At 45.3% G+C, this 115343-nt stretch carries 104 protein-coding genes, 10 tRNA genes and 1 pseudogene (2 of these 115 only partly in view); 53 read left to right on the forward strand and 62 right to left on the reverse strand.

Annotation, left to right across the window (positions count from 1 at the left end; genetic code table 11):
* The 4 genes from carB to MADE_RS07250 form a co-directional block, all read left to right on the forward strand.
* A protein-coding gene (gene carB, locus MADE_RS07235) for a carbamoyl-phosphate synthase large subunit (protein ID WP_012517903.1) crosses the window boundary here: on the forward strand, positions 1-2546 show its 3' portion. 676 nt of this gene lie to the left of the window's left edge; only the last 2546 of its 3222 coding nucleotides appear in the window; the start codon falls outside the window, past its left edge; it ends in the stop codon at positions 2544-2546.
* A gap of 117 nt (positions 2547-2663) precedes the next feature.
* On the forward strand, positions 2664-3140 hold the full coding sequence (greA, locus tag MADE_RS07240) for a transcription elongation factor GreA (RefSeq protein ID WP_015066798.1): 477 nt from the start codon (positions 2664-2666) through the stop codon (positions 3138-3140).
* A 261-nt stretch (positions 3141-3401) separates the two neighbouring features.
* A complete protein-coding gene (locus MADE_RS07245) occupies positions 3402-3941 on the forward strand; it encodes an NUDIX domain-containing protein (protein ID WP_012517905.1) in 540 nt (179 codons plus the stop codon).
* 85 nt (positions 3942-4026) lie between these two features.
* On the forward strand, positions 4027-4419 hold the full coding sequence (locus MADE_RS07250) for a DUF3224 domain-containing protein (RefSeq protein ID WP_012517906.1): 393 nt from the start codon (positions 4027-4029) through the stop codon (positions 4417-4419).
* A 109-nt stretch (positions 4420-4528) separates the two neighbouring features.
* On the opposite strand, the gene MADE_RS07255 is transcribed toward MADE_RS07250, so the two are convergent.
* Positions 4529-4978 (reverse strand): Hsp20 family protein, encoded by a 450-nt coding sequence (locus MADE_RS07255; RefSeq protein ID WP_012517907.1) that lies wholly within the window; start codon positions 4976-4978, stop codon positions 4529-4531.
* A gap of 414 nt (positions 4979-5392) precedes the next feature.
* Here MADE_RS07255 and MADE_RS07260 point away from each other — a divergent pair, with 414 nt between their 5' ends.
* From MADE_RS07260 to MADE_RS07275, 4 genes are all read left to right on the forward strand, one after another.
* Positions 5393-6574: an acetate kinase gene (locus MADE_RS07260; protein WP_012517908.1), complete on the forward strand. Its 1182-nt coding sequence runs from the start codon at positions 5393-5395 to the stop codon at positions 6572-6574.
* A gap of 44 nt (positions 6575-6618) precedes the next feature.
* Positions 6619-8757 carry a phosphate acetyltransferase gene (gene pta / locus MADE_RS07265; RefSeq protein ID WP_012517909.1) on the forward strand — a complete coding sequence of 713 codons (2139 nt, stop codon included), beginning with the start codon at positions 6619-6621 and terminating at the stop codon, positions 8755-8757.
* Between the two features lie 242 nt (positions 8758-8999).
* Positions 9000-9197, forward strand: a complete 198-nt coding sequence (locus MADE_RS07270) for a prevent-host-death family protein (RefSeq protein WP_232363109.1) — start codon at positions 9000-9002, stop codon at positions 9195-9197.
* The gene (locus tag MADE_RS07275) at positions 9197-9511 is read left to right on the forward strand and encodes a type II toxin-antitoxin system RelE/ParE family toxin (protein WP_020743263.1); all 315 of its coding nucleotides are present in this window, start codon (positions 9197-9199) and stop codon (positions 9509-9511) included. The genes MADE_RS07270 and MADE_RS07275 overlap by 1 nt, the downstream gene beginning before the upstream one ends.
* A gap of 149 nt (positions 9512-9660) precedes the next feature.
* Here the strand turns inward: MADE_RS07275 and lnt are convergent, their stop codons facing one another.
* The 5 genes from lnt to miaB all read right to left on the reverse strand — a co-directional run bounded on the left by lnt (position 9661) and on the right by miaB (position 15309).
* A complete protein-coding gene (lnt, locus tag MADE_RS07280) occupies positions 9661-11175 on the reverse strand; it encodes an apolipoprotein N-acyltransferase (RefSeq protein WP_012517911.1) in 1515 nt (504 codons plus the stop codon).
* A gap of 104 nt (positions 11176-11279) precedes the next feature.
* Entirely contained in the window at positions 11280-12137 is an 858-nt protein-coding gene (gene corC, locus MADE_RS07285; RefSeq protein WP_012517912.1) for a CNNM family magnesium/cobalt transport protein CorC, read from the reverse strand.
* 115 nt (positions 12138-12252) lie between these two features.
* A complete protein-coding gene (gene ybeY / locus MADE_RS07290) occupies positions 12253-12729 on the reverse strand; it encodes an rRNA maturation RNase YbeY (RefSeq protein WP_012517913.1) in 477 nt (158 codons plus the stop codon).
* Positions 12726-13847, reverse strand: a complete 1122-nt coding sequence (locus MADE_RS07295; RefSeq protein ID WP_012517914.1) for a PhoH family protein — start codon at positions 13845-13847, stop codon at positions 12726-12728. The genes ybeY and MADE_RS07295 overlap by 4 nt, the downstream gene beginning before the upstream one ends.
* A gap of 28 nt (positions 13848-13875) precedes the next feature.
* On the reverse strand, positions 13876-15309 hold the full coding sequence (gene miaB, locus MADE_RS07300; RefSeq protein WP_012517915.1) for a tRNA (N6-isopentenyl adenosine(37)-C2)-methylthiotransferase MiaB: 1434 nt from the start codon (positions 15307-15309) through the stop codon (positions 13876-13878).
* A 318-nt stretch (positions 15310-15627) separates the two neighbouring features.
* Here miaB and MADE_RS07305 point away from each other — a divergent pair, with 318 nt between their 5' ends.
* From MADE_RS07305 to MADE_RS07310, 3 genes are all read left to right on the forward strand, one after another.
* Entirely contained in the window at positions 15628-16827 is a 1200-nt protein-coding gene (locus tag MADE_RS07305; RefSeq protein WP_012517916.1) for an FAD-dependent monooxygenase, read from the forward strand.
* Positions 16827-17003: a hypothetical protein gene (locus tag MADE_RS20675; protein ID WP_012517917.1), complete on the forward strand. Its 177-nt coding sequence runs from the start codon at positions 16827-16829 to the stop codon at positions 17001-17003. The genes MADE_RS07305 and MADE_RS20675 overlap by 1 nt, the downstream gene beginning before the upstream one ends.
* A gap of 85 nt (positions 17004-17088) precedes the next feature.
* The gene (locus MADE_RS07310) at positions 17089-17571 is read left to right on the forward strand and encodes a hypothetical protein (protein ID WP_012517918.1); all 483 of its coding nucleotides are present in this window, start codon (positions 17089-17091) and stop codon (positions 17569-17571) included.
* Positions 17572-17649: 78 nt separating this feature from the next.
* Here the strand turns inward: MADE_RS07310 and MADE_RS07315 are convergent, their stop codons facing one another.
* Positions 17650-18240: a TetR/AcrR family transcriptional regulator gene (locus tag MADE_RS07315; RefSeq protein ID WP_012517919.1), complete on the reverse strand. Its 591-nt coding sequence runs from the start codon at positions 18238-18240 to the stop codon at positions 17650-17652.
* Positions 18241-18392: 152 nt separating this feature from the next.
* Here MADE_RS07315 and MADE_RS07320 point away from each other — a divergent pair, with 152 nt between their 5' ends.
* Complete coding sequence (locus MADE_RS07320) at positions 18393-18944, forward strand: carboxymuconolactone decarboxylase family protein (protein ID WP_012517920.1); 552 nt, start codon at positions 18393-18395, stop codon at positions 18942-18944.
* A gap of 71 nt (positions 18945-19015) precedes the next feature.
* Here the strand turns inward: MADE_RS07320 and MADE_RS07325 are convergent, their stop codons facing one another.
* A complete protein-coding gene (locus MADE_RS07325; protein WP_232362921.1) occupies positions 19016-19216 on the reverse strand; it encodes a hypothetical protein in 201 nt (66 codons plus the stop codon).
* A gap of 171 nt (positions 19217-19387) precedes the next feature.
* Here MADE_RS07325 and MADE_RS20680 point away from each other — a divergent pair, with 171 nt between their 5' ends.
* Both MADE_RS20680 and MADE_RS07330 read left to right on the forward strand, forming a co-directional pair.
* Entirely contained in the window at positions 19388-19558 is a 171-nt protein-coding gene (locus MADE_RS20680) for a hypothetical protein (protein WP_012517922.1), read from the forward strand.
* A 584-nt stretch (positions 19559-20142) separates the two neighbouring features.
* Positions 20143-22704, forward strand: a complete 2562-nt coding sequence (locus tag MADE_RS07330) for a TonB-dependent receptor plug domain-containing protein (RefSeq protein WP_012517924.1) — start codon at positions 20143-20145, stop codon at positions 22702-22704.
* A gap of 167 nt (positions 22705-22871) precedes the next feature.
* Here the strand turns inward: MADE_RS07330 and MADE_RS07335 are convergent, their stop codons facing one another.
* A complete protein-coding gene (locus tag MADE_RS07335) occupies positions 22872-23429 on the reverse strand; it encodes an acyl-CoA thioesterase (protein ID WP_012517925.1) in 558 nt (185 codons plus the stop codon).
* Positions 23430-23516: 87 nt separating this feature from the next.
* On the opposite strand from MADE_RS07335, the gene MADE_RS07340 reads away from it, so the two are divergent.
* Both MADE_RS07340 and MADE_RS07345 read left to right on the forward strand, forming a co-directional pair.
* Positions 23517-24137: a flavin reductase family protein gene (locus tag MADE_RS07340; RefSeq protein ID WP_012517926.1), complete on the forward strand. Its 621-nt coding sequence runs from the start codon at positions 23517-23519 to the stop codon at positions 24135-24137.
* 50 nt (positions 24138-24187) lie between these two features.
* A complete protein-coding gene (locus tag MADE_RS07345; protein ID WP_012517927.1) occupies positions 24188-24844 on the forward strand; it encodes a cupin domain-containing protein in 657 nt (218 codons plus the stop codon).
* 126 nt (positions 24845-24970) lie between these two features.
* Here MADE_RS07345 and MADE_RS07350 read toward each other — a convergent pair whose 3' ends face one another.
* The 15 genes from MADE_RS07350 to MADE_RS07420 all read right to left on the reverse strand — a co-directional run bounded on the left by MADE_RS07350 (position 24971) and on the right by MADE_RS07420 (position 33070).
* Positions 24971-26377, reverse strand: coding sequence for an alanine/glycine:cation symporter family protein (locus tag MADE_RS07350; RefSeq protein WP_012517928.1), 1407 nt, complete (start codon positions 26375-26377; stop codon positions 24971-24973).
* A 318-nt stretch (positions 26378-26695) separates the two neighbouring features.
* Positions 26696-26771 (reverse strand) — tRNA-Gln (locus MADE_RS07355).
* A 3-nt stretch (positions 26772-26774) separates the two neighbouring features.
* Positions 26775-26859: transfer RNA gene (locus tag MADE_RS07360), tRNA-Leu, on the reverse strand.
* A 34-nt stretch (positions 26860-26893) separates the two neighbouring features.
* Positions 26894-26970: transfer RNA gene (locus MADE_RS07365), tRNA-Met, on the reverse strand.
* A gap of 52 nt (positions 26971-27022) precedes the next feature.
* Positions 27023-27098, reverse strand: a tRNA-Gln gene (locus MADE_RS07370).
* Between the two features lie 2 nt (positions 27099-27100).
* Positions 27101-27185, reverse strand: a tRNA-Leu gene (locus MADE_RS07375).
* Between the two features lie 35 nt (positions 27186-27220).
* Positions 27221-27296: transfer RNA gene (locus MADE_RS07380), tRNA-Gln, on the reverse strand.
* A gap of 4 nt (positions 27297-27300) precedes the next feature.
* Positions 27301-27385: transfer RNA gene (locus tag MADE_RS07385), tRNA-Leu, on the reverse strand.
* 35 nt (positions 27386-27420) lie between these two features.
* Positions 27421-27497: transfer RNA gene (locus MADE_RS07390), tRNA-Met, on the reverse strand.
* Between the two features lie 172 nt (positions 27498-27669).
* Positions 27670-28683 carry a peptidylprolyl isomerase gene (locus tag MADE_RS07395; protein WP_051343496.1) on the reverse strand — a complete coding sequence of 338 codons (1014 nt, stop codon included), beginning with the start codon at positions 28681-28683 and terminating at the stop codon, positions 27670-27672.
* Positions 28684-28832: 149 nt separating this feature from the next.
* On the reverse strand, positions 28833-29924 hold the full coding sequence (ychF, locus tag MADE_RS07400) for a redox-regulated ATPase YchF (protein ID WP_012517991.1): 1092 nt from the start codon (positions 29922-29924) through the stop codon (positions 28833-28835).
* Between the two features lie 42 nt (positions 29925-29966).
* Positions 29967-30548, reverse strand: a complete 582-nt coding sequence (gene pth / locus MADE_RS07405) for an aminoacyl-tRNA hydrolase (RefSeq protein ID WP_012517992.1) — start codon at positions 30546-30548, stop codon at positions 29967-29969.
* 5 nt (positions 30549-30553) lie between these two features.
* Positions 30554-31186, reverse strand: a complete 633-nt coding sequence (locus MADE_RS07410) for a 50S ribosomal protein L25/general stress protein Ctc (protein WP_012517994.1) — start codon at positions 31184-31186, stop codon at positions 30554-30556.
* Between the two features lie 312 nt (positions 31187-31498).
* Positions 31499-32500 carry an NADPH-dependent aldehyde reductase Ahr gene (gene ahr / locus MADE_RS07415; protein ID WP_012517995.1) on the reverse strand — a complete coding sequence of 334 codons (1002 nt, stop codon included), beginning with the start codon at positions 32498-32500 and terminating at the stop codon, positions 31499-31501.
* 114 nt (positions 32501-32614) lie between these two features.
* Positions 32615-33070, reverse strand: a complete 456-nt coding sequence (locus MADE_RS07420; RefSeq protein ID WP_012517996.1) for a hypothetical protein — start codon at positions 33068-33070, stop codon at positions 32615-32617.
* A gap of 668 nt (positions 33071-33738) precedes the next feature.
* Between MADE_RS07420 and MADE_RS07425 the strand changes: the two genes are divergently transcribed.
* On the forward strand, positions 33739-33975 hold the full coding sequence (locus tag MADE_RS07425; protein WP_012517997.1) for a hypothetical protein: 237 nt from the start codon (positions 33739-33741) through the stop codon (positions 33973-33975).
* Between the two features lie 116 nt (positions 33976-34091).
* On the opposite strand, the gene MADE_RS07430 is transcribed toward MADE_RS07425, so the two are convergent.
* The 4 genes from MADE_RS07430 to lolB all read right to left on the reverse strand — a co-directional run bounded on the left by MADE_RS07430 (position 34092) and on the right by lolB (position 36713).
* A complete protein-coding gene (locus MADE_RS07430) occupies positions 34092-35039 on the reverse strand; it encodes a ribose-phosphate pyrophosphokinase (RefSeq protein WP_012517998.1) in 948 nt (315 codons plus the stop codon).
* Between the two features lie 33 nt (positions 35040-35072).
* Positions 35073-35148 (reverse strand) — tRNA-Gln (locus MADE_RS07435).
* Between the two features lie 33 nt (positions 35149-35181).
* Complete coding sequence (gene ispE / locus MADE_RS07440) at positions 35182-36087, reverse strand: 4-(cytidine 5'-diphospho)-2-C-methyl-D-erythritol kinase (protein ID WP_012517999.1); 906 nt, start codon at positions 36085-36087, stop codon at positions 35182-35184.
* The gene (gene lolB, locus MADE_RS07445; protein WP_020743275.1) at positions 36087-36713 is read right to left on the reverse strand and encodes a lipoprotein insertase outer membrane protein LolB; all 627 of its coding nucleotides are present in this window, start codon (positions 36711-36713) and stop codon (positions 36087-36089) included. Before lolB ends, ispE begins: the two co-directional genes overlap by 1 nt.
* Before the next feature lie 131 nt (positions 36714-36844).
* Between lolB and hemA the strand changes: the two genes are divergently transcribed.
* The 6 genes from hemA to kdsA all read left to right on the forward strand — a co-directional run bounded on the left by hemA (position 36845) and on the right by kdsA (position 43262).
* Entirely contained in the window at positions 36845-38119 is a 1275-nt protein-coding gene (gene hemA / locus MADE_RS07450) for a glutamyl-tRNA reductase (RefSeq protein ID WP_015066822.1), read from the forward strand.
* Positions 38120-38134: 15 nt separating this feature from the next.
* Positions 38135-39220 (forward strand): peptide chain release factor 1, encoded by a 1086-nt coding sequence (prfA, locus tag MADE_RS07455; RefSeq protein ID WP_012518002.1) that lies wholly within the window; start codon positions 38135-38137, stop codon positions 39218-39220.
* Between the two features lies 1 nt (position 39221).
* Positions 39222-40079: a peptide chain release factor N(5)-glutamine methyltransferase gene (gene prmC, locus MADE_RS07460; protein WP_012518004.1), complete on the forward strand. Its 858-nt coding sequence runs from the start codon at positions 39222-39224 to the stop codon at positions 40077-40079.
* Between the two features lie 150 nt (positions 40080-40229).
* Positions 40230-41795, forward strand: coding sequence for a DUF3369 domain-containing protein (locus MADE_RS07465; protein ID WP_012518005.1), 1566 nt, complete (start codon positions 40230-40232; stop codon positions 41793-41795).
* 220 nt (positions 41796-42015) lie between these two features.
* Complete coding sequence (locus MADE_RS07470) at positions 42016-42387, forward strand: SirB2 family protein (RefSeq protein ID WP_012518007.1); 372 nt, start codon at positions 42016-42018, stop codon at positions 42385-42387.
* Positions 42388-42407: 20 nt separating this feature from the next.
* Complete coding sequence (kdsA, locus tag MADE_RS07475) at positions 42408-43262, forward strand: 3-deoxy-8-phosphooctulonate synthase (protein ID WP_012518008.1); 855 nt, start codon at positions 42408-42410, stop codon at positions 43260-43262.
* Positions 43263-43323: 61 nt separating this feature from the next.
* Here kdsA and MADE_RS07480 read toward each other — a convergent pair whose 3' ends face one another.
* Complete coding sequence (locus MADE_RS07480; RefSeq protein ID WP_012518009.1) at positions 43324-43611, reverse strand: hypothetical protein; 288 nt, start codon at positions 43609-43611, stop codon at positions 43324-43326.
* A gap of 216 nt (positions 43612-43827) precedes the next feature.
* On the opposite strand from MADE_RS07480, the gene MADE_RS07485 reads away from it, so the two are divergent.
* The 5 genes from MADE_RS07485 to fusA all read left to right on the forward strand — a co-directional run bounded on the left by MADE_RS07485 (position 43828) and on the right by fusA (position 49231).
* Positions 43828-44730: a transcriptional regulator GcvA gene (locus tag MADE_RS07485; protein WP_012518010.1), complete on the forward strand. Its 903-nt coding sequence runs from the start codon at positions 43828-43830 to the stop codon at positions 44728-44730.
* Between the two features lie 2 nt (positions 44731-44732).
* Positions 44733-45413 (forward strand): alpha/beta family hydrolase, encoded by a 681-nt coding sequence (locus MADE_RS07490; protein ID WP_020745713.1) that lies wholly within the window; start codon positions 44733-44735, stop codon positions 45411-45413.
* A 4-nt stretch (positions 45414-45417) separates the two neighbouring features.
* A complete protein-coding gene (locus MADE_RS07495; protein WP_023559615.1) occupies positions 45418-45870 on the forward strand; it encodes a DUF423 domain-containing protein in 453 nt (150 codons plus the stop codon).
* Complete coding sequence (rlmM, locus tag MADE_RS07500) at positions 45863-46960, forward strand: 23S rRNA (cytidine(2498)-2'-O)-methyltransferase RlmM (RefSeq protein WP_012518013.1); 1098 nt, start codon at positions 45863-45865, stop codon at positions 46958-46960. Before MADE_RS07495 ends, rlmM begins: the two co-directional genes overlap by 8 nt.
* A 183-nt stretch (positions 46961-47143) precedes the next feature.
* Positions 47144-49231: an elongation factor G gene (gene fusA / locus MADE_RS07505; RefSeq protein ID WP_012518014.1), complete on the forward strand. Its 2088-nt coding sequence runs from the start codon at positions 47144-47146 to the stop codon at positions 49229-49231.
* A gap of 103 nt (positions 49232-49334) precedes the next feature.
* Here fusA and MADE_RS07510 read toward each other — a convergent pair.
* The 7 genes and pseudogenes from MADE_RS07510 to MADE_RS07540 form a co-directional block, all read right to left on the reverse strand.
* Positions 49335-49520, reverse strand: a pseudogene (locus tag MADE_RS07510) (cyanase); the annotation flags it as partial.
* Positions 49521-49773: 253 nt separating this feature from the next.
* A complete protein-coding gene (locus MADE_RS07515) occupies positions 49774-50049 on the reverse strand; it encodes a hypothetical protein (protein ID WP_012518016.1) in 276 nt (91 codons plus the stop codon).
* Between the two features lie 30 nt (positions 50050-50079).
* Entirely contained in the window at positions 50080-51897 is a 1818-nt protein-coding gene (locus tag MADE_RS07520; protein WP_012518017.1) for a bifunctional protein-serine/threonine kinase/phosphatase, read from the reverse strand.
* A 135-nt stretch (positions 51898-52032) separates the two neighbouring features.
* The gene (locus tag MADE_RS07525; RefSeq protein WP_012518018.1) at positions 52033-52881 is read right to left on the reverse strand and encodes a formate/nitrite transporter family protein; all 849 of its coding nucleotides are present in this window, start codon (positions 52879-52881) and stop codon (positions 52033-52035) included.
* Between the two features lie 594 nt (positions 52882-53475).
* Positions 53476-55539: a transglutaminase TgpA family protein gene (locus MADE_RS07530; protein ID WP_012518019.1), complete on the reverse strand. Its 2064-nt coding sequence runs from the start codon at positions 55537-55539 to the stop codon at positions 53476-53478.
* Positions 55536-56660, reverse strand: a complete 1125-nt coding sequence (locus MADE_RS07535) for a DUF58 domain-containing protein (RefSeq protein WP_012518020.1) — start codon at positions 56658-56660, stop codon at positions 55536-55538. The genes MADE_RS07530 and MADE_RS07535 overlap by 4 nt, the downstream gene beginning before the upstream one ends.
* A 72-nt stretch (positions 56661-56732) precedes the next feature.
* A complete protein-coding gene (locus MADE_RS07540) occupies positions 56733-57680 on the reverse strand; it encodes an AAA family ATPase (RefSeq protein WP_012518021.1) in 948 nt (315 codons plus the stop codon).
* Positions 57681-57986: 306 nt separating this feature from the next.
* Here MADE_RS07540 and MADE_RS07545 point away from each other — a divergent pair, with 306 nt between their 5' ends.
* The 7 genes from MADE_RS07545 to MADE_RS07575 all read left to right on the forward strand — a co-directional run bounded on the left by MADE_RS07545 (position 57987) and on the right by MADE_RS07575 (position 66793).
* On the forward strand, positions 57987-58778 hold the full coding sequence (locus tag MADE_RS07545; protein WP_012518022.1) for a hypothetical protein: 792 nt from the start codon (positions 57987-57989) through the stop codon (positions 58776-58778).
* A 45-nt stretch (positions 58779-58823) separates the two neighbouring features.
* Positions 58824-60476: a phosphoglucomutase (alpha-D-glucose-1,6-bisphosphate-dependent) gene (gene pgm / locus MADE_RS07550; RefSeq protein WP_012518023.1), complete on the forward strand. Its 1653-nt coding sequence runs from the start codon at positions 58824-58826 to the stop codon at positions 60474-60476.
* A 217-nt stretch (positions 60477-60693) separates the two neighbouring features.
* Entirely contained in the window at positions 60694-63171 is a 2478-nt protein-coding gene (locus MADE_RS07555) for a glycogen/starch/alpha-glucan phosphorylase (RefSeq protein WP_012518024.1), read from the forward strand.
* Positions 63172-63442: 271 nt separating this feature from the next.
* Entirely contained in the window at positions 63443-64747 is a 1305-nt protein-coding gene (locus tag MADE_RS07560; protein ID WP_012518025.1) for a putative bifunctional diguanylate cyclase/phosphodiesterase, read from the forward strand.
* A 226-nt stretch (positions 64748-64973) separates the two neighbouring features.
* Positions 64974-66005 carry a succinylglutamate desuccinylase gene (astE, locus tag MADE_RS07565; RefSeq protein ID WP_015066835.1) on the forward strand — a complete coding sequence of 344 codons (1032 nt, stop codon included), beginning with the start codon at positions 64974-64976 and terminating at the stop codon, positions 66003-66005.
* A complete protein-coding gene (locus tag MADE_RS07570; RefSeq protein ID WP_012518027.1) occupies positions 65998-66408 on the forward strand; it encodes an HIT domain-containing protein in 411 nt (136 codons plus the stop codon). The genes astE and MADE_RS07570 overlap by 8 nt, the downstream gene beginning before the upstream one ends.
* 58 nt (positions 66409-66466) lie before the next feature.
* A complete protein-coding gene (locus tag MADE_RS07575; protein WP_012518028.1) occupies positions 66467-66793 on the forward strand; it encodes a heavy metal-binding domain-containing protein in 327 nt (108 codons plus the stop codon).
* A gap of 128 nt (positions 66794-66921) precedes the next feature.
* Here the strand turns inward: MADE_RS07575 and MADE_RS07580 are convergent, their stop codons facing one another.
* The 7 genes from MADE_RS07580 to MADE_RS07610 form a co-directional block, all read right to left on the reverse strand.
* Complete coding sequence (locus MADE_RS07580; RefSeq protein ID WP_012518029.1) at positions 66922-68175, reverse strand: dicarboxylate/amino acid:cation symporter; 1254 nt, start codon at positions 68173-68175, stop codon at positions 66922-66924.
* 150 nt (positions 68176-68325) lie between these two features.
* Positions 68326-68625, reverse strand: a complete 300-nt coding sequence (locus MADE_RS07585) for a DUF2897 family protein (RefSeq protein WP_015066836.1) — start codon at positions 68623-68625, stop codon at positions 68326-68328.
* Positions 68622-69320, reverse strand: coding sequence for a M15 family metallopeptidase (locus MADE_RS07590; protein ID WP_012518031.1), 699 nt, complete (start codon positions 69318-69320; stop codon positions 68622-68624). Before MADE_RS07590 ends, MADE_RS07585 begins: the two co-directional genes overlap by 4 nt.
* Before the next feature lie 15 nt (positions 69321-69335).
* A complete protein-coding gene (gene dapE, locus MADE_RS07595) occupies positions 69336-70472 on the reverse strand; it encodes a succinyl-diaminopimelate desuccinylase (protein ID WP_012518032.1) in 1137 nt (378 codons plus the stop codon).
* Positions 70466-70813 (reverse strand): ArsC family reductase, encoded by a 348-nt coding sequence (locus tag MADE_RS07600; RefSeq protein ID WP_012518033.1) that lies wholly within the window; start codon positions 70811-70813, stop codon positions 70466-70468. Before MADE_RS07600 ends, dapE begins: the two co-directional genes overlap by 7 nt.
* Before the next feature lie 184 nt (positions 70814-70997).
* A complete protein-coding gene (locus MADE_RS07605) occupies positions 70998-71498 on the reverse strand; it encodes a PTS sugar transporter subunit IIA (RefSeq protein ID WP_041912858.1) in 501 nt (166 codons plus the stop codon).
* A gap of 4 nt (positions 71499-71502) precedes the next feature.
* Positions 71503-71892, reverse strand: a complete 390-nt coding sequence (locus MADE_RS07610) for an ACT domain-containing protein (protein WP_015066838.1) — start codon at positions 71890-71892, stop codon at positions 71503-71505.
* 498 nt (positions 71893-72390) lie between these two features.
* Here MADE_RS07610 and MADE_RS07615 point away from each other — a divergent pair, with 498 nt between their 5' ends.
* Positions 72391-72756 carry a VOC family protein gene (locus MADE_RS07615; protein WP_012518037.1) on the forward strand — a complete coding sequence of 122 codons (366 nt, stop codon included), beginning with the start codon at positions 72391-72393 and terminating at the stop codon, positions 72754-72756.
* A gap of 222 nt (positions 72757-72978) precedes the next feature.
* On the opposite strand, the gene hppD is transcribed toward MADE_RS07615, so the two are convergent.
* Both hppD and hmgA read right to left on the reverse strand, forming a co-directional pair.
* Positions 72979-74052, reverse strand: a complete 1074-nt coding sequence (gene hppD, locus MADE_RS07620) for a 4-hydroxyphenylpyruvate dioxygenase (RefSeq protein ID WP_012518036.1) — start codon at positions 74050-74052, stop codon at positions 72979-72981.
* 195 nt (positions 74053-74247) lie between these two features.
* Positions 74248-75600, reverse strand: a complete 1353-nt coding sequence (hmgA, locus tag MADE_RS07625) for a homogentisate 1,2-dioxygenase (RefSeq protein ID WP_148291024.1) — start codon at positions 75598-75600, stop codon at positions 74248-74250.
* A gap of 324 nt (positions 75601-75924) precedes the next feature.
* Between hmgA and MADE_RS07630 the strand changes: the two genes are divergently transcribed.
* The 4 genes from MADE_RS07630 (at position 75925) to MADE_RS07645 (ending at position 79234) form a co-directional block, all read left to right on the forward strand.
* Positions 75925-76353, forward strand: a complete 429-nt coding sequence (locus tag MADE_RS07630; RefSeq protein WP_012518040.1) for a MarR family winged helix-turn-helix transcriptional regulator — start codon at positions 75925-75927, stop codon at positions 76351-76353.
* A gap of 159 nt (positions 76354-76512) precedes the next feature.
* Positions 76513-77589, forward strand: a complete 1077-nt coding sequence (locus MADE_RS07635) for a patatin-like phospholipase family protein (protein ID WP_012518041.1) — start codon at positions 76513-76515, stop codon at positions 77587-77589.
* Positions 77590-77748: 159 nt separating this feature from the next.
* A tRNA-Val gene (locus MADE_RS07640) sits at positions 77749-77825 on the forward strand.
* A gap of 323 nt (positions 77826-78148) precedes the next feature.
* Positions 78149-79234, forward strand: a complete 1086-nt coding sequence (locus MADE_RS07645) for a cell division protein FtsZ (RefSeq protein ID WP_012518042.1) — start codon at positions 78149-78151, stop codon at positions 79232-79234.
* Here MADE_RS07645 and MADE_RS07650 read toward each other — a convergent pair.
* Positions 79231-80271 carry a helix-turn-helix transcriptional regulator gene (locus MADE_RS07650; RefSeq protein ID WP_012518043.1) on the reverse strand — a complete coding sequence of 347 codons (1041 nt, stop codon included), beginning with the start codon at positions 80269-80271 and terminating at the stop codon, positions 79231-79233. The genes MADE_RS07645 and MADE_RS07650 overlap by 4 nt on opposite strands.
* 358 nt (positions 80272-80629) lie before the next feature.
* Between MADE_RS07650 and MADE_RS07655 the strand changes: the two genes are divergently transcribed.
* Both MADE_RS07655 and MADE_RS07660 read left to right on the forward strand, forming a co-directional pair.
* Positions 80630-82351 (forward strand): sensor domain-containing protein, encoded by a 1722-nt coding sequence (locus MADE_RS07655; protein ID WP_012518044.1) that lies wholly within the window; start codon positions 80630-80632, stop codon positions 82349-82351.
* Between the two features lie 334 nt (positions 82352-82685).
* On the forward strand, positions 82686-82892 hold the full coding sequence (locus MADE_RS07660; protein WP_012517740.1) for a hypothetical protein: 207 nt from the start codon (positions 82686-82688) through the stop codon (positions 82890-82892).
* Between the two features lie 441 nt (positions 82893-83333).
* Here MADE_RS07660 and MADE_RS07665 read toward each other — a convergent pair whose 3' ends face one another.
* The 5 genes from MADE_RS07665 to MADE_RS07685 form a co-directional block, all read right to left on the reverse strand.
* Positions 83334-85268, reverse strand: coding sequence for an EAL domain-containing protein (locus tag MADE_RS07665; protein WP_012518045.1), 1935 nt, complete (start codon positions 85266-85268; stop codon positions 83334-83336).
* Between the two features lie 331 nt (positions 85269-85599).
* On the reverse strand, positions 85600-88647 hold the full coding sequence (locus MADE_RS07670) for an efflux RND transporter permease subunit (RefSeq protein ID WP_012518046.1): 3048 nt from the start codon (positions 88645-88647) through the stop codon (positions 85600-85602).
* A 3-nt stretch (positions 88648-88650) separates the two neighbouring features.
* Entirely contained in the window at positions 88651-89784 is a 1134-nt protein-coding gene (locus tag MADE_RS07675) for an efflux RND transporter periplasmic adaptor subunit (RefSeq protein ID WP_012518047.1), read from the reverse strand.
* Between the two features lie 246 nt (positions 89785-90030).
* On the reverse strand, positions 90031-91965 hold the full coding sequence (locus tag MADE_RS07680) for a monovalent cation:proton antiporter-2 (CPA2) family protein (protein WP_023559617.1): 1935 nt from the start codon (positions 91963-91965) through the stop codon (positions 90031-90033).
* Position 91966: 1 nt separating this feature from the next.
* Positions 91967-92605, reverse strand: a complete 639-nt coding sequence (locus MADE_RS07685; protein ID WP_012518049.1) for an NAD(P)H-dependent oxidoreductase — start codon at positions 92603-92605, stop codon at positions 91967-91969.
* A gap of 260 nt (positions 92606-92865) precedes the next feature.
* Here MADE_RS07685 and MADE_RS07690 point away from each other — a divergent pair, with 260 nt between their 5' ends.
* Positions 92866-93360, forward strand: coding sequence for an acyloxyacyl hydrolase (locus MADE_RS07690; protein ID WP_012518050.1), 495 nt, complete (start codon positions 92866-92868; stop codon positions 93358-93360).
* A gap of 174 nt (positions 93361-93534) precedes the next feature.
* Here MADE_RS07690 and MADE_RS07695 read toward each other — a convergent pair whose 3' ends face one another.
* Together MADE_RS07695 and MADE_RS07700 are read right to left on the reverse strand one after the other, a co-directional pair.
* Positions 93535-95832, reverse strand: coding sequence for a xanthine dehydrogenase family protein molybdopterin-binding subunit (locus MADE_RS07695; protein ID WP_012518051.1), 2298 nt, complete (start codon positions 95830-95832; stop codon positions 93535-93537).
* On the reverse strand, positions 95829-96320 hold the full coding sequence (locus MADE_RS07700) for a (2Fe-2S)-binding protein (protein WP_012518052.1): 492 nt from the start codon (positions 96318-96320) through the stop codon (positions 95829-95831). Before MADE_RS07700 ends, MADE_RS07695 begins: the two co-directional genes overlap by 4 nt.
* 200 nt (positions 96321-96520) lie before the next feature.
* Between MADE_RS07700 and MADE_RS07705 the strand changes: the two genes are divergently transcribed.
* Positions 96521-96880, forward strand: coding sequence for a winged helix-turn-helix transcriptional regulator (locus MADE_RS07705; RefSeq protein ID WP_012518053.1), 360 nt, complete (start codon positions 96521-96523; stop codon positions 96878-96880).
* A gap of 230 nt (positions 96881-97110) precedes the next feature.
* Entirely contained in the window at positions 97111-98394 is a 1284-nt protein-coding gene (locus MADE_RS07710; RefSeq protein ID WP_012518054.1) for a diguanylate cyclase, read from the forward strand.
* A gap of 20 nt (positions 98395-98414) precedes the next feature.
* Here the strand turns inward: MADE_RS07710 and MADE_RS07715 are convergent, their stop codons facing one another.
* From MADE_RS07715 to xdhA, 7 genes are read right to left on the reverse strand one after another with little or no spacing between them, the layout of a single operon-like run.
* Positions 98415-99695: a urate hydroxylase PuuD gene (locus MADE_RS07715; protein WP_012518055.1), complete on the reverse strand. Its 1281-nt coding sequence runs from the start codon at positions 99693-99695 to the stop codon at positions 98415-98417.
* A 31-nt stretch (positions 99696-99726) separates the two neighbouring features.
* Positions 99727-101034, reverse strand: coding sequence for a guanine deaminase (guaD, locus tag MADE_RS07720; RefSeq protein WP_012518056.1), 1308 nt, complete (start codon positions 101032-101034; stop codon positions 99727-99729).
* Between the two features lie 5 nt (positions 101035-101039).
* Entirely contained in the window at positions 101040-101372 is a 333-nt protein-coding gene (gene uraH / locus MADE_RS07725) for a hydroxyisourate hydrolase (RefSeq protein WP_012518057.1), read from the reverse strand.
* Positions 101373-101418: 46 nt separating this feature from the next.
* Positions 101419-101922, reverse strand: a complete 504-nt coding sequence (gene uraD / locus MADE_RS07730) for a 2-oxo-4-hydroxy-4-carboxy-5-ureidoimidazoline decarboxylase (RefSeq protein ID WP_012518058.1) — start codon at positions 101920-101922, stop codon at positions 101419-101421.
* Entirely contained in the window at positions 101909-102850 is a 942-nt protein-coding gene (gene xdhC / locus MADE_RS07735) for a xanthine dehydrogenase accessory protein XdhC (RefSeq protein WP_012518059.1), read from the reverse strand. The genes uraD and xdhC overlap by 14 nt, the downstream gene beginning before the upstream one ends.
* Positions 102847-105213 carry a xanthine dehydrogenase molybdopterin binding subunit gene (xdhB, locus tag MADE_RS07740; RefSeq protein WP_012518060.1) on the reverse strand — a complete coding sequence of 789 codons (2367 nt, stop codon included), beginning with the start codon at positions 105211-105213 and terminating at the stop codon, positions 102847-102849. The genes xdhC and xdhB overlap by 4 nt, the downstream gene beginning before the upstream one ends.
* Positions 105206-106648, reverse strand: a complete 1443-nt coding sequence (xdhA, locus tag MADE_RS07745; protein WP_012518061.1) for a xanthine dehydrogenase small subunit — start codon at positions 106646-106648, stop codon at positions 105206-105208. The genes xdhB and xdhA overlap by 8 nt, the downstream gene beginning before the upstream one ends.
* Before the next feature lie 380 nt (positions 106649-107028).
* Between xdhA and MADE_RS07755 the strand changes: the two genes are divergently transcribed.
* From MADE_RS07755 to MADE_RS07765, 3 genes are all read left to right on the forward strand, one after another.
* Positions 107029-107673: a TetR/AcrR family transcriptional regulator gene (locus tag MADE_RS07755; RefSeq protein WP_012518062.1), complete on the forward strand. Its 645-nt coding sequence runs from the start codon at positions 107029-107031 to the stop codon at positions 107671-107673.
* 1 nt (position 107674) lies between these two features.
* Positions 107675-108586, forward strand: coding sequence for an allantoinase PuuE (gene puuE / locus MADE_RS07760; protein ID WP_023559620.1), 912 nt, complete (start codon positions 107675-107677; stop codon positions 108584-108586).
* Positions 108587-108691: 105 nt separating this feature from the next.
* Entirely contained in the window at positions 108692-108949 is a 258-nt protein-coding gene (locus MADE_RS07765; RefSeq protein WP_012518064.1) for an outer membrane protein assembly factor BamE, read from the forward strand.
* Between the two features lie 136 nt (positions 108950-109085).
* Here the strand turns inward: MADE_RS07765 and MADE_RS07770 are convergent, their stop codons facing one another.
* On the reverse strand, positions 109086-110417 hold the full coding sequence (locus MADE_RS07770) for an NCS2 family permease (protein WP_012518065.1): 1332 nt from the start codon (positions 110415-110417) through the stop codon (positions 109086-109088).
* Positions 110418-110737: 320 nt separating this feature from the next.
* On the opposite strand from MADE_RS07770, the gene MADE_RS07775 reads away from it, so the two are divergent.
* Positions 110738-111748, forward strand: coding sequence for an adenosine deaminase (locus MADE_RS07775; RefSeq protein ID WP_012518066.1), 1011 nt, complete (start codon positions 110738-110740; stop codon positions 111746-111748).
* Between the two features lie 119 nt (positions 111749-111867).
* On the opposite strand, the gene MADE_RS07780 is transcribed toward MADE_RS07775, so the two are convergent.
* On the reverse strand, positions 111868-112230 hold the full coding sequence (locus MADE_RS07780) for an Hpt domain-containing protein (protein ID WP_012518067.1): 363 nt from the start codon (positions 112228-112230) through the stop codon (positions 111868-111870).
* A 188-nt stretch (positions 112231-112418) separates the two neighbouring features.
* Between MADE_RS07780 and MADE_RS07785 the strand changes: the two genes are divergently transcribed.
* The 4 genes from MADE_RS07785 to MADE_RS07800 form a co-directional block, all read left to right on the forward strand.
* Complete coding sequence (locus MADE_RS07785) at positions 112419-112715, forward strand: response regulator (RefSeq protein ID WP_012518068.1); 297 nt, start codon at positions 112419-112421, stop codon at positions 112713-112715.
* A 50-nt stretch (positions 112716-112765) separates the two neighbouring features.
* Positions 112766-112984, forward strand: coding sequence for an EAL domain-containing protein (locus MADE_RS07790; RefSeq protein ID WP_012518069.1), 219 nt, complete (start codon positions 112766-112768; stop codon positions 112982-112984).
* Positions 112985-113191: 207 nt separating this feature from the next.
* A complete protein-coding gene (locus MADE_RS07795; protein ID WP_232362922.1) occupies positions 113192-114103 on the forward strand; it encodes a diguanylate cyclase in 912 nt (303 codons plus the stop codon).
* A gap of 161 nt (positions 114104-114264) precedes the next feature.
* Positions 114265-115343, forward strand: the 5' portion of a protein-coding gene (locus MADE_RS07800) for a hybrid sensor histidine kinase/response regulator (RefSeq protein ID WP_012518071.1). The gene runs 925 nt beyond the window's last position; the window shows 1079 of its 2004 coding nt (coding positions 1-1079); it begins with the start codon at positions 114265-114267; its stop codon lies beyond the right edge, outside the window.

A 115343-nucleotide genomic window follows, 5' to 3' on the forward strand; every position in this document is an offset into this window, starting at 1 on the left:
ATAACTGCATTATTGTTTGTACAATTGAAAACTTCGATCCAATGGGGGTTCATACGGGCGACTCTATCACTGTTGCCCCAGCGCAAACCCTTACCGACAAAGAATTCCAGATTATGCGTAATGCAGCGATGGCTGTACTACGTGAAATTGGTGTTGAAACCGGTGGTTCAAACGTACAGTTTGGCGTAGACCCTAAAACCGGTCGTATGGTTATCATCGAAATGAACCCGCGTGTATCGCGTTCATCGGCGCTAGCCTCTAAAGCAACGGGCTTCCCGATTGCGAAAGTGGCTGCGAAGTTAGCAGTAGGTTACACCCTAGATGAGCTAGCTAACGACATCACTGGCGGTTTAACGCCGGCGTCGTTTGAACCGTCAATCGATTACGTTGTCACTAAGATCCCTCGCTTCAACTTTGAAAAGTTTGCCGGTGCTAACGACCGTCTCACCACACAGATGAAGTCAGTGGGCGAGGTGATGGCGATTGGTCGTAACCAACAAGAGTCGTTACAAAAAGCCCTTCGTGGTCTTGAAGTTGGTGCGTCAGGTTTGAACCCAATGGTTGACCTTGAAGACCCTGAGTCGCGCAATAAAGTCGTTTACGAACTTCGCCAGCCGGGTGCAGAGCGTATTTGGTACATTGGCGATGCATTCCGTATGGGCATGAGCGTTGAAGAAGTGTTCAACCTTACCAATATTGACCGCTGGTATTTAGTGCAGCTAGAAGATCTTATTCTTCTTGAAGCGAAAGTGGCAGAACTTGGTTTGCCGGGTATTGATGCTGACTTTATGCGCGCGCTAAAGCGCAAAGGTTTCTCAGATGCACGTCTTGCTGAGCTGACCAAAGTGGCAGAAAGCGATATTCGTGAAGCTCGTCGCGGTTTTGGCATTTCTCCAGTGTACAAGCGCGTAGATACGTGTGCCGCAGAGTTCTCTACCAGCACGGCTTATATGTATTCGACCTATGACGAAGAGTGTGAAGCTGCGCCAACCGATAAAGAGAAAATCATGGTATTGGGCGGTGGCCCTAACCGTATCGGTCAAGGCATTGAATTCGATTATTGCTGCGTTCACGCGGCGCTTTCAATGCGTGAAGACGGTTACGAGACCATTATGGTTAACTGTAACCCTGAAACGGTGTCTACTGACTACGACACGTCAGATCGCTTGTATTTCGAACCAGTAACGCTGGAAGATGTACTTGAAATCGTTGCTAAAGAGCAGCCAAAAGGCGTTATCGTACAGTACGGTGGTCAAACGCCTCTTAAACTTGCTCGTGCCCTAGAAGCAGCAGGCGTACCGGTTATCGGTACCTCACCTGAAGCGATTGACCGTGCTGAAGACCGTGAGCGTTTCCAGCAAATGGTGAACAAGCTTAATCTTAAGCAGCCTGCGAATGCGACAGTAACTAACGTCGAGCAAGCGCTAACTATGGCTGAAGAGATTGGCTTCCCGCTGGTTGTTCGTCCAAGCTACGTGTTAGGTGGACGTGCGATGGAAATCGTTTACGACATTAAAGACCTTAAGCGTTATCTAAACGAAGCGGTTAAAGTGTCTAACGACGCGCCCGTATTGCTAGACCGTTTCCTAGATGACGCTATCGAAGTGGATATCGATGCTATATGCGACGGTAAAGAGGTTGTGATTGGCGGTATCATGGAACACATCGAACAAGCGGGTGTTCACTCTGGTGACTCTGCATGTTCACTGCCTCCGCATTCACTCCCCAAAGACATCCAGGACGTGATGCGCGAGCAGGTAAAAGCCATGGCGCTAGAGCTTGGCGTAGTGGGGCTAATGAATACCCAGTTTGCGATAAAAGACGGCGAAGTTTACCTAATCGAGGTTAACCCGCGTGCAGCGCGTACGGTACCTTTCGTATCAAAAGCCACGGGCATTCCTCTTGCTAAAGTTGCGGCACGTGCAATGGCGGGCGTAAGCTTGGCAGAGCAGGGCGTAACTGAAGAAGTGATCCCACCTTTCTACTCGGTGAAAGAAGTGGTACTTCCGTTTGCTAAGTTCCAAGGTGTTGACCCACTGTTAGGCCCAGAAATGCGCTCAACTGGTGAAGTTATGGGTGTTGGCGATACGTTTGAAGAAGCGTACGCTAAAGCGAACCTTGGCGCAGGCGCGCCACTGCCGAAAGAAGGTAAAGCACTTATCTCTGTGCGTGAAACTGACAAGCCGAAAATTATCGAGCTAGCTAAGGCCCTTGTTGCGGCTGGGTTCAGTATTGAAGCCACGCGCGGTACAGCAACGACCTTGTACGATGCAGGTATAATGAGCACGGTGGTGAATAAGCTATCTGAAGGCCGACCTAACATTGTTGATGCTATCAAAAACGGTGAATACGCTTATTTGATAAATACAACAGAAGGTCGCCAAGCGATTACCGATTCAGTTTACATACGTCGTGAAGCCTTGGTGAACAAGGTTACCTATACCACCACGATGAATGCAGCGTTTGCAACTATTCGCGCTAAGTCTGCTGATGACCGCAATAAAGTGGCTTCAGTTCAAGAACTGCACGCTAGGCTTAAACACTGATGACATACGCTAGGATACGAGGTATCCTAGCAATATTACATTTGTGTGAATCAATAAAAAGTGCGCCTTTGCGGCGCACTTTTCTGTTTAAATTACAAGCTAAGTGAGACGGTATTCATGAGTCAGTATCCAATGACGGCGCGCGGCGCTCAAATGCTGCGTGACGAATTAAACGAACTTAAAACAAAAACACGCCCACGTATAATCGAGTCGATTGCCGAAGCACGTGAGCATGGTGATTTGAAAGAAAATGCTGAGTATCACGCCGCACGTGAACAGCAAAGCTTTTGCGAAGGCCGCATTCAGGACATCGAAGGCAAACTTTCAAACGCCCAGATCATCGATGTCACTAAGATGGAAAATACGGGGAAAGTTATTTTCGGTACAACCGTAACCATCTTAAACGTTGATAGCGATGAAGAAACGACCTACCGCATCGTAGGCGACGATGAAGCTGATATTAAGAACAATCTTATTTCAGTAAATTCACCTATTGCTCGCGGCCTTATTGGTAAAGAGCTTGATGATACAGTAACCATTCAAACGCCTTCTGGCACGGTTGAAGTTGAAATCATCGAAGTTGAATATATTTAAGTTGCCAAGCCAGCAGTAGCATACTGCTGGCGCTTTCCTTCCGCCCGCGTTCATAAGCACTCTATCTTTCGCGTTTGTTAATTCCGCATTTTTGACCATTCTTTACATATTCCTATTTCTCAATTAGTTCCTATCATTCCACTGTTTTTAACCCGTTTAAACGAGAGTTAGTGGTAGAAAGTAAGCAAGCTTTGGTTAGTATTACCAATAGCGTACTATAAGGTTATACAGTGATTGTTCTTGCGATAATAAGGAGTAATTGTGTCTGACATACAAACGCTAGACTCAAAAGTAGTGTACGAAAACAAATGGCTACGGTTAAGAGAAGATAGAATTCGTCGCAGCAGCGGAAACGAAGGTATATATGGGGTGGTAGAAAAACCCGATTTTGCCATCATTCTACCTATTGAAGGTGACACCGTTTATATGGTGGAGCAGTACCGCTATACGATTAAACAACGTCAGCTTGAGCTCCCGCAAGGCGCTTGGGAGGCTAATCCGGACGCTGATCCTATAGAACTCGCAAAGGGTGAACTTGAGGAAGAGACTGGGTTAATCGCAGATTCAATGGAGTACGTTGGCTTTCAATATTTAGCCTATGGCTTTTGTAACCAAGGCTATCATATCTATATAGCTAAGGGGCTAACACAGGGCGCACAGAAACTCGACGTAGAAGAGGAAGACCTACGTGTGGTGCCTCTCGCATTAAGCGAACTCAAACAAAAAATTCTTAGCGGGGAAATTAAAGATGCAAGCACCTGCAACGCAGTGGGGCTCGCAACGCTAAAGGGGCTCATATAAGGCGCTGATAAATAGCCTGTTACAATTTGAATGCTGTGTTAACCTTTTATTCGGGCTAGGATGCATTAAAAATTAGGAGAGTTGTATGGAATACAAAGGAAGTTTTGCCATTACCAAGTGGGACGAAGATACGCTTACGGAAAAGCCTGAGGGAGTTAAGACGTCTCACGCTACTATTGCGCAGACCTACTCTGGTGATATGAGCGGCGAGTCCAGTCTTGAACTTTTAATGTCTTATCAATCCCAGTTAGCAGCAAAATTCACTGGATTTGAAACCTTTATTGGCGCAGTAAACGGGATGCGTGGTGCGGTAACGTTTTTGCACCATGGTAAATTTGAAAATGGTGTTGCTAGCAGCGATTTTAGCGTTGTAGAAGGCTCTGCAACTGGAGAGTTGGCGGGCAAAGTAATTAGTGGGAGTTTTGTATCTGGCGAGTCAGGGAAGGCAAACTATGTGATTGAGGTACTCGATAGTTAGGTGTTTTTAACAGGCCGTTTTTGTTCCCTAATTAATGCATCTAACGCGCAAAAAAACGGCGCCGTAAGGCGCCGCTAAAAGTTGGGAAACAAACCAAGAAACAATTAATTTAGTTTTCGAGTAATCGAGAACCAATCTCTATTTGACGAGGCTTCTTGGCTTCAGGTATGACTCGCTCCATATCGATGTGTAATAAGCCATTTTCCATATCAGCGGCTAACACTTTTACGTGATCGCCAAGCTGGAATTTACGCTCAAAATTGCGCTCGGAAATGCCTTTATGTAAGAACTTGCGTTCTTTATTTTCCTTGTCTTCCCCTTCAGCTTTCTTAGTGCCTGTGATTGATAGTGTGTTTTCTACAACCTCAATAGTCACATCATCTTTACTGAAGCCCGCAATGGCCATGGTTACACGATATTTGTCATCGCCAAGTAACTCAATGTTGTAAGGCGGGTAGGTGCTTTGTTTTTCTGCTCGAGACGCCGCATCCACAAGAGATGCAAGATGATCAGAACCAATAAATGAACGGTAAAGTGGAGATAGATCGATAGTACGCATAGTCATATCCTCAAAATTAAGCAATATGTTTAAAGTTTAAATGCCCCGACATTGCGGCGGCGGTTTTGTCGACCTGACCTTTCAGCGCCGACAAATACTATGTAGGGATAGCCCAAATCTTTTTCAACACGCAATCACTGTATTTTTTGAAAAAAATTTAAAATAATTCTCATCTATATGAATTTATTAGATTTATTTTTTTTAAAATAAGGCGGGTAAAAGAATGGCAAACGCGTTTCTTTGATAAAAGCAGGTCGGGTGAAATTAATGAATGAGGATAAAGACCCTAAATTAAACAAGTGTATGCGATGATTTTTATAAAACATTTAGCATTTGTTTAACCACGTTAATTGATTAGAAATGCTACAATTGGCCAAACACAATGTATTACCACTTTAATTGAAATTACACGAAATGAAAAAAGAAGTTATTGTTTTGAACTGTGGCAGCTCTTCAGTCAAGTTTGCCATTATTGATGCTGAAACTGGCGAAGCGGGCCTTACTGGAATTGCAGAAGCGTTAGGCAATAGCGATGCTAGCTTATCTTATAAGCTTAACGGCAAAAAAGAGAAACAAGCCTTACCTGAAAAAGCAGGTCACACCGAAGCGCTTAACGCGATTGCAGAGATAATTGCCAGTACAGGTGTTCAACCGATTGCAATCGGCCACCGCGTAGTGCATGGCGGTGAAAAGTTTAAAGGGGCTGCGCTTGTCGACGACAGCGTATTGGAAGCCATTGAAGATTACGCAAGCATGGCGCCGCTTCACAACATGGCGAATTTAAAAGGTATTGTTACCGCACAGGCGGCTTACCCGGATTTACCGCACGTAGTGGTGTTTGATACTTCTTTTTTCCAAACTCTGCCTAAGAAAGCCTTTATTTACGCCCTCCCCATGTCGCTGTATCGCGAACACGGCATAAGGCGCTACGGTTTTCACGGTACCAGCCATAAGTTTATTCTCGATAGCATGGCAAAAATACTTAATAAGCCGGTATCAGATACCAGTATTATCAGCGCGCATTTAGGTAATGGTTGTAGCGTTTCTGCCATCGAAAAAGGGCAGGCGGTAGATACCAGCCTTGGCTTTATTCCTCTCGAAGGTTTGGTAATGGGGACGCGCTGTGGTGATATCGATCCAAGCTTGCCAGGTACGCTGCAGAAAAAGTTAGGCAAAACCGCCGATGAAATTAGTGACCTTTTAAACAAACAGTCTGGCTTACTGGGTATTTCAGAGTTGAGTAATGATTGTAGAACGCTGGAAGACGCCGCCCTTGAAGGTCATGAAGGTGCACTGTTAGCCATTGAAATTTTCTGCTATCGCTTAGCGAAGTACATTGCTGGTTATATGGTAGCGGTTCCAACGCTAGACGCTATTGTCTTTACAGGCGGTATAGGCGAAAACTCATCGCTTATCAGAGAGACCACCATGGGTTACTTTGCTCATTTCGGCATTACGTTAGATGAGCAAAAGAATACGGATGCTCGATTTGGTCAGGGCGGAAAAATATCAGCAGAAAACGCATCGACCGCCGTTTACGTAGTACCTACTAACGAAGAGTGGGTTATTGCCGCGGAAGCCGCTACGTTCGCGTAATTTGAACACGCAATAGCAATCTGTAAGCTAAAGCAGGAGTATATATGTCTCGCAGAATTATGTTGATCCCAGTTGGCACCAGTGTGGGCCTAACAACGGTCAGCATGGGCCTTGTTCGCGCTATAGAAGAACAAGGTATAAAACTAAATTTTTTCAAGCCCGTAGCGCAACCGCGCCGCGGTGATAACGGTGAAGAACGCTCCACCGCAATCATAGCCCATCACGCTAGCGTATCGCCGATAACGCCGTTTGAACTCGACTATGTTGAGCGCATGATCAGCAACGACAGCACCGATGAGCTACTTGAAGAAATTATCGAACGCTTTGAAGAGAAAAGCGTACAAGACGCTGTTACCGTTATCGAAGGGTTAGTGACCACTCGCCATCACCCTTACGCTGAACGATTGAATTTAGAAATAAGCCGTGCGTTAGATGCAGATATTGTCTTTGTTGCCGTGCCAGGTAACGATTCAACAACTGATATTAACCACCGACTTGAAATTGTTGTAGATACCTACGGCGGTCATAAAAGCCAAAAAGTAGTAGGCTGTATTTTCAACAAGGTCAACGCGCCGTTTGATGAACACGGTCGACTGCGCGCCGATATTGGTGCTATAGAGGCCCCTGAACATGACGAAGCGCGTACGCAAGCCCTTCGCGAATTACCTATTTTCAAAAAAGGCTTAAGCTTACTTGGTACCATTGATTGGAGTGCTGACTTAGTCTCTCCTCGTGCTACCGATGTCGCTAAACACCTCAATGCTACCTTGTTAAATGAGGGTGAATTGTCCGAGCGTCGCTTAAGCAGTGTAACCTTTTGCGCGCGAGAAATTCACAACATGACGCATACGTTAAAACCCGGCGCGCTACTTGTAATGTCTGGTGATCGCGGCGATGTTTTTGTGTCGTGTTGTTTAGCTGCGTTAAACGGTACTAAATTAGGTGCACTGCTTTTAACTGGTGGTTATCAACCAGATGAAAACATTATGGCACTGTGCAGCCAAGCGATGGAAACGGGGTTACCCGTTATGTTGGTAAATTCGAATACATGGCAAACGGCTCAATCACTGCATGCTTTCAATCAGGAAGTGCCGGTTGACGACAGCCAGCGTATTGAAAAAGTGATGGTGCATACCGCTGAAAGTTTAGATGCAAGCTGGGTAAATTCGCTTACGCAAAAAGTATCGCGCCAGAAAAAGCTATCGCCTTCTGCGTTTCGTTTTTATCTGACTAACCGCGCAAGACAAGTTAACAAGCGCGTAGTGCTGCCTGAAGGCTGTGAGCCAAGGACGGTAGTTGCGGCATCAATTTGTGCAAAGCGCGGTTTGGCGCGACCGGTACTCATTGGCGATGAGACAGAAATTCGCCGTGTTGCAGAGCAGCAAGGGGTAGTATTGAGCGATGGCGTAGAAATTGTTTCTCCGAGTGAGATAAAAGATGACTACGTTGAAGGCTTAGTGGCTCTGCGCGGCCACAAAGGTGTGACTGAAGTGGTAGCAAAAGAGCTACTGGATGACAACGTTACGTTGGGCACTATGATGCTTCAGCAAGGCGACGTTGACGGGCTAGTCTCTGGTGCAGTTAATACCACCGCCAATACCATTCGTCCAGCGCTACAGCTTATTAAAACGGCAGAGAATGCATCTTTGGTATCATCGGTATTTTTCATGCTGTTGCCTGATCAAGTATTGGTATATGGCGACTGTGCGATAAACCCAGACCCTAACGCGCAGCAACTGGCCGACATTGCTATTCAATCTGCAGAATCTGCACAGATGTTTGGTATTGAGCCGCGTGTGGCAATGATAAGCTACAGTACAGGCTCGTCAGGTGCAGGTAGTGACGTAGAGAAAGTGCGCGAAGCAACTAAAATTGCACAAGAATTACGCCCTGATTTACTCATCGATGGCCCGCTACAATATGATGCAGCAGCAATCGAGAGCGTAGGTAAGAGCAAAGCACCAAACAGCCCGGTTGCGGGTAAAGCAAACGTGTTTGTGTTCCCTGACCTCAATACCGGAAACACTACTTATAAAGCGGTGCAGCGCAGCTTCGACTTAGTGTGTATTGGCCCTATGCTGCAAGGCATGAGAAAGCCAGTCAACGACTTAAGTCGCGGTGCGTTGGTGGATGATATTGTATTTACCATAGCCCTTACTGCTATTCAGGCGGCAGGTAATTAATAAAATTTAGCGTCTAATCCACATACATTAAATGAGAGCGGCGCCAAATGTAAGGCGCCGTTTTTCCAAAAGTAAAGCTCCAACCAACGCTTTTTGATTTAGTCATTTCGGCACGATTGAAAGAGTTTATTGAACAAAATAGGTAGATTAGCTATTTTGGAAGTATCACATATCAAGTGGGGAACAGGTCTATGAAAGTCATTTCAGCAACTGAAGCTAAAAATTCATTCGGAGAGCTGCTAATGAGTGTGCAATCTGAGCCAGTCTCAATTACCAGAAACGGTAAAGAGCAAGGTGTATTACTGTCCAGTAGAGAATACGCAGCGCTTAAACGTCAAGCGCTAGTTTCGGCCGTCCAAGAAGGAAGGAAAAGTGGCAGAGCTGGTACTTTAGACATAGAAGCAATAAAAAATGAGGCCAAGGAACGAGTCGATAATTGATGCATATTACGATATCGAATCTTGCAAAAGAGGATTTAATCGATATCTGGCTTTATGGCCACAAAGTATGGGACGAGTCATTAGCCGACAGGTACTTAGATGGCCTGTATGATGCAATTTCTTTACTTTCCTCAAACCCTTACCGCTACCCAGAATATCAAGATAAAAATGTTGCTCCGTTCAGACTTATGCCAATAAAAAATCACTTGATAGCCTATGAGGTAAGTGGCTCAAACATCTTCATAGTGCGCGTATTACACGAAAGTATGGATACGGTTTCAAGAATGTCGGTGAGCAGTCGGCCGTCGGAGTAACTAGGTAAAAACTTACGTTTAACTACACCGAATCGTTTTTTAAGGGCAGCTTTGCCCCATAAATATCAGTTCTCCACTTCAGAACAGTAAATGCTGCAGCCGATATTTTTTAACTTTCCAAAATACCTTTCAGATTGTGCTCTATAGGCTTAGTTGCGGTTGATATCGGCTCTCTTAAGTGTTATCGCAGACGCTAAAAGAAATAACGTTAATAGCCAAACACCTAATTCCTGTAGATGGTAGTACGGTGTAAATCCGCGAGTTACGACAACAGGCGCTGAAATGTTACCTGCCGTGAATTGAGGCAAGCGCGTTGTCACTTCGCCTTTGTGGTCTATAAAGGCGGTAATGCCGTTATTTGTAGCCCTAACAACAGGGCGGCCTAATTCAAGGGCACGCATTTGCGCAATCTGCAAATGCTGAGCAGGGCCGTGAGAATGTCCAAACCACGCATCATTACTTACTGTAATGATCATGTCGGTATCTTCAAATACGTTTGCCATTACTTGATGGGGAAACGCAATTTCAAAACAGATAGCGGGTGCCAGATGAATACCATTGGCTTCTAAGTTGGCTTGCTGATAATCACCCCGAGAGAATGACGACATGGGCAAGTCGAATAGGGGGGCAAGGGGGCGAAGCCAATCTTCAAAAGGCACAAACTCACCTACAGGCAAAAGGTGGTGCTTTGAAAAACGGTTACTGTGAAAATATTGATACTCAGGGGACGTAGCATCTGGCGTGCGTTTACCAAGCACAATAAGGTTGTTCCACGCCTCGTCAGTTTCCCAGTTATAGTTAACAATACCAGTTATAAGAGCGGTGTTTTCTGTAAAGGCTCGTTCATTAACCTTGGCAAGATAGGGTTGCGCCAATGGTTCAAGCTTGGGAACCGCCGCCTCTGGCCAAATAATCAGGTCGTTATCCCATAAGCTTTCGGTTAGCTTCCAATAGGTATCCATGGTAGGGCCATCTTGCTCAGGTACCCACCGTAAACTTTGTGCAATATTGCCTTGGGCCATGCCTACCGAGTAGGTCTTTTCTGGCGTAACCCAGGTATGCTGTTTAAGCAGATAGCCGCTGGTAAATAAGCACAGCGCAACCAGCAATGCGTTGGCGAAAGTTCGCCTATTGTGAATCAGCGCAAATAGGGTAGCGCTAATAACGATAAGCGCGCTTATTCCTGTTTCACCAATAACAGGGGCAAAGCCAGACAGTGGGCTTTCTAGCTGGCTATAGCCTAAAGATAACCACGGAAAGCCACTTAGCATCCAACTTCGCAACCACTCGGCCACAACCCAGAAAAAAGGCAGTACCATGGGCCATAAAAGGGGCGAAAAAAACTTGGCGGTGAGTTTAGTGGCGAGCGCTGGATATAGCGCCAAGTAACTACAAAGTAATGCCATTAAGGCAATGGAACCGATAAGAGGTAATCCACCAAAGTCGGCAATACTGACGTGTACCCAACTAATGCCTGCGCCGAACCAGCCCGCACCAAATAGCCATCCGGCAAAAAACGGGCGATGTTTGAGCTTAATCACCTGTCGTATCGCCAGCGCGAGTGCAGGAATAGTTAACAGCCACATGTTAAAAGGTGCAAAAGCTAGCGTTAAGCTGGCGCCGCTTAAAATAAGAAGGAGATGGGGGAAAAACCGTTTCAGCATAGGTGTGATCTGATGGTGGTTATTAAGGTTGTTATAATTAACCTAGGGCGAAAGCGTCATGCTTTATTTCGCCCAAGGAAAAAGGCGCTTGCTAAGTTACTGCATTATTCAAGTGAAGGCACAGACACTTTAAGCTGAATAAGCCGACGTTTGTCCGAGTTGGTGACTTTGAATTGAATATCGCCAATGGTTATCTCGTCGTTGGTTTCAGGCATATGGCCAAACGCTTTAAGTACTATTCCGCCAATGGTATCCGCTTCTTCTTCACTGAACTTGGTTTCAAAAAATTCGTTGAAGTCGTCTACCGGGGTAAGCGCTTTAACGGAATAGGTCGACTTATTCAGCGGGCGAATATCGTCGGTGCCGTCCTCTTCGGTATCGTATTCGTCTTCAATTTCACCCACGATAATCTCTAGAATATCTTCAATGGTGACAAGACCCGATACGCCGCCGTATTCATCCACAACAATGGCCATATGGTAGCGCTGTTGACGAAATTCTTTTAGCAGTACGTCAACCCGTTTACTCTCAGGGACAATGACCGCAGGGCGTAAAATATCTTTCAGGTTAAATTCTTTTTCTGCATTAAAAGCAAACGCAAGCAGGTCTTTTGCAAGCAAAATACCTTCGATGTGGTCTTTATCTTCACTAATAACAGGAAAACGGGAGTGGGCAGATTCAAGCATGAGAGGCAGGAATTCTTCTACCTTCTTCTCAACATCTATGGTGGTCATTTGAGCGCGAGGGATCATGATATCCCTTACTCGCATTTCATTTACCCCAATTACCCCTTCAATCATTTCACGGGTTTGTGGGTCTATGATGTCATTCTGTTCAGCATCGGTAATAACCGATACTAACTCTTCTTTACTTCTCGGCTCGCCAGAAATCGAATTTTTTAGTTTATCTAACCAACTCTTGCCTGATGAGCCGTTGGTAGAGTGAGGATTATCGTCGCTCATAATGTCCGTTTAATTGTTAGTTCAACGCCAACGTTAAAATGGTTCGTGCTGGGCGTCAATGTTTTATTGTTATTAAGTGTTAAATGCTATATATAACAATGGATTGTGATGACTTTTACTCGTCAGCGTCGTAGGGGTTATCAATGCCTAATTGGGCAAGAATATCAATCTCTTTACCTTCCATTTCCTCGGCTTCTGCATCGTCTATATGGTCATATCCCATTAAATGCAAGAGGCCGTGGACTGTCATATGTGCGTAGTGATCGCTTACTTGCTTATCCTGCTCTTCAGCTTCACGGCTGATAACGGGCGCACAAATAACTAAATCGCCAAGCAGGTTAATTTCAATACCTGGCGGCGCTTCAAAAGGAAAAGATAATACATTAGTAGGTTTGTGTTTACCGCGATATTCACTGTTCAAGCTTTGGCTTTCCGCTTCATCGGTAAAGCGAATAGTGACTTCTTGATCACTTAAACCTTCGTACTTAAGAACAGCGTTGGCCCATAACTCAAGCTCTGCAGGCGAAGGGATGTCAATTGAAATGACCTCTTCACCTTCGAATGCTTGTTGTACATCAATAATAGCGGTCACGATGCGCTATCGCCTTTTGCGGGCGACGCGTTAGACTGGTTTTGCGCTGACTGCGCAGACGCATTAGCTTGCGCGTCTTGGGCGGTTTGCTCACGCTGAAGTTGCAAAGCTTCCTCTTTAAGCGCTTTGCGAAGACGCTCTTGTTCCGCGTCGTGAATCTCGTAAGCACGCACAATGCGAGCAACTACAGGGTGTCGTACCACGTCCTCTGCATGAAAGAAATTGAACGATATATCGTTCACTTCGCTTAATACTTCGATGGCATGGCGCAGGCCAGATTTCGCGCCACGAGGTAAATCTACTTGTGTGATGTCACCGGTGATCACCGCTTTCGAATTAAAGCCGATACGGGTTAAGAACATTTTCATTTGCTCTACCGTGGTGTTTTGGCTTTCATCCAGAATAATAAAGGCATCGTTAAGTGTACGGCCACGCATGTAAGCCAGCGGAGCCACTTCAATTACATTGCGCTCCATAAGCTTTTCAACTTTCTCGAAGCCCAGCATTTCAAATAGGGCGTCGTAAAGAGGGCGTAAGTACGGGTCGACCTTTTGCGATAAATCGCCGGGTAAGAAACCTAATTTTTCACCAGCTTCCACCGCAGGGCGGGTGAGCAATATGCGGCGTATCTCTTGGCGTTCTAGTGCGTCTACTGCCGCAGCTACTGCGAGATAGGTTTTACCTGTACCCGCAGGGCCAATACCAAAGGTAATGTCGTGGTTAACAATGTTCGCCACGTATTGCGCCTGGTTGGGGTTGCGCGGCTTAATCACGCCGCGCTTAGTTTTGATATTCACTTCTTTGCCATAGCCACCGGTTGCGTCTTTCTCAATAACCCGGGCTTCTTGAATGGCTAAGTGAACTTGTTCTGCTTCAAGCTCTGGAATACGGCCTTTAATCGGCTGTGTTTCTATATAAAGAAGCTTAAGTAATTCACTAGCACTTTTTATTTGCTGCGGTTCACCCAACACCTTGAACGCGTTATTTCGGTAGGTAATTTCTACGCCTAGCCTGCGCTCTATCTGTTTGATGTTATCGTCAAAGGGGCCACACAAACTCGCCAAACGCTTACTATCTGACGGTTCTAAATCAAATTCGTTACTAACCAATGTACTCAAGCTACTTTTATCCTCGCTTTAAATGTATTTAGGCTGGGCTAAATTGACCCACGCCAAGCTCATCGGGCATATCTGCCTGATGCTTTGCCATAATAGATTGGGGCGAAACGGCAACACGCAAGCCCATCTCACTCTCTCTGCGCACAACTTCACCACGTAGTGAGTTGGTAAACACGTCGGTGATGTTTACATCAACGAATTCGCCAATCATGTCAGGTGTGCCTTCAAAGTTTACCACCCGGTTATTTTCAGTACGTCCAGAAAGCTCCATTGGGTTTTTCTTTGACGGACCTTCAACCAGAATACGCTGCTCTGTACCTACCATGTGACGAGCAATGCGCAATGCTTGTTGCGTAATACGCTGCTGTAGAAGGTGAAGACGCTGCTTTTTGGTCTCTTCCGTTACATCGTCGACAGCATCAGCCGCTGGTGTACCAGGGCGGGCACTATAAATGAAGCTGAAGCTAAGATCGTAATCAACGGCCTGAATCAAATCCATGGTGGCTTCAAAGTCAGCATCGGTTTCACCAGGGAACCCAATGATAAAGTCGCTCGACAAACTAATGTTCGGGCGAATCTTTTTCAGCTTACGCATTTTAGATTTGTATTCTAATGCCGTATGACCGCGCTTCATAAGGTTCAATATGCGGTCTGAGCCACTTTGAACCGGTAGGTGAAGGTGGTCAACAAGCTCTGGAATTGAGGCGTACGCATCTATGATGTCGTCGGTGAATTCAACCGGGTGCGACGTGGTGTAGCGAATGCGGTCGATACCGTCGATAGCTGCAACGAGTTCAAGTAACTCAGAGAAACGACAAATCGTACCGTCGTAGTTTTCACCGCGGTATGCATTTACGTTTTGACCAAGAAGGTTTACTTCACGTACGCCTTGGCCAGCAAGCTGTGCAATTTCAAGCAATACGTCATCAACAGGGCGGCTTACCTCTTCACCACGGGTGTAAGGTACTACGCAGAATGTACAGTATTTTGAACAGCCTTCCATAATGGAAACGAACGCGGTTGGGCCTTCAGCGCGCGGCTCAGGCAGGCGATCAAACTTTTCAATTTCAGGGAAGCTCACGTCAATCACTGACTTTGCGCCGCCTTTAAGTTCGTTAATCATTTCAGGCAAGCGGTGTAGTGTTTGCGGGCCGAAAACCAAGTCTACGAATGGCGCGCGCTGACGAATAGTGTCGCCTTCTTGTGAGGCTACACAGCCACCTACACCAATAATAAGTTCTGGCTTATCTTGCTTGAGGGTTTTCCAACGGCCAAGTTGATGAAACACTTTTTCCTGCGCTTTTTCGCGGATAGAGCAGGTGTTAAGCAAAATAACGTCGGCTTCTTCAGCACTTTGTGCAGCGCTAAAGCCGTGTGTTGAGTCTAGTAAGTCTGCCATTTTCTCCGAGTCGTACTCGTTCATTTGGCAGCCCCAGGTTTTGATATACAGCTTTTTAGTCATAACAACTATTCGATAACCTGTTAGTGTTCTTGTAAGTGAATGCAGTTTTACGTGGGTAAAGACAAAAGCATCTGCCCATGTGTTCTTAATCGGGCACATCAAAATAGCCCGCAAAAAACAACTAACAATGTCAGTTACAAGAAGATGTTCAAAATAGCCGCATATTTTACCTGTTATGTATGCATATTCCCAGTGTATTGCGACGATTAGTGAATTTTTGATCTAACGCTATGATCTACCTCTAAACGGTATGACGTTTTACTTCACAGGGCTTGGTATTTTACGACATAATGCAAGTGCGTGTTTTAAGGAGAGTAAATGGTCGATTTCTGTATAAATGGCGGTGGAATGGTGGGGGCTGCGCTGGCGCTAGGCCTTGCACAGCAGCACTACAAGGTAGTGGTTATAGAGCCTCACTTGCCTAAGCCTTTTCACCACGGTGATGGACCTGACCTGCGGGTATCGGCAATAAGCGAAGCTTCCGTTACGCTTTTAAAAGCACTGGGCGCCTGGGAGCATATTGCCGCTATGCGTGTAAAGCCGTATACGGGCCTTAGCGTGTGGGACGACCCTGCGCATCGAACAGACTTCACCGCACAAAGTATCGATATGCCCCAGCTTGGCTACTTTGTAGAAAACCGATTGTTGCAACTAGGTTGCCACGAAGCACTAAAACAGTATGAGAATGTTGAGCTTATTAGTGGCCAAACGGTGCAAGACATTCTGTTAGCCAATACTGCTACCGTTAACCTATCGAACGGCAGAACTATCGAGGCGAATTGGCTTATTGGTGCTGATGGTGCAAACTCTCAGGTAAGACAAGCGGCCGGTATCGGCACCACAGGTTGGCAGTATGCCCAACAGGCAATGGGTATCACAATCAAAATGGAAAAGCCTGTAGAACCTGTGACCTGGCAGCAGTTTACCTCAAGCGGCCCAAAAGCGTTTTTGCCTATGTTCGACAACTATGCCTCGCTTGTGTGGTACGACTCGCCCGACGAACTCAAACGCATAAAAAGTTTAAAAGCGAGCCAACTTGAGAGTGAAATTCTTAACACTTTTCCTGATGAACTCACTAAAAATGACAACAGCTTTTCTGTTGTAGACAAAGCGGTTTTTCCGCTTACTCGTTCTCATGCTAAACACTATGTTAAAGGCTGCTGTGTGTTAATTGGCGATGCAGCGCACACCATTAATCCATTGGCTGGGCAGGGCGTGAATTTAGGTTTCAAAGACGTAGAGGCGTTTTTATCTGTTACCGCTAAGGTTAATGCCAGCCACAGCACTGGTGAGCTGTCGCTAACGGATAACCTATTTTTGCAAATGCTTGTAGGCGACTATGAAAGGCCACGAAAGCGAGATAACGTGGTAATGATGAGCGCAATGGATGGGTTTTATACCTTGTTTAGCAACGATATTGCCCCCATTAAATGGGTAAGAAACCAGCTACTTTCTGTGGCGCAGCGCATCGAGCCTGCTAAACAACAAGTGCTTAAATATGCGATAGGGTTACGATAATGGAAGTATTAATTTTACTGGCGGTGTTGTTTGGTGCACTGGCATTAATTATACCGCTAATAGAGCGCTCTAAAATGCGTATAAGTAGTGAAGATGCGGCTAAATGGGCGAAGTGGATCTGGCCGTTAATGGGGATATTGCTTATTGCGCAATTATTGCGTTTGTTGTTCTCTTAAAAGCCTTTGCTTAGATTTGAAAAAGCACAAAAACATTTCACTTGTTTAAGCGAACCCAGCTCATAATTAAAAAAGGTTCAAAGGAATGACCGTACAATTCTCGCAAGGGTTCTCTAATCAATGCCCGTTGGTTAGTTTAAAAGGCTATAGCCTTTATTATATTTGGCAAGGGCACCCATTCGACGAAGGTGAGAAAAACTTTTATCAGTTGAAGAGTACACCTGACCCCGAAAAGGTTGAGGTGATGTCTGCCTGTTGGGGTGGCTATGCGGGCAGTTACCAGCTAAACGCTGAAGGAAGGCTTGTTCTTACTCAGTTTCATTATTTTCTGCCCGACGGTTTGGGGGAATCCGATGCCCTACTTGAGGAGCTGCACGGCGACTTTTACTTAGAGTTTAGAAGCCACTTTGAAGGTGATCAATTATACGTCCCCTTTGTTGATGGTAACGTGATTATTGAACAAGAACAGTGGGTTGAAATTAAGCGAACCCGAGTTGATTCAAAAGCTAACAATAATAACCTTTTCGCTTGGTTAAAGAGAGTTATTCCAAGTCGCATGTTTGATTAAACCATATTCTATGCAACGGCTTTTAAAGCACTCGTTGTGAAAATACGCTGTTTCAGCGCCTTTGAGCCGTCATTCACATTAACGCGTTTTTTGAGGCCATTGCCCTTTTAAGTCGATCATTACTTTGTCGATCATTTGAATAGTGGCTTTATTTTCGTCTTGCATTAAGGCGAACGCACGCAAACCCACGAATTGATTTTGAAGCCAGTCCGCAGCTAATGTAGTTGGCGTATGTGCAGGCAATTCACCGTTTTCGATACAGGCTTCAATAATATCGCTAAAGCCAGCCTTAAGGGTCTGCATACTATCAAGCACCGCTTTTTTGGCGACATCACCAATGATATCTAATTCTGCAATAGACTTTACTAGCAAGCATTGGCGCATATAGCGCTGCTCATTAGGCACAGTCAATGCTGTTTCAAAAAAGCAATAAAGCGCATTTAAAGGCGATTCTGCTTCTGTCACCTGCTTTAATCGCTTTGCGCTGTTCTCTGCATAGCGTTCCACAACAAGCTTGAACAATCCTTCTTTACTTTGAAAGCGCGCGTAGATACTACCGGGGCGCATGTCTAATGCCTGTTGAATATCACGCATACCCGCAGCTTGAAAGCCTCGCTGCCAAAAAAGTGTGGTCGCTTTTTCGATTATTTCATCGTGGTCATATTTCATTGCTGCATACCTTATACGTGAATACTTTGAACATGTGTTCAATTATCGCTTGAACGATCGTTCAAGTAAACCTATTATTAATGTCATACCAAAGAGGTAAGAGTAACCAGAAGGGTTATTTAAGTTTCTAGTCACATCAATAGGAGAGTGATATGAACGATTTTACATTACATACGAAAGACACGGCACCGGAGGCGGCAAAGCCACTCATTGATAACTCGGTAAGTGCATTTGGCATGCTGCCCAACCTACATGCCGTTATGGCAGAGGCGCCAACATTGCTAGAAGGCTACCAAGTACTGCACAAGCTAGCGCAAGAAACGTCGTTCAGCGCAGATGAACTTACCGTAGTATGGCAGTCAATTAACGTTGAACATGCATGTCACTACTGTGTACCGGCGCATACAGGTATTGCAAAAAGTATGAATGTAAGTGATACGCTAATTGAAGAGCTCCGTAACGATGAAGTTCTTTCAGATAGCAAACTCAACACGTTAAAAGAAACCGTACTCGCGGTAACGCGTGGTCGTGGTAATGTTGAAGAAACTCAGCTTAAGGCATTCTATGATGCTGGGTATGCGCACAAACAGCTGTTAGAAATTATCTTGGTATTGGCGCAAAAAGTGATGAGTAACTACACGAATCACCTAGCTGAAACGCCAGTAGACGAGCCGTTTAAAAAGTTTGAATGGTCGCCAAAGTAAGGCTTAATTCAATTACGTGAACCAGACAATTAGCGAAATGTGCAAAACGGAAGCCTCGGCTTCCGTTTTCTTTATGAGGCTAATTGAAGCTGTTCGCTAAGTGCTTCAGCGGTATTTGCCGCTATTGCTGCATCGTAACCCTGGCTCTCTAAAAGGGTTTTCAAATCTTGGCTGGAGCGATTCTCTGAATGTTTAACAAGTGCGATGCCTTCGATTAAACATGAAAGGTGTGCGAAAGACTGTGTATCAATCATGGTACTTCTTCTAATCATCTGTTGGTAAACGCGTTCAATTGTGACAATCGAACAAGTCAATGCAATTAATATTCTATGACCTTTTTATGACAAACTTTAGCAAAGGGATCAGCGGCCACTTGAATTGTATATACAAAAGCTATACATTAGTTATACGGATGAAGTCGTTTTGGCCTATAAGGGCGCTACATGTCTGAGAAAAACAACAAAAAGAAGAAAAAGAATAGTCAAATGATTATTCGGATTAACGATGAAGAGCGCGCTCAGTTTATTGAACTCTGCGAAGCGCTTGATACGTCTGCCGCTCGAGAAGTTAGGCGCTTCATCCGCGAGTTCATCGAAAAACACGATGGGCTCTAAGTGCTGCTATTGGCAGTAAAACACTACGAAAGAACAATAAATCGAAAGGATAGTTATTATGGCTAAGAAAAAAGAGCTAAAAAAAGAAATCAAAGCAACTAAAGCTAAAATCTCTAAGCAGGAAGGCAAGCTTAAAAAATTAAAAAAGAAGCTTAAAAAAGCGTAAGCTTTTTGGCAGAGCCTCTACTCATTAGGCGCGGCAAATAGTTGTTTGTCGCTCCTATTAACACCAGCCTTAATTACCGTCGAGCTACACTCGCAATTAAAATATGCGGTACTTAAGCGCTAAGCGAACCGTTTTGTTAGTTTATACCTCCTCATCCTCTAGATTCTGCATATTGTCGAATTTACACTTTTATTACTACTTTAGTATTGTATAGCCCCGCTATTTTGTGCTTAACTCAGCGCATAAACCCCGTTGGTTTCACGTCTATAAAAATAAGTCTTGTAGTTCAAACAAGCGTTTAGCATTAACCCTAAATTAAACGAGAAAGAAGAAGCACTTGGTAAGTGCGCTCTAAAGCGCTTGCCATAAGCGAAATTCTCTTCCTTGAAGTAAACACATAAAATTCAGGAACATCACAATGCAACAGGCTAAAATTAACGCTTCTGTTTTTAAGCTTTCCTTAATTGCTTCTGCAATCGCCGGAATATCTTTTTCTAGCGCGTCTTTTGCTCAAGAGCAAACCGCTATCGATGAGCAGGATGTTGAACAAATCCAAATTGTAGGTTCACGTCGAGTAGGGCGTACCGTCAATGATTCCCCGGTACCTATCGATATTATCGACGCTTCATCTATTGAGGCTACAGGCTTAACTGAAACCAACATGATCCTTAACCAGTTACTGCCAAGCTTTAACTTTCCGCAGCCTTCAGTTACCGATGGTACGGACCACGTGCGCCCAGCTCAGCTTCGCGGTTTAGCCCCCGATCACACCCTTGTACTGGTCAATGGTAAGCGTCGTCACACATCTGCGCTACTTAACCTAAACGGCTCGGTGGGTCGCGGATCATCAGCGGTAGATTTAAACGCTATTCCAGCTAATGCCATCAAACGAATTGAAGTATTGCGTGACGGTGCAGCAGCTCAGTACGGGTCTGACGCTATTGCGGGCGTTATCAATATTGTGCTTAAAGATGCTGCAGAAGGCGGTGAAGTATCGGCAACCTACGGTGCTAACGTTACTACAATGGACGGCGTGCCAAACCTTGAAAATGTTGCTATTGACGCTAACGGCGACCTAGCGTTCACCGAAGGAAGTGACCGAGAGGTAACCGACGGCCAAACCTTTACCCTTCGTGGAAACGTGGGTTTTGAGTGGGGCGACGATGGCTTTGTAAATGTTTCAGGTGAATATCGCGACCGCGGCCAAGCAAATCGTGCCGACTACGATCAGCGAGAAAACTATGCTCGTGATGCAGAAGGCAACCTCGACCCACGTGAACTCACAGTAAATCGCTATAATCACGTATACGGTAATGGTGAGGTAGAAGACTACGCGCTGTTTATTAATGCGGGTAAAGCACTTACCGATAGCGTCGAGTTTTACACTACAGCAGGCTACAGCACCCGTGACTCGCTAGGCAGTGGTTTCTATCGCCGTGCACAAGACTCGCGCAACATTGTTGAAATTTACCCTGACGGCTTCTTACCTGCTATTCAGACCGACATCACAGATATGTCGCTTATCGCCGGAATTAAAGGCTACGGTGATGTATGGAATTATGACCTATCAGTTACGCACGGCGGTAACGAGCTAGAGTACGGTGTTGTTAACACGCTAAATACATCCCTTGGCCCTACAAGTCAGACTGAGTTTGACGCGGGTACCCTTGAGTACGATACGACTATCATTAATGCAGACGCATCTCGTCTGGTCGATACAGGGCTGTTTTACAGCGAAATGAACTTTGCAATGGGCGCAGAATATCGCCACGAAGGTTATGATATTACAGCGGGTGAAGAGAACTCGTACATCCAAGGTGCCTTCGGTCCAGGCGGAGCTGTGACCGACCCCGTTGACGGGCCGTTTGGTGCAGCAGGCTCTCAAGTGTTCCCTGGTTTTACACCAGAGTCGGCCGGTGACAACAGCCGTCACAACTATAGCTTCTATGTAGACTTGGAAGCTGATGTGGTAGAGAACTGGAACGTTGCTGTTGCCGGTCGTTATGAAGATTATTCTGATTTTGGCAGCACGTTCAACTGGAAGATGTCGCACCGTGTAACCTTAAGCGATGCGTTTGCACTTCGCGCGTCGGTATCAACAGGCTTTAGAGCTCCGTCGCTTCAACAGCAGTTTTTCACCTCAATTGCTACCGTCTTTGTTGACGGCGAGCCAACTGAAACCGGGACCTTTGCACCTTCAAGCGATGTGGCACAGGCGCTGGGTAGCCCAGGTTTAGATGCAGAAGAGTCGGATAACTACAGCGCGGGCTTCACATATTCTCCAACGGCTGATTTTAACTTAACGGTAGATTTCTATCGCATCGATATTGATGACCGTATTGTACTGTCTAACAACCTATCGGGTGAAGCAATTGAAGCACTACTAGAAGGCACGGGTGCTAATCAGGCGCGTTTCTTCTTAAACGCCATAGATTCCCGTACTGAGGGTGTTGATATTGTGTCTACCTATACATTGAACACGGCAGATTACGGTGCGTTTAACTTTAACGCAGGTGCTAACTTTAACGACAATGAAGTAACCAGCGTAATCGATGCGCCTGAAGTGCTTCAAAATGCAGGCTTTGACCAAGATAACTTGTTCAGCGACGTCGAACTTCGCCGTTTCGAAACGAGCTCGCCAGACAGTAAGTTAAACTTGGGCGTTACATGGAACTACGACCGTTACACCACTACGCTTCGCACCACACGCTATGGTGAAGTGGAAGATCCTTCTTCAATTGAAGCCCGCAACGAAATTCTTCCTTCGGAATGGATCACTGACTTGGATGTTCGTATAGCGTTGACAGAAGGGTTAACCGTATCGGTAGGTGCCAACAATGTATTCGATGTATACCCAGAGCCAACCCGAGATTTGGTAGACGATGTAACTACGTTCTCTCGTTTATTCTCATACTCAGGCTTCTCGCCTTACGGCTTCACAGGCCGTTTTGTATACGGCAAAGTTGCGTATCGCTTCTAACACTGCGGTAAAACACGGATAAAAACAAAAGGCAGGCTGACCTATTTGGCCTGCTTTTTTTGTTTAGCGCCAGTATGAAACACTTGCGTTTACCAAACCTATATCTTTCGTGCTGAAGCTAAGGTTAACGCAGCTATCATTTGAAACAGGGGCTGAAGCAAGTCCGATTAGCTGTCTCTATCGAACGTCAATACACATCGGTGTGCATCAACTAGCGCAAAATCTTCTTTAGGAATGAAAGCATCATAATCACGCTGAAGCTTAACTTGTGCTTCTTTGCGAATTTTACTGCGGCGAATAGCGGTTACAAAATTGCGCATTTCATAATGGTTCGTGAGTTCAAGTTCAGGGACAGAAACCGGCGTACCGCTGTCGTCTTTGGCCACCATAGTAAAAAAGCTATTGTTGGTATGCTTCACTTCGTTGGTTTTTATGTTTTCCGTTGTTACTTTAATGCCCACCACTAACGATGTATTCCCAACATAGTGAACAGTAGCATCTAGATGAAGTAAATCGCCAACCTCAACGGGCTGTAAGAACTCTACGCCATCAACCGTAACGGTTACGCAATATGCGCCAGCATGCTTACTTGCACAAGCATAGGCCACTTTGTCCATTAAAGATAAAATGACGCCGCCATGCACTTTGCCACCAAAGTTAGCGAAGGAGGGCACCATAAGTTCTGTGAGTCGGGTTCTGGAAAATGCGACACTGCGTGCAGTCATAAACTACCTTATTAATCTTGAAAACGGGAGGAGACGTAGTCATATCAGAGCTATCAATTACACTATCACACTTTTTAAGGAATGGTTTTGTCACACACGCATTTTTACCAACCTAAAAACGGGCACGGTCTGGCACATGACCCGTTTAACGCCATCATTGCCCCGCGACCTATTGGTTGGATTTCGACAAGATCGAAAGATGGAGTATTTAACCTCGCGCCTTACAGCTTTTTTAACGCGCTAAACTATACGCCACCGATTATTGGTTTTTCAGTGGTAGGCAGTAAAAAAGATTCGCTAATCAACGTACAGGAAACCGGTGAGTTTTGCTGGAATCTTGTATCGGAAGATTTGGTCAATGCGATGAACACAACCAGTAAGCCTCTGGCCCCAGAGGAGAGCGAGTTCGACCATGCAGGGCTTCAGACTGTAGACAGTGAAATAGTGCAGGTTCCACGCGTAAAAGACAGCAAAGTTAGTATGGAATGCAAGCTTACTGATGTGGTACAGCTAAAATCAGCCTCAGGCGATGACGTGAATAGCTGGTTTATTATGGGCGAGGTAGTGGGCGTTCATATTGACAAATCGCTTATCGAAAACGGCGTTTACAGCACGCTTAAAAGCGCGCCTGTGAGCCGTGGTGGAGGGAAGGGAGATTACTATACGATTTCTCAAGAAAACTTCTTTGAAATGCTAAGACCTGAGTAGCGGTCTTTAATAAAATAGCGATAACGCGCCAATACCAATCGGTGACCTAAATGTTAAATATGAACTTTGATGAACGCCTAGCTATTAATACGCAGAAGCAAGAGTGGCAGCCGTCGCCGTCCGCTACGGTTTGGCGCAAGCCATTGGAGCGAGAAGCTAAGGAGTCGGGACACACGACTAGCGTTGTGAGATATGAGCCGGGCGCTAGCTTTAAACAGCATAGCCATCCCTATGGTGAGGAGATTCTCGTATTAGAAGGTGTATTTTCTGACGAGCACGGTGATTATCCGGCGGGCACGTATTTGCGAAATCCTCCGGGCAGTAAACACAGCCCGTTTAGTAACGAAGGCTGTGTGATCTTGGTTAAACTCAATCAGTTTGATAAGCGCGATTTAAGCGAAGTTAGGGTAAACACTAATACGGCAGAGTGGCTGCAAGGGCAGGGCGGCCTACAGGTGATGCCACTCCACAATTTTGAGCATGAACATGTAGCGCTGGTTAAATGGCCTGTTGGCGAGGTATTTAAGCCCCACAAGCATTTCGGTGGAGAAGAAATATTTGTACTGTCGGGGACCTTTAAAGACGAGCATGGTGAATACGCCAAGGGTACATGGATAAGAAGCCCGCATATGAGTCAGCATCATCCATACGTTGACGAAGAGACCGTAATCTGGGTGAAGACAGGGCACTTGCCGGTGGCGTTGTAACTCGCCACCGCAATTTATCAAAAGTTTCATTGATAAAGCTTATGTTTTGACTGAACGTTAGAAACTAAAAAAGGCTAACTTGCAGTTAGCCTTTCTGTTGTGCTGAATAAAAGTAAAGCGTGGTGACTAGTCCCAAATACCTTTTTCAGACTTCCCTTGTATCTCACAATCGCCAACCTTGTATTCCACTTTTTGGCCACTGTCTTTTTTCTTGAAGTAATCCTTACTGATAGACACAATCGTAGGTGTCATCCACACAATGGCGATAATGTTAATTACTGTCATTAAGCCCAACGCCATATCGGCCATGGCCCACACTTGAGGTAGTGCTGCCTGAGCGCCCCAATAAATCATACCTAAATAACCTATGGTATAAGCCGCACGGCCTATTTTGTTATCTAGCTTAAACATGTGCAGGTTACTCTCGCCATAGGCGTAGTTTGCCACTACTGAGGTGAAAGCAAACAAGCTAATGGCGGCTGCCACGAAGTCGGTACCGCCTTCACCTAAATGACTGCTCATGGCATCTTGTGTTAGGCGAATGCCTTCCATTTGATCAGAGCTTGAACCGCCCGCTAGCAGAATAATAAACGCCGTAGACGTACACAATATTAGTGTGTCTAAGAAAACACCTAGCATCTGAATGTAACCTTGCGATACCGGGTGGTTAGGGTTTGGAACCGCACTTGCCGCTGCGTGCGGTACAGAGCCGCTACCCGCTTCATTTGAATAGAGGCCACGCTGGATTCCATTTTTAATGGCAGCACCTAATGCACCGGCACCTGCTTCCTGTAAACCAAATGCTGATTTCACGATATCAAGCAGCATGGCCGGAAGTTCTGAAATATTGATAAAGGTAATAGCCAATGCCACAAGCACGTAGCCAATGCCCATAAACGGCACGACAAACTCAGCAAAGCGCGCAATGCCTCGTAAACCACCTACAACAATTAAGGCGGCGAGTGCAATAATGGCTAAGCCCACATATTCACTGGGAAACGAGTAAGCGTTGTTTAGTGCATCGGTAATAGTATTAGCTTGAACAGCACTGAAAACAAACCCGTAGCCAAAGAACAAACAAAGCGAGAAAGCGACAGCTAACCAGGTTTTATTGAGCCCTTGCTTGATGTAGTAAGCAGGGCCGCCACGGAACTCGCCGTTTTCGTCACGTACTTTGTATAGCTGGCCTAACACACTTTCAGCAAAACCGGTGGCCATACCTAGAAGGGCTATCATCCACATCCAAAAAATTGCGCCAGCGCCACCTAGTGATATAGCAACTGCAACGCCAGCTAAGTTACCGGTACCCACGCGAGCCGATAAACTGGTACACAAAGCTTGGAATGAACTTATGCCGTCTTTACTAGAGGTGTTACTGCCCTTCAGTAGGCTGAACATATGACCGAAGTGCCGAAGCTGTACACCGCCAAGTTTTACGGTAAACCAAATACCACACGCTAGCAGCATGATGATAAGTACCTGGCCGTCACCCCAAAGAATATTATTAACTAATGAAACGAATTCGTTTATCACGCACTTTCCTTCGTTATTGTTTTAATTATTGCTCGGCGTGTAAATATGAACTGAACATGACAGGTGCGTTGTCAGAACAAACGTAAGCTTTATGCAAAACGGTATTTGCTAAAACGTTGAGTATGCCGAGCTATATCGATAAAGCCCAATACTAGCACGACAATTAAATGATTGGACAATGAAAACGTACTGAAACTATGACGTTTTATGCTCGTATATAGAAAATTTATTCATTTAAAGGGGAAGGAAAAGCAACGCTATAAAAGAATGCCAATATAAACAAAAAAACCGCTCAAAAGAGCGGTTTTTTCAAAAATATGGCTGGGGTAACAGGACTCGAACCTATGAATGGCGGGATCAAAACCCGCTGCCTTACCAACTTGGCTATACCCCAATTTGGTGCGGAAGGAGAGACTTGAACTCTCACGCCGTGAAGCACTGGAACCTAAATCCAGCGTGTCTACCAATTCCACCACTTCCGCAATGTAGACTTCCAATAAAGGAATAAGTAAAAGTTGGTGGCTACGGCGAGATTCGAACTTGCGACCCCATCATTATGAGTGATGTGCTCTAACCAGCTGAGCTACGTAGCCTTAACTTTTATTTTCAATAAAAAGCCGCTCGTTGAGCGGCTTCTCAAGAATATGGCTGGGGTAACAGGACTCGAACCTATGAATGGCGGGATCAAAACCCGCTGCCTTACCAACTTGGCTATACCCCAAATGGTGCGGAAGGAGAGACTTGAACTCTCACGCCGTGAAGCACTGGAACCTAAATCCAGCGTGTCTACCAATTCCACCACTTCCGCGTAGACGCTAGCTATAATAGTCATTCAAAAAAGAATGGCTGGGGTAACAGGACTCGAACCTATGAATGGCGGGATCAAAACCCGCTGCCTTACCAACTTGGCTATACCCCAGTCGTGGTGCGGAAGGAGAGACTTGAACTCTCACGCCGTGAAGCACTGGAACCTAAATCCAGCGTGTCTACCAATTCCACCACTTCCGCGCAGCTAGACTTTCCTAAAAGAGACAATAGAGAATTGGTGGCTACGGCGAGATTCGAACTTGCGACCCCATCATTATGAGTGATGTGCTCTAACCAACTGAGCTACGTAGCCTTGCTATTCTCTTCCCTCTCAGGAAGTGGCGCGTATTATGCGTATATGACTGGCAACCGTCAACCCCTTTTTTACTAACTTTTTTTAAATGCTCATTAAGTGTGCGCATTAGGGTGAAATACACACAAAAAGCGGTGAAATTGAACAACTTGCAAGGCCTATAGCGGTGTTTCTACCATGCCTTAGTGTCTGATTTAGTTTGGTAATAGCACAGGTCAATAGGGCGCGGACCATAGGTATTGTCATGAAAAAACGGGTTATCTAGGTTTTTACCTGTATTCGTGCGTTTTTTATATTCTTCGTGTAGTGGCATTTGTACAAAGTAGGGCGTAGCCTTGTCTGAGTGCACGAAAGCCTGCTTGATTTTGCTTTTTTGTGTAATGTTATCCAGCACACCGCCACTTTGCCTATTCCCTCGCGGTAATTTTTGAAGTAGCTCCATGCCTTTAACAACCCGCCCTACTACCGACATGTTTCTGTCTAAGTGGCGGGGTGCTTGACCAAGTACGATATAAAACTCGGTACTCGCGGTATCTTTTTCGCTATTGCGCGCAAAAGCCACAACGCCAGGGCAATGCAGCCCCCACATTTCAGCGCGAGTGCTGTCTATACCCACAGGAAACCCGTCTAAAAAACCTGTGCTCGGTGCAAACATATCGTTAGTTTCCACCACATGCACGTTGCTATTAAGTGGCTGGGTAAATTCAGCATCAATTGTGCTTAGTAACGCGGAGTCAAACTGAGATACATCATGGGTATCATTACTTCCCGCTTGCGCAACAAATCCATCCACTACACGATAAAATGCCTGTTCGTTATAAAAGCCTGCATCGATAAGCTTTTTAAATCGGGCAACGTGTTTGGGCGCTAGGGCAGGGTGTAGCGCAATAACCACGTCGCCGTAAGCCGTAGCAAAGGTCACCGTATTGCTTTTAGGAACCTGATACCAACTCGCGCTATTGCTGTGCAAAATGGCGTTATCTTGTTTTGTTGAATTATCTGAAACGCTCGGTATTTTCTCTTTAACATTACTGCTTATTTGGGTAGTAAGTACTTGGCTTTCGTTGTCTTCTTTGCCAGCAAGCGCAGTATTAGTTAATAAATATAGCGCGGTAATTGCGCCATACACCGTTGAGCAAAATAAGTTTTGCCCCAGTGATGTAGTGTGGTGTGCGTGTTTGGACATATTTTTATGACGTTTAAAGTGCATTCGTAAAGCCTTTTGTTTTTTACAATTTATATCAGGCCAACGTACGCTTAACAATTGTCTGAAACAAACAAAAAAGCCACCTTGCGGTGGCTTTCAAAAAATAGCGTTAACTTCTACACCAGAAGTTACACGTTAAAGCGGAAGTGAATAACGTCGCCGTCTTTAACAATATAGTCTTTACCTTCAAGACGCCATTTACCTGCGTCTTTTGCACCCTGTTCGCCGTTAAACTCAACAAAATGATCGTAGCTTACGATTTCAGCGCGAATAAAGCCTTTCTCGAAGTCGGTGTGAATTTTACCCGCTGCTTGCGGCGCTGTAGACCCTTCTGGGAATGTCCATGCGCGAACTTCTTTTACACCTGCAGTAAAGTAGGTTTGCAGAGTAAGCAAGTTGTAACCTGAACGAATAACACGGTTAAGACCCGGCTCTTCTAAGCCCATATCCTGCATGAATTCTTCACGCTCGTCGTCTTCAAGCTCTGCAATGTCAGATTCAATAGATGCACAAACCGCAACAACCGTAGCGTTTTCACCTGCAGCAATTTCTTTTACTTGATCAAGATACGGGTTATTTTCAAAACCGTCTTCATTAACGTTAGCAATGTACATGGTTGGCTTAAGGGTTAGCATGTTCATGTAGCTAATCGCTTCAAGCTCTTCTTTGCTTAGCTCCAGCGAGCGAAGTAACAAGCCTTCATCTAGATGCGGCTTAATCTTCTCAAGTACTTTCATTTCGTACTTGGCATCAGCATCGCCACCTTTAGCGCGCTTCGCTACGCGATGCAGTGCTTTTTCTGTGGTTTCTAAGTCTGAAAGCGCAAGCTCGGTATTAATAACGTCAATATCATCTTTCGGGCTAACGCGACCTGCAACGTGAACAATGTTTTCATCGTCGAAGCAGCGAACTACGTGACCGATAGCGTCGGTTTCACGAATGTTAGCAAGGAATTTATTACCTAAACCTTCACCTTTAGACGCGCCTTCAACCAAACCCGCAATATCAACGAATTCCATCGTAGTAGGAATGACGCGCTGAGGGTTTACGATTTCAGCCAACTTGTCCAAACGAAGATCTGGCACAGGCACTACACCCGTGTTTGGCTCGATGGTACAGAAAGGGAAGTTTGCCGCTTCAATACCTGCTTTTGTTAATGCATTGAAAAGTGTTGATTTACCTACGTTAGGTAGGCCAACAATACCGCATTTAAAACCCATGGTATGGATCCTTAGTTTGGAAAAGTGATAACTGGCTAAGGTTTACACTTTATGCGAGTGTAACCTGTTTTGTGCTTGCTTTAGGTCTTCTTTTAGCAAAATTTCTGTACAGCGTACCGCTTCATCGATGGCACTTTCAATGGCTGTTTTTTCTTCTGCTGACGGTTTTCCTAAGACATGGCCGGTAACGCGGCTTTTATGTCCAGGGTGACCAATACCAATGCGCAAACGCAAAAAGTTCTTGTTATTACCCATTCTTGCCACAATGTCACGCACGCCATTTTGACTTGAGCTGCCGCCTACTTTGTATTTTGCCACACCAGGCGGTAAGTCTAATTCGTCAAACGCTACTAATATTTGTTCTGGCTCTATGCGGTAAAAGTTAGCAAGTGCCGCTACGGCTTGACCACTTTTATTCATAAAAGTAGTGGGGTAGAGCAAACGGATATCTTTACCGTCAATAGTAATACGAGCAGTTTTACCGAAGAATTTTGTTTCTGGTTTTAGCGGGGCGTTATAGGTGTCGGCAAGTTGGTTGAGAAACCATTCACCGGCATTGTGTCGGGTATTTTCATATTCGGGGCCTGGATTACCCAGACCCACGATAAGGCGGATATCAGCCAAGAGGATTATTCCTCAGAAGCTGCTTCTTCGCCGTCTTCGTCTGTTTCAGCTGCTTTAGGAGCAGGCTTAACAGTTACAACCGCTAGGTCGTGAGCTTCGTCGTTCTTAGCAAGTTCTACTGAAGAAACGCCAGCTGGAAGGGTTAGGTCAGAAAGGTGTACTGTTTGACCCATTTCAACCGCAGCCATGTCTACTTCGATAAACTCTGGAAGATCTTTAGGCTGACAAGTAACTTCGATTTCAGTTACGTGGTGCTCAGCAATACCGCCAGCTTTAACAGCAGCAGACTTCTCTTCGTTTACGAAGTGAAGTGGAACGTTAGTGTGTACGTCTTCACCAGCGATAACACGTTGGAAGTCAATGTGCATGATCTTTGGCTTGTACGGGTGGCGCTGCATGTCTTTTACTAAAACTTCAACAGGCTTTCCGTCTAGGTTCAAAGTAAGAACGTGAGAGTAGAACGCTTCAAAGTCAGCAGAGTTGTTAACTTTGTTGTGATCTAGTGTGATAGAAACGGGTGCTTCTTCACCACCGTAGATGATACCAGGAAGCTTATCTTCGCGACGTAGGCGGCGGCTCGCACCTTTCCCTAGGTCTGTACGAACAGAAGCGTCTAGGTTAAAAATTGCTTCAGACATTGTCTGTCTCCAATATATAAGTCTAATGGTGTGGGTTTTTGCGACCAAAACCCACTGTTAATTGGCGTTGAAAGCACTTAAATGAAACGCTTATAAAGCAAATTCACTCATTTAAAAGCACAATAAAACACCACCCCAAAATTCAAGGGCGGCGAATTCTAACACCACCTATAAAAACATACAATTATTACGTTTATAAAAAATACAGTTTGGCTTTGTACGCATGCTGTAATATGCATGCTCCAGAACAACAATTAATATGCCAATACAAAAAAGCACGCCAAAGCGTGCTTTAGTTGTTTCAATATCCGTTTAGCGGGTAAGTACAATGCGATAGTGCGCTTTACCTTCACGTAATCTGTCTATGGCCTTATTAACGTCTTCAAACTTGAATGTCTCGGTGACAGGCTCAATATCGTGATGCGCCGCAAAGTCTAGCATGGTCTTGATAGTAGCAGGGCTGCCCACCGGCGAACCTGAAACGCTTTTCTGCCCGCCAATTAGATTAAATGCGCCAATGTCCAGCGGCTCCAACGTTGCACCAACGAAATGTAAGCGACCTTTAGGCGCAAGCGTAGACAGGTATAGGTTCCAATCAAGCTTTACGTTTACCGTTGAAATAATTAAATCGAATCGCCCCTGAGCCTTTTTAATTTCATCTTCATCGCGACTATTAATCGTTTCTGACGCACCTAGCGATAGCGCCTCTTTTTCTTTTGACTCGCTAGAGGTGAAGGCTACGACTTTACAGCCCCATGCATTTAAAAATTGCAGGGCAAGGTGTCCTAATCCGCCGATACCCACAACGCCAACCTCGCTTGTCGGGCTAATATTAAATTGTACCAGGGGGTTAAATACGGTAATGCCACCGCAAAATAAAGGTCCAGCTTTGGTGCTGTCTATCGATTCAGGTAAGGGGATAACAGCACGTGCCTGAGCGCGAACTTTGTCGGCGAAGCCACCGTGACGACCGCCAATGGTCATAGTCGCGCCGGCACATAAGTTGTGGTCACCCGCTTCACATGTTCGACAGCTATTGCAATAACTCGCGTGCCACCCTAACCCTACTCGCTGACCCACTTTCAATGATGTGACGTGGTCACCAATCTTACTTACTGTACCCACTACTTCATGTCCTGGTACGAAAGGAAACTCTGTTATCCCCCATTCATTATCCAGCATGCTTAAATCACTATGGCATATGCCACAGCTTTCAACGTCTATTTCAACGTCATGAGCACCAAGCTCACCGGGGTCGTATTCAAACTTCTCTAGCTTTCCACCGGCTTCTTTCGCTGCATATGCGTATATCATTAATCTGTCCTTTTAGTGTTGATAAGGTCCTGCTGAGCAAAATGGCCCGCAGGTCCTCGGTACTCAGCGTACAATTCAGTTATCAAATTGCTACACTGCTCTCTAAAAACTCGATCACTTAGTGGGTAGGCTATCAATGACCTTACTGGTATCCAATACCTTTACCGACGTCACTTGTAATACGGTGCCAAATTGAGTGAAGGTCATCAAATCAGGTTTGGGCGTGCCTTTAACTTCAACAATAAGACCATTCTTTTGATATGTTTCATCTAGACCGTGCAGGGTGTAACGGTCACCGTTCTCGGCAATAAAGGCATAAAAGCCGCCTTCAAGATCTTTATAAAAAATGCTGCCCTTCATTGTTACTTCACCTTTTGCATCGGCTTCCACAGCTTCCGCCTGCGTTACTGGCTCAGCGACGAGCTCTTTAGGTAAATCTTCACTGTTTTGCTGAATTTGTTCTTTTTTGTCAGTCATCGCAAGGTTCTCTTTCTTTTCTTCTTCTGCGCATGCGCCTAGCAATGTCATAGACGTCAAGATAAGTACTAAGTTGAGTCGGTTAGTTTTCATTTTTTTATTTCCTTTACCACGTAGTAGTACATTTACAATTTGTTGGGCTTGCAAAACGCAATTAACAAGCGCAACGTAATGCCGATCATTTATCTTTACTATGCTGCCTAGTCTTCCACGACGCCTAAGTAATTTCTACAAAAAATAAGTTGATTCATACACTTTTTTCACATTACTGATTTTACAAATCGTCTCCTACCCCAACGCTTTTACGTTTACCTTATACTCGGTTAGAGGTCGCTAAAATGCGCTAATCGACCCCGAGGTTTATTGTGACTATAAAGTGTTTTAACAACCTATGAATAGTCGGCTTAAACATATCGCAAAGCAAGATAAGTATATGATTTTATTTATTTATTAAAGGCTTTCTTTTTTAAGTGAGTTTTCAATGAAAAATAGGCAATAATGTTGACGCGAAGTGATAGAGAAAAGCGTTTGTTTGCTTCAACATTAACGCCGCATTATTGCTACCTTTGTGGTTGGCATAGAGTCTGCTTCAACCTAAGTGAGTAATGACAACGAAAGCGTGTAAAAGGTTACATACTTTGTTGTCCGATAACGTACTAGTCGTTTTACGTTAGGCTAAACGCCTAAATGAAGTGTATACCGTTAATAGCTGAAATGCTGTTAGCAGTTAACTGGTACGGCAACGTTTTTAAGGAGAGAAAATGAAGCATTTAAGCAAAATTTTAGCAGTATCGAGTTTGGCTCTTGCTGCAAGCGCCTGTGATGTGAATAAGACAGAGGAAGGCGAAATGCCTGAGGCCGATATTGACGGTGGTGAACTACCGGAATATGAGGTAGATACAATGGATGTTGACGTGGATACAGAAACGAAGGAAGTTGAAGTGCCCGTGGTTGACGTTGAAATGCCTGAAGAAGACGACGATGACTCAGGTAATTAATTAGCGACCGTGCATAGACATTTTAGCGCCTGTGCATAGACATATGTAAAAAAGCGAGTGAAGTGGTCCGTTATAAGTGCCAGTTCACTCGCTTTTTAAATCTTATCGTTTGATGTTTAGTATTCAAACATCGCTGAAATTGATTCTTCGTTGCTAATACGACGAATAGTTTCAGCAAGCATTTCAGATAGTGTAAGCTGTTTAACTTTACCGATTTGCTTCATATCTGCGCTTAAAGGAATAGAGTCAGTCACGATAATCTCGTCAATAACCGATTCTTTAAGGTTGTTTGCCGCATTACCAGAGAAAATAGCGTGGGTAGCGTATGCATAAACGCGACGAGCGCCATGTGCTTTAAGCGCTTCTGCTGCTTTCGCTAGCGTGCCGCCCGTATCAATCATGTCATCCACAATAATACAGTCTCTGTCTTTAACGTCACCGATAATATTCATTACCTGAGCTACGTTCGCCTTCGGACGACGCTTATCGATAATTGCTAGATCTGTGTCATTAAGAAGTTTAGCCGTAGCACGCGCACGTACAACACCGCCAATATCTGGAGAAACAACAACAGGATCGGCGAAATCACGTCTTACCATATCAGCAAGAAGGATAGGCGTACCGAACGCGTTATCTACAGGAACGTCAAAGAAACCCTGAATCTGTTCAGCGTGTAGGTCGATAGTCAATACGCGGTCTACGCCCACATTCGACAGGAAATCAGCCACTACTTTTGCAGTAATTGGCACCCTAGCTGAACGAACACGACGGTCTTGGCGTGCATAACCAAAGTATGGAATTACCGCTGTAATACGACCAGCTGATGCGCGACGCAATGCATCGATCATCACAATAAGTTCCATTAGGTTATCGTTAGTAGGCGCGCACGTAGATTGGATAATAAAAACGTCCGAGCCACGGACGTTTTCATGAATTTCTACGCTGATTTCACCGTCACTGAAACGGCCAACTTTGGCATTTCCAAGTTTGGTGTAGAGGCGATCGGCAACTTTCTGGGCAAGTTCTGGTACGGCATTACCTGCAAAGAGCTTCATATCTGGCACAAGTGGTTCCTCAGTGCGTTGATAAAAGAGGTTTGGCTGGGGTAGCAGGACTCGAACCTACGAATGGCGGGATCAAAACCCGCTGCCTTACCAACTTGGCTATACCCCAATTTTTAAGTTCTTGTCCGATGTGGCGTACACGCTATCTTTGTTGTTCTAATTTGTCTAATAGTGGTGAGCGATTTACACCTTTTGCGACAAAACTCTGCCAAGTATCAGGCATTTTGGCCCTAACTTGTTCGGCTAAAGTATAGTCAGAAAAAGTGGCAAACACGCTTGCACCTGTGCCCGTCATTCGCGACGGTGCGTAGTGTACCAACCACTGTAATAATTTTGCAACTTCAGGATAGCGATTAACGACTAATTGCTGACAATCATTGCGAGTTTTTTCAAATTCGTAGTCTTCCCAACGTATTGCCGGTGTATTTCTCGGCAAATCTGGCGAGGTGAAAACGTCAGCAGTGCTGATATGAACATTAGGCGTTGCAACTAAAAAGTAGTGTTCCTGTTGTGGGGCAGGGGTAATGTCTTCACCTACGCCAGCGGCAAATGCGGTTAAACCACGCACGAAAATGGGAACGTCAGCGCCAAGCGTTAACCCTAACGCCGACAATTCATCTTCACTAAGGCCGGTTTGCCACAGGTGATTAAGGGCAACCAAGGTAGTAGCAGCATTAGACGACCCGCCGCCAATGCCACCGCCCATAGGAAGGCGCTTATTCAACGAGATAACCGCACCTTTATTACATTGTGTTTTCTGTGCAAGTAATCGGGCCGCCTTGATAATGAGATTATCGTCGTCCGGTACACCTTTTAACGGTATATCCATACGAATGGTTGGCGCATTTCCCTCGGTACGTTCTTTGTCTGTGTCACTTGCCGCACTACAAGTAACGTCAAACGCCAGCTCATCGCCGTAATCAAGCATTTGAAACAAGCTTTGTAGCTGATGATATCCGTTGTCGTATCGGCCAAGTATATGCAGGAAAAGGTTTAGTTTTGCTGGGGAAGGCCACCAATCTTTTTGTTTTGTTTCTGATGAATTCACTACAGATTCCACTGATATATTTTAATTTTTAGCTGGGTATGCGCTGTGCTCGAAGCGGCGTCTTGCGTAAGGCTGATACTGTGGGGAAGCCAAACTGCGTCACCGTTGGCCATTTTAACGCTGCCGTAGTTTCCATAGGAAACTTTCCAGTTTTGACATGTTTTACAGTCGCTTTCTAACGTATCAACCAGCCCTTTTTCCGTTAGGGTAAATTTGTCGCCCTCAATAGGCAAACCCTTAACCCAAGATAAAAGTGGTTTAACGGGAATAACCATGCCGGTTATTTGATAGATGAGCGGTTCGGGAAGGGCGTCCACATAGGTTTCGCCGTCGGCTTCCAAGGTAGAGCCTTTATCCGACACATTTAATGAAACTAAGCTCACACCAAGAAAATTGGTTAATCGGAAATCAAAATCACCAGAATCGTTTTTCCAGACTAAATTAAGACTGGCCGCCTCTTTACCTTGGCGAAAGGCAATTTTTCCACGCATTTGCCACTGGTGCACATCGGCAACTTTTTCTAGCTGAGCCGTGAGGTTTACCGCATTTTCAGGGCCTTTGGGGGCAGTGGTACACGCGCTCAGAACAAAGCAAAGGGTGAACAAAATCGAAAATAAGCGAATCATTAAGGCCGAGTACCTGTTTAAAAATAAAACACATTTAGTTGTGCCATTATGGGAACACAGTTTCACCAACACTTTCAATCATTTTGGGTTTTTCGTACAATGCCGCTCCGACGTTGCCAGCACAGATTTTAATGACTTTACTCGCCCTCGGTATTAACCACAAAACAGCACCAGTAGCACTTCGCGAAAAAGTGGCTTTTACACCAGATTCTCTGGTGGAAGCGCTTGCGAGCTTAAAAAAGTTAGACGGTGTAGAAGAGTCGGTCATTGTTTCTACTTGTAATCGCACCGAACTTTATGTCAACACGCAAGACGAAAGCGGCCAAAAGCTTCTACAATGGTTAAGTGACTTTCACCATTTAGATGTAGAGGACATAGCAAACAACAGCTATGTTTTAACGCAAGATGAAGCCGTGAAGCATATTATGCGGGTGGCCAGCGGTTTAGACTCGCTTATTCTGGGTGAGCCGCAAATTTTAGGGCAAGTAAAACAAGCTTTCGGCGATGCCAAGCATTCAGGCATGATAAACAGTGAGTTTGATAAGCTGTTTCAGCATACGTTTTCCGTTGCCAAGCGCGTGCGAAGCGAAACGGATATTGGTGCAAATGCAGTGAGTGTGGCTTATGCCGCAGTACAGCTGGCAAAACACATCTTCGCCGAGTTACCTAAACGCTCGGTATTATTAGTGGGTGCGGGTGAAACCATAGAGTTGGTCGCGCAGCATTTGAAAGAGCAGGGCGTTAGTTGTTTGGCCGTGGCAAACCGAACGGTGGCGCGCGCAGAGGCGTTAGCAGAAACGTTAGACGCCAGTGTGTATACCTTGTCACAAGTGCCAGAGCATCTTAAAGACTTCGATATTGTGATAAGCTCGACGGCTAGCCAACTGCCGCTGATAGGCAAAGGCATGGTAGAAAAAGCACTTAAACAGCGCAGAAATATGCCGATGTTTTTGGTTGACCTTGCTGTTCCACGGGATATTGAATCGGAAGTTAACGAGTTAGGCGATGCCTATCTTTATACCGTTGATGACTTACAGCACATTGTTCAAAAGAACTTAGAAAACCGCGAACAAGCCGCAAAAGAAGCGGAAAAACTCATCGACAAACAAGCTGGCGACTACATGACATGGAAACAGTCGCAGCAATCGATAGATTTAGTTAGACAATATCGCCAAAAAGGCATGGCACAGCGTGACGATATTGTAGAAAAAGCCAAGGCGCAGTTAGCAGAAGGCAAAAATGCCGAAACAGTACTAGAAGAAATGGCGTATAAACTAACCAATACGCTGTTGCACCCTACGACGTTGGCGTTACGCGAAGCTGCCATGCACGATGACCCGGCATTAAGCCGCTGGATGGGACAGGCATTAGATTTATCTGACTTTTCGTCAGACAATAATAAATAAGGTAATAAAAAGCATATGAAAGAGTCGGTAGTTAGGAAACTCGAACACTTAGTCGAGCGTTTCGAAGAAGTTCAGGCGCTGTTAGGCGACCCTGAAGTTATCGGCGATCAAGATAAGTTTCGCAACTTGTCCAAAGAGTTTAGCCAGTTAGAAGATGTTGTTGCCGGGTTTAATGCCTATCAACAGGCACAAGAAAACTTGGCATCTGCGCAAGAAATGCTAAATGAAGACGACGCCGAGATGCGCGAAATGGCACAAGAAGAGATGAAAGAAGCGAAGGGCGAAATAGAGCGCCTTGAAACTGAACTTCAAGTCTTGCTTTTGCCTAAAGATCCTAACGACGATAATAACTGCTTCTTGGAAATCCGCGCTGGGGCGGGTGGTGATGAGGCGGCTATTTTCGCCGGTGACCTTTTCCGTATGTACAGTCGTTATGCTGAGAGTCGCGGTTGGCGTGTAGAGTTGGTGAATGCAAACGAAAGCGAACACGGCGGCTACAAAGAAGTAGTTGCTAATGTTAGTGGTGATGGTGTTTACGGTGTGTTGAAATTCGAATCAGGCGGTCACCGCGTACAGCGCGTACCTGAGACCGAGTCACAAGGGCGTATTCATACCTCCGCGTGTACCGTTGCGGTACTGCCAGAAATTCCTGAGTCAGAAGCCATTGAAATTAACCCAGCAGAGCTTCGAATCGATACATTTCGTGCATCTGGTGCTGGTGGTCAGCACGTTAATAAAACTGACTCAGCTATCCGTATTACTCACTTGCCAACAGGCTTAGTGGTTGAATGTCAGGACGAGCGTTCGCAGCACAAAAACCGTGCTAAAGCGATGTCAGTACTGCAAGCTCGCCTAAACCAGATTGAAGAAGAAAAACGCGCTGCAGAAGAGGCGTCTACCCGTAAGAGCTTAGTGGGTAGCGGCGATCGTTCTGAGCGTATTCGCACTTATAACTTTCCCCAAGGTCGCGTTACCGATCATCGTATCAACTTAACCATCTATCGATTAGATGAAGTGGTAGAAGGCGATTTGAAGCAGCTTGTCGACCCCATTCTGCAAGAGCATCAAGCCGACTTGTTGGCGTCACTGTCTGACGAATAACATGCGTATAGACCAAGCCCTTGCTTGGGCGGTAAAGCAGTTAGAGGGTGGTGAGTCACCCTCTGTCGATGCGAAAGTTATGTTGGCTGACATTCTGGGTAAGTCCCAAACCTACCTTTTTACCTGGCCTGATAAAACCCTAACCCCCTCCCAAATTGCGGAATTTGAAGACGCAATTGAAAGACGCAAAGCCGGTGAGCCTGTTGCCTACATTATTGGTAAACGAGACTTTTGGACTCTCTCGTTGTTTACGTCGTCTCATACACTTATTCCACGCCCTGATACCGAGGTGTTGGTTGAACACGTGATTAACTGGGCGACAGGCAATGTCAGCGCCAACACGCCGAATAAACCACCGTTGTCTATTTGTGATTTAGGGACCGGAACAGGGGCCATTGCACTGGCGCTAGCCAGTGAATTACCCCAAGCATCGGTTATTGGTGTGGACTTCTTATCAGATGCGGTGGCGCTCGCCAAACGCAATGCAAATAGTAACAAGATAAATAATGCTCGTTTTATGCAAAGCGATTGGTTTAGCGCATTACGGGGCCATACGTTTGACATTATCGTTTCCAACCCGCCTTACATCGACGAAACCAGCCCTTATCTGAATGAAGGGGACGTACGTTTTGAACCGAAAAGCGCGTTAACGTCTGGCGATTCGGGGCTAAGCGACATCAAGCACATCATATCTCATGCTTCCACATACCTTAATAGTAATGGGTTGTTAGCTTTTGAGCATGGTTTTGACCAAGGCGATGCGGTGAAAGCGCTGCTTCAAACATCAGGTTTTGTAAACGTGAAAACAATCAAAGACTACGGTAACAATGACCGGGTTACCTTAGGCCAGTGGCCGTAATAGGTTATTGTCTTTTCTCATCGCTACCCCGTTGTGGCTACTTTAAATGTGCAAACTTGCTAATATTTCGTTTTGCATTAGTATTTGATAGTCAAACTGTTTGGCAAAAGCGCTAAGTTAAACAAAACCTTACACTACAGGACGTACCAGATGAATGATGACTTTCTTTTCGCTGATGACGATGATGAAAACGAACAAGAAGATCTCGGTAGCTGGAAAGTCCTTATTGTTGACGATGAGCCAGAAGTGCATGCGGTTACCAAACTTGCGCTAAATGATTTTAGTTTAAACGGCAAAACGTTGGAATTTGTAAGTGCCTACAGCGGCGAAGAAGCTAAGGCTATTTTCAAAGCACATAACGACATAGCCGTTGTTTTACTTGATGTTGTAATGGAAGCCGACGACGCAGGCCTTCAGGTTGCAGACTACATTCGAAACGAACTTGATAATCACTTTACTCGCATCATTTTAAGAACCGGCCAGCCAGGTCAAGCCCCTGAAAAAGACGTCATCATCAACTACGATATTAACGACTACAAATCTAAGACAGAACTCACTGCACAAAAGCTTTTTACCGTTATTATCGCGGCCCTTCGCTCGTATCGAGACATTATTGTTATCGAAGAAAACCGGCGGGGACTAGAGAAAATCATCGATGCTTCAGTGGATTTATTTTCGTCTCGTTCACTTGAAAGGTTCATGCAGGGCATTATTCAACAGCTCGCCTCTATTCTTGGATGTTCAAAGGACGCGGCTTACATTACAACAGCTGTAGCGACAACATCGCGCACAATAAACGCGTTCAATAATCACATTGGCGAAGACGAATTGTATGTATTTGCCGGAAATGGCGAGTATGCCAGTAAAGAGGGCGTGCCGCTCAAAGAGGCGATCAACGCGCAAGAGTATGCCCTATGTGTGAAAGCAATGCGGGAAAAGCAGATTGTTTATGCTGACGATCACGTGGTCGCATACTGCAATAGTAAAAGTCACAACGGTGCGCTTCTGTATCTTTCCGGGCTGCCGCGCCGAATAGGCGAGAGTGACCGACATTTAGTAAAACGTTTTTCTGATAGCGTGCAGCTGGCCTTCGACAATGTGTTAAAAACTGTTGATGTGGAAGCCACGCAAAAAGAGATTATAGAGCGTTTAGGCAAAGCGCTAGAACATGAGGCCCATGGCTCGAATAATTTAACAAGAATGGTAGAAATGGCCCAAGTGCTAGCGCAAAAGGTAGGGCTTAATGAACCCGAGGCACATGCATTACGTCTTGCGGTACCACTTCTTGATATTGGTACCTCAATAGTACCTAAGTCTATACTTCAGAAATCGTCGCCTTTATCCGACGAGGAAGTGTTTAAAATTAGGCAACACGCCGAATTCGGTTATCAAATCTTACAAGATTCAAGTCGTCCTACCATCCAGATGGCGGCCATGCTTGCCAAGCAACACCATGAAAGGTGGGACGGTAAAGGCTATCCAGAGGGGCTAAAAGGGGAAGAAATCGACATTAGAAGTCGTATTGCCACCTTAGTTGATGTATTTGATGCGCTGTTAAATGAGCGCCCTTACAAGCCTGCGTGGACCATAGATAAAGTAGCAGCTGTATTACAAGAGGAAAGCGGTAAACACTTTGACCCGCAGCTCGTCGAGTACTTACTTGAAGACTTACCTGCATTTATGGCAATACAAGCGCGTTATCCCAATAAGAGGTAGCCCGTCTTTAAAACCAAGGAAAGTGCGTTATTTACATTATTTTATACGCTACAATATGCCCTGAAACAGGCGCTAAACAAACAATAAAACAGGTGCTGAAAGCACCTGTTTTTATTTGAAGCTGACTGCACATAAATTGTAACTTCATTAGGCTTACGCCTTATAAAGACACAATTTATATCAGTAATAGGCCGCATACTTATAAAAATAGGAATTAGATATGTACATGATGGCAAAACACCTCCACTTGACTGCTGTAGGCTTAAGTATCTTATTTTTTATCTTCCGCTTTATTTGGAGTCAGTTCGACGCCACGGCGTTGTCTAAAAAATGGGTTAAAATTCTTCCCCACATTATTGATACCGTTTTACTCGCCAGCGCGATATGGCTGTGCTTTATCCTGTCTCAGTACCCAATAGTTAACCCGTGGCTTACGTTTAAAGTTATAGGCGTAGTGCTTTACATTGTTTTTGGCTTGTTTGCGCTTAAAAAAGCCAAAACAGCCCTGGCTAAATGGGGCTTTTTCGTGGCAGCACTGGCTGTACTCATGGCAACGGCCATGGTCGCGGTTACCAAACAACCTCTTTTTTAAGATTAAAGGGAAAATAAATAATGTCTGAATCTCAACAGATTATTAATGTTGGCAACGTAGAGGTGGCAAATCACTTGCCGTTCGTACTTTTCGGTGGAATGAATGTGCTTGAGTCTCGGGATCTTGCCATGCGTATTGCCGAGCATTATGTTGAAGTTACCCAGAAACTGAATATTCCTTACGTTTTCAAAGCGTCCTTTGATAAAGCAAACCGTTCATCGGTAACCTCTTACCGCGGTCCGGGTATGGAAGAAGGCCTTCGCATTTTCGAAGAAATCAAGTCGACGTTCAATGTGCCTCTTATCACTGACGTACACGAACCGCATCAAGCCGCGCCAGTAGCGGATGTGGTTGACGTAATTCAGCTGCCTGCATTTTTAGCGCGTCAAACTGATTTGGTTGTTGCGATGGCAAAAACAGGTGCTGTAATTAACGTTAAAAAGCCACAGTTCTTAGCGCCCCATGAAATGCGTCATATCATTGGCAAGTTAGGGGAAGCTGGCAACGATAACGTTATCCTTTGTGAACGCGGCAGTTGCTTTGGCTACAACAACCTTGTAGTGGATATGTTGGGTATGGACGCAATGAAAGAATATGCGCCAGTAATATTTGACGCGACGCACGCGTTACAGATGCCGGGGGGACGTGCAACTTCAGCGGATGGACGCCGTGCTCAGGCGGCTCAGTTAGCGAGAAGTGGTATGGCTTTAGGGCTAGCAGGGCTATTTATTGAAGCTCACCCAAATCCAGATGAGGCATTGTGCGATGGACCGTGTGCATTACCGCTTGCAAAGTTGGAGCCGTACTTACAGCAAATGAAAGCGCTAGATGAGTTGGTAAAAGGGTTCGACGCGTTAGATACGAGTAATACCTAAGCAAAACATGATGGCGTATGCCGGTGCAAGCACCGGCATGCGTATCAGGTGTGTGAGTAGCTTATTCTGCTTCCGTTGCCTCTGTAGCGATTAAGCGCTCTTCACTTTTTGTCATAGCTAACAGGTTCTTGTGAAGCTGAACCTGAATCTCTTCAGCAAGAATTGCTTTCGACTGTTTTTTCACAACGATGTGCGCATCGTTTTCTGGCAAAACATCAGCCATTTTAACGCTGGTCATTGCCGTGTTGATTAATGATTGTAGATTGATCTTTTCTGGCTGTGCGTTAGCATTTGCAGCAGCACTTGCGAAAGCCATTACCGAAACACTGGCAAGTAGTAGTTTTTTCATTTTCACACCTAATAAAAATAATTAATAAATTGTTGGTTAATGTTAATGCGTTTAACAATTAATCATCATAAAATGCTGAAATTAAATGTCGTTTCTTAATTTCGGGTAAATTATAGACAGTTGGTGGTGAAAAATAAAACGAGTAAAAGTATGGGGTGTCATTAGAAAAACTAATGCATCTGTCATGCTTCGGTCACACTGGATTAAAAACATTTTATGCACCGACGTTTACCCCCTCTAAACGCTTTGAAAGCATTTGAAGCGGCGGCCCGCCACTTGAGCTTTACCAAAGCGGCAGATGAGCTGTTTGTTACGCAAGCTGCCGTAAGTCATCAGATAAAGGCACTTGAAGATTTTTTATCGATGAAGCTGTTTTTGCGACGCAATAGAACGCTGCTATTAACTGAAGAGGGGCAGGCGTACTTTTTAGAACTCAAAGACATCTTTAAAAACTTGCAAGACGCTACCGAAAGGCTACTTGCTAAAGGAAGTAAGGGCGCTATTACTGTTGCTATGCCACCGAGCTTTGCAAGCCAATGGCTGGTGCCGCGCATTCATAAGTTTAGTTTGGCGCACCCAGATATTGACGTTCGTATAAAAGCCGTCGACTTTGACGAGGGCTTTTTGGAAGATGACGTAGACGTGGCGATATACTACGGCAAGGGACGCTGGGCTGGGCTTCAAGCCGACCAGCTGCACAAGGAATTTCTAACGCCGCTATGCTCACCATTGCTTTTTCAAGGCCCTAAGCCGTTGTCGAGCTTGTCTGATTTACGCCATCACGTATTGCTTCACGACTTAAGCCGCACGGCTTGGAAAAATTGGTTAAAGCACGTGGGTGTGGTTGGCGTTAATGTAAACCAAGGCCCAGTTTTCAGCCACTCAATGCTGGTATTGCAAGCTGCCGCGCTAGGTCAAGGCATTGCGTTAGGGAATACGGTTTTAGCAAGGCCAGAAATTGAAGCAGGTCGCCTAGTCATGCCGTTTGAAGAAAGAGTAGAGAGTCGAGATGCATTCTATTTAGTGTGCGAAGAATCACAAGCTGAACTGGGTAAGATTGCGGCATTCAGAGACTGGATCTTAGCGTTAGTGGAAGCAGAACAAGAGGACCTGTTGTAATTATGACAACTGTGGACAACAAAGCCGAATCACACACTTTCGATATTGAAGTGCATCACGCGAATAATCCTGTTGCCTGTCTCGTTTTAGGGCATGGTGCTGGCGCGGGCAAAGAGCATGACTTTATGCAAGATATGGCGCAAGCACTTGTTTCAAAGGGGATCGCTGTGGTGCTTTTTAACTTCCCTTACATGCAAACTATTAGGTCAACAGGTAAGCGCAGGCCCCCAGATAAGGCAGAAAAGCTTATGGCCCACTTCGATGCGCTGATAGAGCATTGCAGTAAACGTATTGAGGCGCTGCATAATATGCCTGTGTTCATCGGGGGCAAATCGATGGGCGGGCGAATGGCCACCATGGTGTATGAATCGGTAAGCAATGTGAAAGGGGCGATAGCATTAGGCTACCCATTTCACCCCCCAGGCAAGCCTGACAAAACTCGAACGGAACATTTATTAACTGCTACTAAACCCCTTATTATTATTCAAGGCGAACGAGATACGTTTGGAACAAAAGCTGAAGTAGAAAGTTACGCATTGCCATCAGAAATCCAATGCGCGTTTTTAGAAGATGGCGATCACAGTTTCAAGCCGCGAAAGGCCAGCGGCAAGACGCAACAAGAACATATTGAAAAGGCGGCCACACTTACGGCGGCGTTTATTAACCAAGTAGTGAACACATAATTTGATGAAAAATGAGAATCTCAGAGGAGGCGTGCTGGCCAAGCCGTTTCTTTTAGCTGGCGCACTCTTCGCAGGGCTGGCGGTTATATTAGGCGCTTTTGCAGCCCACGGATTAAAAGGGGTGTTAACGGCACAACAGCTAAGTACCTTTGAAACTGGCGTACGCTATCAAATGTACCACGCTTTAGCAGTGCTTCTATTGCCTGCATTATCTAACTATATTTCAAGTAAATGGGTTAATCGTGTCGCGCTATGTTTTGTTATTGGCTGCGTTTTATTTAGCGGAAGTTTATACGCCTTATCAATTAGCGGCATAAAATGGTTTGGACCGATAACGCCACTAGGCGGTTTGTTTTTTATCATTGGATGGGCGCTATTACTGGTGGGTCTTTTAGTTACGGGAAATACGGATAGCCAGGGCCATGGGAGTAACCTGGAAGGAGGCGATGATGTCTGATACCAGTATTTTAGCTTATTGCCGCCCAGGCTATGAAAATGACACGGCGAATGAACTTACGTCACGTTATGGCGAAGCCGGTTTTTACGGTTATCCAGTATCAAAGAAAAACAGCGGCTTTGCACACTATCACTTGTATGACGCTGCCCAGCTTGAGCAAACGGTGACACAGTTTGCCGTTCACGACAGTATTTTTCCTCGCCAGCTAGTGGCTGTATTTGCTGCAATTAATGATGTGGAAAAAGAAGATAGGGTGGGCCAAGTGCTTGATGCCCTGAAAGAGGTAGAAAAGCCGTTTTCTATCTTTGGCGCTGTTGATGTGGAATACCCTGACACCGAGGAAGGGAAAACCCTTGCTAAATTTTGCCGCAAGTTTACTGTGCCACTTCGCCAAGCTTTAAGGAAAGCGGGGTGGCTAACCGCTAAAGAAAATTTGGGCAAACCTAAACTACATATTTTCTTTGCGTCATTTGAAATTTGTTATATTGGCTTTACATTACCCAGTCACGCAAGCCGCGACCATTTAGGCATTTGCCGTTTAAAGTTTCCCAGTGACTCGCCAAGTCGCTCTACGCTTAAGTTAGAAGATGCACTGGTTAACATGCTAAGCAATAAACAACAATCTAAGGTACTTCGAAGTGGTGGGCGAGCTGTAGACTTAGGGGCGTGCCCGGGCGGCTGGACGTATCAGCTGGTTAAACGAGGGATGTATGTTGAAGCCATTGACAATGGGCTAATTGCCGATAGTTTAATGAGCACAGGGTTAGTTGAACATCATGCAGCAGACGGCTTTACTTATCGACCACAATTTGGTCGTGTAGATCTACTTGTATGTGATATGATAGAACAACCCGATAGAGTAGCGAAGCTGATGGGTGATTGGTTGGTAAAACACTGGGCCACTCATGCTATCTTTAACATAAAGCTACCTATGAAGCGGCGTTATGAAACAGTAGTTGAAGCCATGACGTCGTTAAATAGCCGTTTAGATGCCCTAGACGATGCATTTGCGGTGAAGGTGAGACATCTCTACCACGACAGAGATGAAGTTACAGTAACAATTGTTCGCACTTCAAAAGATGAGGTGTGATTTTGTTATTTTTCAAAAAAGTGTCATAACTATTTAAGTTTTTGATATTTATAGAAAAGAATTAATGCTGGTACGGATTTTAGTAAACGTATTTAAGGTTTATGCTAAAAAAGGTGTAAATCTGGTACAGAAATCCTTTATAATCCGGCCGTTTTTTTACTCTGAACCAATGAAAGTGAACTAATGTCAGACTTATCTCATTACAGAAACATTGGTATTTTCGCCCACGTAGACGCGGGTAAAACTACCACAACAGAACGTATCTTGAAGCTTACTGGTAAAATCCATAAAACTGGTGAGGTTCACGATGGTGAATCAACAACTGACTTCATGGAGCAGGAAGCTGAGCGTGGTATTACCATCCAGTCAGCGGCAACAACCTGTTTCTGGAAAGATCATCGCATGAACATCATCGATACTCCGGGACACGTTGACTTTACAGTTGAAGTATATCGTTCACTTAAAGTACTAGACGGCGGTATCGGTGTATTCTGTGGTTCTGGCGGTGTTGAGCCTCAGTCAGAAACTAACTGGCGTTATGCTAACGAATCTGGCGTAGCACGCTGTATTTTCGTTAACAAACTAGACCGTATGGGTGCAGACTTCTACCGTGTTGTTGGCCAAGTTAAGAAAGTACTTGCTGCTAACCCACTAGTAATGACGCTTCCAATCGGTATCGAAGACGAGTTTAAAGGTGTTGTTAACCTTCTAGACATGAAAGCGTACATCTGGGATGACACAGGCCTTCCTGAGAACTACGAAGTAGTAGATATCCCAGAAGATATGGTTGAGAAAGCGAACGAGTACCGTGAGCAACTAATCGAGACTGCTGTTGAGCAAGACGACGACCTAATGATGGCTTACATGGATGGCGAAGAGCCGTCTCTAGAAGACATCAAGCGTTGTATCCGTAAGGGTACTCGTGACCTAGCGTTCTTCCCAACATACTGTGGTTCTGCATTTAAGAACAAAGGTATTCAGCTAGTTCTTGATGCGGTTATCGACTTCCTACCTTCTCCAACAGAAGTAGACCCACAGCCTCTTACAGATGAAGAGACTGGTGAACCTACTGGTGAAGTAGCAACAGTATCTACTGACGAGCCGTTCCGTGCGCTTGCGTTCAAAATCATGGACGACCGTTTCGGTGCCCTAACGTTTATCCGTATCTACTCTGGTGTGCTTAACAAGGGTGACACTATCCTTAACAGCGCCACTGGTAAGACTGAGCGTATCGGCCGTATGGTTGAGATGCACGCTGATGAGCGTACTGAACTTACTTCTGCACAAGCGGGTGACATCCTAGCTGTTGTTGGTATGAAGAACGTTCAAACTGGTCACACGCTATGTGATCCGAAGAATGCTTGTACACTAGAGCCAATGATCTTCCCTGAGCCAGTAATCTCGATTGCTGTTAAGCCAAAAGACAAAGGCGCTAACGAGAAGATGTCTATCGCTATCGGTAAACTAGTAGCAGAAGATCCATCTTTCCAAGTTGAAACAGACGAAGATTCAGGCGAAACCATCCTTAAAGGTATGGGTGAGCTTCACCTTGACATCAAAGTAGACATCTTGAAGCGTACTTACGGCGTTGAACTAGAAGTGGGTCAGCCTCAGGTTGCATACCGTGAAACTATCACGCTACCTGTTGAAGACAGCTACACGCACAAGAAGCAGTCTGGTGGTTCTGGTCAGTTCGGTAAGATTGATTACCGCATCAAGCCAGGCGAAACTAACTCTGGCTTCAAGTTCACATCTACAGTTGTGGGCGGTAACGTACCTAAAGAATTCTTCCCTGCAATCGAAAAAGGTTTCGCAGGTATGATGGAAGTAGGTCCTCTAGCGGGTTACCCAGTACTAGACGTTGAAGTTGAACTATACGACGGTGGTTTCCACGCAGTTGACTCATCAGCAATCGCGTTTGAAATTGCAGCGAAAGGTGCATTCCGTCAGTCAATGCCAAAAGCAGGTCCTCAAATTCTTGAGCCTGTGATGAAAGTTGACGTATTCAGCCCAGAAGACAACGTGGGTGACGTAATCGGTGACCTTAACCGTCGTCGTGGTATGATCAAAGACCAAGAAGCTGGCGCTACTGGCGTTCGCATCAAGGCTGACGTACCTCTATCTGAAATGTTTGGTTACATTGGTCACCTACGTACTATTACATCTGGTCGTGGTCAGTTCTCTATGGAATTCAGCCACTACTCAGCATGTCCTCAGAACGTAGCTGATAAAGTTATTGAAGAAGCGAAAGCACGTAAAGCAGCTAAGTAATTAGCCTTTGCGAGCGTTAGTTAGCTTAAGTTGGCTAACGCTTCGAGATACACTAAAAAGCCGGTCAATAGACCGGCTTTTTTTATGCCTGTAAAACCTACATTTAATACATCTTGTAGGGCAAAAACTTTCCTGACATTACCACGCTAACCCGGTCGCCTTTCGGGTCGTTTTCACGTTGTAAGTCCATCGAAAAATCAATCGCGCTCATAATACCGTCGCCAAACTCTTCATGAATTAATTCCTTTAATGTAGTGCCATACACATTCACCAATTCATACCAGCGGTAATTTATACCAGTCCGCATAAATAATTACCCACTCAGCGAGAGTTAAAATGTTCGTAATCGCGGCGTGTTGCCGCAGGTATAGTGGTTCTACATCAAGGTGACACAACAAAGAGTACGGACATTTTAAGCTCGCCCTTCGGGAAGGTCTGGCAAGCTTCCTAGCTTCATTCTGGGAATTTGAAAGGGAACAGCCATTCCTGCATTCCCACGCTTTGCTAGGAAACTTGCCAGCGCCTTCTGAGTGGGCAATTATCTATGCGGACTGGTATTCGGGGTCGGTGGGCACTTCTGTTGGCAACGAGCCTTTGTAGGGGACGAATTGAAGCCACGCAATCGCTTCGTCGGTAAGCGCTAGTAACGCACCCACAGCTTCAGCTTGTTGTTTCGTCATGGCCATTTGGCCTAAGCATGCCGCTGTACTCCATTCTTTCGACTGACCAACAACTTCTGCAATCTGGCTCCATTTTATGCCTTTTAAAATTTTGGCTGACTGGATCATGTCGGTGACTTGGGTTCTACATGTAATCATTGATTTTTCCTTGTAATGTTAAGTAAGTACTTAAGTAAATAAGAACAGCGTAATTAGGTTGCTAAAGATAAGGGTTAGCACAAGCGCTTTATAAACAAGTAAAGGGTGACGCTTTACTAAGGGAATATAAGCCGAGTTATGACTAGGGTTAGGGTAGCGAAGTGAGTAAACAAATTCGGAAATAGAAGAGTAGCGCTTGTCAGGGTTAATATGCAGCGCTCGTTTTAGCGCGCTGTCTACCCATGTTGGAACAGGGCGCTTGGCATCTAACGCGCTTTCGTAATTTAATTTTCTTTGCGCTGCGTAAGTGCGGCAGTGAGCGAGTTTCGTTTGATAAGGGTAGCGCCCGCATAACAGGTAGTATGTCAGCACGGCAAGGGAAAACATATCCGAACGCTCGCTACCCATGTTTCCTAAGAAATACTCGGGGGCCGCAAAAAGTGCCGTACCAGGTATAGTCGCCTCACTATACAAACTGGGCGCTTCAATCAAAGCCGCCGCACCAAAATCGATAATCGTGCAGTGCCCTTGGGGGCTAATCATAATATTTTCTAAACGAATATCACGATGCAAAATGCCTTGGCGATGCATGGCCTGCAGGCCTTTTGCAATTTGTTCAACGATATCTCTTACTTGTTCTAATGTTGGTGTTGGGTTATCGATAGCCCATTGTGCGAGGGTCTGCCCGCGAACATATTCGCAAATACTATAAAAAGCCGTGGGGGACGGTGCTAAACCTAAATCGGTAAATTGGGGGCTTTTAATGACGTGGGGAGAGTTTACACGTCGCGCCAGCCAGTTTTCTAGCACAAAAGCGCTAAGGGCCTCGGGCGTTTGCGTAAAGTCGGTCGCGGGTGTTTTTATCACTACTTGCGGGCTTAGGTTTGTTTCATTCAATGCTTGGCTATGTAAAGTAGCGGGGGTGGCTAAAAATACATGGCTACGCGCCGATGTATAGAGTTGTCTAGTGATAGTGAGCCCGTCAATTTTATCGCCTGTATGTAACTGGGCGATTGTCAAAGGCGCTGTCGTAGCATAGGTAGAGCGCTTATCGCCCCCCAGCGCGTCTGTTGTTGTGTCTTGCTGGAATGCAGCTTTGATAAGAATAAGGGTAAGGTTGTCGTCGCTTCCTTTGTTAAATGCGTCATGAACGACCATCGCCGCTTTATTCTCTTGTAATTCCTCCCCTTCGTTTACAGTTCTCAATAGGGGGGATAACGCTATAAACTCGTGAACACCATCGGTACTTATCGCTATGGAGCTTGAAGCGGTAAGTTTCTTATAAGTATGGTCTATATCAATGTGAGCTTTAATGCCTATAGCATTTGAAAGGTAGGAATGAGACGGGTTTTCACGTGAGGTTTCTCGATGAGGCCGGGTAAGCGATGTCGATGTTTTATCGCCCGAAGAGAAGAGTGTTACATCACCGTCTCCTACATGGAAAACATCTAGCTGATTGCCGGTTAATATAACAACGGTTAGCGTGCATACGTACCCTTTTTCGGGCGTGTAGGCAAAGGGGCTTTTCTGCGTTCGCGTATAAAGCAGCCCGTTAATTTCTTTTATAATGGTTTCAGCGCAGGTCTTTATCGAGAATTGTTCAGGCGCTATTTTAAATAGCTTAATAAATTGGCGAGTGGCGAAATCACTCGCCATTTGGCTTACCGTACTGCTGCTAACGCCATCTGCAATAACAAAAACACTGCTCGCTTCAGGTTGGCTTGTATCTATGTGATAACTGTATGCATCCTGATTTACAGGCTTCGCACCACGCGCTGAATAAGCACTTACACTCAGCGCAAGGGGCTGGGGATACGTAGACGTGTGTAATGTTACTGGCTCATTCATCGTTGACAGTCAGTCTTTTTAAATCAGTTTTTTCAAATCAGCCTGTTCAGTCACTGGAACACGCGCAGTACCACCATGTATCGAAACGTGAGCATATACATGGTGGGTAGCGCGCTTGAGAAACATTAAGCGTTTCTATATCGGTAGTGTTTCTGACGCCGCCGCTTTGTTTACAGGAATGGTGCGCTTAGGTAGCGTTTTTACGTGAGTGGTGTAAAGCGTAAGACCAGTAAATGCCAAGCCACCTACCAAGTTCCCCAGTGCCGTTGGAATTTCATTCCAGATGAAATAATCCATAACCGAAAAGTCGCCACCCATGATAAGACCAAATGGGAAAAGGAACATATTTACCACAGAGTGTTCAAAGCCCATGAAGAAAAACAGCATGATAGGCATCCACATGGCGAGCACTTTACCGCTAACATGAGTAGATATCATCGCGCCAACCACACCTAGCGAAACCATCCAGTTACACAGCATGCCGCGAATGAAAATGGTAAACCACCCAGCCGCGCCGTGCTCTGCGTAGCCCAACGTACGGGCTTCACCAATGCTGGCCACTTTAGTCGCAATCGCGCCGCCATCTACGTTGTAACCCATGGTAAAGATAAATGACATCATAAACGCAACCGTCAATGCGCCGCCAAAGTTCCCTAAGAACACCAGGCCCCAATTACGAAGAATTTGTTTAGGGGTTACGCCGGGCCGTTGGGCAAGCCATGCGAGTGGGGTAAGTACAAAGACACCGGTTAATAGGTCGAAACCCATAAGGTAAAGCATACAAAAGCCCACCGGGAACAACACGGCACCTAAAAGAAAAATGCCAGTTTGCACCGCAATGGTAATAGCAAAAACAGCGGCCAGCGCAAGAATGGCACCTGCCATATAAGCACGAATTAGGGTATCGCGAGTAGACATATAAATCTTTGCTTCGCCTGCATCTACCATTTTGGTAGCGAATTCAGCGGGGAGTAGATAAGCCATGTTTTCACCTCATATTATCGTTGTAAATAAGTTGCCGTTCATGCGTTGTGGTATACGCGCTTTCAAGTGTTCCTAAAGATCAAAAAAAGGCGTCCGCAGCACGCTCAAAAGAAAGTGCTGGGGACGCCTTTGTCCTGTTTATCTATTTTGTGTAAATTTGCTTACATCACCGACTAGTGGGCATTGATATACCCCAAACCTATTGTTCGGCTTTATTGCTCGGTCAATAGTTTCGGTATGTCTCCATTAAGACAAAGCCAAAAGAGTGCCAATCGCTAAATATAATGAATTGAATGGCGAAATATCATTTAATTACAGTAAGATAGGTGAAGTCTGACGCAGTGAGGTCATTCATATTGTCTACAAGCTACTATTTTTAAATGCACTAAAAAGGTGGGACAATGTTTGTTTGAGGTGCAATACCTGTTTGAAGTGTCATCTTTATCCTTAATGTCAGTGACCGATGCTTTTAAACTATAAGAATAGGGCCAACTCGTTATCTGCAGCTCGTCGCGGCAAAGGGGTTAGTAGATACACAAATGCAGCGCTAAGGAACAAAAAAGTTTACGATAACTATTTCTACGATAACCATTACTATAACGCTTTTTTTAGCTTGCGTAAGTCATGCTTAATTTTCGCTTTGATACTATTATCGCCAGATTGAGATGCATAGTTTTCCCGTTCAAACTGCTCACAAATCTGATTGAAAGCTACTAACGCTTCGCTGTTTAATTGTGGGGATACGTCTTTGCGAAAGGCAGAAAGACTTTTATTGCCCCTCACTGTTTTCGTTTTAGATTCTATGTGTTTTATTGCTTTTAATAGGGCACGATGAGAAGACGTTTGCGTTTGTTTTTGTCTTTTCGGTAAGAAGTAAAGCGCAAGAATAAGCGCGATCAAGCCTATCGCTGATAAAAACACCACGCGCATTTTCTGAGGTGAGAGTGCACCAAGCAGGTCTTCGAGCATGCTGGTTTGCGCTGCATTATCAAACCCTAATACCCATTTACTCCATGAGTAGTCGAGCTGTTGAAACCAATTTTGAAGCGTTGTAAAGAACTTAGCGTTGCCGAATCTTTCTAAAACACTGGATTGACGAGACTCCCCAAGTTCTTCTAGGGCCTCTTCTAAGCCAAGGGTTAAACGCGATGGCGCTACCGCGCTCGTGGGGTCATAGCGAACCCAATCGTTGTCTATCAAAACTTCAACCCAGGCATGGGCGTCGTATTGTCTTATTTGCAGAACACGGTCGCTAAGTGTACTGCCACCTTGGTAGCCAGTTACCATTCTTGCTGGCACATTTGCAGCACGTAATGCGTAGACCATAGCGCCCGCATAGTGAGCACAGAAGCCAGCGCGCGCTTCAAATAAAAAGCGGTCGATAGGATCCGTTGGCATCGCATTCGGTGACAGGGTATACCTAAAGCCGCCTTGTTGAAATTCACGCATTATGGCGTTGGCGATGTCCCGAGGTGAAGTGTATTGAGCTGCTAGCCTCTTTCCCCACGCCCGGGTTTTCTCGTTGCCGTTCTTTGACATTTGCAAATTAAGCTGGGCTTCAAAGTTACCCATGCCATTGGTTATCTTTTCATTGGGAAAGTACCGTAAATAAAACGCTTTTTTACTCGCGATTGGCGTATTTGCGCGAAGGGTGAAGTCGAATCGACTGTTAACATTAATACTGTTTGCGCGGTTGTCCGGCGCCGATGGCGAAAGCGCAAACAGCCAGGTTTGCGAGGTGGGCTCAACAATAAGCTCGTATGCAGTGGCGTAAGATGTATCTTTACTGGCCATTGTGGAAAGAGGAGTAGGTCTACCCATATAAGCTAACTGCTGTTCAGCTTGCTTTCGTTTAGCGCTAATTGACCACGTCTTGCCATCGAAATGCTCAAGGGTCATGGCGCGCCAATAGCGTGATGTGGTATCAGGGACTTGTGCCGCGCTCTCAAAGGTGGCGCTAAACGCAAGTGACGAAGAGGTAGCTAACGATGCAATATCACCTGGAGTCACCGTGTCTGAGAGCCCCGTTTGTGTAGATTTAGACGTTGGCATTTGCCACAGCGGCGGCAATTGGGGCAGCAGTAAAAATAGCAGCAATGCTATGGGAGAGGCTTGCAAAATAAGCACGCCAACAAATGTAATGCTTTTTTTTGTGGGAACGCCCGCGCCATGGTAAATAGCGGTAGAAAAAAGCAATAGGGCCAAAATGCCCGTGTAACCAAACCATGCAAATACGCTAAGCGACGAAATAAAGCCGCACCCTATTAAAAACAAACAGGCACAAATGAGAAGGTGAAAATCACGCTTTTTTTCAACCAGCATTACCTTTAGGGCGCATGCCACAGTAAGAAGGTTGATCATGCTATCTAATAGCCCGATTGAAAAACCAAACCAGGTTAAAGTGAAGACCGCCAGCACCGCAAGTAAGTTAACCGTGCGCGTGGTCGGTAGGCTGTGTAACGCGCTAAGGCCCGCTATTCTTACTACGATTGCGCAGCCTCCAAGCATAAGGACCCACGTCATTAGCGGTGCAGTAAGCGAAAAGAGCAGGCAGGAAAATGCAAAACACAGAAGCAATATTGCCACCGCGCGAGGTTGATGCAGCGCAGTACTAAAAACGTTGAACGGGTAAGTACGGTTAAGTGTATCTCGTATCATTTTACCGCCCTTATCCGATTTGAATCTTGTTGTAAGGAAGATGAACCTGCGTTGTTAAAGGGAGTACTATTTTCGAAACAGGCGAGCGCCGCTAGGCATTCATGCCTATGCTTTACGCCGTGATTAGGGGGAATATGAATACCTTTATAAGAGAGGCCAAATACGCGGTTAGCCTCAGAAAATGTGATCGTGGCGTGGGTCAGTGCAGCAAGTGCGGCTTCCGTGTCGGTAGCGGATGATAGGCTAATAACATAACTATTGCTTTTTAGCGCGGTAAAAGACTTTGTAACCCAGTTACCGTTTTTAGCCACATGTTTCCACGATACTCGGTTTAAAGGCTGACCCACTTCATAGTCGTTTAATGCATAGAAATCTTCGTTACCGTTATGCTTATCTTTCGACGCAGTAGACGCTTCATCAGTAGCGATGTTGTTAACAACGACAGGGCCCTCCTGAGACTTAGGGTAAACCGTCACCGCTTGGTTAAAATCCAGATGGGTCCAACACTTATAAAGACCAAGAGGAAAGTCACAGGCAATCGTCAGTCGCCCTAATTCATAGTGCCCTCGCGTTTTTATCTGAAAAGGGATGCGCAGTGTTTGTTTTTGTTGACTATTGATACTAGCTGATAGCTGAGCGCTAAAAGACGTGTGATGATTACGCGTTGCTGCCTCGACAGCAAGTGGGTGCGCGTCACGCTTTGAAAGGCGGGTAGTACTTAACCATTTAAACGACAATACACCATAACAGTTTTTAGTTGGTGCCTTCGTATGGGGCACAACCTGCACCAGCAGTTCGCCGTTTTGATTGCAGTGAAAAGGCCTGGGAGGAAGCGACTTTAACGCTAAGCGTGCGAAGTTTTGATGGGTATAAAATAATGTCAGCAGCATAATGCTTAAACACAGGTAGCTAAGCAGCAGCATTAAGTTATTTTGATAGTTGGTTCCAAGTAAAAACAAACATAACGACAAGATGATAAAAGACCAGCCAAACCCACTTGGCAATATAAAGATGCTGTTTAGGTTAAGGTGATGCTCGTTCGCGGCCGGAACTCTATTATCTAGCCAACCTAACAGACGTTGGTGAAAGTAATGGGAAAGGGACCAGCGTGCTCTACCCATGGCAAACGTTCCTGCTACTACTAAAAGTGCGAAAACACGGTGATAAGACCTTAATGCACAACCCCATCACGGTTACGCCGCAAGGGGGTCAACGCTGTCTAACAGTTTTTGACTCAGTTTCTCCCCGTCAAACGCGCTCATTTGCATACTATGGGTGGATTGATGGGCGGGCGCTGTCAATCTGTGAGCAGTAATTGCCACAAAGACCGCTTGCACATCTTCTGGTGTTACGTAGTCTCTTCCTGTGACAAACGCCCAAGCCTTTGCCCCTTGAAGGAGCGCGCGACTGGCACGTGGTGAGAGGGGGTTGGGATACTCGTTACTTTCCCTACTTTCGCTCACTAGCCGCAGAATGTAGTGGATAATGGCATCGCTGGTGTGAATACGTGTCACTGCCTGCTGCATTTGGTCTAAATCTTCCTCATTAAGTATTTGAGCAAGGGGCGCAGACACGTCTTTTTGTAAAAGCATGGCTTTTTCAGCTTCCCAAGCCGGGTAACCTAAGGAAATGCGCATGAAAAAACGGTCCAGTTGAGATTCAGGCAAGGGGTAAGTCCCTGACTGAGAGCTAGGGTTTTGGGTGGCAATGACAAAAAAAGGTGTCGGAAGCGCGTGGGTTGTGCCATCAATACTGACTTGCCGCTCTTCCATTGCTTCTAGCAGCGCGCTTTGCGTTTTAGGGCTTGCACGGTTAAGTTCGTCGGCAAGTACCACTTGGCTAAAAATGGGGCCGTGCCTGAAGCTAAATCTTTTGGTTTCGTCCTGCTCATGACTGTGGAAAATATTAACGCCCAACATATCTGATGGGAGTAAATCAGAGGTAAACTGAATACGGGAGTATTGAAGCCCGAATACTTGTGAAAGCGCGTGAGATAAGGTGGTTTTACCCATGCCCGGTAAGTCTTCAATTAGTAAGTGACCATTTGCCAGTAAACAGGTAATTGCCAGTGTTAACTGGTGGTCTTTACCAATAATCTTCTGATTAAGAGCCTGCTGTACCTTTTTTAGTTCTTGGCGCATAAAACTGTCACTTTTGTTTAAACATTCTTTGTCACAATGAAATATATCTGCGTGTAAGCGATCTCTGCTTAAATTTAATAGTAGCAACGATAGCTTAAAGCTTTCTATTGTATTGCCTGTTAATTTTTATACGCAGGTATATAACGTAATAGATTCAATAAAACGCGAAAGAATTAAACACGTGTGAATAGGGAAATGGCAAAGTATTCGCGTAATCTACTTAGGAAACCCTAAAACAACTGTTATTAAGTGCTGCGTAGTTTATCTGTGTTGTCTATAATGGTGCCTCTTAAAAAGGAAGTAGTTATGAAAAGCATTGAAATAGATGACGATTTATATGCCTTCATCGCCAGCCAGACTAAGCATATTGGTGAGAGTGCATCACAAATTTTAAGACGTTTACTGTTACCAGAAGACGGCGCAATATCAGGCAGCGCTGAAGCAAGCGGTAACGAATCAAAAGGTGACGCTTCAGACCAAGCAAAAACAAGTGAAATAAAAAGCGCTGGTGGGGAAGAGAAAACGAACGAGCCCAGTGTTGAAGTCAAGGCTGCACCGAAGGCTCAGGCTCAAACTGTGAGTACTGCTAAAAAAGCGCCAGCCAAACCCGCGGCGAGAAAAACTACCGCGAAAACGACGGCGAAGAAAACACCTGTGAGAGCGGCGGCAACAAAAGCCCCAGCCAAGCCTGCTACAAAAGCGTCGTCGACCGTGGCATCGTCGGTAGAAACAGAAACCCACAACAAGCGCGACATTCTTGATGCTGTATCTAAAGATGCGTTAGCCACGTTTACTAAACGGGTCGATCAGTTTCTGTTTGTTTTAAGTGCAGCGCACAAGCTTAATGCAGAAAACTTCTCTAGCGTAGAAAGTATCAAAGGTAAAAACCGTACGTACTTTGCAACAAGTAAAGAAGCCTTGCTTGAAAATGGCAGCAGTACAAACCCTAAAGCCATTCCCGATAGCCCTTTCTGGGTAGTAACAAACAACAATACTGCCAAGAAAACGAATATGCTGGAACAAGTTTTGCGTAACTTGGGTTATCAGCCCGATGTTGTTGAGACGGTAACAGCGCGTTTTACATCAGAGGGTAAGTAATTAGGTTATTAAACCTCAACACGACTTCTAAATAAGGACTTTTTCATGGCACTACATCCGCAGGCCGGAGAGCATGCAGCAAAAGAACAGCTTATTAACGTAGCGCAGCTAGTAAGCCAATATTATAGCTTTAAGCCGGATATGAATGACCCAGGGCAAGCCGTTTCTTTTGGCACTTCAGGCCACCGAGGTACCGCGTCTAATGCCACGTTCACCGATAGCCATATCAGTGCAATTTGCCAAGCATTGGTTGAATATCGCAAGCAAGAAGGCATTAGCGGCCCGCTATTTGTTGGTAAAGATACCCACGCGCTGTCTGAGCCTGCCATGATAACCGCTATTGAAGTGCTGTGTGCCAACGGCGTTGATGTTGTCATACAACGTGCAGATAACGAAAGTATGGGGTATACGCCTACGCCCGTCATTTCTCGTACTATTATCCGTTACAACCGCGCAGGGAATGCTGATAAGGCCGATGGTATTGTCATCACCCCTTCTCATAACCCGCCGTCAGACGGTGGTTTCAAATATAACCCTCCTCACGGTGGCCCGGCTGACAGTGACGTAACTAAGCAAATACAAGAACGTGCCAATGCATTAATTGCCGATGGTAATAAAGACGTTCAGCGAATTGATATTCGCCAGGCCACGGCCCGTAAGTTGGTTCGTGAAGAAGACTTTATGGAACCTTATATTGATGATTTAGCACGGGTCATTGATATGGAGGCCATTGCAAATGCCAATTTAAAATTAGGTACCGACCCGTTAGGGGGCGCAGGGGTAGGATACTGGTCACGTATTTCACAAAAGTATGGCCTTGATATCACAGTTGTGAACGACGCTGTCGACCCGCAGTTTGGCTTTATGCGTCGCGATAAAGACGGCAAGCTTCGTATGGACTGTTCGTCAGCTTACGCAATGGCAGGGCTTATCGAGCTAAAAGATAATTTCGATTTAGCGTGGGGGAACGACCCTGACTTTGACCGTCACGGAATCGTATGTAAAAGCGCAGGGCTAATGAACCCTAATCACTATCTAGCGGTAGCGATTAATTATCTCTATACCCATCGCCCAGACTGGCCGAGCGACCTTAATATTGGCAAAACGTTAGTGTCGAGCAGCATGATTGACCGCGTGGCCAATAGCCTTGATAAACCGTTAGCAGAGATGCCAGTAGGCTTTAAGTGGTTTGTAGAGGGTTTGTCGAACAGCACAATAGGGTTTGCTGGCGAAGAAAGTGCCGGCGGTATTTTCTTAGAGCGCAACGGCAGTACGTGGGCGACAGACAAAGACGGCTTTATTCTTTGTTTACTTGCGGCAGAAATATTGGCGGTAACGGGCAAAGACCCTGGCGAACACTATAAAGCGCTAACCGAAAAGTTTGCTGCACCGGTGTACAGTCGAGTTGATGTAGCGGCAACTCTTGAGCAAAAACAAAAACTTTCGGCCATGGACGCATCTGTAGTAACAAGCGATACGCTAGCAGGCGAGCCTATTACTAGTGTGCAAACGCATGCGCCAGGCAATAACGCAGCTATAGGCGGCGTTAAAGTATCTACCGAAAATGGGTGGTTTGCCGCACGACCGTCTGGCACTGAACAGATTTATAAGATCTATGCCGAAAGCTTCAATGGTGAAAGTCACTTACAAGAACTTATTGCCGAAGCTGAAGCGTTAGTCGGTAAAATCATTAAATAAGCTCAAAAATAAATCGCTTTTCGCGTATTTTTGTAACAATAATGTTAAAAATCGCATGAGTGCATACGAATTCATGCGATTTTTTGTAATTTTAACAAAATAATTACAACATAATCGTTTTAGTACTGCTATATTGCTGTCATATTCTTAAGATATTCTGTAATTAAATTACGTTTTTGGTGTGAAAGCACCGCTTACATTAAGAGTGAGACGCAAAATGAACGCAAAAGCGACCAAAACGCAACCCTCTCCAGCTATCGATAAGGCAGCTTTTAAGTCTGCGGTTATCAAACACTTACACTGCACGCTAGGTACTGACGAAAACAAGGCGAATAATCACGCTTGGTGGAAAGCAACGTGTGCGGCAATTCAAGAGCAAGTACTCGAAGGACTGCGCAAAACTCAAAAAAGTCACTATCTCAATGACACCCGTGCTGTCCACTATTTTTCTGCTGAATTCTTGATGGGACGTTTGTTATCAAACAACCTGCAAAATTTTGGTTTATTCGATGTAGCAAGTGGAGCTCTGAAAGAGCTGGGCGTAGAAATCTCAGATATCCTTGAAGAAGAGCCAGATATGGCTCTGGGTAACGGCGGTTTGGGCCGACTTGCAGCGTGTTTCATAGACTCACTCGCCACCATGGAATTACCTGCCATTGGTTATGGTATCCACTATGAAAATGGTCTATTCCGTCAAGAAATTAAAAGCGGTGCGCAAATTGAGCGTCCCGACAGCTGGCGCGACTATGGTAACCCGTGGGAAATTTGCCGCCCAGAATCTATTCAAGAAGTATCGCTCTATGGTTACGTTGAAACCAAATACGGTGAAAACGGCCGCGTTCTTAAAGAATGGCACCCAGGTTCAATTGTAAAAGGTGTGCCTTGGGATATTCCTGTTGTAGGTTATGAAGGTAAAACCGTAAACGTGCTTCGTTTATGGCAGTCAGAATCTTCTGGTTACTTCAACTGGGACGTGTTCAACGCAGGTGGTTATGTTGATGCACAGCGCGAGAACGTGCAGGCAGAAACCATTTCTAAAGTACTTTATCCGAATGATGAAACTGAAGCGGGTAAAGAACTACGCCTAATTCAGCAGTATTTCTTCTGCTCGTGCTCACTGAAGGATATTATTCGCCGTTATAAGCGAGCCCACGGTGATGACTGGAGCCGCTTTGCAGATCAGGTCGTGATTCAGCTTAACGACACGCACCCCGCCATTTCAGTACCAGAGCTAATGCGTATTCTTGTTGACCGCGCAGAGCTTGGTTGGGATGAAGCATGGGGTATCTGTACTAAGGTATTTGCGTACACAAACCATACCCTATTGCCAGAGGCACTTGAGAAGTGGCCGGCACGTATGATTGAGAAGATCCTTCCACGTCACCTTGAGATCATTTACGAAATCAACCACCGCTTCATGGCCGAGGTTGATAAGAAATGGCCGGGCGACAATGCAATGAAAGCGAAACTTTCAATTATCGAAGAAGGTAACGAGAAGATGGTACGTATGGGTCATCTATCTGTTATCGGCTCATTTGCAGTGAACGGTGTCGCAGAGATGCACTCACGCTTGGTTAAATCGTCGCTATTCCCTGAGTTCGACGAATTGTACCCAGGTAAGCTAACTAACGTGACAAACGGTATTACGCCTCGTCGTTGGTTGAAGGCCTGTAACCCTGCGCTTTCTAAGTTGATTGATAAGAAAATTGGCGATGATTGGCCGCGAGATTTAGATAAACTTCAGGGTTTAACGAAGTTTGCTACGAATAAAACGTTCCAAAAACAGTTCATGAAAGTGAAGCTGGAGAACAAGGAACTGTTGGCTGATGAAATTCGCAAGTCGCTAGACTTAGAAGTAGACGTAAATGCCATTTTTGATGTGCAAATTAAGCGACTTCACGAGTACAAGCGTCAACATTTAGCGTTACTACACATTATGGCGTTGTACCGTCGTATTCTGGAAAACCCAGATTACGATATGCACCCTCGCGTGTTCGTATTTGGCGCGAAAGCCGCACCGGGTTATAAGCTTGCTAAAGACATTATCTACGCAATTAACAAAGTGGCTGACAAGGTTAATAACGACCCTCGCGTAAACAACAAGATTAAAATTGCGTTCTTGCCGAACTACCGTGTATCGCTAGCTGAGAAGATGATTCCAGCGGCTGATGTGTCTGAACAAATCAGTACAGCAGGTAAAGAAGCATCGGGTACAGGTAACATGAAGTTAGCGCTTAACGGTGCAGTGACTATCGGTACACTAGATGGAGCTAACGTTGAAATTGCTGAAGAAGTAGGCGACGACAACATCTTTATTTTCGGTTTAACAGTAGAAGAGGTGAACGAGCTTAAAGCGACGGGTTACAACCCTCACGACTACTACTACAAAGACCCTGAAATTAAAGCGGTACTGGATTGGTTAGAAACCGATTACTTTACGCCGGGCAAACCAGGGGCGTTAGTATCTATTAAGCAAAGCTTACTTGATAATGGCGACCCGTACATGGTACTTGCAGATTTCCGCGCATACTCTGACGCACAAATTGCAGTAGATGCTGCTTACCGCGACAAAGAGCGCTGGGCGGAAATGGCGATAATTAATACGGCTAAAATGGGTAAATTTACCTCAGATCGCTCAATACGTGACTACGTAGATCGCGTTTGGAAACTTTCGTCGTGTAAGATAGAAAGCTAATCGCAGAACGAGAAAGAAATAGCCCGGCGGTGATAAACTTGTCGGGCTTTTTTATTGCTTTAAATTAAGCGAACTTGCTGTGAATATGCACTAACAACAGGTTTTTTGCCCATTCTTACCATTAGTTAATCAAATATAAAAAAATGTTGTTTCATGGTATAAGCGGGTATGCAAATTAATACGTAACTGTCGTTGCGCCATCCGTAACGCCATGGTTTTATATAAGCAGTTGTTTTTAGTACCTCGAAGCGTAAAGCTCAAGGAAAACATCATGAGCCAACATACATCACTGGCAACCATTCCAAATCGATATGCGTTTATTGACAGCATTTCAAAACAGGCGTCTCGTAGCGGCGCTATTTCTTTGATGCTGGTGGATGTGGTGCGCTTTTCTGATGTAACAACCAGTCTGGGCATACATGTTGGCGATCGCTTCTTACTGGAAATTGCCAACCGTATACAGCTTCTATTTGGACAATCAGTTTACATTGGTCGCATTAGCGGGGATGTGTTTGGTATTGTTTTCCCCAATGAGAGTAACGAAGGCGTAATGCGTAAAATGTTCGAACGTCTAGTCGAACATTTTAAAACCCCTATGCACTACGAAGGTACAGCCTTCATCGCAGACTTTAATGTGGGTGTGGTATGCAGTGATAAACGGGAGTTTGAAATAACCCGCTTTGTGTCTCGAGCAGAAACCGCGTTAAAACAAGCCAAAGAAAATAAGTACGAAAACTACTTCGCACTGACCAAAACAGATAAGGCAGATACGGGTAGAAGCTTAGCACTGAAAGCCGACTTAAAGCGCGCCTTAGCCCAAAATGAACTTGAACTTTATTATCAACCTAAAGTGAATTTAGCTACGCTTGAGGTGATAGGGGCAGAGTGCTTACTGAGATGGAACCACCCCCTTGATGGTGTACTATTTCCCGGCCCGCTTATCGAAGCGGCAGAGTCGTATAACATGATGAACGAGCTGGGCTACTGGACTCTTGAACAGGCTTTCAGAGCGCTAGTAGAGCTTAACGCTTTGAAAATGCCTATTGTCTTATCCGTTAACATCTCGCCTACCCAGCTTTACGACAATCAGTTAGTGCCCACGCTTACCATGCTAAGCGAAACTTACGCCATGCCCTTAACGCTCATAGAGTTAGAGTTGACCGAAGACGTGGCGTTATCAAATTCACTTATGGTGAAAAAGCAGCTAGACGAGTTACGTAGCTTTGGCGTGTCGGTCTCCGTCGATGACTTTGGAAAAGGCTATTCTAATCTTGCCTACATTCGCGATTTAGATTTAGATGCTCTTAAAGTAGATAAGTCGTTTGTCATGGAGTTAGAAGCTCACCCTGTTAACCGCGCTATTATCGAAGCCGCAAAAGTGATAGGTCATGCTAAAGGCTGTAGCGTGGTTGCCGAAGGTATTGAAACCATAGAGCAACTTCATATATTAAGAGAGGTTGGTGTTGCTCAGGGGCAGGGCTACCTGTTCTCTCGCGCTATTCCTTTTAAAAGCTTTGTTGCCCTTGCTCAGCAAGAAATTATTGTGGGTAACTCTCCTGCGCGAGGAAAAGCCTAGTCTCTTCTCTGCCCCCGTTGAGTTACCTGCTCGCTCCGCGCGTTTTCTAGCCCTTTCTCTACTATTTATCTGCGAAAAAGATACTGCAGCGCCTTAATTAATCACGTTAAAGCGTTGTATATTGCTTACAGGCGGTTGTAATAAATCCCTGAGAACGCGTGATTTTAGCCCTGTGCCTCGTTAAACTGTGTTTATTCTAGATTAGACTGGTTATATGCAGAACTTCATGCAAGAACTTATCGAAAGTGGCGAATTTTTAACACTATCTCGCCGGGAACCCGCACTATTTGAACAACCTCTACAATTTGACCTGTCAAACGGCATAGGTGTGCAAATTTCAGGGCCTGGAATTATCAGTTTCTCTGCGCAAACGAACAGTGAGCACACCAAGCGTATCGTTTTATCGTGTGGCGTTCACGGTAACGAAACGGCGCCTATTGAAATATGTGATGACCTAGTAAAACGTATTTTAACTGGCACACTAGTACTGTCTCACGACGTGCTTTTTTTATTCGGTAATCTACCCGCCATGGATATTGCGGAGCGATTTGTTGAAGAAAATATGAATCGCTTGTTCAGCGGGGCTCACTCAAAAGGTGAAGGCTTAGTTAACCAAGAACGTGTTCGTGCTAAGCAGTTAGAAGAGGCCGTTGCGTCTTTTTTTGAAGCGGCTGACGGAGAGCGTTACCACTACGACTTACATACCGCTATCCGTGCATCAAAGAATGAAAAGTTTGCGGTATACCCGTATTTACACGACAGAGTTCACAGCGAAGGTCAGCTTGCGTTTTTGTCGGCTTGTGGGGTAAAAACAATTTTGCTTTCTGAAAGTCCAACCACCACTTTTAGCTATTTCTCGTCGCACCTGTTCAATGCTCATGCGTTCACCGTCGAGTTAGGAAAAGTTCGTCCGTTTGGACAAAACGATATGCGCCGCTTTGAAGATGCCAAACAGGCCATTACGCAACTGATCACGCAAGAAAACTATGCCCCTTCGGTAGACATTCGCGAACTTGATATTTACCGGGTTAATCAGGTCATTAACCGCAATGAAGAAGCCTTTAAACTGCACTTTGACGACGATACACCTAACTTTACTGATTATCCAAAAGGCACGGTATTGGCATCAGAGCCAGGTACAGACTACGTAGCCGAGCAAGACGGTGAAGCGATTGTATTCCCCAATGCAAAGGTTGCTATTGGGCAGCGCGCACTACTCACGGTAGTGCCTACTACTCTGGAAAAGCTAGATGTTTAGTCTTGATAGCCGTTTACACAATGATACATTTTTTGTCTGCGATCTTTCTCTATGTCGTGTACTGTTAATGAACGACAGACAATTTCCGTGGTTAATATTAGTACCAATGAAAAATGATATTGCGGAAATTATCGACTTAACTGAAAAAGAGCAAATTACCTTACTTAAAGAGTCTGCGCTTGCATCGAAAGCAATGATGAATTTGTTCTCACCGCTTAAGCTAAACGTGGCCGCATTGGGCAATGTGGTGCGTCAGTTACATGTTCACCACGTTGCTAGGTTTGATACCGATTGCGCGTGGCCTAAGCCGGTATGGGGTAACCAGCCAACGGTGGCTTACGAGACAAGTGACGCCCAAGCTCGCGTAGCGTCTATTAGAGAATGGTTTGAACAAAACGCGTAAAGCGTATTGTAATGGCTTGAATTTGTGAAAAAACGGGTTTTATTAAAAGGAGTTACCTATGATTGTTTCAACAACCCCCACGCTAGAAGGGCATAAAATCGATGCATACTACGGCATTGTTGTCGGTGAAGCGGTAATGGGCGCAAACGTATTTAAAGACTTATTTGCCTCTATTCGAGATATTGTGGGTGGTCGCTCTGGCTCTTACGAAGAAGAGCTAACCACAGCGCGTAAGCTTGCTTTTACTGAGTTAGAACATGAAGCAAGAAGCATGGGAGCAAACGCTGTTGTAGGTATCGATTTAGATTATCAAGTCATTGGTGATAAAGGCAGTATGCTGATGGTAAGTATTAGCGGCACAGCGGTTAAAACAAGCCCGCTGTAGTTTTAACCGCGACCATTCGAGACAAGATAAAAAGCGCGTACCTAGAAACGTGCGCTTGCGCTGACTAGCTCTAAAATAACAAGGTGGCCGATAGGCCACCTTTTTTATGCCCGCTAAATAACGCACGGTTAGCTTTGCTTCACCTCACTTTCAGTAAGGTCAGACGCTTCAATAGCAATGTTATCGATAATGACTGCGCACGCTGCGTCGCCAGTGATATTAAGCGCAGTACGAATCATGTCGAAAATACGGTCGAGAGCGAATAAAAGTGGTAAGCCTTCAATAGGAATGCCGGCGGCTAGGAGTACCGCAACCACAAGAAAAGACGGGCCTGGTACGCCAGCTTGTCCCACGGCGCCTAAGGTTGAAGTAAGGATAATGGCAACGTAAGCCCCCATGGATAAGTCGATATTAAAAAGCTGAGCGAAAAACACGGCAACTAAGCCATAGTAAATAGCATTACCGCTCATGTTTATCGTGGCCCCTAAAGGTAATACAAACGACGCAGTTGCATTTCTTACGCCCAGTTCGTTTTCTACCGTATTCATAGTGACGGGCAGGGTGGCCATAGATGACGCGGTAGAAAGCGCCACCGCTTGAGGCTTTTTCATTGCCACTAAGAACGACTTGGCAGAGGTTTTGGTAAACAGCTGTACTAACAGTGGGTAAATGACAAAACCAAAAACGAGAATAGCGGCGATAAAGACTAAGAAAAGCTTGAAGACAACCATAAGTGCGCTAAAGCCAAAGGTGCCGACCGCTTCGGCCATTAGGCCAAATACACCGATAGGGGCAATTTTCATAACGCAGTTAATCATCCATACCATCGCATCTACAATGGTGTTTACGCCCTGAAGAATAGGCTCGCGGTTCTTTTTAGGCTGCTTAGAAAGGGCAAGGCCAAAGAACAGGCAAAACACTAGAATTTGAAGAATATTCGCATTGGTTAGAGAAGCAAAGACGTTAGTAGGTATCATGCCCGTCACCGTCGCCCAAAACGATGGCAGCTCGCCTTTCGACGCGTACTCGCCAGAAAACATTCCCTCTACAGATGAAACATCGATACCCACACCAGGCTTGAAAATTTCACCCATAATCAGCGCAAGCGCCACGGCTAGCGCGGATGTCAACGCGAAATAGGCAAGGGTTGAAAAGCCCACTTTACCTGCGTTGGTACTGTTACCTAAACCCGCAGCGCCCGAAATAAGCGCAACCGCAACCAGTGGGATAACCAACATCTTAATGAGGTTAATAAAAATTGCGCCTAAGGGGGCAAACATAGCGGCGCTGTGACCCATAAAAGCACCTACGGCGGTGCCGATGATCATGGCAATAACAACTTGTACGCCGATATTAGCCAGTAAAGATTTACTTTGAGACACGTCTAGAACCTCTTAGAGTGTGATTAAATAAAAAGTGATAGTGGTGTTGTTGCGAATATCGCCTTTGGCGAGCAAGCCTTCCATGGTCCAGAACTCCAACCATTCACAGTACCCTGTGAGTACAAGTGAATAGTTGAGTAAGGAGGGGGGTTACTTTTTAGCCTTGTCGCTGTGGCTGTTTAGGCTATTTAGCGCATCGTCACTGATAGTGCTTGTGCCATTATTACGCTCAGACGTTGGCGAGTTAGCCGTGGGGTTATCACCGGGTTGGGTGTCGGATAACGTATCAGCAGACGACGGGGGGTTATCGCTGTGCGACTCTTCAACATCATCAAACGGTTTCGAGGGCGTTGGAAATTTAAACTTCGCACTGTATTTCAGCAGCGTGATATTGCCAATTACCACACCTAACACTAATACAATGATTATAACTACCCAAGTTGTACTCATACAGTTTCCGTTGGCGAAACGCCGTTGTTTAAAACATACCGACTATACAGTGTGGGCAGCTGCGACAAAATACACGATTTACCTTCTATGTCGCTTTGCTCAATAGCAGCGGTTAAACCTTGTAAATTTCTTGCTTTTTCAAACGTATCGGCGGTCTCTTTAAAGCTTAAGTGCCAAGGTTCTGCTGCCACGCCACCACGGCTTACTGAAAACGGCCGATAAAAACCAAAACGCGACATATTTTCACCAAGCCAGCAGGCTAGAGCGTAACAAGGGCCGCCAGCCTCGTATTCAGTTTCTACAAGATTGAATTGACCACCCCAATGCTTAACAGATGCCCTGTCATACACGTCAATGTCGGTACCCCAGTGATGACGACTCCCACCGGGTAAGGCAGACCATGTAAGAATAGCGTGGAGCTTTTCGTCATCACGTAAACTATCAAACGACAAGAGACTACCGTTAACATCAAGCAGTTGAGCCTTTCCTGTCCACTTGCGGTTGAAAATAGCGGTCTGCCGGTCAAAGTCGCGATAGCTGCTGACAAGCTGCAGGTCTATCCCGTCTTTGTGTGCGGCATCTTGCATAGCCAGAAAAGGGGAAATCACATCGATGTGAAGCCTGTGGCCGTTACCTGCATCAACTAAATCTTCATTAAGCTGGCCCAGCCACGCTTTTTCTGTAACGGTAGTCATGGTCAACAGCCTACGCTAGTTGGCTAGCAAGCGCTCAAGGATACCGAAATACATATCCGCAAGCTGTTCTAAGTCGGCCATTTTTACGCACTCGTCAATTTTGTGAATAGTGGCATTTACTGGCCCTAGCTCTATGACCTGTGCACCCGTTGGTGCAATGAACCGACCGTCTGATGTACCGCCTGCGGTAGATAGCACAGTCGGCGTACCTTTAACGGCCTCTATCGCACCTTGTGTGGCGTCTAACAGCGCACCGGTGTCGGTTAAAAATGGCTGGCCGTTAAACGTCCACTTAATGTCATAATCTAATTCATGGGCATCAAGAATAGTGGTTACCCGCTCAATCAATATCTGATCGGTTACCTCTGTTGAAAAACGGAAGTTAAAGCAAACGTGCAGTTCGCCTGGGATCACGTTACCCGCGCCAGTACCCGCATGAATATTTGAGATCTGAAAGCTCGTGGGCGGGAAGAAATCGTTACCGTTATCCCAATGGGATTTGGCCAGCTCATCTAAGGCGGCCATAGCGCTATGAACGGGGTTCTTCGCCAAATGCGGGTAAGCAACGTGACCCTGCACACCTTTAACCACCAGGTCACCGGTTAACGAGCCTCGACGGCCATTTTTCACGATGTCGCCCACTTCATCGGTAGACGAGGGCTCGCCAACAATACACCAATCAATTTTTTCATTGCGTGCTTCAAGGGTATCAATAACGCGGGTTGTGCCATTAATAAAGGGGCCTTCCTCGTCACTGGTAATAAGATAAGCAATGCTACCTTTGTGCTGCGGATACTGATTAACGAATTCACGAGTGGCAACAAGCATAGCAGCAAGACTGCCTTTCATATCTGCTGCCCCACGACCATGTAAGTAACCGTTCACTTCAGTGGCAGTAAATGGCGGGGTTTTCCACGCGTCTTCTGGGCCACTTGGCACTACATCGGTGTGCCCTGCAAAACAAAACACCGGGCCCTCTTTGCCTCGGCGAGACCACAAGTTAGTGGTATCTTCAAACACCATGGTTTCATTGTCGAAGCCAAGTGCCCCTAAAAATTCACACATGGCTTCTTGGCAGCCGGCATCTTCAGGCGTAACGGAGCGGCGGTTAATTAATTGCTTTGCAATGTCAATAACAGAGTCGTTTAACAAAATATTTCCTCATACTGTGCCGGTTTGAAACCAATGTGGAAGGTATTGTTGTGAAAAAGGATAGGGCGCTTAACCATGGCTGGGTGAAGTTCAAGCAAAGCAAGGGCTTTATCTTTATTCAATGTTGCCTTTTCTTGTTCTTCTAACTGGCGAAACGTCGTTCCGCGCTTGTTTAGCATGGTTTCCCAACCTAGCTCAGCTTCTGCACGTGAAAGAAAGTTGTTATCTATGCCGTCTTTACGATAGTCGTGAAATGAAAACGGAATATCGTTCTCGGTTAACCATTTTTTCGCTTTTTTAATGGTGTCACAGTTTGGGATCCCGTAAAGGATTGTGCTCATGTGAATGCTTCCGTATTACTTGTTGTATCTAAAAGGTGAGACCGCGCTTCGCGATCTACGCAATGACGCAACCCCATCGCGCTTTAATCATGCTTTAGAAGCAATGCGCCACTAGGGTTAGTTAAACTTTGTCGTACATCATACAAGCTGTTGATACGATGATAAACTGACTTGCGATGTGTTTTTAAAGGTAAAGGGTTAAAAGCGGGTCGGTAGCCGCGTCTACGAACTTCTGACGGGTAGGCACTATGCCAATGAGGGCATTAGCATTAAGCAAAGTGAGCGCACAAACATTGCTGACACCCTGCTGCTTAAGCCAGGCCGAATTTACAGTAAACAGTGTTTGACTGACGTTAAAAGTGTCGCCGCGCTTAAGGGCGCACTTAAACTGTGCGCCATGAAGGTGACATGTGTCACCACCGTATTTTATTCGGCACTTTAACCCCACTTTTGACTGTATATCAATAGCATAGTCCAGTGGCGAAACATTGAGTACTTTACCAACAAAAGGCGCAACTATGGTGTTGGAGGTAGAAGTTACCGCAGCACCTGGCCCCATGTAACCGTTTTTAAAAAACGGGTCGTCCGTTTGGGCAAGTGGAACGACTTGCCCGGAAAACGGGGTCAGTGTTTCAAACTGTTTCGAGAATGTATCGGGGGCATATTGTAATTGTTTGGCGTTCACGGGGTTAGTTGTCCACATTCACCGAATAACCCGCTTTTTTCAAAGCGTTGATTGCGTCTTTCAATTTGTTGTCTTTTACTAAGAAAAAGTCAGTATCGAATGTGGACACAACGAAGATAGCAACCTTCACAGAGGCAAGTACATCACCAATTTGTGCCATAATTCCAACCATTGACAGATGTAACGGCCCCAATAGTTCAAGGGCTCGCCAACCTTCATCACTATCAAGGGAATCTACCTTGATTGAGTCAGGAACGACAATAGACAATTCATCTTCTGTTTTACCTAGGAAAAAAAGCGGGCTGTTTAGAACTGAGGCCGGGATATCGCTTTGCGGATCTAAGCTGTGAATAGTGAATAAAGATTCTCTGACTAAAAGTGTTTGTTTGGGCATGAGAAACCGAAAAAAAGAATACGTCGAAGATATTCACATTAAACCATTAACTGTGAGCAAGTGCCACGTGTTATCCACTTAATCTGTGGATAAGTTTGTTGAGTAGTTTGGGGTCTTATTCTAAGTGTTTGATAATAAGTAATAAAATAAACTGTACAAACAATGGTCAGTGGATAACATTATCAAAAATGCAAGCATTTTCCACAGGCTGTGTCTACCATTAAAATAAAAAATGTTTGGTCTTTTTGCAATTTCTTCCCTTGACAACGGTCTCTTTTATAGGGAATTGATGCCAAAAAAAATAGCAAACAACCTGCGATCATTTTAGAAAAATGAGCTAAGTTTTATTAGTGCCTAAGCATAATTATGACGCAAGTTTTGAAGTAACAGCCACTGCAAGCTATTTTTAAAACGGGCAACGTCAACATCACTAGCGCAATAATAAACGCCTAAAAAAGCGAGTTGCGCCTATAAGTATAACGACAAGAGGATAAGACGATGTCAGATGCGTCATGGTGTGATATTACAACAGAAAATGCCGACGAGCTTGTGAGCTTCTACGAGGCTGTTATGGGCTGGAAGAAGGAAGCAATCGACATGGGCGGATACAGTGACTTCGTCATGATGAAAAGCGACGGTACGCCAGTAGGCGGCATTTGTCATAAGCGCGGGGTGAATGAAAATTACCCAAGCGGGTGGATTAACTACTTTACTGTTGAAAGCTTAGATAATGCCCTACGTGCGGTTGTTGATAAAGGGGGCAAACAGGTGGGTGAAGTCCGGCACCATGGAAACGACAGCTTCTGCGTAATCATTGATCCAAGCGGAGCGGCGTGTGCACTATATGAAAAAGGGCAGGGTTGAAACCAAAGCTTAGTCATTGCATTTACTAGGGCTTTTTTGAAGTAAAGGCAGTGCATCTTTGCGATGTACTGCCTTTATTTTTATCTTAGGTTTAACGAGAAAACGGCCTTAATGCTGCTAAGCTTAGCTAGGCTAGCATTTTGCTTCTCTCGTTAATGCATCTCTCGTAAATGCATCTCTCGTAAATGCATCGTGACGACAAATTCACCATTTGCTTAAGAGCTATTTGTTTAAAACTCCGCGATTTACTTGGTCGCGTTCAATAGACTCAAACAGTGCTTTGAAGTTACCTTCGCCGAAGCCATCATCTTGCTTACGTTGAATAAATTCAAAGAAAACAGGGCCGAAAACCGTTTCAGAGAAAATTTGAAGCAGCAATCGAGGCTCGCCATTTTCCGTTGTGCCGTCTAATAAAATGCCGCGCTTTTGTAATTCATCTACATTTTCGCCATGCCCTGGAAGGCGGTCTTCAAGCATTTCATAATACGTATTTGGTGGCGGTGTCATAAACTTCATGCCTTTTGCCTTAAGCTTATCTAAACACGCAATTAAATCATCACAAGCAAACGCGATGTGCTGAATGCCTTCACCGTTATACTTCATTAAAAACTCTTCAATTTGGCCACCACCGCCCACGGCTTCTTCGTTTAGCGGAATACGGATTTTGCCATCAGGTGCGGTCATTGCTTTTGAAAGCAGCCCAGTATATTCACCTTTAATATCGAAATAGCGAATTTCTCTGAAGTTAAATAGCTTTTCATAGAAGCCAGCCCAGAAATCCATGCGCCCTCGATACACATTGTGGGTAAGGTGATCCAGGGTATGGAAGCCACAGCCTTCGGGGTGGCGGTCAACGCCTTCAATCCAGTTGAAGTCAATATCGTATATGGTGTTTTCACCTTGATACCTGTCGATAAGGTAAAGCATGGCACCACCAATACCTTTAATGGCAGGCAGTTTAAGTTCCATTGGCCCTGTGTAGGTGTCCATTGGCTGTGCACCACGGGCCAGCACTTCTTTGTAGGCATGCTGTGAATCTTTTACGCGAAAAGCCATCCCGCATGCTGATGGGCCGTGCTCTTCTGCGTAGTATGCGGCATGGCAGTTCTTTTCATAATTGCTCAATAAGTTGATATCGCCTTGACGCCACAACTCTACGTCTTTCGATTTGTGGCGAGCAACAAGGGTAAAGCCCATCGCTTCAAAGATAGGCTCTAACATGCCCTTTTCAGGCGCTGTGAATTCTAAAAACTCAAACCCATCTAACCCAATTGGGTTTTCAAATAAATCAGCCATAGCAATACATCCTCAACGTAAATCATATTTTATAATTGTTAGCTGATTGTAAGGTTGTAGTGAAAATGCAAGCAATAGAGGTAGGCGCAACACATTTTTAGGATGGAAAGAACAGCTGTAACGTTTTGTTTTCAGCGGTACGTCAAACATACGGTTAGGGGAGGCGTATTTTTCCTAACCGTATGATTTTAGTAGTCAATAATAGATTTGCGTATTGTGCAAGGTGTTCACAAATCCGTACAGGTATCGTGGAGTACTACTTTTCACCATCGTAGTGTTTTGTAGGCCCTTCCAGCAAGAAAGATAATCATTCTGCGAAGTCGCTATGCATAGCAAACGCCGTGGCGCAATGGGATAACGAGATTCAAACATGAACGCTAGGGTGTTTTCATAGCGCTGGGGAGTAAGTTCGGCATTCGATGCCTTATCGAACACTTCAGCTTCAGGGCCATGGGGCGTCATACAATTATGCAAGCTCATCCCGCCCGGCACAAAACCATGCTCTTTTGCATCGTACATGCCCTCTATTAGCCCCATAAACTCACTCATCACATTTCTATGATAATAGGGTGGACGGAAGGTGTTCTCGGCTACCATCCACCTCGGTGGGAAGATAACAAAGTCAACGTTAGCTGTGCCTTCAAGATCGGATGGGGAAGTCAGCACAGTAAAAATCGAGGGGTCGGGGTGATCAAAGCTTACTGTGTTTATTACGTTAAAGCGCGATAGGTTGTATTTGTAAGGTGCAGAGTTACCTACCCAAGCCACTACGTCAAACGGAGAATGATCAAGGGGGGCCTCAAATAGGTTGCCGCAAAACTTGTTTACCATGGTGTGTGGCGTGTCATTATCCTCGAACCACGCCGTGGGATAGCAAAAGTCCCGCTGATTAGCGTAGCCGTTAGCACCAACAGGGCCGCGTTCTGGTAAAACAAACGGATGCCCGTAATTTTCACAAATGTAACCCCGTATGGGGCCGCCTAATGGTTTGACAGCAAAGCGTACACCGCGAGGGATCACCACTATTTCACCTACCGAGACATGAAGCTTTCCAAACTCAGTGGTAATCAGCATGTCACCTAATTGGGGGACGATAAGCATCTCACCGTCAGATGAATAGAACACACGATTTTGCATATCCATATTGGCGCTGTAACAGTGTATTCCCATACCCGTTTGTGTTTTAGCGTCGCCGTTAGTGGCGATAGTGACAAGCGAATCAATAAAGTCACACTCGCTGTCAGGCAATGGAATTGGGTCCCATCTCATCACATTGGGTGGGCAGGGGATATCCGTTTCAGGTGCCGTGCGCACAAGGCCATTATCTATTTTTTTAAAGTCGCCCATGGCAATAGAAGGGCGTAGTCGGTACGTCCAGCTTCGACGGTTGTCTGCCCGTGGTGCAGTAAAAGCGGTACTGCTAAATTGCTCAGCATAAAGCTTATAATTAACTTTCTGTGGGCTAAATTGCCCTTTAGGAAGAGCGCCGGGCAGGGCTTCAGTTTCGTGCTCGTTATTAAAGCCAGTTAAATAAGATAAATTATCCATACAGGTTTCCGTTATTGGCGCTACTTTAGCTGCGCTTAGCAATAGATTTAGTTACAAATGAAACTATATGCTTTAGGCTAGAGGTAAAATAATTGTAAATCAATGGTGGATGGTTTGTGGTGCATTTGATGCGCAGGCGCTTTTGGTAAGCTAGGTTTACAGTCGTGCTAATTGATAAGCCAATGTTGATTGAAGCCAAGCCTTTAAAGGAGTTAGGTATATTGGGCCAAGCTATTACGCTTTTTGTAAGGTTTACGTCAACTCGCCTTTTTAAGTCATCATTGATAAACAAAAAAGAGAAAGTGAAAGAGAAAGGGAAACACTGTGCAATTAAATGACATGCTTGCCTATAAGGTGGCAATGCTGGCTAGCGACTTAAGTGACTCTCTTGCAAGGGAATATGCCACTTACCAGCTTACAATGCCCGAGTGGCGAATTGTAGCAACACTTGGCACGTGCCAAGAAGACGCACAGCAGCCTTATATGACCGCAAAAGCCATCGCCGCAGCAACCCGCCTAGACAAGGTGCAAGTTTCTCGCGCGTTAGACCGCTTAGTGAACAAGGGCGCTGTGTTAAAATGTATGTGTGAGGAAGATAAAAGGGCAAGCCTTATTGCATTATCAAGTGAAGGTGTGGCGATGTATGAGCAAATCACACCGCGGGTGGTCGCGTGGCAAAATAGGCAATTAAAGAATATCACTGATGATGAGTATCGCGTATTTCTAAAAGTGATAGATGCACTCAGCCCTTAGTTTTCCCCGCTTACGCGTTTAAAGGTGTGGTCTGAGCAGAAGGCGCGTAAAGCCCAAGAAGGTTACTTTTACCTAGTTAACTGTTAAATTTCTCCGAATTAGTCAAATTAAGGGGTTTTATGCATAAATGCTGGCCCTTTAAAATAGCAAGGAATGTAAGTGGCACCGTTAGACGTATACGCAGGTAAAAAAGCCCGTGAAACTATAATGAAAAATGGGTTTAACCCAGACCTGTTCAGTTATTTTTTAGGCGCATCGGGCGGCCCTAAATGGTTTACTTTAGCAGGGCTTGATCGGGTACTTTTTCCCGAGTGGTTCGCGAATGTAAATCATCAAATACATGTCATTGGTTCCTCCGCGGGTGCTTTTCGCGCAATTTGTGCGGTGCAAAACGACCCCTTTGCCGCAATAAACCGGCTAGCATCATCGTACTCAACCACAACTTATAGCAGTAACAAACCTACCCCAAGGGAAATTACCGCGAAAGCTGAAGACCTGTTGAAGGAAATGGTCAATGACACCGGCAAACAAGAAGTCTTGTCTAATTCCCGTTTTAAGGCGCACCTTATTGTAGCCAAATGTTTAGGCGCAACCCGCTTTGAAAGTAAATTTAGGCAGCTTTCTGGCCTTGCTATGAGCGCGGCGGCCAATACAGTAAATCGAAAAAACCTTTCTCGGTTATACACCCGCTATATTTTTTCTTCGCCAAATACGAATTTTGAAATTAACGACCCCTATCAGCTCCCAACGCAATATCACGATTTAACCCAAGGCAATATTCACAGTGCGCTATTAGCGTCTGGCTCTATTCCTATTGTTATAGAAGGTGTGCAGAACATAGAAGGGGCGCCAGCTGGCATGTATCGCGACGGTGGAATTATTGACTACCACTTCGATTTATCCTTTGGCCCTGACAAGGGGTTAGTGTTATACCCTCACTTTTACGATAAACCCATTCCTGGTTGGTTTGATAAAGGGCTAAAAAACAGAGTACCGCATCGCTCAAGCTACGATAATGTGGTGATGTTAGTGCCCTCGGCGTCATTTGTGGCGAACCTGCCTTACAGTAAAATACCAGACCGTAAAGACTTTGAAGTGCTTGATGCCAAAACCCGCATTCAATACTGGCAAACGGTGTTAAAAGAAACTGATAGGTTAGGGGAGTATTTTATGCGTGCGGTGAACGACGGTACACTAGTCGACGCCATTAAGCCGCTACCCTTTAATATGGTGTAAGTAAGCGTCTTTAAAAGACAAAAAGCAATCGAATTGCTGCGAAATTAGTCACTTGAACGGGCTTTTGTTAAGTTTTTCTTGCAGGCAGCGCCGGTGCTGAGTATTATACGCGCCGTTGTCTGGCATTCGCCCACCTATCTGGTGCAACACAGTTTTTATGCGTCTATAGCTCAGTTGGTTAGAGCGCTACCTTGACATGGTAGAGGTCCCCTGTTCGAATCAGGGTAGACGCACCATCTATTTATTCTCCTAGTAAAACATTTTCATCCTGCTTTAAGAAAATATAACGTTATTTTCTCAGTACCCTAATTTCATAAACTCAAAGCCTAGTAGTTTTTCCACAAAACACCTGATATTCATATCCTTAAACTGGCTGTCGAGCGGCCAACACAGCATGTGGATAGCAGTGATGCTGTTCAGTAAACATAAAGCCGTGAGTAAATTTGGTGTCTAAAGCGGTTACGACAGTCACCTGATATACGGCTCCCAATCCTATACGTCACTTTTTGCCGCACAGTTGTTTCATGCTTACAAAACGTCAGTTTTCCAGAGTAAGCGCATGCAAAACATTCGAACCGAACAAATTAATATTCACGTTATTGGCGTGGGAGGCTGTGGCGGTAATGCAGTAAGCAACATGGCCAGTCTTTGCTCACATGAAAATATTAGGTTTAGCTCTGTTAACACCGATATCGCCGCTTTGCATAGATGCACAAATCATGAAGTGGTATTGATAGGGGAGGCGACAACAAAGGGTTATGGAGCGGGGGCCGACCCGTGTGTAGCAAGCGATGCAGCCATTCAGAGTAAAGATGCCTTAAAGGCGTTAATAGAAGACGCCGACCTTATCATCATTATCGCAGGGCTAGGAGGCGGAACGGGAAGCGGTGCATCACCAATTCTTATTGATTTAGCTAAAGAGAGCGACATCGATGTGATGTGTTTTGTTACTCTACCTTTCAAAACAGAGGGGGGAAAGCGAAGCGACATTGCAAGGAACGCACTAGAGACAATACGAAGCAAAGCGAACGCAACATTAGTGATGTCTAACGATTCATTGCTTTCTGCACTAGATGAAACCGTAGGCCTTCTCTCTGCATTTCGTCACTGTGATACGCAAATGCACAGAATTGTTGAAGCCATTATCGTAATGCTAACCAATACTGGCTATATTAATGTTGATATCAATGATTTTAGCCACATTCTTTCTTTAGAGGGAGACACTGCGCTAGGTGTGGGTATAGCTGAAGATGACAGTTCATTAAGCAAAGCATTAAAGCATGCTCTAGAAAACCCATTAGTTGATAAGCAGAATATTATCGGGGCGCAAGGTGTTATTGCGCAGCTTACGTGCAGAGAAGAGCCCAGCTTAGCAATGTATGAAGAAATGCTAGCGACACTCCAATCTTTAGTCGATGGCCCTCAAACTCTTATTATTACAGGCGTAACCTTATCGCCAGAATTACCGCACTTTGGTGAAGTCTTGGTTATCGCTACAGGTGTGCCTTCGACGATTCAAAACTTCGAACAAGAGAAAAATGTGATACCCATGAAGCAAGCATCTGTGCCGGGCTCATCAAAAAAAGATGCGGCATACTTGGATATACCTGCCTTTGTTAGGCTGCAGGGCAGAGAGTTACCTTAGTCAGTAAACATCTGATTATTTTGCACGGCTTTTTCCTGATAAGCGAAGTACAGCCTTTCAGAAAGCTCAACAAAATACTGCCTCAGCTTTTGAGGGGCGATGACCTCTATGTTGTCGCCTAAACCTCTTAAGAAAGCGCGTAATTTATTAGTATCTTTCACCGTGGCGGTAAGCAGAGATTTATCTGCCTGAATAGATTGCGTAATTACCTGGTCGTTACTTAGCCTATAACCGTGAAGTAAAAATAAAGAGTTGTTTTTAACCAATAACTTAAGCTCTATATCTTCTTTGTTGTTAGCCGACAGGGTCTGGACACTTTCTAATTCACCAAATTCCTGCTGGCAGTCTTCATCGGTTACGGTAACGTTTCTAATAAATTGTAGCGGCAATGCATAGCGCCTTTTGTGCAGTGAACCAAAGGTACATACAAAGAGTTGCCGACCATCCTGTTTCACCAGCCCCATAGGGTTAACTCTGTCGTAATGTTTCCATACCATTTCATTACCGCCACTAAAAATACGCTTAATATCGGCAGAGATTTGCTTCTTGAAAAAGATCGCACTTTTTAATCGTTCAAACGAAGCTGCGTCTATTTCTGGTGGTATAAGCGGCTGGGAAACTTGTGAATCGGCCACCGACCTTAGCCAGTTTGTAAGCAAGGAATCACTGTCTTGCTGTAAGACCTGACTTGCTTTTGTAAAGTAAGGCTGCATTTCTTTGAGTGTAGAGTTTGGAAGCGTAGCACCGGATTGTTCAAGCACCTTAAAAGCCAGAGCGGTATTGCCGTCCATTAAGCTTAAGTTGAGCTTCTTAAAGTTGGCGTTAATAAACCAGCCGTAGGGTTTCGAACGCTTATCAACGTCTAAGCCAAATAGTCCAATGTTTTCTAGGCTGACTAAGTCCCGCTGTACCGTGCGCATGTCGATGTTGTGGTGGCCGCAGTTTTGTAAGTTCTCAAAAATTTGGCGGCTAGAAACCTTTCTAGGCGCGGAAGGCACAAATTGAAGAATGTCGAGCTTGCGTTGAAATGCACTCATAGTGGCGAACTGGCTTCTGCGATTATGACTTCACCATAGCATAGAGATAGCTTGCGACAAAAAGTGTCGCATGTTGAAATGTTTTTCGACTTATTAGCGAGGCTATCGAGCGAAGTATACTCTTAAAAGCCCTGCGGCTGCGAACACCTAGTCAAAGGTGCTATAAAGACAGACCTCAAACGGTAATATGAATAGACCATGTCCTACTAGACAGGGCTTCCTTTGTATATTTTGTCACAATTATTTTGTGGTTTGCCTCTAGTTTGCGCTAAGCATAAATTTTATAGGCTACACTTAAATGGTGGTGGTCATTTTTTTACATTGACGCTATCCAACAATTAGCACTCGCGGGAGTAAGATGAGCTTAACAAAATACCAAGAGCCCCCGTTATTTGAACAGCATGGAGCAGCCGAACGGCGGTTCCTTCAGCTTATTAGTGCGCTGCCAAAAGTATCGGTGCAAGGTTACGATAAGCACCGCAACGTTATCTACTGGAACAAATCAAGTGAAGACATGTATGGCTATAGCAAGGACGAAGCCTTAGGTCAAAAGCTTGAGGACCTCATTATTCCTAACTTCATGAGAGATGAGGTTGTTAAATTTCATCAGCGTTGGATTGAGTTTGACGAAGCCATTCCCTCTAATGAATTAGTGCTGAAAAAAAAGGACGGGCAACCCATTCATGTTTTTTCGTCTCATGTAATGTTAAAACAAGGTTCGGACTCGCCAGAGATGTACTGTGTTGATATTGACTTAAGTGAACAGCACGAGATACGTCTAGAGCTCGAGCGTATGGCGTCTACTGACTTACTGACCGATTTACCCAATAGACGCGTGCTTGAACAGACGTTAATCTCTATTATCGAAGACGTGACGCATTCCAACTCAGGCTTTGCGCTGTTCTTTATCGACCTTGATATGTTCAAAGAAATTAACGATACATTAGGGCATACATGGGGCGATGAATTGCTAAAAGCAGTAGCGAAACGTTTGGTTAGCTGTATTGATAGCGCAAATGGCATGCTAGCTCGATTTGGTGGCGATGAATTTGTTTATGTTGCGAATAACATAACCGACGAAATTCAGTGTGAAGAAATCGCAAAAAAGCTTACCGACTGTTTCAAAAAGAGCTTTGAGCTTAGTACTGAAAGCGTACACATAACATCGAGTATCGGTATTAGCATATTTCCAAGGGATGGGGATGGCATTGACGACCTTTTAAAGCACGCTGATGCGGCTATGTATCAAGCGAAGGCTGAAGGGCGTAATAGGTACCACTTTTTTACCAAGACGTTAAGTCAGAGGTTGCGGCAGCAGCGAAGTATTGCTGCTCGTCTACGTGAATCGTTGAAAAAGGACGAATTTGAGCTTTTATTCCAGCCCCAAATAGATGTCAAAACCGGCAAGTTTACATCCTGTGAAGCCTTACTTAGGTGGCGCCCTTTGGATGAAGAAAGCGCTGTACCGCCAAATATCTTCATACCTATTGCTGAGCGCAGCGAACTGATAGCAGACATAGGGCGTTGGGTATTAGAAAAAACCTGCCAGCAGTCGAAAAAATGGAAACAAAAAGGTATAGGAGTTCGCATCGATATAAATGTTTCAGGCAAAGAGTTGGAAAAAAGTTCCTTCTTTGAGCGTTTAACTGCCTGTCGGTCGCATTATGGGTTATCGCCTGAAGATATTGGTTTAGAGCTTACTGAAAACGTTCTGATCAAATCGGATAATGCAATTTTGGAAAATTTACGTGCTCAGCGAGACTTAGGTGTTGAAATATCGATAGACGATTTTGGTACTGGCTACTCTTCACTGAGTTATTTGAAGCAGTTCCCCGTGAGTCATTTAAAAATCGATCGCTCGTTCTTAAAAGGCGCGCCTGAAAACGCCTACGACAGCGCCCTGATGGAGGCCATTGTAAACGTGGGTCACAAACTCGATTTGAAGATAGTGGTGGAAGGGGTAGAGACACAAAGCCAATCTGACTACTGTAAATCGTTGAATGTCGAATTTGTTCAAGGCTTTTTGTATTCAAGACCCATTAGCGCCGAGGCCATTGAAGCTCTGCTTGAAAAGCAATAAGCCTGATATAAAAAGAGGCGCTTTTGCGCCTCTTTTTTGTTTGCCCAGCGAAGCTGGCAAACCCGTCAGGTTGAAAGAAACCTGAATCACCCTGACTGAGGGGAAGATAATCCGAATGGCAAGGGCGTTGTTGGCCAACGACAGGGTCCGAAGGAAGCCATAGGAAGTTAGAGGTACACAATGAAAGTGAACCTGATTCGGCAAGGCAGGTGGGTAAGCGTGCAAAATAGCGCGAAGCCCGATACTCAGTCAGACCTGTTTTGTGTTTGAGGGTGGAATTTCTAACAGGGAGCCAGTGCAGTAACTGGGGAAGCCTGGCATTGGATCCAATCAAATGGTTGGACGTATCGTTCAAGGAGTGATCCAAGAATGTTGCGAGTGTGAGGTGGCAGATGAACCCGTAGTAGTGAGTAAGGCTAGGCCGATGAAAGCCAGTAATGGTGTGGAGGGTAAAACCAAGCCGACTATCAGCATTGTGTTTGATAGGATCCATTTTAGCCAAAAGCTTAAATGGATTGCGAAGGGGGGAAGCAGACTTTAAGACTCTGATGAGTTGTGAGTTTTTTTATCATTGATACACAAGCCGCCTGATCAGCGGGACAAGTCGAATCGGTGCGCTAGGAATAGTGATGTCTGGTGAGACAGGCCGTATATGGGAAGTAATTGTAGTCAAATTTGGTAGATTGCCTCAGTGCTAGAACGCCAAACCCTGCAATGAAAGTTACCACAATGTTAGAAAATGAACGATGTCCATAGGGCGCACGATACTAGATTGCAAATTAGCATTGTGTCACTTAGCAAGTGATATGAAGTATGCAGGAGCCGTATACGAGGCCCGTACGTACGGTTCTGTGAGAGGGATGAGGCGCAAGCCTCACCCCTACTCGATGCATTTATTACTTGGAAAGCTTCAATTTCTTACCTGCAAAACCCCATGTGCAGGTGCGCCTAACTCCCCCTACGTTGCAACAGTATGTGAACCTTAATACACATTCCAAAGTGCAGGTTTAGCAAAATAATAGCCTTGCTGATGTTCTACACCTAGCTTGTTCAAAGCCACAGATTCGGCTTCGGTTTCCACCATTTCTGCAATTACTTTTATATTCAGGCCAGTCGCTATATTGATAAGGCTAGACACGAACAGCTGGTTTTCTTTATTGGTATGAATACCTTGGGTCAGTCTTCCGGAAATTTTAACAAACTGCGGTTTAATCGCGCGTAGGCCAGAGAGGGATGCAAAGTGATCGCCAAAGTGTTCAATAGTGACTCGACAACCCAGGTTGATCAATTGTCTGCACAGCGATTCCGCGTAGTCTCGATACTGTATTAGCGCGGCATCTTCAACTTCGAAAAGAAGCCTAGGGCACAGCGCTTGTCGCTGGGTTAATTCGTTAACCAACCAAGCTCTAAATTCACCATTGGCAATTGACGTAATACTTAAATTGACGGCGACTTGCTGAGAGGTCACTTCCATCTTTTTAAACACGATGCTGGTAACCAGTCTGTCGACTTGTGGTATTAGGTCTAATCGCTCAGAAGCAGGGATAAGCTGCGACATGGGTATGACTTCGTTGGTATCTTTGTCTTTAAAGCGCCCAAATGTCTCATAGTAAGCGGGAATATTTTGCTCTATATTCATAACCGGCTGAATCATAATGTCGGCATACTGCTGAGCGACAATATAGTTAAGTCGTTCGCGCCATCGCGTATTGCTGTGTACGTGAGATATTTCCGAGGCCAACTCCCAACCGCTTTGGGTTTTCATGGCAGCGATAAGCGCACTATCCACACTTTCCATGACTTGCGGCATAGACATAGTGCCGGTAAAGCGAGTAATACCGATATACGTGGCTTTGGTGCCATCGCGTAATGGCGAGGCGCTAGCGCATTGTTTTGATATGTTAGTCAGCATGAGATCTCTTACTGGCTTTTCCATGGCCTCGCAAATTAATGCGAAATCTCCGCCAGTCAATCGAAACACAAAGCGCACGTTACTGTTGTTTTTGGTTTCTTCAACCAAGATGTTCGCTATCGCTTTAACATAGTTATCACCCGGCACCATACCTAACTTGGTATTAATACTGGCCAGTTGCGCTAGCCGTACAATAATAAGCTCTTTTTCTTGTGAGGTTGCGTTTTCGTTTAATAGCGCACGCATGTGGCGCTCAAACGCCCCTCTGTTGGCTAGTTTAGTTAGTGAATCTTTGCTCGCTTCTTTTTTAAATAGCTCAGACTGGCGTGTAAGTTCATCGAACTTCGAGGCTAGCGTGCTTGAAAGGGTATTAACGGTACTTGTCAACTGTTCACAGTCGCCAGAAGAGGCACTCACTTGGGGTGACGTGAAATTATGGCTCCCCATGTCGTTAAGTTTTCTAACGGTATCTTCGATAGGTCGCTTAAATCGTCGATTCATTACTGCAACCAACAATGAAACAAGCAGTGAAAGCGCGACAAAGGCGATAATATTCCTTAGTAGTACGTTAGTGAACCTGGTGTATACCTCAACCTTATTTGATGTGAGTACGAGCGCGCGCTGACTATCACCTAAAGGTACGCGTTTTTCCAATTCTGAATTGGAATCGATTGACGTGAACCACGATGGTACAGCGTTCTGAACTGCCGCTTCTCTTTTGGCTACCACACTACCGCTTGCGTCAACAATTGCGGCGTAAGATATATGGGGCTGCGATACTGTACTTTCTAGAAGGGTGCTAAGGACTAGCTCCTCTGTCTGCGGTGACAGAGAGGAGAGCTGATCAATGTTTTTTCTATAATTTGCCGCGCTTTTTTCAGCCTGTAGCGTGACCGCCTCAGACGTGTTTAATTGTAACTCACGTAGTTCGGCGACAGACAATGCAGTAAACGCTAAAAACAAAAGGGCAACAATACCCCAATTAGTTTGATTAGTTAGCTTCATTACTAGCAGTTATCTCCTTTAACTGAGAAATTAAGTCTTTGCTCAATAAATAGATGAAACGTTAATAGGCATAATTGTAGCCTACAGAATATGCGCATGCTATTTATGAACAATAATACTCATAAATGTATAGCAAAACATAACGTTAAGCGAGAAGTAATGACGCTTTGGTATGGCCTTTAGTGTTTATTATATGTCTAACCACCACGCCCTATTGAGTGCTTTATCAGCGTTTGGAGATGCTTCCTGTCGCTGACTGTTTAGGCAGTTGAAAGTAGCGCCATTTTGGCGCTACTCGTTACAACGTACTAAACAGAGCGAAATGTCTAGGCTATTCAGATTTAATACCATGGAAGGTACAGTGCAGTACTGGCAAAATAAGCAGCGTAAGTACGGTTGCCACTGTCAGGCCAAACACAATCACTACCGCCATTGATGCGAAGAAGGCATCAGAAAATAGCGGTATCATGCCTAATATGGTGGTAATGGCCGCCATAGACACAGGGCGTACACGAGAGACCGACGCTGCGACAACTGCGTCAAACGCGCCGCTATTGCCTTTGGCCTGTACGTTAATCTCTTCCATTAACACAATGCCGTTTTTAAGCACCATACCAATAAGGCTTAAGCTTCCCAGCAGGGCCATAAAGGTAAAGGGGGCGCCAACTAACACTAAACCGCCAATAATACCAATGGTAGTCAGTGGAATAACGCCCCAAATGGCTAGCGCTTGACGCAGCTTTCCAAACAGCAACACGGTAATAATAAACATGCCTAGAATACCAATAGGCATACTCGCAAACAGGGCGCTTTGCGCATCGCGAGAGGTTTCGTATTCGCCCCCCCATTCAATGCGATATCCATCGGGCAGCGATAGTTCTTCTACTAATGGGCGTACCTTAGCTTGAACGCTGGCAGCGGTTTCGCCAGAAAGGGGAAGGGGCTCAGCGTAAACCGCTAGCATACGCACCCGATTACGGCGCTTGATAATAGGGTCAACAAGGGTAACATCTACATTGCTGACTACGTCAGCCATGCTGATATATTTCCCTTGTTCTTGACTCCACACATTCAGAGAAGCGAGGTTGTCAATATCATAGCGTTGGTTAAGGTCGTTGCGCATGACAATAGGAATTAAGTCACTGCCCTCGCGGTATAACCCTACCGTTTCACCTTCGTTATTGAGCAGAAAGGCGGTGTGAACGGCATCTCGGGTTACGCCGATGCGACGCGCTTGTTCTTCAAGAAAGACCGGCTCCACAAAAGGCACCTTGTTACTCCAAGACAAACGCACGCTGTCCATGGTTTCCTCTGCTTGGAATATCGCTTCAATATCACTGCTTATCTCCCTTAATACGTCGGGCTCAGGGCCATAAATTCGGGCTTCAATGGCCGCTTTAGCCGATGGGCCTACTTGAAGCGCCTTCACTTTGTACTGCGCGTTAGGGAAATCTTTGCGTACCAGTTCTATGATTTCTCGCATACGCGCATCCCGCGATTCAACCGTGTTGGTTTCCACAATTAGCTGACCGTAGCTGGCGTACCTGTCTTCAGGGGCGTAGGTGAGGGTTAGCCTTTGCGCGCCACTGCCAATAACACTGGTGACATTGGCAATGTCTTGCATGCCCAACACGTTAGCCTCTAAGCGGCGTATTGATTGCTCAGTGGTTAATATGTCGCTGCCCTCAGGTAGCCATAAATCTACAAAAAAGAGCGGCGTTGACGAGTCGGGGAAGAAGGCGTTTTTAACAAACTTGCCTGATGCCAAGCTGCCCCCAAGAGCAAGGAGTACCACACCTATGGTAATGTAGCGGTGGTTAATGGCACTCGTGAGTACGCGCTTATACGTAGTAAAAATAATGCCTTTGTATGGGTCGTCGTTTTCGTCGCTTGAACCGCGCTCTTTTTCGGTATTAAACAATAAATCAAAAAAGAACGGGGTAATGGTAAGCGCGGTGATCCAGCTTAAAAACAAAGAAAAGCACAATACCCAGAACAGGGAACCCACAAACTCGCCCGTTGCGTCAGGAGAAAGCCCTATAGGTGCAAAAGCGGTAATGGCGATAACCGTAGCACCTAACAAGGGGAGCCCATTTTGACTCACTACATCTTTCGCCGCTTGTAGTTTGGTCTGGCCTTTTTTCACACCAATAAGCATGCCTTCGGTAACCACGATCGCATTATCCACTAACATACCTAGCGCAATAATAAGCGCGCCCAAAGATATTTTCTGCAGCTCTATCCCTTTTACCGACATTAATATGAACGTGCCAAGAATAGTAAGCACTAATATCAGCCCCATAAGCACGCCGCTGCGCCAGCCCATGAATAGCAGTAAGACGAAAATAACAATGGCAACGGCTTCGGCAAGATTAATTAAAAAGCCGGTTACAGAGTCGTCTACCACGGAAGGTTGGTTGTAGACGGTATTAAGGCTCATACCCAGCGGCATTCGCTGCTCGAGTTCGGCAATTTTGGTATCTAAGCGCTTACCAACATCAACAACGTTAACCGCCGATGCGAAAGAAACGCCAATCGACAGCGCCGGCGTGCTATCGCTGTGATAAAGATTAGAAGGCGTGTCATTTAATGTGCGCTCGATGGTAGCAATATCTGTTAAGCGAATAAGTCCACTCGCCGGAGACCCAATCACTACTTGGCCAAGGGCTTCTAAATTATCGAATTCGCCGGTTGGCTGTATAGACAAACGTTTACCTTGAACTTTAATTGACCCTGCATTACCCACCACATTTTGAGCCGTTAACAGGCCGGCAATAGACTCGGCTGATACATTCAGCGTTTTCATTTTATCGTGATCAAGAGAAACGATAATTTGCTCGTTTACCGTACCTGCAATAGAGACTTTTTTAACGCCTTCCACAAGCTGGATTTCGCGCTGCATTAAATCAGCAAAGTCTTCCATTTGTTTTAAGGTGTAATCTTCGCTTTGAAGCGTCATCAAAAGACCAAACACATCGCCAAAGTCGTCGTTCACGATAGACGTACCGGTACCCGGCGGAAGCGAGGCTTGCGCATCACCCACTTTGCGGCGTAGGTTGTCCCAGTATTGCTCTAAATCTTTGGCTTGAACGCTAGTTTTTAACTCAACGGTAATTTGCGATAGCCCCACCATGTTTACGGAACTAATGCGCTTTACATTAGGTATTCGCTGAATGGCTTTCTCAAGCTGCAGAGTTACCTCCTCTTCCACTTGTTCAGGCGTGGCCCCAGGGTATTGGGTAATGACAAGGGCATTTCTTATAGTAAATTCTGGGAATTCTAGCTGCCCTAAGCCTAAGAAGGTAACGATGCCGCCAACACCTAAAATGATGGCAACCATCCAGCTAATAACTTTTTGACGAAAAAAATACTCGACCATGACTTACAGGCCTCCTTCTTTCGTCCACTCCGATACAGACTGGCCCTCTTTGACAAGGTGCGCGCCTGCCGCAACTATCTTATCATCATCCTTTAGCGGCCCTTCCACTAATAAGCCATTTGAAATGCCACGGGTAATTGTTACTTCAACGGCTTCAACACTGCCTTTTTGGGCATCATCAGCGCTAGGTTTAAAGCGCCATACAATGGCTTTTTCTGGTTGTGCGTTATCAGTCACTACCGCGCCGAAGGGCACTAGCCACAGCTTGGTGTCAGACTCAATCAGTTTAGACATATCCAGCAAAACGGTTGCACTCATACCAGAGAGCACATTGATATCGTCAGGCTCTGGCAGGGTAACCGTAACTTCGTAACTTAACTCACCTTGTCGGGTGGAGCTTTCGTGGTCTTTATACATTGCGCCGTAGCGCTTTTCTGGCATACCCGAGAAGGTCACCCAAGCCATTTCCGAACTACGGTTTTTACGTGCCCGCGAACGGTCAATCATACGCATTTTTTGTTCTGGCAGTTGAAAACTAACGTCAATGGCGCCCGGCATATGAAGCTCAGCAATGGTCTGTTGAGGCACTATAACTTGATAGTTCTCTACAGGAACAGACGCAATCAGACCAGCAAAGGGGGCGCGAAGTTCGGTATAGCTCAGCTGGTCTTGGGCGTTAGTGAGGCTGGCTTTAGCGGCTAAAAAGTTTGCCTTGGCTTCATCAAAGGTCGAGCGGCTTACGGCACCTTTTTCAACAGACGCTTCCATGCGCTCAAACATAGCCGACGACACATCAAACTGTGATTGGGCGGTAGCAAGCTGCGCTTTCGCATCTCTGTCATCTAGCCGCGCAATAAGCTGGTTTTCTTTAACTTCTTCGCCAGCTTTTACGTTTAGTTCCTGTAGCTTTCCGCCAATGCGAAATGAGAGGTTTGAGTATTCAGAAGCTTCAACTTGGCCGGGGAATTTGGCAATGGTCTCGTCAGAATGCTGTACGTTATAAAGGGTCACTGGCGCGTAGGGCACCGTTTTAGGTGGTGTCGGGGCATCTTCACAAGCACTCACCCCAATAAGCGCTACAAACGTAATCACGGCACGAAGAATTGCGCGGTGAAACAGACTTCTTTCAGTCGACATGGTGACTCTCCATTTAAATAAACCATTACTGCACCCCATAGTTAACCACGGGTTTGTTATCGTTTTACTAAAGCGCACGTTTTTCCCCTAACGGCCTGTATGTTAAAAACGCGCTCACCTAGTTTTAAGAACACACAGGTTATAGGTTTTTTTTTCCCATTTCGATCAGGTTTTTAGTTATTTCTTCAATGACATGACAGTGAAAATGCGAAGTAACGAGTACGCGGCGAACGTCAAAAGCCCGTATTACCTTTTCGTGTTATTTGGCTTTTCATCTGGCTGAAGCTCTTCGGCATAGCCTTTTGGTGGCGGTGTCCAGCCACGCATTTTAGAGTGCTTGTCGTGTAAATCGGCCTTTAAGGCATTTTCAATAAGCGCTTCTAACTCAATAAATAGCTTAAGGTAGTTGTTATCGACGCGTTCGCCGCTCGAATCGTCAGCCCACGCGTGATACAGCACGTCATTTTGTTGCGACTCAATATTCTTGTATGCCATTTTTTGTCGCTCTACTTGAAAGGGGTGAACATTGAGCGAACGCAGGGCTTCTGCCCCCATTTCTAACGCGCTATGGTAAGTTTCAGACACAACGTAGTCAGCGCCAAGCTGGCGTAAACGGTAGCCGTGGCCGCGGTCAAAGGCACGGGCTAGCACCATAATGTTTGGGTAAGCGTGCTTGGCGTATTTGACCATTTTGGCTGCGGTTTCCCTGTTGTCTATGGCAATAACCATTAACGAGGCTTCATGAATACCCGCCGTATGCAGTATGTCTGGCTTAGATGCATCACCAAAGTACGATTTTGTACCAACGCGGCTCATTAGGTCTATTTGCTCTGAACGTATATCAAGCACCACAGTTTCAACGTCGTTGGCCATTAACAATCGATTGATGATTTGTCCGAATCGGCCAATGCCCGCAATAACCTCGGTACCTTTTTCATCAATGGTATCTTGGTCGCGTTTTGACTTTTTATTTCGATAACGAGGAATAATGGCTTTGTCGAATAAAATGAAAAGCCCAGGGGTTAAAAACATCGAAATTGCCACTACTAGGGAAAGTAGTGAGATAATATCTTTTGGCAATACATAGTTTTGAGACGCGAAACTAAGCAAGACAAAGCCGAATTCACCGGCCTGCGCAAGGCTTAAAGTAAACAGCCACTTGTTGGTGCCTTTAATTTTAAAGATAAGCGCAATAAGGAATAGCACGGCGGCTTTTGTTAGCATAACGGCAAGGGTTAAACCTGCAATAAGCATGGGGTTTTCAGATAAGACTGAAAAGTTAATGCCTGCGCCCACTGTGATAAAGAAAAGGCCTAGCAATAAACCTTTAAACGGTTCTATGTTTGCTTCTAACTCGTGCCTGAATTCACTGTTAGCCAATACCACCCCTGCTAAGAATGCGCCAAGCGCAGGAGATAGGCCCACAAGCCCCATAAGCGCAGCAATGCCGATAATAAGCATAAGTGCGGTAGCGGTGAAAATTTCTCTTAACCCAGACGCTGCCACAAACTTAAACAGCGGGCGGCTTAAGTAATGGCCACCAATGGTGAGAAAGGCAACCGAACTAATAATAACAAGCCCATAGGCCCAAGGCGCCAAGCCGTCTACCAAGTTAAAGCTGTCGTGTGCCTCGCCGCCTCCTTGCTCACCGCCGGCTGCAACCAGTTCAGGTATGGCTAAAAGAGGAATAAGCGCAAGCATAGGAATAACCGCAATATCTTGAAATAGCAGGGCGGAAAAAGCACTTTTTCCTCCTTCAGATTTCTGAAGCCCTTTCTCTTGTAAGGTTTGCAGTACAATCGCGGTTGAAGAAAGAGCGAAAATAAGGCCGATAGTGAGTGATATACCAAACGGCTGCCCCAGCGCCAGTGCGGTAGCGGTTATAAGCGCAGTGGTTAACGTTAGCTGCAGGCCGCCAAGGCCCAAAAGTTTCGATTTCATGGCCCACAGAGAACGAGGCTCGAGCTCTAAACCAACTAAAAATAGCATCATTACAACGCCAAACTCTGCAAAGTGCTGTATGGCAACGGTTTCATCACCAACAAGGCCGAATATAGGGCCAATCACTAACCCGGCAATTAAATAACCTAAAACAGAGCCTAGCCCTAGTCGCTTGGCTATAGGCACGGCAATAACCGCGGCCACCAAGTAGACAAATGCGTATAAAAAATAACCCGTCACATTAGTTTCCTTCACTCGTATAAAGGTCGGCGAGATTTTCCATACGCTTAGCTTTTTCTGTATCCAGCGTATTGGTGGTCAGTTGAGTAAGCAAGGTTCTCCACTTTTCTTTGTGTTCCGCTACCCGATGCTCTTCTTGCGCTGTGCGAGAGCCAAATATGGCAAAGGGCGCGATATAGTTCATATGAGTGATCTGTGCCATCTGTTCCAATGGCTGCAGCAACTGTCTAATGGTGTAGTGGTTAAACCCCTCGCTTTGGTAGGCTTTTTCTTTGCCTCCTGCGCTTATGGCACAAAGAAACAGCTTATCTTTAAGCGCTGTGCCTTCATGGCCATAGGCAAAGCCATATTCCAATACTAAATCTTGCCATTCTTTTAATATCGACGGTGTTGAATACCAGTAAAGTGGAAAGAGAAAAACAATCACATCGTGGTCAACTAAACGTTGTTGCTCCCGTTCAATATTAATATTGAAGTCAGGGTACTGTGCGTACAGGTCGACAGCGGTTACATGTTTATTCAACTTCGCTTCGTTGAAAAGCGGGACGTTCACCTCCGAACGAGCTGGCGCCGGGTGAGCAAAAAGAACCAATACCTTCTTACTATGCTTGTTCCCTTCAGTGGTGTTTGTATCAGTCATACAGCTTTACTCATTTATTCTTCCGCACCGAATATCAATAGTTTCACACGGCTTTTTGTTCGAGCACCAAGGCTGTTTCGATCAAATGTAATATGCCGTTTAGAGCAATTAATAATGTCTTTTTCCTCAAAGTTATAAGGTTACTAATTATCATTAGGTTGAAAAAAGTAACCTAATAACCATTATGAACTTACATGTAAAATACCAAATATAACGATGACGGAACGTTATTTTTAACTTTGACTTAAAACAGTATAACCATGAAAACACCACTTAAAACACTCGCAGTTGCATTATCTTTACTTTCTTCTTTTACATCACTTTCTACTCACGCCTTACCTCAGGGGAGTGAATTAAAAGCGGGGGCTGCGGCTTGGAACGTGTTCGATGATGTAGACCGATACGCCATGCACGTCGCTTATATTCATAAACCGCTGACGTCGTTTTATGGCCTGCGGCCAACGGTACTTTTAGTTAATGCTGATAAAGGGCAGCACTATTATGCGGCGGGTATAGCTAAAGATGTTTATGAATATGAAAGCTTTTCGGTACGCCTAGCCTTTCATGCTGGCATAGTTGATGAGTCGGAAAATTTAGGCGATACCATAGAGTTTTACTCGTCAATTGCTGCGCTATATAACGTAACAGACGATGTATCGCTAGAAGCTGAAATCGGGCATATCTCTAACGGTGGGTTAGGCGATACAAACCCGGGCTCTGAATCTTTTGTGCTAAGTGGGCACTATCGCTTTTAAACCGTGGCGTGTCATTTCTCGCGGCGATGTTTTGCAACTTAGGTAGCGCTTCTCAACCAGTTAGCGAGCTTTGCAATCACAAGCCACACGGCAAAACGATAGTAACCATCCCGCTTCATAGGCGGGATGGTTACTCATGGCACTCGCCAAAAGCGCGTTTACATGGCTGGCGCTTTAGGCGGTCAATGCTTTCTTAACATCGTTTGCAAGCATTGGAAGGTGTCGCATGCGTACCCCAACGGCTTGATAAACGGCGTTACCTACTGCTGGCGCCACGCCTATGACACCAGGTTCACCTAGGCCAACTGGAAATTCATCACTTTCAATGAATTCTATGTCCATATCCGGCACATCGGCCATGCGAAGCGGCTGGTAAGTGGTAAGGTTTTTCTTTGCGACGTAACCGTCTTTTATTTCGTTGTGTTCAAACAACGCCAAGCTGGTACCCCAAAGTAAAGCGCCTTCCATTTGCGCCATAGCACCGTCGGGGTGGATGATTATGCCCGCATCGGCCACTACCCAAAGCTTCTTAAGGGTAATTTTGCCAGTATTTTTGTCTACGTGAACATGCGCTGCGGTTGCCAGCCATGCAGGCATGGTGCGCTCTTGGCCTGCCGTCACGCTATAGCCAATACCTTCATTCTCACCTAAGCTTACATTCGCGGTTTTCTTTTTAAGTATTTCGAGGGTATTCGCTAATCGCTTAGCGCCGCCCACGCTTTCAGGGGCTTTTCCTGCTTGCTTACCTTTACCATCTAGCATGGCAAGTCTGAAGTCCACAGGGTTTTGCTTGGTCTTGTGCGCAATTTCGTCAATAAAGCTTTCAAGCCCCCATACTATCCAACCTTGGCCGACCGAGCGCAGCCACCCTGGGGTAAAGGTATCTTGGGCCACTTTGTTATTAATAACCCGTGCTCTGTGATGCTCCATGGTATACCAGTGGTCAGAACCAGAAGCAGAAAACGGATCGACTTTACCTTTACCATCAACGCCGTCAGGCATAAAGCCTGGTGCCATAGCGAGCGTAGGCCAGCCTGCTGCTAGCGCATGCTCCATGCCCATAAACTTTCCAGCCCCGTCAAAATACGCATTAAATAACGATGTTGACGCTGAGCGAGGTTGGTCAAACATCGTATCGTCTGGACGCATAAATAGCATTTTAACCGGTTGACCAACCGCTTTTGCGGTAAGGATCGTGGGAATAACCCAATCACCAAAAAGACGGCGACCAAATCCGCCACCTAGATAGTATTGGTGAATGACAACATCAGAGTCTGGTACTTCGGCTGCTTTAGCGGCTGCAGGCAACGTTAGGCTTTGCCATTGGTTACCTGTGTGGATATGCCATTTACCGTCTTTGAATTCTGCAATAGCATTAAGCGGCTCAAGCTGGAAGTGGCTTGCAGTAGCCGTGGTATACAGAGACTCAATGGAGTTTGCTGCCTGTTGTTGCGCATCACGAATGTCGCCTTCGTCAACAAAAAGCGTGCCTTCATCGCGGTCTCGGCAAATACGCTCTCCCTCTCGCTGGATGTCTGCTTCGCTGACATTAGCATTTTTGCCGGTGTTATAACTCACTTTCACCTTATCTACCGCTTTGATTGCGGTAGGATAATCGGTAGCAAGCACCGCCACCCAGCCTTCAATTGTGCCCGTCGGGTCGGTTAGTACTTTATACCCCTTGTAGCCAGATAAACCCTTGGCTTCGCTATCATCAACACCGGTAACTTTACTGCCGTAGCGGGTTGGCGGAAGAATAGGGCGGGCGTACAGCATGTTGTCTACTTCAACGTCGATACCGTAGACAGCGGTACCATTGGTCTTTGGAGGAATATCTAATGCTTTATATTCGTTGCCCAAGCCTATTAAATGACGTTTATTACCAGGCTTTATAGGCATGGCACCAAGCTCGTCAGCCGTGTAGGTTTTGTCGATGTTGCCATTAGCGACAATATCGCCATAGCTGACTTTTTTACTTCCCGATACAACAAATCCCGCGTTAGCCTCACATGCTGATGGCGGTACGCCTAAAAGTTCGGCTCCGGCATTAATGAGTGTCTGACGGCCTGCGGCGCCCGCTTGCGACATAGGTTTGTAGGATTGAAAAATAGACCATGAACCACCTGTTACCATATAGCCCCATTTCGGGTCGGTGTCGACATGAACGATAGACACTTTGTTCCAATCGCATTCAAGCTCATCGGCCAGAATGCGGGCAATGGCGGTGCCGACGTGCTGACCCATTTCCGCTCTGGCAATGTTCACTGTTACTTTTCCGTCGGTATCCATTTCAAACCAGACGTTTGGTGAAAACGTTTTGGTTTCTAATGCTTCTTTAGCCGATAACACTGAGGGTATTAGCGATGCGCCAAACGCCATAAGCAAAGATGATTTAACCGAACCCACCATAAATGAACGGCGCGACAGATTTACCGTGTCTTTCTTTTCTCTAGAAATATCTTTTATGCTCATGCGTTTTCACCTTCTGATGTCGCGTTGGGGTCAAAATACTGGACAGAAGAGGTTGCGGCCCGTTTTATGGCTTTTTTTATTCTGGTATAGGCCATACAGCGGCAATAGTTTCCGTTCATGTGGTTGACGATGTCTTCATCAGAGGGGTTGGGGTTTTTATCAAGCAACGTTGCGGCTTGCATAATTTGCCCAGACTGACAGTAGCCGCACTGGGGTACTTGCTCTTCTACCCATGCTGATTGCAGCGGATGTTCATTGTTTAGACTTTCTATGGTGTTTACGTCTTTCCCCTTAGCAAGCGAAACGGGGTAAGAGCACGAGCGAATGGCATTGCCGTCTATGTGCACAGTACATACACCACACATAGCCACGCCGCAGCCAAACTTGGTGCCTTTTAGCCCAAACTCATCTCGAATAACCCAAACGAGTGGCGTATCTGAGGCAGCATCCGTCTGCACTTTTTTTCCATTTAACGTAAATTCAATCATGGTTTTCATCACCGTGAAGTTATAGTTTAATTTGCTCTTACTGCCTTATAAGGCGGTGAACCTTTTATATAAAGTAGACTAATTGATAAAAGATGCGCCACTGTGGGCTAGCACGTATCATGTGGTATAGTTTAGTTACCTTGTTCAACTAAGCAATCAGTTTACTTTTAGTAACTAGGGTGCTTTTTTAAAGGATATCAATGAAAACTCAAATAAAAACAGATGCTAAGGGTAAGAAAACCGTTTTAAATACGTGCACTGAGCCATGTGCGATTGAGCGGGGAATGCGCTTAATCGGTGGTAAGTGGACAGGGTCTATTATTTATCATTTAAATGATGAGCCCGTTCGCTTTAACGATCTGTGCCGAATGCTAGGTGGCGCAAGCCGTAAAATGGTTGACCAGCGTCTTAAAGAGCTAGAAAACAATGGGATGGTGATACGCAATGTGATCGATTCTCGTCCCATTGCCGTGGCTTACAGCTTAACCGATTTCGGGCGCTCTGCGTTAGATATTCTTGAACAGCTTAGAGTATGGTCAGAAAGCCATTCAAACGACTAAGTGCGTAAAATAAGTGCACTCAAAAAGGGCAGGGATAAGCCTTAGTTTCCGCCTCATCAAAAAAATGCGCTATCTAATCCTTTGGCTTAGGCGATTTGCGAAGCGAAAGAAAAAAACTGAACTATACTTTTTATACTAAAGTATAAGTTTCGTTAAGGGTCATTTGACCCAGATGGTTAGGCATTAATTTTGAGGCGATGGAATGCATTTAATTAGCGGGGCAATGCCCTATGTTTGAGAAAACTTTTCACTATTGTGCGGTTGGGCTAGCTCATGTCGGCATAGACGGGACTTTCATTCGCGTAAACCAAAAGTTGTGTGACTTTTTGGATTATTCAGATCAGGAACTTACCAAGCTTACCTTTCAGGATCTTACCGCGCCGGACCACCTTGATGAAGACCTCGATCAATTAGAGCGCTTGCTTAAAGGGCAAATCGATAACTACTCAATCGAAAAACGCTATATCAGGCGTGATGGCAAGAGGGTATGGGCGAAACTTACCGTTTCTCTTGTGCGGGACGATAGTAACAACCCTGACTATTTTATATCGGTTGTTGAAGATATTGATGAAAAAAAGCGTATTCAATCTGAGCTTTTCCAAGTTGATGCCTTGTTTAGCAAAATTGTAAGTGCTTTCTCAGAAAGAACGTTTATCTGGGTAGCAACGCCGGATTTCTCTAAACTCAAATACGCGAACGATGGCTATGCAAACATTTTCGGGCGAAGTGAATACGAACTTTACTGTAACCCAATGAGCTTTCTTGATCATGTTCACGAAGATGATAGAGCTAGAGTTGCCAAAGTCTTCAGTCGTCGCCCCCTTGAAAATTGGGATATTCAATATCGCATTTACGATTCAAAAGGAGCGGTGAAGTATCTTCACGACCGCGGAAACCTCATCTTCGACGACCGAGAAACACAAACACTCATCTTAGGCACCGCCGACGATATAACACGAGAAAAGAATCAGCAGCAGGCCCTAATGAGCGCAGTTACCAAGTTAGAGTACTTATCCCAAACGGACTCCCTCACAGGCCTTGCTAATAGAAGAGAAATATTGAGTCAATTGAGCGATGAAATAGCGCGCATGGAGCGAGGGCAAAAAGCGTCTACCCTCGTTTATGTTGATCTTAATAAGTTTAAAGAAATCAACGATAAATATGGGCATAAAGTCGGTGATAACGCGTTGGTAGAATTTTCTCAGCAAATGAAAGTCTTGTTGAGGGATAGCGATCGATTTGGCCGAATTGGCGGTGATGAGTTTGTTATTCTGCTTTATGGGACCGATGATAAAGAAACGGAAATCTTTTTCGAGCGTATTGCTCAGCATGACTTTACGCTTAACGTGAATAATACATCGGTAGTGCCGATTACCTTTAGCGTTGGGTGGGTAACATGGAGTGCTGAAACTTCAACGGTTGAAGAGTGGCTGGATAAGGCTGATGAGGTTATGTACGAAAAAAAGCACAACCTGCAAGGGCAAGTAGTGATTGATAAAGCGATGAAGGTATAGCCTACATCGCTTTCACTGTTTTATTGTCTTTGCGCGAACCACTGGGCTATTTCTTGACGCTCTTCTTCAGTCATGTTCGTTTTGTTTAAAAACGGCATGTCTTTAGTTACTGTCGTTCTACGAACCACTTGAGGGGCAAACCGTTCAATATCTTGCCAAGAGTCTAGCACTACGCCTAACGGTGCTACCTTGAAAATATCGTCGGTAGGTGTGCGTGAGTGACAGCTCACGCAATGTGTGGCTATCAAGTTTGCTACACGTTCATTAGTCACACTAGTACTCACTTGCGCCGCACTGTTCTCACCAATAGAGGTAGCATCATCGGTTTTATTCGCTACTTGAGTAGTCTTACTTGAAGGCACAGCTACCTCTGTATGAACAGGAACAAGCGCCGACGATGTTTGCGGCCACGACACCCATAATGCAATCGCCATCATGGCTATGGCGCCAGAAACCAAAATGCTCGGTTTCGTAGTACCCACATGGCGAAGGTTAAAGAAGTGTCTTATCCATGCCGCAACCACCATGATAGCAATAAGTACCAAGTAGTTTTGCGGGTGCTGATAGGTCATGGGGTAATGATTTGAAATCATAATAAACAACAAGGGCAGGGTGAAATAGTTGTTGTGCAGCGAGCGAAGTTTGGCACCAGCGCCCCAACTCGGGTCAATATTTTGTTTATCAGCCACTGCCGCCACCATTTTGCGTTGGTTAGGCATGATATTAAAAAATACGTTTCCAGCCATAATAGTGCCGATAAGCGCACCCACATGAATGTAAGCCCCTCGGCCGCTGAACCATTGGGTAGAGAGGTAACTCACGGCGCATATTAAGGCAACAAGGCAAATACCAAACACCAACGGGTACTTGGCAAGTGGGCTTCTACAGGCCAGTTCATACAATGCTAGGCCGCCAAAAATTAACCCCAAACCTAAAGAGATTGCCAAGGTTGGCGTTATAGCATTTACCGACGGGTCGATAAGATAAGCGCTGGCGCCAAAGTAATATACAATGATAAGAAGGGCAAAACCTGATAACCAGGTTGTATAAGCTTCCCACTTAAACCAGTGCAGGGTTTCTGGCATTTTTTCTGGCCCATAAGCATACTTGGCCACCTCATAAAAGCCGCCGCCATGAATGGCCCACAAATCACCTTTAATTCCCTTATCTTGCTTCCATTTTGGGGGCGTGCGCAAATTATTATCTAACCAGATAAAATAAAATGAGGCACCAATCCAAGCAACGCCAGCTATTACGTGAAACCAACGTACAAATAGACTTAGCCAATCTAGCCACGGCATTATTATTCTCCTTATTAAGGGTCAGCAGACCCTACTGTAGCTCGTTATTACCGCTGCTTTTTTCATAGCAACAGTTACCACTGATCCAAGTTTGCGCAATTGCGCGATCATCGCCTAAAATACTTAAGGCAAAAAATACATCATCGAAATCGGCGTCTTGTTGAATTCTTAAACTTGTCAGTTCATCGAATCTGGGCTCTACCACAATAAAGTCTGCGATAGTCCCTGGGTTTAAATTACCGATTTCCTCATCAAGGCCATGGGCGATGGCCGCCCCTTGTGTCATAAGGTAAAAGCCTTCAAGTGGGCTTAATGGGTCGTTTCTCAGTTGACTCACCTTGTAGGCATCGCCATAGGTCTTAAACATGTTAAAGGTGGTACCTGCACCCACGTCGGTAGCCATGGCCACATGAACCTTATTGGCACGGGCAGCGGTCATATCAAAAAGACCGCTTCCTAAAAACAGGTTTGACGTAGGGCAAAAGGCCACGGTTGCACCACTTTCTCCTAACCGACCCCATTCATCAGGCGTTAAATGGATACCATGGCCAAAAACGGCGCGCTCACGCACGAGATTATATTTATCATAAACATCTAAATAGCCATCAGCCTGCGGGAATAGACTTTTCACCCAGGCAATTTCATCTAGGTTCTCAGATAAGTGAGTTTGTATGAAAACATCACTGTACTGCTGCGCCAATTCACCTAATGCCGCAAGTTGGGCTTCTGTGCTTGTTGGCGCGAAGCGAGGGGTTAACGCGTAACGATTTCTCCCCTTGTTATGCCAAGTTTCAATTAAGCTGGCACTGTCGGCCTGCGCACTCTCAGTACAGTCAGTAAGCTGGCTTGGGCAGTTTCTATCCATGCACACTTTGCCTGCGACAATAGCCATGTCGATATCGCTTGCGGCATTAAACAGGGCTTGGCAACTGCTTTTGTGCACAGTGGTAAACACAAAACCGGTGGTGGTGCCGTTTTTCAAGAGCTGATTTAAAAACACTTTTGCTATGGTGTTGGCATGTTCGCTATCTGCAAACTGCATTTCAGCCGGGAAGGTGTAGTTTTCAAGCCAAGTAAGAAGCTGTTCGCCGTAGTGCGCAATGCTTTGTGTCTGCGGGTAGTGCAAATGGCTGTCAATTAAACCTGGCAGTATCCACTTACCCGTCAAGTCGGTAACGCTGGCCGCAGGATAGCGCGCTGCAATGGTATCGAAATCGCCGATATCTTTTATTTCTTTTTTATCAATCAACAAACCACCGTCTTTGAAAATGGCAATGTCGTCAGTAAATTGTGTGGTTTGTTTAGGAAAGTGCGCAATGCTTGCACGAAAAAGCTGCATGTTTATTAGCTGCCCCTGTAGCTGCTGAAACCGAACGGAGAAATTAGTAGCGGTACGTGATAGTGCCCACCGTTTTCTTCTAGTTCAAAGGTAATATCAATGTGTGGGTAGAAACTGCTGCCGTGAGCCTTAACTAAGTAAGGCTTGCAGTGAAAACGCAGCGTGTAAACACCTGCTGGAAAGCCATTGTCGCTCTCTAGAGCCCAGTTGTTAAAGCGGCCGTCGCTATCTGTTTTACCCGACAGCGTATTACCGTCGGGTAGGGTTAGGGTAAGCGCGATACCGTGAGCTGGCTTACCCAAAGTGGTGTCAAGTACGTGGCTTGAAAGCGTATTCATACTGTATTCCTATTAAATTCGTTACTTGTAATACGTCAGTGCGCTGTTAAGACAGGCTTTTATTAATACGCAGCAACGTAATTTTTATTTGCTCAGCTGCGGCGTTTACTATTTCTTGTTGCGTTGAATTAGGCAACCTTGCCTGCAGTGCTTCTAGCATGGTTTGAGCAGAAAGCCCTGTGGCGCAAATAATAAAAATAAAGCCGTGTTTATCTAAATACGCCTGATTTGCCTCTTTTAGTTGTTGAAGCACCGCCTCAGGCGCACTGGCCGTGCCTGACTGCTCTCCCGCCGCAATGGCCTTGGTATTTGCAAACTTTTTGCGAAGCGAGTCTACATCTCCAATCATAGGATGGGCGGTAAAGGCCTCTAAATAATCGCTGTTACTGCATTGCGCCCATGCGTTTTTTGCCTGTTCTGTTAAGGCGTTGGTATCGCTGTAGGGGCGGGCATTAACCATCATATAAATCCAAGTTTTTGATGCGCAGCATTGCTCAAACCAGGCTGAAGCCTCATCCGAAGCGAGGGTATTCAAGTCATTTAATGTCACGGGTAGTATCCTTTTTGCTGCTCGAGCTTTCACTGTCACCTAGCGTGGTGGCAATGAGCTGCTCGCACCCAGTCTTATTTAATTTACTCGTCTGCATGTGACTCACGCTAACGTCACTTACCGCAGAAGGCGTCGCGCTGCGGTTGTCGTGGTGAAGCCGAGCGATAATTTGCGCCGAAATCGAAACAGCGACTTCAATTGGCTGCTTACCTGGAATATCGCGATTACCGATTGGCGTCACTAAGCGTGCTAATGCATGTTCATCAAAACCGCGATGCGTAAGCTTCGTTTTAAATCGTTTGGCTTTTGTATCAGACCCAATTAAACCCACAAAAGGCAGGGAAGGGTGCTTCAACGCCTGCTCGGTGATGCGATAGTCAAGTTGATGATCGTGAGTAAGTATAATGAGCCAGCTGTTTTCATCTAAATGCCTTACTTCACTTTCCGGCGCGTCTTCCACAATTTTTTGTACGTTGGCAGGTAACGCGTCGGGAAACAAGTCTTCTCGGCTGTCTATCCATGCAATGCGTACGGGAAGTTGGGCCAAAATAGGCACAAGGGCCTTAGCTACATGGCCTGCACCAAAAATAGCAACCTGCTGCTGATGTAGGTTACATACATCAAACAGCACTTTTACGGCACCTCCGCAGCATTGCCCTAAAGCACTGCTTAGCGGGTAGCTATGTAGCTCAGTACGCGTTTCGCCCTTAGCGAGGTAGGCACGTGCACGACTTATCGCATCAAATTCAAGATGTCCACCGCCTATGGTATCTATGGTATGCGATGCTGTAACTACCATCTTGCTACCTGACTCTCGAGGGGTAGAGCCCGCTGTTCCCACCACGGTAACCAGTACATAGCCTTCGTTTTGTTGCTGGCACTCGGCTATGCCCTCGTACCAGCGCTTGGCACGAAAAGACGCAGTCATATTGACGACCCTTCGCTTGCACAGTTTTGTATTGCAGCAATGGCGTTCAGTACCCGCTCTGGCGTAGCCGGGGTATCTAGCTGCGGGTCAAGGGTATAACCAGACAGGCTTGAAATGGCGTCTTTAATAGCACACCACACCGAAATGGCTAACATGAACGGCGGTTCGCCCACTGCTTTTGAATGATAAATGCTATCTTCAGCATTTTTTCTGCCAAATAATTTCACGTTGAATACTTTCGGTGTATCACCGATGGCCGGAATTTTATAGGTGGCCATATTTTCGCTGATGAGTTTACCGTTCTCGTTCCACTTTAAATCTTCTGTAGTTAACCAGCCCATGCCTTGGATAAATGCGCCCTCAATCTGACCAATATCAATGGCAGGGTTAAGGCTACTGCCCACATCGTGAATAACGTTCACTTCGTCAACGGTATATTCGCCAGTTAGGGTATCGATAGAAACTTCGCTCATCGACACACCGTAGGCGAAGTAGAAAAAGGGTCTACCTTCACCGGTATCGCGGTTGTATTGCAGCTTAGGTGTTTTATAGAAGCCCGTCGAAGATAGCGATACGCGAGCAAAGTAGGCTTGCTGTACTAGTTCAGGAAAAGTAATGCTGTGCTTACCTAGCACTACATGCTGATCAGTAAATACGACTTCATCAACACGTTCGCCTAACCCTAGGCTTTCGGCATAGCGTTTTGCTAAACGAGTTTTAAGTGTAATACACGCATTTTGTACTGCTTTACCGTTAATGTCTGTGCCGCTAGACGCTGCAGTTGGCGACGTATTTGGTACCTTATCAGTGCGCGTAGCAGTCACTTCTATCATGTCCAGGTCGAGGCCGAATTCGTTCGCCGCAATTTGCCCAATCTTCGTGTGTAAACCCTGACCCATTTCTGTACCGCCATGGTTCACCTGAATACTACCGTCGGTATAAATATGAACCAGCGCGCCTGCTTGATTGAGGTGTTTCGCTGTAAAGGAAATACCGAATTTGACCGGTGTAAGCGCAAGGCCTTTCTTTATAACCGGGCTTTCACGGTTGAAAGCAGAAACGGCTTCTCTGCGCTGCCAGTACTGAGCGCTTTGTTCGAGTTCGTTTATCATTTCCGGCAGCAGGTTGTGTTCGACCTCCATGCCATAAGGCGTGGTGGTTCCCGTCGTTGGCCCGTATAAATTGCGTTTTCTAACTGATAGCGGGTCGCTGCCTATAGTGCGCGCAATCTTATCTATCAGGGCTTCCGCCATAATCATGCCTTGCGGGCCACCAAAGCCTCGGTAAGCCGTGTGCGACACCATGTTGGTTTGTAGTCTGTGACCAACGATATCGCTGTCGCCAAGAAAATAGCCATTATCTGCATGAAACATGGCTCTATCGACAATAGCATCAGAGAGATCCGGAGAATGCCCGCAAATACCGTTAATGATCATGCGGGTGGCTTCAATCTTTCCTGTGCTGTCAAATGCGACGTCAAAAGCATTGTCGAAGGGGTGACGTTTGCCGGTTACGTGTATATCAGTAAAGCGAGGTAAACGCAGCTTAACCGCGCACCTATTGCGTGAGGCAAGTAGAGCAGCGATACAAGCCCACTGCGCCGCTTGGGTTTCTTTCCCACCAAAGCCACCGCCCATACGACGCATATCTACCATAACGCGATGCAGTTTGATATCTAAGACTTCAGCCACAAGTTTTTGTACTTCGCTTGGATGTTGGCTAGAGGTGTAAATCTTCATGCGATCTTCTTCATCGGGGATCGCGAGGCTAACTTGCCCCTCTAGGTACATATGCTCTTGGCCACCTATGCTCAGCGTACCTGACGCTTTATGTTGCGCGTTGTCGAAGGTGTCATCAACGCGTGTAGATTGTTGGCCAAATCGGTGCAATGGGCGCACAAATGTTTGTTGTGCGTGTGCTTCATCTGCATATAGAACAGGGGGGGCTTCAACAACCTCAATGTGGCCCTTAAGCGCCGCTTGGCGCGCCAACGTTACCGAGGTAGCAAGCACAGCAAAAACCGGTTGGCCAAAGAACTTCACCTCGCCATTGGCAAGTAGGGGGTCGCCTTCAAATACCGGGCCTATGTCTTTATGGCCGGGCACATCGTCTATGGTTACAACATCAACCACACCTTCACTGGCGCGCACGGCACTTAAGTCAACATGGGCGATAGTGCCCTTAGCACACTTGCTTAGCCCTACAGCCGCGTAAAGCGTACCTTGAGGCTCAATCACATCATCTACATAGTTGGCAGTGCCCTGGACTTGACGCTCAGCGCTTTCATGTTTTTTAGATACGTGAACCACACCTTGCTTTTCACGTTCACCTGTTGGGGTAGGGGTATCAATTAACTTACGCATGTTGCACCACCCGTGTTTCAATGTTATTCGTCGACTGGTTTTCTAGCCAGAAGCGGTGCCACAAGTTTGCTAGCACGGTTTTGCGGTATTCGGCAGTAGCCCGTACATCGTCTATGGGCGTGAATGCATCAAATAAAATTTGTTTGCCTAGGTTTAGGCATTCACTACTTGAGAATTGCTTACCTTTAAGCGCGTTTTCAAGGGCTTGACAGGTAGAAGGTATAGCTGCAACACCACCAAAACCTGTGGTAATAGCGGCTACGTTGCCATTATCAAGAGTAAGATTGAATACGGCACAGACCGCTGAAATATCATCTTCAAAGCGCTTGGAAATTTTATACGCAGCCAACACTTGGGCAGGCTGTTTAAGCGGTATTTCTATGGCACTGATCCATTCACCACGTTCTAGCTGAGTTTCACGATAGCCAGTGAAAAATCTGCTAATTGGTAAGGTGCGCACTTTATCACCGTTATCTAAATGCAAGGTAGCGTTTAGGGCTAGCAGTAGGGGAGGCATATCTCCTATCGGCGAAGCGTTAGCCACATTGCCGCCCATTGTAGCTTGATTTCGAATGGGCAAAGAGGCAAATCGCGTGACGAGTTCAGCCACTTGTGGAAATACAGTTAATAAAAAAGGTGCTGCATCATTTAACGCAACGGCTGCACCAATAATAAGTGAATGTCCTGTATTGGTGCACTGTTTTAGTGCGTCGATGTGAGTAACACTAATAAGGGTGTCGATATTCTTAAGCTGCTGCGTGAACTGTAAACTCAAGTCCGTACTGCCTGCAACAAGCTGGGCAGTGGGGAACTCGCTAATTAGGGCCTTTAGTTCTTCACGGGTAGTTGGCGTATAAACCTTGCCTGTACCCGTGGGAGGCGTATTAGTCAGTGACAACAAAGTAGCCAGTGTCTTGCTTTGTTTAGCAGAGAATTGGTCGTTTGGCGTTTGCTCACATACCGCTAGTGTTGCATCTATGATGGGGCGGTAGCCCGTACAGCGACAGAGGTTGCCCGATAAGGCCTGTAGGACTTCATCTCTATTTGGCTTCGCGTTACTGTGGTAAAGCGCAAACATTGACATGATAAAGCCGGGAGTGCAAAAGCCACATTGAGTGCCGTGATGGTCTACTAACGCCTGTTGAACAGGGTGTAAGTGTTTACCATCGCTTAAATGCTCTACAAATAAAAGTTGTTTACCGTGAACCGCACTCATAAGTGTAATGCAGCTATTTACCGTTCGGTAATGTAATGTCTCTTTGTTTGACGCTGCGGGTTCAACAAGTACCACGGTACATGCACCACAGTCGCCTGCCGCACATCCTTCCTTTGTCCCTGTCTTTTTTCTGTGTTCGCGTATAAATTGTAGAAGGGTGAGGTCGGCTCGCGCTTCGTTTAATTCTACGATATCGTTATTTATTAGAAAGCGAATCATACTCACACCTTCTCGTAATATTCATTCTTGTATCCATTAATATAGCTGTATTTTTTTAAGAAAAGTAGACCAAATGGTCAATTTATTGCTTATAAAAAAAGGCCAGGTTATAAAAAGGCCATTATTTCGCGCCAATATTTTGGGGTTTTGAGCGAAAAGCTTTCCCAATTTCTGCGTCGCATGTATTGAATAAGGCAAGATTCGTGCAAGGTTTGAAGTAACACGCAAATTTCGTGCTTTAGTATGGTTAACACCCCACAGTTGGGGCATGTATACTTTATAGCAACTCATCGGCAATAAATGCTAACCTAACAATAAGGCATGCAGCATTATTCTGCCCGTGCGCTTGCAAAGTAGATTGCAAAGGAATTTAAATAATAATGATGAAGGTAAAAAGTGCCGACGCTGGTGTTGGCGCTATGAACAGAAGAAAGATACTCCAAGCTGCTGAAAAGTGCTTCGCTCAGTTTGGTTTTAAAGGAACAGCGGTACAAAAAATTGCTGACGAAGCCGGGCTCCCGAAAACTAACGTACTGTACTATTTCAAAACCAAGCAAGAGCTTTACGTGGCGGTGCTAGAAGAAACCCTTTCACTGTGGAATTCTCGCTTCGATAGAGCAACGGTGGAGGATGACCCCGCAGAAGTGTTGGCTAACTATATCGCTGAGAAAATGGAAGTATCGCGAACCAACCCCCAGGCGTCTAAGATCTTTGCTATGGAAATTATCAACGGTGCACAGAATTTAAGCGGCTACTTTGATGAAGAGCACGCGCTGTGGATGAAGGGGCGTTTAGCAGTTATCGATGCGTGGGTAGAGGCAGGTAAGCTTCCCCCTGTTGAAGGCGAGTATTTGCTTTACACTATTTGGGCCAGTACCCAGCATTATGCCGATTTCTCTACGCAAATCACGCGGCTTCGCGGAAAGAAAATGACAAAGATAGACTTCGAGAACGCGACAAAGCAAGTGGTTAAGCTTGTATTAGGCGGATGTGGTTTGTCGGTACCTGAAAGCTTTGAGGTGTAACGTGACAGACGCTGTATATCCTAGAGATTTAGTGGGTTACGGTCAGCACGTACCCCATGCCAAATGGCCAAACAATGCCAAAATTGCCATACAGTTTGTATTGAATTACGAAGAGGGTGGTGAGAATTGTGTTCTTCACGGTGACGAAGCGTCCGAAATCTTTCTATCTGAAATTATAGGTGCACAAGCCTATAAAGACCGCCATCTTAGCATGGAGTCAATCTACGAATATGGCAGTCGAGCAGGGTTCTGGCGTTTACACCGCTTACTGAATAAGCACGAAATCCCCGTTACCGTATTTGGCGTTACAATGGCCATGCAAAGGCACCCTGAGGCGGTAAAAGCAATGATTGATTCTGGTTGGGAAATTGCCAGCCATGCTATGCGATGGGTGCATTACCAAGATATGGATGAAGAGCAAGAGCGCAAGCAAATTGATGAAGCGATTATTCTTCACGAGCAGCTAACCGGGGCTAAACCTGTAGGGTGGTATACGGGAAGAACGAGCCCAAACACCTTAAAACTGATTGCCGAGCGAGACGATATATTATATTGCGCTGATTCCTACGCCGACGATTTGCCCTATTACGATTGTCACTACAGTAAGCCTCTACTCATGGTGCCCTATACGCTAGATACTAACGACATGCGTTTTGCCACGCCGCAGGGGTTTAACAGCGGTGAGCAGTTCTTTACCTATTTAAAAGATGCATTTGATGTATTGTACGAAGAAGGTGAAGAAGCGCCTAAAATGCTTTCTATTGGCCTTCACAATCGCATTATTGGGCGGCCTGCTCGTATGGCGGCGCTACAGCGCTTTATTGAGTACGTAAAGTCACACGATAAGGTATGGCTGGCTACAAGAGAGCAAATTGCCCGCCATTGGCTTGATACTCATCCTAAAGACGAGTGACAAATTGCACCATTAGCGTTTACAGTGCACCAAGAAGATATACATTTCGTAAAGCGAACGATGAAAAAGCGTTTTCCGTTCGCTTTTAGCCAAAGGACATTAACGATGAAAGTAAAATTAGCACTAATTGCACTTGGCGCACTCGCGCTTACCGGATGCTCTAAGCTGACCAAAGAAAACTATGACAAGCTAGAAATGGGGATGACTCAGGATGAAGTAGAGTCGATATTAGGCTCTGCTGACAATTGCGGTAAAACCATGGGAACCACGGCGTGTACGTGGGGTAGTGAAGATGAAAAACACGTAAAAATTGTGTTCATGGGCGATAAGGCGGTTACCTTTACTTATGACGGCCTTAAGTAAAACGGCGCTTAGCTAAAGTTAGGTCAAAAAAGTCTACATTATTTATCTAAAAAAAGGTGGCTAATTTAAATTAGCCACCTTTTTTGTATTTATTGCTATAGCGTGATTTCTATCGCATTATAAGCGCGCTTAGCAGTTATTTTAGGTCCAGCAAGTATCGCAGTAAGAATACAACCGCAAGTGCGTAGGTAAGTGGGGTTACGTCTTTGAACTTTCCTGTACCCACCTTAATGCCCACATAGGTAATAAAACCAAGCGCGATACCTTCGCTGATACTAAAGGTGAGAGGCATTGCAATAAGTGCTACAGAGGCCGTTGCCAGTGCGCCTAGATCATCGAAGTCAACTTGACGAATCGATTCCATCATTAAAATACCCACCATGAGAAGTGCAGGTGTGGTGGCCATGAGAGGGATCACTTTCATCAGCGGCGTCAAAAACAGTGATAATAAGAAGCACACTGACACTACGACCGCGGTAAGGCCTGTTCGGCCACCTGAAGAAACGCCGGTGGCAGACTCTACATAGCTTGTTACTGGCGATGTGCCGACCATTGCGCCGGCAATACTCGCTGACGCATCAGCAGTCATCGCCGCGCCAATTTTAGGGAGTTTACCCTCAGGTGTGAGCAGGTTTGCTTTTCGCGAAACGCCAATGAGTGTGCCGATGGTATCGAACATGTTGACAAACATAAGCGCAAAAATAAGGTCCCATGTCTCAGCAAGGTGGTCGATAGGATACCAAAAGTCCATTGCCATAAAGGTGTTTGATATCGACTCTGGCATGCCTACAACGGCAGATGGCGTGGCTGTAAGTGTGCCATTCTCAGTAGGAACGAATGCGCCGATAAGTGTAAGCGTTACGATAGATATTAAAATGGCACCTGTTACGCGCTTTACCATAAGTACAATAGTAAAAATGATACCCGCAAGGGCGAGCATAACAGCGGGTTCTGAAAGGTCGCCTAGCTGCACAAATGTGGCTGGGTTATCAACAATAAGCCCTGCGTTTTTAAGGCCAATAAAAGCAATGAACAAACCGATGCCGCACTGCACGCCAATTTTAAGCGACGGCGGAATAGATTCGGCTATTTTTGTTCGCACCCCTGTCAGTGACAGTATAAGAAAAAGAATACCATTCCAAAAAACGATACCTAATGCTGCTTCCCATGGGATCTCTCGACCAAGGCAAATGGTAAACGCAAAAAAAGCATTTAAACCCATGCCTGGTGCTAACGCGATAGGGTAATTTGTCATCAGTGCCATCATGAGCGTGCCGATACACGCTGCAATCGCTGTCACTGTAATTAAGCCCTCTACGGGCATACCGCTTAACCCCAAGATACCTGGATTGACCACAAGAATGTAAGACATAGCGGCAAACGTAGTTAGCCCCGCGATGATCTCTGTTCTTACTGTTGTTCCGTGTTCCTGCAGCTTAAATAGCCGTTCAATTACGTTATTGGACATCAAGAGTTCTCTGTGTGTGTTTCATTTATAGTTTTGTGCGTTAAAGCAATAAACTGACCAATTAGTCAACTTGTTGGTGTGTTTTGTGCTAACTTAAAATTTTAGTACAATGAAAAAACAAAATTCATTGTATGACTTAACGTCACTAGCCAGGCGACATAAAGCCAGCCAAACGGTTAGTAAACACCATAGTTGATGTTAAAAAAACGCAAACAAAACCTAAATGAGCAATAGAACTCGTTTACAGATAGCATTAAAGATTAACTATAACGCACCAAATAAATGCATTCGCATTGTGATGGTGCAATAAGTGAGGGGCCATGTCGCTGTCATCCATAATTAACAACATTCCAAAGGCCGAACTGCATCTGCATATCGAAGGTAGCTTAACGCCTGAACTCATGTGGCGCCTAGCTAAGAAGCACAGTGTAACACTTCCTTATGCCAGCGTGAAAGAGATAGAAGCTGCATATAACTTTGAAGACCTGCAAAGCTTTCTCGATTTATATTACGCTGGTGCTGGCGTGCTTAGGGACGAAGAGGACTTTTTCACACTCATGTGGGAATACCTAAGCCGATGCCATAAGGAAAACATCGTTCATACGGAAATCATGTTCGACCCACAAACACACACCGAGCGTGATATTGGCTTTGACGTTTTTATGCCAGGCTTTCTACGGGCCATGGATAAAGCAAAACAAGAGTACGGCATTAGTAGTTATCTCATCATGTCTTTCTTGCGACACCTTCCTGAAAGCGCAGCTTTTGAAACACTCAGCGAAGCAGAACCGTATTACAAGCACATAACCGCTGTGGGGTTAGATAGCTCAGAGCTAGGGCATCCGCCGTCAAAATTTGAACGGGTATTTAAGAAAGCGAAATCACTGGGCTTTAAAATAGTCGCCCATGCTGGAGAAGAAGGCCCCGCTTCTTACATTTGGGAAGCCATTGAGCTTCTTGATGTTGACCGCATTGACCACGGGGTAAGGTGCCAAGAAGATAAAGCGCTTATGGCACTTTTAAGAGAAAGGCAAATTCCACTGACTGTATGCCCGCTAAGCAACCTTAAACTGTGTGTAATAGACGATATGAAGCAGCACAATATCGTTGAACTATTGAACGAAGGGCTATTGGTTACCGTTAATTCAGACGACCCCACATACTTCGGCGGTTTCTTAAACGACAACTTTGTTGCTTTACAAGAGTCTTTAGATATCGACGAAGATACAATTAGAACGTTGGCGGCAAACAGCTTTAAATCCAGCTTTTTACCTGAAGATGTTAAGCGCTCTTTTGTTGAGAAAGTCTTTAACGATAGAGAAAACTTTTAACGTGAGGGGAAACCTTTAACGATAGAGAAAACCTTTAACGTGAGAAAAAACCGTTAACGTTAGAGTAAGTCTTTAACGTGAGAAAAAAACTTTAACGTTAAATGACAAGGGGCATCATACTACGCCCGCATTACATCAACGGTTTTTTTAATTAATTCGTCAAGCGCGGCCATGTCGCTTACTACGTTGCTAAGGTCGCCTTGCTTTGCTTTAACTTCAATTTCCGCTGCTTTTTCTCGAATGGCGTCAGCGCCCACATCGCCAGACACGCCTTTCATTGCATGGCTATTAAAGCGCACGCCTTCTGCGTCTTCCGCTTCTGCGGATACTTGAAGCGCATTTTGCTTTTGTTCGATTTGTGCCAAAAACATTTCAACAATGCGATTGAGTAGACCCTCGTTTCCCCCGAGCCTGCTTATTGCTGCCTCTTTATTCCATAACTTCTCTGTAGAGAGTGCGTGTTGTGCGTTTAACGTATCCATGACTATCACCCAATCAATTGTTTCGTACCACTTTATAGTAATTGTTGTGCTTTAAAAAAACATTAGTCAATTGCTTTGACTAATATTTTTACATAATGCATGGCTAATATATACTAAAGGTTAATGTTTTTTTGAGTATCTCAAGCGATACTGAACTCGGTTAATTGTTCCAAAGTTTGGTAATTCTCATGGGAAGTGAGACACAGAAAGTAGTCATCATAGACGATGAGCCTACAACACTCTTGTTATTAGAAAGTGCAGTAGAATCTCTAGCAAAAGTCGTTACAGTCTCTCAAAGCGTACAAGCGTTTGATAGTGTTAAATTACATCGCCCAGACTTAGTTGTGCTGGATATAAGCATGCCTGAAATGTCAGGTTTTGAAGTGTGCAAGCAAATAAAGGTGTGTCCTGATACGGCTTCAATTCCTATTATCTTCGTTACATCCCACAGTGATATAGAAAATGAGCGCATTGCACTGTCCTAAGGCAGTTTCCACTTAACGTATTAAAAATAGATCGTTCCTTTATAATAGATATGGATACAGAGCAACAGGCGCACGATATTGTTACTGCAATCGTGCACTTAGCGTTAAGCCTCGAATTAAAGATTGTGGCTGAAGGTATAGAGACGCAATCCCACTTTAATGGTTTAAAAGCTCTGGGGTGTCACCTAGGGCAGGGGTATTTTATGTGTCGCCCTATGCCAATGAACAATTTCTTTACAAAGTTCATTGATGATATTGATGTGGCGTGAAAAAGCATTCTATAGGAGTAAGCCCTAATAGGTAAATTTATGTGCCATTTTTAATACCGATTAATTCCAAAAATATAGTGTTTTCAATACACATCTCTCTATAAGATGCTAGACTAGCTTTAATTTATGTGGTTTCAAAAAAGTCCTAGGTAACAAAGGCTATGCCTTATCCCTTCGCGGTAATATATTAAAAAATTAATGAATGGAATGGAAATAAAACCCTACTCAGCGTGCCGGGTACTAATTGTTGACGATGAACCGATGAGTCGGTTGTTGTTGGAGTCAATACTAGAAAGCGTTTTTCATTGCACTGTAGTGGAATCCGGTAAAGACGCTATATCTAACTGCGAGGAGTGTTTGCCTGACTTAGTGTTACTCGACATGAATATGCCAGACATAAATGGGCTCGAAGTATGTGCAACGCTCAAAGCATCCCCGACGACAAGCCAAATACCGGTAATATTCGTTACCTCAACGATGGACATTGAAAGTGAAAATGCATGCTGGGAGGTTGGAGCGTCTGACTTCGTTATGAAGCCAGTAAACGCCTCTACTTTAACGCACCGAGTCAAAACCCACCTCCAAAATAAGCTTCGTACTGAGTTTTTAGAAATGATGACATTTCATGATCAGTTAACGGGCCTGTACAACCGCATGTATCTGACCAAAGAAATCCCTCTGCTAATAAAACAAGTAGCGCGAGATAAAGGAATGGTTGGCGCGATAATGATTGATATCGACTATTTCAAGCTTTTTAACGACCATTACGGGCATTTAGAAGGCGATAATTGCCTTAAGAAGGTTGCGCAGATTATTGCAGACACCGTTAAACGGCCCAAAGATGCAGTGATCCGTTTTGGCGGTGAAGAATTCTTGGTAATTCTTCCCTACATCGATTATCAGGGAATAAAGCTCGTTGCCAACCAACTCGTGAAAGCGGTGAGACAAGCAGGTATTGTGCACGAAAAAGGGATTAGCGGCTATGTATCAATTAGCGCTGGATATGCCGTATGGAAGGCAGCAGACGTTGTAGACGAAGATTCAGCTTCACTTATCGAAGACGCAGATATTTCCCTTTTTGAGGCCAAAGAGCGAGGGCGAAATCAAGCGAAAGGCTAACGTGTATAAAAATTGTGCCCTTATCGCCCTACAATCTATCCTATTGTTTAATGTCGTAAACAAAATATAAACGCTACTATTTGGCATTATAGAAGAAGTCTAATGTCGCAGTGCTTTGTGCGCTGCAGTGTTTCATCGGTGTTGAGCTTAGGTAGCGAGCCATGGTTTATTTTGACGAGCAGTCGAGTTTAAATATTAAGTTGGAAGCACAGCTAAAAACCTCGCTAACGGGGTTAGTTCAGCGCGGCTGTGATTCGCTTGGTATCTTCCAAGCTATGCTACTGCAAATTGATGATGAAACAGTCAACGTTCTTGTAAAAGCCTCCTCTGCTTATCCCCCAAGCTTTAAGTCGATTCCCTCTTTTTCTTCATGTGTTTCTGTAGATAACTGTTTTCCTGCTAACAGCGCAAAAGCGTCGTCAGCCTTTAAGCAATGGTTTGCTGCATACTTTAATGGCGAAAAGTACATTCGCGGGCGTATTCACAATCTCGACGGAAATCGCGTTTGTCTGGTTTTCATTAATGCCTGTCCGGCACAGTCGATAAACCTTGAAAAAGTGGCGTTACTCGATGACTGGTTAAATGTGATGATTGAGAAGTTTCACGTTGAAAAAGCGGAAACTAACCAGAATACCCTGTACGATAAGCTACAAAGCGTAGCAAATATTGGCACGTGGGAAGTAGATTTCACAACAAACGTTCTAACTTGGTCATCACAAACTCGTCGCATACATGAAGTGGATGACGATTTTATTCCTTCACTAGAAACCGCAGTGGGTTTTTACAAAGAGGGATTTGACCGAGGTGAGATTAGCCGCATTGTTTCTCATACCGTCGAAACGGGTGAACCATGGAGTGCAACCCTCGAACTAGTTTCTGCAAAGGGTAACTCGGTGTGGATCGAAACCCATGGTATGGCAGAAATGAAGCAGGGTAAATGCGTTCGGTTGTTCGGCACTTGTCAAAATGTGAATAAGTCGGTTCAGCTTAGGCTTGAGCTCGACGCCCGTCGTAAAGAAGCGGAAGCGGCGTCTAAAGAGCGTGGCATGTTGCTTTCGCGAATTAGTCACGAGTTAAAAACCCCGCTAAATGGTATTACGGGAATGCTTCAGGCCATCAAGTTTGAAAATAAAGACAATGTTCGCATAAGAAAAGCAGATATTGCATTGCACAGCGCCGACCGGCTTTTATCGTTAATCAACGATGTGCTTGACTATACGTCAATCATCAATGGAGAATT

This window comes from Alteromonas mediterranea DE (assembly GCF_000020585.3).
Taxonomy (GTDB): Bacteria; Pseudomonadota; Gammaproteobacteria; order Enterobacterales; family Alteromonadaceae; genus Alteromonas; species Alteromonas mediterranea.

Bases quoted from the DNA above. Each gene is read 5' to 3' on its own strand.
- MADE_RS07540 (WP_012518021.1), bottom strand. From the start codon at position 57,680: ATGCGCCAAGAACTAAAAAAGGTACAGCAGGCTCTTAATCAGAAGATT.
- prmC (WP_012518004.1), top strand. From the start codon at position 39,222: ATGCGTATAGACCAAGCCCTTGCTTGGGCGGTAAAGCAGTTAGAGGGT.
- MADE_RS07765 (WP_012518064.1), top strand. From the start codon at position 108,692: ATGAAAGTAAAATTAGCACTAATTGCACTTGGCGCACTCGCGCTTACC.
- prfA (WP_012518002.1), top strand. From the start codon at position 38,135: ATGAAAGAGTCGGTAGTTAGGAAACTCGAACACTTAGTCGAGCGTTTC.
- MADE_RS07420 (WP_012517996.1), bottom strand. From the start codon at position 33,070: ATGAAAACTAACCGACTCAACTTAGTACTTATCTTGACGTCTATGACA.
- lnt (WP_012517911.1), bottom strand. From the start codon at position 11,175: ATGCTGAAACGGTTTTTCCCCCATCTCCTTCTTATTTTAAGCGGCGCC.
- guaD (WP_012518056.1), bottom strand. From the start codon at position 101,034: ATGCAGCTTTTTCGTGCAAGCATTGCGCACTTTCCTAAACAAACCACA.
- hppD (WP_012518036.1), bottom strand. From the start codon at position 74,052: ATGGCTGATTTATTTGAAAACCCAATTGGGTTAGATGGGTTTGAGTTT.
- MADE_RS07515 (WP_012518016.1), bottom strand. From the start codon at position 50,049: ATGATTACATGTAGAACCCAAGTCACCGACATGATCCAGTCAGCCAAA.
- MADE_RS07530 (WP_012518019.1), bottom strand. From the start codon at position 55,539: ATGATACGAGATACACTTAACCGTACTTACCCGTTCAACGTTTTTAGT.
- pta (WP_012517909.1), top strand. From the start codon at position 6,619: ATGTCTCGCAGAATTATGTTGATCCCAGTTGGCACCAGTGTGGGCCTA.
- MADE_RS07395 (WP_051343496.1), bottom strand. From the start codon at position 28,683: ATGTCCAAACACGCACACCACACTACATCACTGGGGCAAAACTTATTT.
- MADE_RS07310 (WP_012517918.1), top strand. From the start codon at position 17,089: ATGACCGTACAATTCTCGCAAGGGTTCTCTAATCAATGCCCGTTGGTT.
- MADE_RS07250 (WP_012517906.1), top strand. From the start codon at position 4,027: ATGGAATACAAAGGAAGTTTTGCCATTACCAAGTGGGACGAAGATACG.
- MADE_RS07650 (WP_012518043.1), bottom strand. From the start codon at position 80,271: ATGAGTGCATTTCAACGCAAGCTCGACATTCTTCAATTTGTGCCTTCC.
- MADE_RS07425 (WP_012517997.1), top strand. From the start codon at position 33,739: ATGAAGCATTTAAGCAAAATTTTAGCAGTATCGAGTTTGGCTCTTGCT.
- MADE_RS07560 (WP_012518025.1), top strand. From the start codon at position 63,443: ATGAGCCAACATACATCACTGGCAACCATTCCAAATCGATATGCGTTT.
- fusA (WP_012518014.1), top strand. From the start codon at position 47,144: ATGTCAGACTTATCTCATTACAGAAACATTGGTATTTTCGCCCACGTA.
- MADE_RS07575 (WP_012518028.1), top strand. From the start codon at position 66,467: ATGATTGTTTCAACAACCCCCACGCTAGAAGGGCATAAAATCGATGCA.
- MADE_RS07555 (WP_012518024.1), top strand. From the start codon at position 60,694: ATGAACGCAAAAGCGACCAAAACGCAACCCTCTCCAGCTATCGATAAG.
- ychF (WP_012517991.1), bottom strand. From the start codon at position 29,924: ATGGGTTTTAAATGCGGTATTGTTGGCCTACCTAACGTAGGTAAATCA.
- MADE_RS07260 (WP_012517908.1), top strand. From the start codon at position 5,393: ATGAAAAAAGAAGTTATTGTTTTGAACTGTGGCAGCTCTTCAGTCAAG.
- MADE_RS07615 (WP_012518037.1), top strand. From the start codon at position 72,391: ATGTCAGATGCGTCATGGTGTGATATTACAACAGAAAATGCCGACGAG.
- hemA (WP_015066822.1), top strand. From the start codon at position 36,845: ATGACTTTACTCGCCCTCGGTATTAACCACAAAACAGCACCAGTAGCA.
- MADE_RS07690 (WP_012518050.1), top strand. From the start codon at position 92,866: ATGAAAACACCACTTAAAACACTCGCAGTTGCATTATCTTTACTTTCT.
- MADE_RS07465 (WP_012518005.1), top strand. From the start codon at position 40,230: ATGAATGATGACTTTCTTTTCGCTGATGACGATGATGAAAACGAACAA.
- MADE_RS07775 (WP_012518066.1), top strand. From the start codon at position 110,738: ATGTCGCTGTCATCCATAATTAACAACATTCCAAAGGCCGAACTGCAT.
- MADE_RS07305 (WP_012517916.1), top strand. From the start codon at position 15,628: ATGGTCGATTTCTGTATAAATGGCGGTGGAATGGTGGGGGCTGCGCTG.
- MADE_RS07790 (WP_012518069.1), top strand. From the start codon at position 112,766: ATGGATACAGAGCAACAGGCGCACGATATTGTTACTGCAATCGTGCAC.
- MADE_RS07675 (WP_012518047.1), bottom strand. From the start codon at position 89,784: ATGTCGACTGAAAGAAGTCTGTTTCACCGCGCAATTCTTCGTGCCGTG.
- MADE_RS07410 (WP_012517994.1), bottom strand. From the start codon at position 31,186: ATGTCTGAAGCAATTTTTAACCTAGACGCTTCTGTTCGTACAGACCTA.
- MADE_RS07645 (WP_012518042.1), top strand. From the start codon at position 78,149: ATGCAAAACATTCGAACCGAACAAATTAATATTCACGTTATTGGCGTG.
- MADE_RS07495 (WP_023559615.1), top strand. From the start codon at position 45,418: ATGAAAAATGAGAATCTCAGAGGAGGCGTGCTGGCCAAGCCGTTTCTT.
- MADE_RS07785 (WP_012518068.1), top strand. From the start codon at position 112,419: ATGGGAAGTGAGACACAGAAAGTAGTCATCATAGACGATGAGCCTACA.
- MADE_RS07335 (WP_012517925.1), bottom strand. From the start codon at position 23,429: ATGACTGCACGCAGTGTCGCATTTTCCAGAACCCGACTCACAGAACTT.
- greA (WP_015066798.1), top strand. From the start codon at position 2,664: ATGAGTCAGTATCCAATGACGGCGCGCGGCGCTCAAATGCTGCGTGAC.
- hmgA (WP_148291024.1), bottom strand. From the start codon at position 75,600: ATGGATAATTTATCTTATTTAACTGGCTTTAATAACGAGCACGAAACT.
- MADE_RS07795 (WP_232362922.1), top strand. From the start codon at position 113,192: ATGGAAATAAAACCCTACTCAGCGTGCCGGGTACTAATTGTTGACGAT.
- MADE_RS07710 (WP_012518054.1), top strand. From the start codon at position 97,111: ATGTTTGAGAAAACTTTTCACTATTGTGCGGTTGGGCTAGCTCATGTC.
- MADE_RS07570 (WP_012518027.1), top strand. From the start codon at position 65,998: ATGTTTAGTCTTGATAGCCGTTTACACAATGATACATTTTTTGTCTGC.
- MADE_RS07655 (WP_012518044.1), top strand. From the start codon at position 80,630: ATGAGCTTAACAAAATACCAAGAGCCCCCGTTATTTGAACAGCATGGA.
- MADE_RS07545 (WP_012518022.1), top strand. From the start codon at position 57,987: ATGAAAAGCATTGAAATAGATGACGATTTATATGCCTTCATCGCCAGC.
- MADE_RS07535 (WP_012518020.1), bottom strand. From the start codon at position 56,660: ATGGGTAGAGCACGCTGGTCCCTTTCCCATTACTTTCACCAACGTCTG.
- MADE_RS07610 (WP_015066838.1), bottom strand. From the start codon at position 71,892: ATGCCCAAACAAACACTTTTAGTCAGAGAATCTTTATTCACTATTCAC.
- MADE_RS07270 (WP_232363109.1), top strand. From the start codon at position 9,000: ATGAGTGTGCAATCTGAGCCAGTCTCAATTACCAGAAACGGTAAAGAG.
- MADE_RS07685 (WP_012518049.1), bottom strand. From the start codon at position 92,605: ATGACTGATACAAACACCACTGAAGGGAACAAGCATAGTAAGAAGGTA.
- uraH (WP_012518057.1), bottom strand. From the start codon at position 101,372: ATGAATACGCTTTCAAGCCACGTACTTGACACCACTTTGGGTAAGCCA.
- MADE_RS07585 (WP_015066836.1), bottom strand. From the start codon at position 68,625: ATGAGTACAACTTGGGTAGTTATAATCATTGTATTAGTGTTAGGTGTG.
- MADE_RS07665 (WP_012518045.1), bottom strand. From the start codon at position 85,268: ATGAAGCTAACTAATCAAACTAATTGGGGTATTGTTGCCCTTTTGTTT.
- xdhA (WP_012518061.1), bottom strand. From the start codon at position 106,648: ATGATTCGCTTTCTAATAAATAACGATATCGTAGAATTAAACGAAGCG.
- MADE_RS07255 (WP_012517907.1), bottom strand. From the start codon at position 4,978: ATGCGTACTATCGATCTATCTCCACTTTACCGTTCATTTATTGGTTCT.
- MADE_RS07670 (WP_012518046.1), bottom strand. From the start codon at position 88,647: ATGGTCGAGTATTTTTTTCGTCAAAAAGTTATTAGCTGGATGGTTGCC.
- xdhC (WP_012518059.1), bottom strand. From the start codon at position 102,850: ATGACTGCGTCTTTTCGTGCCAAGCGCTGGTACGAGGGCATAGCCGAG.
- MADE_RS07470 (WP_012518007.1), top strand. From the start codon at position 42,016: ATGTACATGATGGCAAAACACCTCCACTTGACTGCTGTAGGCTTAAGT.
- miaB (WP_012517915.1), bottom strand. From the start codon at position 15,309: ATGACTAAAAAGCTGTATATCAAAACCTGGGGCTGCCAAATGAACGAG.
- rlmM (WP_012518013.1), top strand. From the start codon at position 45,863: ATGTCTGATACCAGTATTTTAGCTTATTGCCGCCCAGGCTATGAAAAT.
- corC (WP_012517912.1), bottom strand. From the start codon at position 12,137: ATGAGCGACGATAATCCTCACTCTACCAACGGCTCATCAGGCAAGAGT.
- MADE_RS07485 (WP_012518010.1), top strand. From the start codon at position 43,828: ATGCACCGACGTTTACCCCCTCTAAACGCTTTGAAAGCATTTGAAGCG.
- MADE_RS07525 (WP_012518018.1), bottom strand. From the start codon at position 52,881: ATGGCTTATCTACTCCCCGCTGAATTCGCTACCAAAATGGTAGATGCA.
- MADE_RS20675 (WP_012517917.1), top strand. From the start codon at position 16,827: ATGGAAGTATTAATTTTACTGGCGGTGTTGTTTGGTGCACTGGCATTA.
- MADE_RS07320 (WP_012517920.1), top strand. From the start codon at position 18,393: ATGAACGATTTTACATTACATACGAAAGACACGGCACCGGAGGCGGCA.
- xdhB (WP_012518060.1), bottom strand. From the start codon at position 105,213: ATGCGTAAGTTAATTGATACCCCTACCCCAACAGGTGAACGTGAAAAG.
- MADE_RS07780 (WP_012518067.1), bottom strand. From the start codon at position 112,230: ATGGATACGTTAAACGCACAACACGCACTCTCTACAGAGAAGTTATGG.
- MADE_RS07700 (WP_012518052.1), bottom strand. From the start codon at position 96,320: ATGATTGAATTTACGTTAAATGGAAAAAAAGTGCAGACGGATGCTGCC.
- MADE_RS07315 (WP_012517919.1), bottom strand. From the start codon at position 18,240: ATGAAATATGACCACGATGAAATAATCGAAAAAGCGACCACACTTTTT.
- kdsA (WP_012518008.1), top strand. From the start codon at position 42,408: ATGTCTGAATCTCAACAGATTATTAATGTTGGCAACGTAGAGGTGGCA.
- MADE_RS07520 (WP_012518017.1), bottom strand. From the start codon at position 51,897: ATGAATGAGCCAGTAACATTACACACGTCTACGTATCCCCAGCCCCTT.
- pgm (WP_012518023.1), top strand. From the start codon at position 58,824: ATGGCACTACATCCGCAGGCCGGAGAGCATGCAGCAAAAGAACAGCTT.
- ahr (WP_012517995.1), bottom strand. From the start codon at position 32,500: ATGATATACGCATATGCAGCGAAAGAAGCCGGTGGAAAGCTAGAGAAG.
- MADE_RS07275 (WP_020743263.1), top strand. From the start codon at position 9,197: ATGCATATTACGATATCGAATCTTGCAAAAGAGGATTTAATCGATATC.
- MADE_RS07695 (WP_012518051.1), bottom strand. From the start codon at position 95,832: ATGAGCATAAAAGATATTTCTAGAGAAAAGAAAGACACGGTAAATCTG.
- MADE_RS07325 (WP_232362921.1), bottom strand. From the start codon at position 19,216: ATGATTAGAAGAAGTACCATGATTGATACACAGTCTTTCGCACACCTT.
- MADE_RS07600 (WP_012518033.1), bottom strand. From the start codon at position 70,813: ATGAGCACAATCCTTTACGGGATCCCAAACTGTGACACCATTAAAAAA.
- MADE_RS07480 (WP_012518009.1), bottom strand. From the start codon at position 43,611: ATGAAAAAACTACTACTTGCCAGTGTTTCGGTAATGGCTTTCGCAAGT.
- MADE_RS07490 (WP_020745713.1), top strand. From the start codon at position 44,733: ATGACAACTGTGGACAACAAAGCCGAATCACACACTTTCGATATTGAA.
- MADE_RS07755 (WP_012518062.1), top strand. From the start codon at position 107,029: ATGATGAAGGTAAAAAGTGCCGACGCTGGTGTTGGCGCTATGAACAGA.
- MADE_RS07705 (WP_012518053.1), top strand. From the start codon at position 96,521: ATGAAAACTCAAATAAAAACAGATGCTAAGGGTAAGAAAACCGTTTTA.
- MADE_RS07715 (WP_012518055.1), bottom strand. From the start codon at position 99,695: ATGCCGTGGCTAGATTGGCTAAGTCTATTTGTACGTTGGTTTCACGTA.
- lolB (WP_020743275.1), bottom strand. From the start codon at position 36,713: ATGATTCGCTTATTTTCGATTTTGTTCACCCTTTGCTTTGTTCTGAGC.
- MADE_RS07660 (WP_012517740.1), top strand. From the start codon at position 82,686: ATGGTTGGACGTATCGTTCAAGGAGTGATCCAAGAATGTTGCGAGTGT.
- MADE_RS07770 (WP_012518065.1), bottom strand. From the start codon at position 110,417: ATGTCCAATAACGTAATTGAACGGCTATTTAAGCTGCAGGAACACGGA.
- MADE_RS07345 (WP_012517927.1), top strand. From the start codon at position 24,188: ATGTTAAATATGAACTTTGATGAACGCCTAGCTATTAATACGCAGAAG.
- astE (WP_015066835.1), top strand. From the start codon at position 64,974: ATGCAAGAACTTATCGAAAGTGGCGAATTTTTAACACTATCTCGCCGG.
- MADE_RS07330 (WP_012517924.1), top strand. From the start codon at position 20,143: ATGCAACAGGCTAAAATTAACGCTTCTGTTTTTAAGCTTTCCTTAATT.
- MADE_RS20680 (WP_012517922.1), top strand. From the start codon at position 19,388: ATGTCTGAGAAAAACAACAAAAAGAAGAAAAAGAATAGTCAAATGATT.
- MADE_RS07590 (WP_012518031.1), bottom strand. From the start codon at position 69,320: ATGACTACCGTTACAGAAAAAGCGTGGCTGGGCCAGCTTAATGAAGAT.